118 protein-coding genes and 1 pseudogene (2 of these 119 only partly in view) are annotated in these 111,928 nt (G+C 70.3%); 77 read left to right on the plus strand and 42 right to left on the minus strand.

Translation table 11 applies throughout. The features are described 5' to 3' along the window. Together LPA41_RS02145 and LPA41_RS02150 are read left to right on the plus strand one after the other, a co-directional pair. Positions 1-251, plus strand: the 3' portion of a protein-coding gene (locus LPA41_RS02145; RefSeq protein WP_229068104.1) for an NUDIX domain-containing protein. The gene continues 154 nt to the left of window position 1, outside the view; only the last 251 of its 405 coding nucleotides appear in the window; the start codon falls outside the window, past its left edge; its stop codon occupies positions 249-251. A gap of 92 nt (positions 252-343) precedes the next feature. Then, positions 344-1,255 (plus strand): hypothetical protein, encoded by a 912-nt coding sequence (locus LPA41_RS02150; protein ID WP_229067873.1) that lies wholly within the window; start codon positions 344-346, stop codon positions 1,253-1,255. A 20-nt stretch (positions 1,256-1,275) separates the two neighbouring features. Here the strand turns inward: LPA41_RS02150 and LPA41_RS02155 are convergent, their stop codons facing one another. Further along, complete coding sequence (locus tag LPA41_RS02155; protein ID WP_229067874.1) at positions 1,276-1,650, minus strand: DsrE family protein; 375 nt, start codon at positions 1,648-1,650, stop codon at positions 1,276-1,278. Positions 1,651-1,664: 14 nt separating this feature from the next. Between LPA41_RS02155 and mtfM the strand changes: the two genes are divergently transcribed. The 12 genes from mtfM (at position 1,665) to LPA41_RS02210 (ending at position 9,646) form a co-directional block, all read left to right on the plus strand. Then, positions 1,665-1,769, plus strand: a complete 105-nt coding sequence (gene mtfM / locus LPA41_RS42410) for a small membrane protein MtfM (protein ID WP_041830316.1) — start codon at positions 1,665-1,667, stop codon at positions 1,767-1,769. Further along, entirely contained in the window at positions 1,766-2,365 is a 600-nt protein-coding gene (locus LPA41_RS02160) for an FABP family protein (protein WP_229067875.1), read from the plus strand. The genes mtfM and LPA41_RS02160 overlap by 4 nt, the downstream gene beginning before the upstream one ends. Before the next feature lie 137 nt (positions 2,366-2,502). Continuing rightward, positions 2,503-2,901, plus strand: coding sequence for a Fur family transcriptional regulator (locus tag LPA41_RS02165; protein WP_229068105.1), 399 nt, complete (start codon positions 2,503-2,505; stop codon positions 2,899-2,901). An 8-nt stretch (positions 2,902-2,909) separates the two neighbouring features. Continuing rightward, positions 2,910-3,938, plus strand: coding sequence for a folate-binding protein YgfZ (locus tag LPA41_RS02170; RefSeq protein WP_229068107.1), 1,029 nt, complete (start codon positions 2,910-2,912; stop codon positions 3,936-3,938). Positions 3,939-3,967: 29 nt separating this feature from the next. Next, positions 3,968-4,801, plus strand: coding sequence for a 3-keto-5-aminohexanoate cleavage protein (locus LPA41_RS02175; RefSeq protein WP_229067876.1), 834 nt, complete (start codon positions 3,968-3,970; stop codon positions 4,799-4,801). Beyond that, positions 4,798-5,718, plus strand: coding sequence for an asparaginase (locus tag LPA41_RS02180; protein ID WP_229067877.1), 921 nt, complete (start codon positions 4,798-4,800; stop codon positions 5,716-5,718). Before LPA41_RS02175 ends, LPA41_RS02180 begins: the two co-directional genes overlap by 4 nt. Positions 5,719-5,798: 80 nt before the next feature. Next, entirely contained in the window at positions 5,799-6,257 is a 459-nt protein-coding gene (locus LPA41_RS02185; RefSeq protein WP_229067878.1) for a helix-turn-helix domain-containing protein, read from the plus strand. Further along, on the plus strand, positions 6,254-6,730 hold the full coding sequence (locus tag LPA41_RS02190; RefSeq protein WP_229067879.1) for a hypothetical protein: 477 nt from the start codon (positions 6,254-6,256) through the stop codon (positions 6,728-6,730). Before LPA41_RS02185 ends, LPA41_RS02190 begins: the two co-directional genes overlap by 4 nt. A gap of 66 nt (positions 6,731-6,796) precedes the next feature. Next, a complete protein-coding gene (locus LPA41_RS02195) occupies positions 6,797-7,111 on the plus strand; it encodes a DUF2516 family protein (protein WP_229067880.1) in 315 nt (104 codons plus the stop codon). 13 nt (positions 7,112-7,124) lie between these two features. After that, positions 7,125-8,012: an alpha/beta fold hydrolase gene (locus LPA41_RS02200; protein WP_229067881.1), complete on the plus strand. Its 888-nt coding sequence runs from the start codon at positions 7,125-7,127 to the stop codon at positions 8,010-8,012. A gap of 313 nt (positions 8,013-8,325) precedes the next feature. Beyond that, the gene (locus LPA41_RS02205) at positions 8,326-8,799 is read left to right on the plus strand and encodes a hypothetical protein (protein ID WP_229067882.1); all 474 of its coding nucleotides are present in this window, start codon (positions 8,326-8,328) and stop codon (positions 8,797-8,799) included. A 46-nt stretch (positions 8,800-8,845) separates the two neighbouring features. Next, complete coding sequence (locus tag LPA41_RS02210; RefSeq protein WP_229067883.1) at positions 8,846-9,646, plus strand: EI24 domain-containing protein; 801 nt, start codon at positions 8,846-8,848, stop codon at positions 9,644-9,646. A 9-nt stretch (positions 9,647-9,655) separates the two neighbouring features. Here LPA41_RS02210 and LPA41_RS02215 read toward each other — a convergent pair whose 3' ends face one another. The 5 genes from LPA41_RS02215 to LPA41_RS02235 are packed head-to-tail and all read right to left on the minus strand — an operon-like array spanning position 9,656 to position 15,270. Further along, the gene (locus LPA41_RS02215) at positions 9,656-10,480 is read right to left on the minus strand and encodes a carbohydrate ABC transporter permease (RefSeq protein WP_229067884.1); all 825 of its coding nucleotides are present in this window, start codon (positions 10,478-10,480) and stop codon (positions 9,656-9,658) included. After that, the gene (locus LPA41_RS02220; RefSeq protein ID WP_229067885.1) at positions 10,470-11,411 is read right to left on the minus strand and encodes a carbohydrate ABC transporter permease; all 942 of its coding nucleotides are present in this window, start codon (positions 11,409-11,411) and stop codon (positions 10,470-10,472) included. The genes LPA41_RS02215 and LPA41_RS02220 overlap by 11 nt, the downstream gene beginning before the upstream one ends. Before the next feature lie 4 nt (positions 11,412-11,415). Beyond that, the gene (locus LPA41_RS02225) at positions 11,416-12,657 is read right to left on the minus strand and encodes an ABC transporter substrate-binding protein (RefSeq protein ID WP_229067886.1); all 1,242 of its coding nucleotides are present in this window, start codon (positions 12,655-12,657) and stop codon (positions 11,416-11,418) included. A gap of 14 nt (positions 12,658-12,671) precedes the next feature. After that, positions 12,672-14,270 carry an FAD-dependent oxidoreductase gene (locus LPA41_RS02230; protein WP_229067887.1) on the minus strand — a complete coding sequence of 533 codons (1,599 nt, stop codon included), beginning with the start codon at positions 14,268-14,270 and terminating at the stop codon, positions 12,672-12,674. Further along, the gene (locus LPA41_RS02235) at positions 14,263-15,270 is read right to left on the minus strand and encodes a LacI family DNA-binding transcriptional regulator (RefSeq protein ID WP_229067888.1); all 1,008 of its coding nucleotides are present in this window, start codon (positions 15,268-15,270) and stop codon (positions 14,263-14,265) included. The genes LPA41_RS02230 and LPA41_RS02235 overlap by 8 nt, the downstream gene beginning before the upstream one ends. 239 nt (positions 15,271-15,509) lie before the next feature. On the opposite strand from LPA41_RS02235, the gene LPA41_RS02240 reads away from it, so the two are divergent. Continuing rightward, entirely contained in the window at positions 15,510-16,523 is a 1,014-nt protein-coding gene (locus tag LPA41_RS02240; protein ID WP_229067889.1) for a hypothetical protein, read from the plus strand. 7 nt (positions 16,524-16,530) lie between these two features. On the opposite strand, the gene LPA41_RS02245 is transcribed toward LPA41_RS02240, so the two are convergent. The 3 genes from LPA41_RS02245 to LPA41_RS02255 form a co-directional block, all read right to left on the minus strand. Beyond that, positions 16,531-17,544, minus strand: a complete 1,014-nt coding sequence (locus LPA41_RS02245; RefSeq protein ID WP_229067890.1) for a LacI family DNA-binding transcriptional regulator — start codon at positions 17,542-17,544, stop codon at positions 16,531-16,533. A gap of 30 nt (positions 17,545-17,574) precedes the next feature. Next, the gene (locus tag LPA41_RS02250) at positions 17,575-18,978 is read right to left on the minus strand and encodes a GH1 family beta-glucosidase (protein ID WP_229067891.1); all 1,404 of its coding nucleotides are present in this window, start codon (positions 18,976-18,978) and stop codon (positions 17,575-17,577) included. A 159-nt stretch (positions 18,979-19,137) separates the two neighbouring features. Beyond that, positions 19,138-19,902 carry a maleylpyruvate isomerase family mycothiol-dependent enzyme gene (locus LPA41_RS02255; RefSeq protein ID WP_229067892.1) on the minus strand — a complete coding sequence of 255 codons (765 nt, stop codon included), beginning with the start codon at positions 19,900-19,902 and terminating at the stop codon, positions 19,138-19,140. Between the two features lie 68 nt (positions 19,903-19,970). Between LPA41_RS02255 and LPA41_RS02260 the strand changes: the two genes are divergently transcribed. Continuing rightward, complete coding sequence (locus LPA41_RS02260; RefSeq protein ID WP_229067893.1) at positions 19,971-21,035, plus strand: UDP-N-acetylmuramate dehydrogenase; 1,065 nt, start codon at positions 19,971-19,973, stop codon at positions 21,033-21,035. A gap of 9 nt (positions 21,036-21,044) precedes the next feature. On the opposite strand, the gene LPA41_RS02265 is transcribed toward LPA41_RS02260, so the two are convergent. Then, positions 21,045-21,668 (minus strand): CAP domain-containing protein, encoded by a 624-nt coding sequence (locus LPA41_RS02265; protein ID WP_229067894.1) that lies wholly within the window; start codon positions 21,666-21,668, stop codon positions 21,045-21,047. 406 nt (positions 21,669-22,074) lie between these two features. Here LPA41_RS02265 and LPA41_RS02270 point away from each other — a divergent pair, with 406 nt between their 5' ends. The 25 genes from LPA41_RS02270 to LPA41_RS02390 all read left to right on the plus strand — a co-directional run bounded on the left by LPA41_RS02270 (position 22,075) and on the right by LPA41_RS02390 (position 44,266). Then, a complete protein-coding gene (locus LPA41_RS02270) occupies positions 22,075-22,773 on the plus strand; it encodes a response regulator transcription factor (RefSeq protein WP_111649790.1) in 699 nt (232 codons plus the stop codon). Between the two features lie 82 nt (positions 22,774-22,855). Beyond that, positions 22,856-25,222 carry a chemotaxis protein CheA gene (locus LPA41_RS42890; RefSeq protein ID WP_229067895.1) on the plus strand — a complete coding sequence of 789 codons (2,367 nt, stop codon included), beginning with the start codon at positions 22,856-22,858 and terminating at the stop codon, positions 25,220-25,222. Position 25,223: 1 nt separating this feature from the next. Then, positions 25,224-25,661, plus strand: coding sequence for a chemotaxis protein CheW (locus LPA41_RS02280; RefSeq protein WP_229067896.1), 438 nt, complete (start codon positions 25,224-25,226; stop codon positions 25,659-25,661). Further along, positions 25,661-26,533 carry a hypothetical protein gene (locus LPA41_RS02285; protein WP_229067897.1) on the plus strand — a complete coding sequence of 291 codons (873 nt, stop codon included), beginning with the start codon at positions 25,661-25,663 and terminating at the stop codon, positions 26,531-26,533. Before LPA41_RS02280 ends, LPA41_RS02285 begins: the two co-directional genes overlap by 1 nt. 13 nt (positions 26,534-26,546) lie before the next feature. Then, on the plus strand, positions 26,547-27,722 hold the full coding sequence (locus LPA41_RS02290; protein ID WP_229067898.1) for a chemotaxis response regulator protein-glutamate methylesterase: 1,176 nt from the start codon (positions 26,547-26,549) through the stop codon (positions 27,720-27,722). Then, positions 27,719-28,564, plus strand: coding sequence for a protein-glutamate O-methyltransferase CheR (locus LPA41_RS02295; RefSeq protein WP_229067899.1), 846 nt, complete (start codon positions 27,719-27,721; stop codon positions 28,562-28,564). The genes LPA41_RS02290 and LPA41_RS02295 overlap by 4 nt, the downstream gene beginning before the upstream one ends. Positions 28,565-28,569: 5 nt before the next feature. Continuing rightward, positions 28,570-28,956 carry a response regulator gene (locus LPA41_RS02300; RefSeq protein WP_173476755.1) on the plus strand — a complete coding sequence of 129 codons (387 nt, stop codon included), beginning with the start codon at positions 28,570-28,572 and terminating at the stop codon, positions 28,954-28,956. Beyond that, a complete protein-coding gene (locus LPA41_RS02305; protein ID WP_229067900.1) occupies positions 28,953-29,441 on the plus strand; it encodes a chemotaxis protein CheX in 489 nt (162 codons plus the stop codon). Before LPA41_RS02300 ends, LPA41_RS02305 begins: the two co-directional genes overlap by 4 nt. After that, positions 29,438-29,800 carry a response regulator gene (locus LPA41_RS02310; protein ID WP_229067901.1) on the plus strand — a complete coding sequence of 121 codons (363 nt, stop codon included), beginning with the start codon at positions 29,438-29,440 and terminating at the stop codon, positions 29,798-29,800. The genes LPA41_RS02305 and LPA41_RS02310 overlap by 4 nt, the downstream gene beginning before the upstream one ends. Before the next feature lie 7 nt (positions 29,801-29,807). Further along, positions 29,808-30,296, plus strand: a complete 489-nt coding sequence (locus LPA41_RS02315; protein WP_229067902.1) for a hypothetical protein — start codon at positions 29,808-29,810, stop codon at positions 30,294-30,296. Between the two features lie 125 nt (positions 30,297-30,421). Next, positions 30,422-30,886, plus strand: coding sequence for a flagellar hook assembly protein FlgD (locus LPA41_RS02320; protein ID WP_229067903.1), 465 nt, complete (start codon positions 30,422-30,424; stop codon positions 30,884-30,886). Between the two features lie 41 nt (positions 30,887-30,927). Beyond that, complete coding sequence (gene flgF, locus LPA41_RS02325; protein ID WP_229067904.1) at positions 30,928-32,205, plus strand: flagellar basal-body rod protein FlgF; 1,278 nt, start codon at positions 30,928-30,930, stop codon at positions 32,203-32,205. A 205-nt stretch (positions 32,206-32,410) separates the two neighbouring features. Further along, the gene (locus LPA41_RS02330) at positions 32,411-32,692 is read left to right on the plus strand and encodes a flagellar FlbD family protein (protein ID WP_229067905.1); all 282 of its coding nucleotides are present in this window, start codon (positions 32,411-32,413) and stop codon (positions 32,690-32,692) included. Next, entirely contained in the window at positions 32,692-33,483 is a 792-nt protein-coding gene (locus LPA41_RS02335) for a flagellar motor protein (RefSeq protein WP_229067906.1), read from the plus strand. The genes LPA41_RS02330 and LPA41_RS02335 overlap by 1 nt, the downstream gene beginning before the upstream one ends. A 4-nt stretch (positions 33,484-33,487) precedes the next feature. Next, on the plus strand, positions 33,488-34,483 hold the full coding sequence (locus LPA41_RS02340; RefSeq protein ID WP_229067907.1) for a flagellar motor protein MotB: 996 nt from the start codon (positions 33,488-33,490) through the stop codon (positions 34,481-34,483). Between the two features lie 16 nt (positions 34,484-34,499). Next, a complete protein-coding gene (gene fliL, locus LPA41_RS02345) occupies positions 34,500-34,967 on the plus strand; it encodes a flagellar basal body-associated protein FliL (protein ID WP_229067908.1) in 468 nt (155 codons plus the stop codon). 114 nt (positions 34,968-35,081) lie between these two features. After that, entirely contained in the window at positions 35,082-36,050 is a 969-nt protein-coding gene (locus tag LPA41_RS02350; protein ID WP_229067909.1) for a flagellar motor switch protein FliM, read from the plus strand. After that, the gene (gene fliN / locus LPA41_RS02355) at positions 36,047-36,805 is read left to right on the plus strand and encodes a flagellar motor switch protein FliN (RefSeq protein ID WP_229067910.1); all 759 of its coding nucleotides are present in this window, start codon (positions 36,047-36,049) and stop codon (positions 36,803-36,805) included. Before LPA41_RS02350 ends, fliN begins: the two co-directional genes overlap by 4 nt. Before the next feature lie 11 nt (positions 36,806-36,816). Next, complete coding sequence (locus tag LPA41_RS02360) at positions 36,817-37,245, plus strand: flagellar biosynthetic protein FliO (RefSeq protein WP_229067911.1); 429 nt, start codon at positions 36,817-36,819, stop codon at positions 37,243-37,245. After that, a complete protein-coding gene (fliP, locus tag LPA41_RS02365; protein WP_229067912.1) occupies positions 37,245-38,174 on the plus strand; it encodes a flagellar type III secretion system pore protein FliP in 930 nt (309 codons plus the stop codon). Before LPA41_RS02360 ends, fliP begins: the two co-directional genes overlap by 1 nt. Then, a complete protein-coding gene (locus LPA41_RS02370; protein WP_229067913.1) occupies positions 38,174-38,938 on the plus strand; it encodes a flagellar biosynthetic protein FliR in 765 nt (254 codons plus the stop codon). The genes fliP and LPA41_RS02370 overlap by 1 nt, the downstream gene beginning before the upstream one ends. 56 nt (positions 38,939-38,994) lie before the next feature. Then, positions 38,995-40,077, plus strand: coding sequence for a flagellar biosynthesis protein FlhB (locus LPA41_RS02375; protein ID WP_229067914.1), 1,083 nt, complete (start codon positions 38,995-38,997; stop codon positions 40,075-40,077). A gap of 214 nt (positions 40,078-40,291) precedes the next feature. Beyond that, positions 40,292-42,343, plus strand: a complete 2,052-nt coding sequence (flhA, locus tag LPA41_RS02380; protein WP_229067915.1) for a flagellar biosynthesis protein FlhA — start codon at positions 40,292-40,294, stop codon at positions 42,341-42,343. Continuing rightward, positions 42,333-44,039 carry a hypothetical protein gene (locus LPA41_RS02385; protein ID WP_229067916.1) on the plus strand — a complete coding sequence of 569 codons (1,707 nt, stop codon included), beginning with the start codon at positions 42,333-42,335 and terminating at the stop codon, positions 44,037-44,039. The genes flhA and LPA41_RS02385 overlap by 11 nt, the downstream gene beginning before the upstream one ends. After that, on the plus strand, positions 44,036-44,266 hold the full coding sequence (locus LPA41_RS02390) for a hypothetical protein (protein WP_229067917.1): 231 nt from the start codon (positions 44,036-44,038) through the stop codon (positions 44,264-44,266). Before LPA41_RS02385 ends, LPA41_RS02390 begins: the two co-directional genes overlap by 4 nt. Before the next feature lie 111 nt (positions 44,267-44,377). Here LPA41_RS02390 and LPA41_RS41660 read toward each other — a convergent pair whose 3' ends face one another. From LPA41_RS41660 to LPA41_RS02460, 14 genes are all read right to left on the minus strand, one after another. Further along, positions 44,378-46,540, minus strand: a complete 2,163-nt coding sequence (locus LPA41_RS41660; protein WP_255689032.1) for a flagellar hook-length control protein FliK — start codon at positions 46,538-46,540, stop codon at positions 44,378-44,380. Between the two features lie 38 nt (positions 46,541-46,578). Beyond that, complete coding sequence (locus tag LPA41_RS02400; protein WP_229067918.1) at positions 46,579-47,565, minus strand: transglycosylase SLT domain-containing protein; 987 nt, start codon at positions 47,563-47,565, stop codon at positions 46,579-46,581. Further along, entirely contained in the window at positions 47,562-48,014 is a 453-nt protein-coding gene (locus tag LPA41_RS02405) for a cell envelope biogenesis protein TolA (protein ID WP_229067919.1), read from the minus strand. Before LPA41_RS02405 ends, LPA41_RS02400 begins: the two co-directional genes overlap by 4 nt. Before the next feature lie 989 nt (positions 48,015-49,003). Beyond that, positions 49,004-50,311: a FliI/YscN family ATPase gene (locus LPA41_RS02410; RefSeq protein WP_229067920.1), complete on the minus strand. Its 1,308-nt coding sequence runs from the start codon at positions 50,309-50,311 to the stop codon at positions 49,004-49,006. 158 nt (positions 50,312-50,469) lie between these two features. Further along, on the minus strand, positions 50,470-51,141 hold the full coding sequence (locus LPA41_RS02415) for a FliH/SctL family protein (RefSeq protein ID WP_229067921.1): 672 nt from the start codon (positions 51,139-51,141) through the stop codon (positions 50,470-50,472). Beyond that, on the minus strand, positions 51,125-52,150 hold the full coding sequence (gene fliG, locus LPA41_RS02420) for a flagellar motor switch protein FliG (protein WP_229067922.1): 1,026 nt from the start codon (positions 52,148-52,150) through the stop codon (positions 51,125-51,127). Before fliG ends, LPA41_RS02415 begins: the two co-directional genes overlap by 17 nt. A gap of 36 nt (positions 52,151-52,186) precedes the next feature. After that, positions 52,187-53,800, minus strand: coding sequence for a flagellar basal-body MS-ring/collar protein FliF (gene fliF / locus LPA41_RS02425; protein WP_229067923.1), 1,614 nt, complete (start codon positions 53,798-53,800; stop codon positions 52,187-52,189). A 1-nt stretch (position 53,801) separates the two neighbouring features. Continuing rightward, on the minus strand, positions 53,802-54,155 hold the full coding sequence (locus LPA41_RS02430; protein WP_229067924.1) for a flagellar hook-basal body complex protein FliE: 354 nt from the start codon (positions 54,153-54,155) through the stop codon (positions 53,802-53,804). 5 nt (positions 54,156-54,160) lie between these two features. Continuing rightward, entirely contained in the window at positions 54,161-54,553 is a 393-nt protein-coding gene (locus tag LPA41_RS02435) for a flagellar basal body rod protein FlgC (protein WP_229067925.1), read from the minus strand. 2 nt (positions 54,554-54,555) lie between these two features. After that, positions 54,556-54,903 (minus strand): flagellar basal body rod protein FlgB, encoded by a 348-nt coding sequence (locus LPA41_RS02440; protein ID WP_229067926.1) that lies wholly within the window; start codon positions 54,901-54,903, stop codon positions 54,556-54,558. Between the two features lie 174 nt (positions 54,904-55,077). Further along, a complete protein-coding gene (locus LPA41_RS02445; RefSeq protein WP_229067927.1) occupies positions 55,078-55,413 on the minus strand; it encodes a hypothetical protein in 336 nt (111 codons plus the stop codon). Then, positions 55,410-55,784, minus strand: coding sequence for a flagellar export chaperone FliS (gene fliS, locus LPA41_RS02450; RefSeq protein WP_229067928.1), 375 nt, complete (start codon positions 55,782-55,784; stop codon positions 55,410-55,412). Before fliS ends, LPA41_RS02445 begins: the two co-directional genes overlap by 4 nt. A gap of 91 nt (positions 55,785-55,875) precedes the next feature. Continuing rightward, entirely contained in the window at positions 55,876-57,288 is a 1,413-nt protein-coding gene (fliD, locus tag LPA41_RS02455; RefSeq protein ID WP_229067929.1) for a flagellar filament capping protein FliD, read from the minus strand. Between the two features lie 150 nt (positions 57,289-57,438). After that, complete coding sequence (locus LPA41_RS02460) at positions 57,439-58,602, minus strand: flagellin (protein ID WP_229067930.1); 1,164 nt, start codon at positions 58,600-58,602, stop codon at positions 57,439-57,441. A 281-nt stretch (positions 58,603-58,883) separates the two neighbouring features. Between LPA41_RS02460 and LPA41_RS02465 the strand changes: the two genes are divergently transcribed. From LPA41_RS02465 to csrA, 5 genes are all read left to right on the plus strand, one after another. Beyond that, positions 58,884-59,369, plus strand: coding sequence for a flagellar protein FlgN (locus LPA41_RS02465; protein WP_229067931.1), 486 nt, complete (start codon positions 58,884-58,886; stop codon positions 59,367-59,369). Next, on the plus strand, positions 59,369-60,790 hold the full coding sequence (gene flgK / locus LPA41_RS02470; RefSeq protein ID WP_229067932.1) for a flagellar hook-associated protein FlgK: 1,422 nt from the start codon (positions 59,369-59,371) through the stop codon (positions 60,788-60,790). The genes LPA41_RS02465 and flgK overlap by 1 nt, the downstream gene beginning before the upstream one ends. 15 nt (positions 60,791-60,805) lie before the next feature. Then, complete coding sequence (locus LPA41_RS02475; RefSeq protein WP_229067933.1) at positions 60,806-61,741, plus strand: flagellin; 936 nt, start codon at positions 60,806-60,808, stop codon at positions 61,739-61,741. Between the two features lie 41 nt (positions 61,742-61,782). Continuing rightward, on the plus strand, positions 61,783-62,181 hold the full coding sequence (gene fliW / locus LPA41_RS02480) for a flagellar assembly protein FliW (RefSeq protein ID WP_229067934.1): 399 nt from the start codon (positions 61,783-61,785) through the stop codon (positions 62,179-62,181). A gap of 85 nt (positions 62,182-62,266) precedes the next feature. Continuing rightward, positions 62,267-62,509, plus strand: a complete 243-nt coding sequence (csrA, locus tag LPA41_RS41665; RefSeq protein WP_255689033.1) for a carbon storage regulator CsrA — start codon at positions 62,267-62,269, stop codon at positions 62,507-62,509. A gap of 46 nt (positions 62,510-62,555) precedes the next feature. Here the strand turns inward: csrA and LPA41_RS02490 are convergent, their stop codons facing one another. Then, positions 62,556-63,485, minus strand: coding sequence for a peptidoglycan DD-metalloendopeptidase family protein (locus LPA41_RS02490; protein ID WP_229067935.1), 930 nt, complete (start codon positions 63,483-63,485; stop codon positions 62,556-62,558). Positions 63,486-63,736: 251 nt separating this feature from the next. Here LPA41_RS02490 and LPA41_RS02495 point away from each other — a divergent pair, with 251 nt between their 5' ends. Both LPA41_RS02495 and LPA41_RS02500 read left to right on the plus strand, forming a co-directional pair. Next, positions 63,737-64,474, plus strand: a complete 738-nt coding sequence (locus tag LPA41_RS02495; protein ID WP_229067936.1) for a hydrolase — start codon at positions 63,737-63,739, stop codon at positions 64,472-64,474. Positions 64,475-64,547: 73 nt separating this feature from the next. Continuing rightward, complete coding sequence (locus LPA41_RS02500) at positions 64,548-65,543, plus strand: SRPBCC family protein (RefSeq protein ID WP_229067937.1); 996 nt, start codon at positions 64,548-64,550, stop codon at positions 65,541-65,543. A 110-nt stretch (positions 65,544-65,653) separates the two neighbouring features. Here the strand turns inward: LPA41_RS02500 and LPA41_RS02505 are convergent, their stop codons facing one another. Both LPA41_RS02505 and LPA41_RS02510 read right to left on the minus strand, forming a co-directional pair. Then, the gene (locus LPA41_RS02505) at positions 65,654-67,519 is read right to left on the minus strand and encodes a PAS domain-containing sensor histidine kinase (RefSeq protein WP_229067938.1); all 1,866 of its coding nucleotides are present in this window, start codon (positions 67,517-67,519) and stop codon (positions 65,654-65,656) included. Positions 67,520-67,595: 76 nt separating this feature from the next. Continuing rightward, positions 67,596-67,808, minus strand: a complete 213-nt coding sequence (locus LPA41_RS02510) for a hypothetical protein (protein WP_229067939.1) — start codon at positions 67,806-67,808, stop codon at positions 67,596-67,598. A 402-nt stretch (positions 67,809-68,210) separates the two neighbouring features. Between LPA41_RS02510 and LPA41_RS02515 the strand changes: the two genes are divergently transcribed. Next, the gene (locus LPA41_RS02515; protein WP_229067940.1) at positions 68,211-68,594 is read left to right on the plus strand and encodes a response regulator; all 384 of its coding nucleotides are present in this window, start codon (positions 68,211-68,213) and stop codon (positions 68,592-68,594) included. Between the two features lie 42 nt (positions 68,595-68,636). On the opposite strand, the gene LPA41_RS02520 is transcribed toward LPA41_RS02515, so the two are convergent. Together LPA41_RS02520 and LPA41_RS02525 are read right to left on the minus strand one after the other, a co-directional pair. Continuing rightward, a complete protein-coding gene (locus LPA41_RS02520; protein WP_229067941.1) occupies positions 68,637-69,392 on the minus strand; it encodes a class I SAM-dependent methyltransferase in 756 nt (251 codons plus the stop codon). Continuing rightward, positions 69,393-70,148: an SDR family oxidoreductase gene (locus tag LPA41_RS02525; protein WP_229067942.1), complete on the minus strand. Its 756-nt coding sequence runs from the start codon at positions 70,146-70,148 to the stop codon at positions 69,393-69,395. Between the two features lie 44 nt (positions 70,149-70,192). Here LPA41_RS02525 and mshA point away from each other — a divergent pair, with 44 nt between their 5' ends. Next, a complete protein-coding gene (mshA, locus tag LPA41_RS02530) occupies positions 70,193-71,587 on the plus strand; it encodes a D-inositol-3-phosphate glycosyltransferase (protein WP_374238091.1) in 1,395 nt (464 codons plus the stop codon). After that, positions 71,581-72,057: a YbjN domain-containing protein gene (locus tag LPA41_RS02535; RefSeq protein WP_229067944.1), complete on the plus strand. Its 477-nt coding sequence runs from the start codon at positions 71,581-71,583 to the stop codon at positions 72,055-72,057. Before mshA ends, LPA41_RS02535 begins: the two co-directional genes overlap by 7 nt. Positions 72,058-73,480: 1,423 nt before the next feature. Here the strand turns inward: LPA41_RS02535 and LPA41_RS02540 are convergent. Then, a complete protein-coding gene (locus LPA41_RS02540; RefSeq protein ID WP_229067945.1) occupies positions 73,481-74,746 on the minus strand; it encodes an MFS transporter in 1,266 nt (421 codons plus the stop codon). Positions 74,747-74,880: 134 nt separating this feature from the next. Here LPA41_RS02540 and LPA41_RS02545 point away from each other — a divergent pair, with 134 nt between their 5' ends. Then, positions 74,881-75,630 carry a phosphoglyceromutase gene (locus tag LPA41_RS02545; RefSeq protein WP_229067946.1) on the plus strand — a complete coding sequence of 250 codons (750 nt, stop codon included), beginning with the start codon at positions 74,881-74,883 and terminating at the stop codon, positions 75,628-75,630. A 97-nt stretch (positions 75,631-75,727) separates the two neighbouring features. Here the strand turns inward: LPA41_RS02545 and phoU are convergent, their stop codons facing one another. Next, the gene (phoU, locus tag LPA41_RS02550; protein ID WP_229067947.1) at positions 75,728-76,381 is read right to left on the minus strand and encodes a phosphate signaling complex protein PhoU; all 654 of its coding nucleotides are present in this window, start codon (positions 76,379-76,381) and stop codon (positions 75,728-75,730) included. Between the two features lie 197 nt (positions 76,382-76,578). Between phoU and LPA41_RS02555 the strand changes: the two genes are divergently transcribed. Further along, entirely contained in the window at positions 76,579-77,859 is a 1,281-nt protein-coding gene (locus tag LPA41_RS02555; RefSeq protein WP_229067948.1) for a cell wall metabolism sensor histidine kinase WalK, read from the plus strand. Positions 77,860-77,888: 29 nt separating this feature from the next. After that, positions 77,889-78,572: a response regulator transcription factor gene (locus tag LPA41_RS02560; RefSeq protein ID WP_229067949.1), complete on the plus strand. Its 684-nt coding sequence runs from the start codon at positions 77,889-77,891 to the stop codon at positions 78,570-78,572. 345 nt (positions 78,573-78,917) lie between these two features. Here the strand turns inward: LPA41_RS02560 and LPA41_RS02565 are convergent, their stop codons facing one another. Beyond that, positions 78,918-79,754, minus strand: a complete 837-nt coding sequence (locus LPA41_RS02565; protein WP_229067950.1) for a hypothetical protein — start codon at positions 79,752-79,754, stop codon at positions 78,918-78,920. A gap of 84 nt (positions 79,755-79,838) precedes the next feature. On the opposite strand from LPA41_RS02565, the gene LPA41_RS02570 reads away from it, so the two are divergent. Then, positions 79,839-80,651 carry a sugar phosphate isomerase/epimerase gene (locus LPA41_RS02570; RefSeq protein ID WP_229067951.1) on the plus strand — a complete coding sequence of 271 codons (813 nt, stop codon included), beginning with the start codon at positions 79,839-79,841 and terminating at the stop codon, positions 80,649-80,651. A gap of 22 nt (positions 80,652-80,673) precedes the next feature. On the opposite strand, the gene LPA41_RS02575 is transcribed toward LPA41_RS02570, so the two are convergent. Beyond that, a complete protein-coding gene (locus LPA41_RS02575; RefSeq protein WP_374238092.1) occupies positions 80,674-81,252 on the minus strand; it encodes a CGNR zinc finger domain-containing protein in 579 nt (192 codons plus the stop codon). A 49-nt stretch (positions 81,253-81,301) separates the two neighbouring features. Between LPA41_RS02575 and LPA41_RS02580 the strand changes: the two genes are divergently transcribed. The 5 genes from LPA41_RS02580 (at position 81,302) to LPA41_RS02600 (ending at position 85,016) form a co-directional block, all read left to right on the plus strand. Further along, positions 81,302-82,222, plus strand: coding sequence for a proline dehydrogenase family protein (locus LPA41_RS02580; protein ID WP_229067953.1), 921 nt, complete (start codon positions 81,302-81,304; stop codon positions 82,220-82,222). 144 nt (positions 82,223-82,366) lie between these two features. After that, the gene (locus tag LPA41_RS02585) at positions 82,367-82,579 is read left to right on the plus strand and encodes a helix-turn-helix domain-containing protein (RefSeq protein ID WP_092552121.1); all 213 of its coding nucleotides are present in this window, start codon (positions 82,367-82,369) and stop codon (positions 82,577-82,579) included. 187 nt (positions 82,580-82,766) lie between these two features. Then, positions 82,767-82,868 carry a 30S ribosomal protein bS22 gene (locus LPA41_RS02590; RefSeq protein WP_007465623.1) on the plus strand — a complete coding sequence of 34 codons (102 nt, stop codon included), beginning with the start codon at positions 82,767-82,769 and terminating at the stop codon, positions 82,866-82,868. An 85-nt stretch (positions 82,869-82,953) separates the two neighbouring features. Next, positions 82,954-84,042 carry an NAD-dependent epimerase/dehydratase family protein gene (locus LPA41_RS02595; RefSeq protein WP_229067954.1) on the plus strand — a complete coding sequence of 363 codons (1,089 nt, stop codon included), beginning with the start codon at positions 82,954-82,956 and terminating at the stop codon, positions 84,040-84,042. Continuing rightward, entirely contained in the window at positions 84,039-85,016 is a 978-nt protein-coding gene (locus LPA41_RS02600; protein WP_229067955.1) for a lysophospholipid acyltransferase family protein, read from the plus strand. The genes LPA41_RS02595 and LPA41_RS02600 overlap by 4 nt, the downstream gene beginning before the upstream one ends. A gap of 522 nt (positions 85,017-85,538) precedes the next feature. On the opposite strand, the pseudogene LPA41_RS02605 reads toward LPA41_RS02600, so the two are convergent. Together LPA41_RS02605 and LPA41_RS02610 are read right to left on the minus strand one after the other, a co-directional pair. After that, a pseudogene (locus LPA41_RS02605) lies at positions 85,539-86,390 on the minus strand (DUF5667 domain-containing protein); the annotation flags it as partial. Between the two features lie 175 nt (positions 86,391-86,565). After that, positions 86,566-87,498: an ECF subfamily RNA polymerase sigma factor, BldN family gene (locus LPA41_RS02610; RefSeq protein WP_229067957.1), complete on the minus strand. Its 933-nt coding sequence runs from the start codon at positions 87,496-87,498 to the stop codon at positions 86,566-86,568. Positions 87,499-87,873: 375 nt separating this feature from the next. Between LPA41_RS02610 and LPA41_RS02615 the strand changes: the two genes are divergently transcribed. The 8 genes from LPA41_RS02615 to hemB all read left to right on the plus strand — a co-directional run bounded on the left by LPA41_RS02615 (position 87,874) and on the right by hemB (position 96,098). Further along, positions 87,874-89,373, plus strand: coding sequence for a class I adenylate-forming enzyme family protein (locus LPA41_RS02615; protein WP_229067958.1), 1,500 nt, complete (start codon positions 87,874-87,876; stop codon positions 89,371-89,373). Then, complete coding sequence (locus LPA41_RS02620) at positions 89,370-89,624, plus strand: glutaredoxin family protein (RefSeq protein ID WP_229067959.1); 255 nt, start codon at positions 89,370-89,372, stop codon at positions 89,622-89,624. The genes LPA41_RS02615 and LPA41_RS02620 overlap by 4 nt, the downstream gene beginning before the upstream one ends. Positions 89,625-89,635: 11 nt before the next feature. Beyond that, positions 89,636-90,277, plus strand: a complete 642-nt coding sequence (locus tag LPA41_RS02625; RefSeq protein WP_229067960.1) for an HAD family hydrolase — start codon at positions 89,636-89,638, stop codon at positions 90,275-90,277. A gap of 231 nt (positions 90,278-90,508) precedes the next feature. Continuing rightward, a complete protein-coding gene (locus tag LPA41_RS02630; protein ID WP_229067961.1) occupies positions 90,509-91,249 on the plus strand; it encodes a redox-sensing transcriptional repressor Rex in 741 nt (246 codons plus the stop codon). Beyond that, positions 91,246-92,562, plus strand: a complete 1,317-nt coding sequence (locus LPA41_RS02635) for a glutamyl-tRNA reductase (RefSeq protein ID WP_229067962.1) — start codon at positions 91,246-91,248, stop codon at positions 92,560-92,562. Before LPA41_RS02630 ends, LPA41_RS02635 begins: the two co-directional genes overlap by 4 nt. Next, positions 92,559-93,485 (plus strand): hydroxymethylbilane synthase, encoded by a 927-nt coding sequence (gene hemC, locus LPA41_RS02640; protein WP_229067963.1) that lies wholly within the window; start codon positions 92,559-92,561, stop codon positions 93,483-93,485. The genes LPA41_RS02635 and hemC overlap by 4 nt, the downstream gene beginning before the upstream one ends. Next, complete coding sequence (locus tag LPA41_RS02645) at positions 93,482-95,068, plus strand: uroporphyrinogen-III synthase (RefSeq protein WP_229067964.1); 1,587 nt, start codon at positions 93,482-93,484, stop codon at positions 95,066-95,068. The genes hemC and LPA41_RS02645 overlap by 4 nt, the downstream gene beginning before the upstream one ends. Positions 95,069-95,117: 49 nt before the next feature. Continuing rightward, a complete protein-coding gene (hemB, locus tag LPA41_RS02650) occupies positions 95,118-96,098 on the plus strand; it encodes a porphobilinogen synthase (protein WP_229067965.1) in 981 nt (326 codons plus the stop codon). Between the two features lie 4 nt (positions 96,099-96,102). Here hemB and LPA41_RS02655 read toward each other — a convergent pair whose 3' ends face one another. Beyond that, positions 96,103-97,125, minus strand: a complete 1,023-nt coding sequence (locus LPA41_RS02655; protein WP_229067966.1) for a GNAT family N-acetyltransferase — start codon at positions 97,123-97,125, stop codon at positions 96,103-96,105. A 100-nt stretch (positions 97,126-97,225) separates the two neighbouring features. Then, the gene (locus tag LPA41_RS02660; protein WP_229067967.1) at positions 97,226-97,981 is read right to left on the minus strand and encodes a lytic murein transglycosylase; all 756 of its coding nucleotides are present in this window, start codon (positions 97,979-97,981) and stop codon (positions 97,226-97,228) included. An 811-nt stretch (positions 97,982-98,792) separates the two neighbouring features. Between LPA41_RS02660 and LPA41_RS02665 the strand changes: the two genes are divergently transcribed. From LPA41_RS02665 to LPA41_RS02675, 3 genes are all read left to right on the plus strand, one after another. Further along, positions 98,793-98,975 carry a hypothetical protein gene (locus LPA41_RS02665; RefSeq protein ID WP_229067968.1) on the plus strand — a complete coding sequence of 61 codons (183 nt, stop codon included), beginning with the start codon at positions 98,793-98,795 and terminating at the stop codon, positions 98,973-98,975. An 812-nt stretch (positions 98,976-99,787) separates the two neighbouring features. Beyond that, positions 99,788-100,009, plus strand: coding sequence for a zinc ribbon domain-containing protein (locus LPA41_RS02670; protein ID WP_229067969.1), 222 nt, complete (start codon positions 99,788-99,790; stop codon positions 100,007-100,009). Positions 100,010-100,496: 487 nt separating this feature from the next. Beyond that, positions 100,497-103,130 carry an adenylate/guanylate cyclase domain-containing protein gene (locus LPA41_RS02675; RefSeq protein ID WP_374238093.1) on the plus strand — a complete coding sequence of 878 codons (2,634 nt, stop codon included), beginning with the start codon at positions 100,497-100,499 and terminating at the stop codon, positions 103,128-103,130. On the opposite strand, the gene LPA41_RS02680 is transcribed toward LPA41_RS02675, so the two are convergent. Further along, positions 103,117-103,620, minus strand: coding sequence for a phospholipase (locus LPA41_RS02680; protein ID WP_229067971.1), 504 nt, complete (start codon positions 103,618-103,620; stop codon positions 103,117-103,119). The two genes, LPA41_RS02675 and LPA41_RS02680, sit on opposite strands and share 14 nt — an antisense overlap. 72 nt (positions 103,621-103,692) lie before the next feature. Here LPA41_RS02680 and LPA41_RS02685 point away from each other — a divergent pair, with 72 nt between their 5' ends. Continuing rightward, entirely contained in the window at positions 103,693-104,709 is a 1,017-nt protein-coding gene (locus LPA41_RS02685) for a TrkA family potassium uptake protein (RefSeq protein WP_229067972.1), read from the plus strand. 20 nt (positions 104,710-104,729) lie between these two features. Here LPA41_RS02685 and LPA41_RS02690 read toward each other — a convergent pair whose 3' ends face one another. Together LPA41_RS02690 and LPA41_RS02695 are read right to left on the minus strand one after the other, a co-directional pair. Continuing rightward, on the minus strand, positions 104,730-105,758 hold the full coding sequence (locus tag LPA41_RS02690; protein WP_229067973.1) for a 2-oxoacid:ferredoxin oxidoreductase subunit beta: 1,029 nt from the start codon (positions 105,756-105,758) through the stop codon (positions 104,730-104,732). Next, positions 105,751-107,529, minus strand: a complete 1,779-nt coding sequence (locus LPA41_RS02695) for a 2-oxoacid:acceptor oxidoreductase subunit alpha (RefSeq protein ID WP_229068110.1) — start codon at positions 107,527-107,529, stop codon at positions 105,751-105,753. The genes LPA41_RS02690 and LPA41_RS02695 overlap by 8 nt, the downstream gene beginning before the upstream one ends. Positions 107,530-107,807: 278 nt before the next feature. Between LPA41_RS02695 and ndhC the strand changes: the two genes are divergently transcribed. The 5 genes from ndhC to LPA41_RS02720 all read left to right on the plus strand — a co-directional run bounded on the left by ndhC (position 107,808) and on the right by LPA41_RS02720 (position 110,473). Further along, on the plus strand, positions 107,808-108,185 hold the full coding sequence (ndhC, locus tag LPA41_RS02700) for an NADH-quinone oxidoreductase subunit A (protein ID WP_229067974.1): 378 nt from the start codon (positions 107,808-107,810) through the stop codon (positions 108,183-108,185). Positions 108,186-108,264: 79 nt separating this feature from the next. Beyond that, positions 108,265-108,846, plus strand: a complete 582-nt coding sequence (locus LPA41_RS02705) for a DivIVA domain-containing protein (RefSeq protein WP_229067975.1) — start codon at positions 108,265-108,267, stop codon at positions 108,844-108,846. Then, entirely contained in the window at positions 108,843-109,346 is a 504-nt protein-coding gene (locus tag LPA41_RS02710; RefSeq protein WP_229067976.1) for an SRPBCC family protein, read from the plus strand. Before LPA41_RS02705 ends, LPA41_RS02710 begins: the two co-directional genes overlap by 4 nt. Beyond that, positions 109,343-109,918 (plus strand): DNA-3-methyladenine glycosylase I, encoded by a 576-nt coding sequence (locus LPA41_RS02715; RefSeq protein ID WP_229067977.1) that lies wholly within the window; start codon positions 109,343-109,345, stop codon positions 109,916-109,918. Before LPA41_RS02710 ends, LPA41_RS02715 begins: the two co-directional genes overlap by 4 nt. Before the next feature lie 24 nt (positions 109,919-109,942). Next, positions 109,943-110,473 (plus strand): hypothetical protein, encoded by a 531-nt coding sequence (locus LPA41_RS02720; protein ID WP_229067978.1) that lies wholly within the window; start codon positions 109,943-109,945, stop codon positions 110,471-110,473. Between the two features lie 41 nt (positions 110,474-110,514). Here LPA41_RS02720 and LPA41_RS02725 read toward each other — a convergent pair whose 3' ends face one another. Beyond that, complete coding sequence (locus LPA41_RS02725) at positions 110,515-111,303, minus strand: enoyl-CoA hydratase-related protein (protein WP_229067979.1); 789 nt, start codon at positions 111,301-111,303, stop codon at positions 110,515-110,517. An 86-nt stretch (positions 111,304-111,389) separates the two neighbouring features. Further along, on the minus strand, positions 111,390-111,928 hold the 3' portion of the coding sequence (locus tag LPA41_RS02730) for a PaaX family transcriptional regulator C-terminal domain-containing protein (RefSeq protein WP_229067980.1). It continues 265 nt past the right edge of the window; the window shows 539 of its 804 coding nt (coding positions 266-804); its start codon lies beyond the right edge, outside the window; the stop codon is at positions 111,390-111,392.

A 111,928-nucleotide genomic window follows, 5' to 3' on the forward strand; every position in this document is an offset into this window, starting at 1 on the left:
TGGAGGAGTCCGGCCTGCGCGCCGACGCCCCGTTGCGGCTCTTCCTCCGGCAGGAGCTGCCCGAGCAGGGCCGGATCAAGCACTACTTCTACGGGCGGACCGGCGCCACCCAGGCCGACGTGGTGCTCGGCGAGGGCGCGGCGATGCTCTTCGTGCCGCTGACCGAGGTGCTGGGGCGGCCCTTCACCCCGGGCACAGCCGAGGTCATCGAGCGGTTCCTGGCCGCACCGGAGTTCCATGCGCTGTCATGAGCGTCCTGGTGGCCCGCGGCGTGCTGTCATGAGCGTCCTGGTGACCCGCGGAGTGCTGTCATGAGCGTCCTGGTGGCCCGCGGCGTGCTGTCATGAGCGCCCCGGCGACCGGCGACTCGCGGCCCCGGCGGCGCCTGCGGGCCGTCGCTGTGGTCACCGTCTGGGTGGTGGCGCTGCTCGCCCTGAGCCTCTGGTCGGCACGCCGCGACCCGCCGACCGTGGCCGAGCAGCGCGACATCGGCCACGCCGTGCCCGAACTGCGCCGGGCCACCGGCGCCCTGTTCGCCGCCGCCGACGGCGAGCGCTGGGCGCTGCGACTCGGCGAGCTCCGCATCGAGGAATGCTCGATCAACCCGGCGTGGGCGGGCCGGGTCGCCACCCGCGACCTCACCCTGATCGTCCCGGAGGGCGATGCCCGTGCGGCGCTCGACGCGGTGGCGGCCGGCCTGCCCGCGGACTACCGCGCGTCGGTGATCGCGCTGCGCGGCGGGACGCGGCTCTCCTTCTACGCCGACGCGGGCTCGTTCATCGCGATCGACGCCGAGGCGAACGCGGCCGACCAGGTGCTGACCCTGCGAGCCGACTCGGGCTGCCGCCCGGCCGCCGCCACCGATGCGGCCGACCCGCCTGCGGGCCTCGCACCGGGGTCGCTGGGCGAGACGCTGGAGGCGCTCGGTGCGGATCCGGGGACGGTGAGCGCGGCGCCTGGGAGCCCAACGCCTGGCAGTCCGGCGCCTGGGAGACCGGCGCCTGGGAGCCCGGTTTCTGGAGATTCCGGGGCTTATGCGGTGGCTTGTCCCGGTGGTGGGGCGGGAGCGACCTTCACTGCGGACGGCGGCGTGGCGGAGGACGGTGACGGACCCGCCGGGGTGCCGGACGATGCGGAGCTGATCTGGTCGGATGCGGGCGGCTGGGCGTACCGGACAGGTGTCGACTCGGTCGTGGTCACCGCGCAGGGTGGGCGGTACCAGGTGAGCGTGACCACCGACTGCCGCGCGGGCTGAAAGCCCGCCGGGCGAGGCGGTCAGTAGACCAGGGCTTGTGCGCCCTCGGTGGTGACCTCTTCGACGAAGACGGCGGCGCCGGCGATGCGGATGCCCGGGAGGACGTCGTCCGGGCCGATGTCGCGGCGGGCCGCGCACTGGGTGCAGAGGGTGACCCGGCCGGTGGCGAGGATCGCGTCGAGCAGGTCCGGCAGTGGCGCGGCGTGCGGCAGGGCGAACTCGGCGGCCCGGCCCGGCAGCGCGAACCAGGACGATTCCCCGGTCAGCCAGAGTGAGACGTCCACGCCGGAAGCGGCGGCTGTGCTCGCCACGGTGAAAGCCTGGGAGCAGCGCTCCGGTGCGTCCGCTCCCGCGGTGGCCTTGACGACCAGCAAACGTGCCATAGGGGCCAGCATAAGATGGGCGCGTCATGGTTACGGAGATCGGGTTCGTGAGCCTGCTGGTGGCCGCTCTGGGCGCGCTGGCAGGCGGTTTCGGCTATCTGGCCGTTCGTATTTCGAGGGGGCGTTGGTGAGCAGCGAGACAGAGAACCCGCTGGGACCGCCGCCGTGGCTGAACGCGCCACCGGTCGACCCCTACCCCTACGAGGACACGCATGACCTGCGCGTCGGGCCGGACCTCAACCCGGCCCTGCTCGGTCTGCTGCCGTTCGTCGGGTTGTGGCGGGGCCGCGGGCAGGGCGGGTTCCCCCAGGAGGAGGACTACAACTTCGCCCAGGAGATCCGGATCAGTCACGACGGCCGGGCGTTCCTGCGCTACGAGTCGCGTGCCTGGCTGCTCGACGACGAGTCGCAGCCGATCGGGCCGGCGCTGACCGAGTCCGGTTTCTGGCGGCCGGTGCTCGTGGACGGCCGTCCCGGTGACGACATGGAAGCCACCATGATCCGTCCGGACGGCGTGGCCGAGCTCTACATCGGCAAGGCCGCGACGACCCGGCTGGAGATGGGGACCGACGCGGTGGCGTACACACCGTCGGGTCTGCATGTGACGGGCGGGCACCGGCTCTTCGGTGTCGTCGAGGGTGCGTTGCTCTACGCCCACGAGATCTCCGTCGACGGCAGCGGGCTCCAGCCGCACATGTCGGCGCGCCTGCTGCGCATCGGCGGCTGACAGGCCACGGCGGTTCGGCCACCGGCCGCGGGTGCACAACGGCCCGCCGCCGGTGAGCCAGGCCTCGTTCCGCTGCGGCACGACGTGTGACATCGGCGAACTATGCTCGTCACGTGTCCGCCACATCGCTAGCCGCCATGCTGCGTGAGCGTGGGCTGCGGCTCACCCCGCAGCGTCAGCTGATCCTGGAAGCGGTGCACGAACTCGGTCATGCCACGCCGGAGTCGGTGCACAACGCGGTCCGCGAGCGCGCGGCCGGCGTCAACATCACCACGGTCTACCGGACCTTGGAGCTTCTCGAGGAGCTCGGGCTGGTCAACCACACCCATCTGTCGCACGGCTCGCCGACCTATCACGCGGCCGGCGAGGACCAGCACGTCCACCTGGTGTGCCGGGCCTGCGGCTCGATCGCCGAGGTCGACCCGTCGGTGATGCAGCCGGTCACCGACCGGCTGCGCGACGAACGTGACTTCCGGGTCGACGTGGGTCACGTGTCCCTGTTCGGCAAGTGCGGCAACTGCGAGGAGAGCGCGTGAGTGTCGTCATGGTCGAGGACCTCGACCCGGGTTCCGCCGACGCCGGGGTGCCGGCCCACTTCGGTGACCCGATGCGGGAGCAGCGGCTGCTGGAGACCGCCGTCGGGCTGGTCGACCGGTCGAACCGGGACGTGATCGCGGTCCCCGGTGAGGAACGGGCGAGCTGGCTGCACACGCTCACCACCCAGCACCTGTCCGACCTGCGCGAGGACCAGGGCAGTGAGTTGCTGGTGCTGTCGCCGAACGGGCATGTCGAGCAGCACGCCTACATCACCGAGGACGGTGCGACGGCCTGGCTGGACACCGAGCCGGGCGCCGGGGCGGGTCTGCTGAAGTACCTGGAGATGATGCGCTTCTTCACCCGGGTCGAGCCGCGCGACGCGACGGCCGAGCTGGCGGTGCTGTCGCTCGTCGGGCCCGGCGCGGCCGACCTCGTGCCCGGCCTGGCGGAACCCCGGGTGGGTGCGGTGCCGGGTCCGAAGTTCGCCGCCGGGTCGGTGCCGGCGGAGCCGACGAGCCTCTATGCCGTACGCGCCTTCGAAGCGGGCCTGGCCCGCCGGGTGCCGCTCGGGGTGGACCTGCTGGTGCCACGTGCCGAGAAGACGGCGATCATTGAGAAGCTGGGTGTGCCGCGGGCGGGCCTCTGGGCGTACGAGGCTGTCCGTGTCGCCGCCCGCCAGCCGCGACTGGGCTGGGAGAGTGACCACCGGACCATCCCGGCCGAGGCCGGTTTCCTGGCTGCCGGGGTGCACCTGGACAAGGGCTGTTACCGCGGCCAGGAGACGGTGGCCCGGGTCCACCATCTGGGCCGGCCGCCGCGCCGCCTGGTGCTGCTGCACCTGGACGGCATCGCCACCGACCACCCGCCGGCGAAGGGCACCCCGGTCGAGCTGGACGGGCGTGCGGTCGGTTTCGTCGGCACCGCGGTGCGGCACCACGAACTCGGCATGATCGCCCTGGCGGTGCTGAAGCGCAACGTCGCCGACGACGCGAAGCTCACGGTGGGTGAGTCGGCGGCCGCCGTCGACGCTGCCTGACGCCCCTGGGAACTGGCAGGATGAGCCGCATGACCGGAACCTTGATCACCGTCGCCCCGACCGGCGCGGAGAGCAGCAAGGCGGACGTGCCGGCTCTGCCAGTGACCCTGGATGAGCTGGTCTCGACCGCGAAGGAGTGCGAGGCGCTCGGCGCCTCGATCGTCCACGTGCACATCCGGGACGACGCCGCCCGGCCCACCCTGGACCTGGGGCGGCTGCGGGCCACCGTCGCAGCGCTGCGGGAGGCCACCGGCCTGATCGTGCAGCTCTCCTCGGGTGGCGCTGTCACCGACGCGGAGGCGGACCGGCTCGCGGTGCTCGACGCCCAGCCGGCGATGGCCTCCTGCACGATGGGCACGGTCAACTTCGGCGACGGCGTGTTCCTGAATCGCTGGGAGTTCATCGTCGACCTGCACACCCGGATGCAGGAGCGCGGGATCGTGCCGGAGTACGAGATCTTCGACCTGGGACAGCTCACCACCCTGCAGCGGCTGCTCGGGAAGTACGGCCTGCCGTTCGGCGGTCACGTCCACGTCGACCTGGTGATGGGCGTCCCGGGCGGGATGCCGGGCACGGCGGCCGCCCTTGTCGCGTGCGAGCAGGTGATCCGTGACCTGCCGGCGGGCACCACGTTCTCGGCGACCGGCGTCGGGCGCAGCACCCTGCCGGTGATGCTGGCGTCGCTGGCGGCCGGCGGTCACCTGCGGGTCGGGATGGAGGACACCCTGACGTACGCGAAGGGCCGTTCCGTCGAGTCGAACATGCAGCTGGTGGCCCGGGCTGTCGGTTTCGCCCAGCTGGCTCAGCGGCCGCCGCTTACCCCGGCACAGGCCCGTGATCTGCTCGGGGTGCAGGACTCATGATCGTCGCAGAGGTGGTCCGCTCCGGTTTCGTGGAGAGCGTGCACCACGGGGTTGTCGCGCTCACCACGGGCGCCGGCTTCGGGGATGTCACGAGCCCGTTCTTCCCGCGGTCCTCGAACAAGCCGCTGCAGACCGTCGGGCTGCTGACCTCCGGGCTGGTGCCGCGCGAGGAGGCCGACCTGGCCCTGATCAGTGGCAGTCACGACGGCGAGAAGTTCCACGTGGAACGGGTGCGGGCCATGCTGGCGGCGACCGGGCTGGACCCGTCGGCGCTGCGTTGCCCGGCCGACCTGCCGCTGGGCGAGACGCCGCGGCACGCGTGGCTGCGCGGCGGTGGCGTGGCCGAGCCGATCCTGATGAACTGTTCCGGCAAGCACGCCGGCATGCTCGCCACCTGCGTGATCAACGGGTGGCCGCTGGATTCGTACCTCGACGTCGATCATCCCTTGCAGAAAGCCCTCGCCGACGCGGTGAGCCGGCTCGCCGACGAGCCGATCGCGGCGCTCGGGGTGGACGGCTGCGGCGCGCCGATCTTCGCGATCACCCCGCTCGGGCTGGCGCGGGCGTTCCAGCGGCTCGTCGACGCCGAGCCGGGCAGCCCGGAACGCCGGGTCGCCGACGCCATGCGGGCCCACCCGGAACTGGTGGCCGGCACCGGCACCGAGGACACCGTGCTGATGAACGCGTTGCCCGGGCTGCTGGTGAAGAAGGGCGCCGACGGCGTGGCGGCGGCCGCTGTGCCGGGCGTCGGCGCGGTGGCGTTGAAGATCGCGGACGGTGCGACGCGGGCCCGCGTACCCGTGCTGCTCTCTGCCCTGCGCCGTCTCGGCCTGGAGATCCCGGAGGCGGTTTCGCGCCTGCCGGAGGCGGTGCTCGGTGGCGGCCGCCCGGTGGGTGAGGTTCGCGCGGTTTGGTGAATGGCGGGGTGACTCGGTTCACGCTAGCTATAGCAAGCGCTTTGCTTGCAACAGCTAGCACTCCGGGCTAACTTCGAGGCATGGCCACACCCAAGGAACTGCCCGAGGACATCGGAACCTTCATCCGTGACCTCCGGCAGACCGCGAAGATCTCGCTGCGGCAGCTCGCCGACAAGGCGGGGGTCTCCAACCCCTACCTGAGTCAGATCGAGCGTGGCCTCCGCAAGCCGAGCGCCGAGGTGCTCCAGCAGATCGCCAGCGCGCTCCGGGTGTCGACGCCCGCGATGTACCTGCGGGCCGGGCTGCTCGACGGCGAAGGCCAGCAGGGTGTGCTGGCCGCCATCGCGGCCGACCCGGAACTCACGATCGCGCAGAAGCAGTCCCTGTCGCAGATCTACGAGACGTTCCGCAACGAGAACGCGCGCACCGACCCGGCGCCCGAAGCCGCGCAGCCCGCGGCCCCGCAGCCTTCCGCCACCCAGCCTTCCGCCGCCCAGCCTTCCGCCACGCCTTCCGACCTCGCTGAGGAGTCCAAGTGACCGAGCAGACCAAGACCCGCATCCCCGCCCCGCTCTACGCCGCCGCCGGTGCCGGTGACCTGGCCTACCAGCAGCTCCGCAAGCTCCCCGCCGTGCTGACCGAGCTGAGCGACCGCGCCGCCTCCTCGCTCAAGGTCTACAACGACCAGGCCGGCTCCAAGGCCGCCGAGCTGCGTGACAAGGCCAACACCACCGACTTCGTGGCCATCCGGGACAACGCGGCCACCGCCGCCAACGCTCTCGCCCAGGTCGCGCAGGAGCGGGCCGTGTCCCTCTACACCGCCCTGGTGGCGCGCGGCGAGCGCGTCGTCGGCACCGGTGTCGTCGAGGCCGCCGACGTGGTGAACTCCGACATCGAGACCACCGAGGAGCCGAAGGCCGTCGAGGCCGCGGTCGCCGAGGCCAAGGCCGTCGAGGCCGCGCCGAAGCCGCGCAAGCGGGCCAAGCCGGCCACCCCGAAGACCGCCGAGTAACAGCAGAACACGACATCAAGCTGCGGGCCCCGGCGTTGCTGGGGCCCGCAGCATAGACTTTGCCTCATGGCCTACTCCGCGCCGATCTTCTTCGACGACGTTCGCTTCTACATCGATTTCCTCGTGCTGCTCGTCTCGCTGATCGTGCAGTCGGTGGCGCTCATCCACTGCCTGATCCAGCGTGGCGCCGGTTTCCAGGCCATCGGCACGCTGCCGAAAGGCGCCTGGGCCGCGATCATCGGCGTCTGCCTGGTCATCACGTTCCTGACCCAGGGCACGATTCTGATCATCAGCATGATCGGGATCGCGGCCGCACTGGTCTACCTGCTCGACGTCCGTCCCGGTCTGAAAGACCTGTCCGACGGCAAGGGCTTCTGGTGACCCGGGCCCTTCGTTGAGGGGTCGCTTCGGGCCGCCCCCACCGGACGGCGGCCCGCGCCTGCAGCGCATGGACCGGACCGGCCCACGGACGGGCCGCCCCACGTTGCCGGGTCCGGCGACCGAGCTGATCACTCTTCCCTCAGGCGTACGGGTGGAGCAGCTCACCACCGGCACCGGCACCCCGGTGACCGTTTTTGCCCACGGTCTCGCCGGCGACATCTCCGGCACCCGCCCCCTGGGCAGCGGTGTCACCGGCCGCCGCGTCTTCTTCCACTTCCGCGGTCACGGCCGCTCCGACACCCCACCCGGCCCGTGGTCCTTCGCCGACCTCGCCGCCGACCTGTCCGCCGTCGCCGACCAGTCCGGCGCCACCCGGGCCGTCGGCGTCAGCATGGGCGCCGCCGCCCTGTGCCGCCTGATCGCCACCGCACCCGCCCGCTTCGACCGGGTCGTCCTCTACCTGCCCGCACCCCTCGACGGCCACCGCCCGGCCGCCGCCACCGACCGCTTCAGCCGCCTCCTCGCCGCCGTCGAATCCCGCGAGGCCGCAGTGATCGCCGAAGCCGTCGAACCCGAGATCCCCACCGCCGTCCGCAACACTCCGGCCGGCTGGAGCCACCTGCGGCAGCGGGTCGAACAGCTGCAACGCGACGGCCTCGCCCCCGAACTTGAATCCCTGTGGACCCGCCCGGCCTTGGCCGACGAAGCGCTGCTGCGGGAGTTTCCGGGCAAGGCCCTGGTGATCGGCTGCCTGGGCGACGACGTCCACCCGGCCTCCTGGGCCGAGCGGCTCGCGGGCTTGCTGCCCGGCGCTGAACTGCAGATCTTCGACAGGCCGGCGGTTCTGTGGAACAACCGCCGGGAGCTGCGGGACCGCATCTCCACCTTCTTGAACACCTGACCGGCCGTTCGGGTCGCTGCCCCGCCGGGATTCTGCTTCCGCCTGATGGGCCGCCGGGCGCAGCGGGCGGGAGGCGTTCCGCCGTGGTGGCCGCGGTCGGCTGGGTAGGGTCAGTGCGACGGTGTTGATCTGCTAGCGATGCGAAATCGCGGTTTTGCCCCCATGATCACAGCGATTTCGCAGCGCTAGCAGATCAACACCTCGACCGGGGCCGGCGTGTTTTGGGAGTGATGTCCGGAAGCCGTAACTTTTGACGGTCCTCAGGCGTCTTCATTACGTGCGCTTGTCCCCTAAATCCCTCTTTTTTGGCCTGGTGGTTGTGGGCCTGCCGTTCGCGGTGGTGACCGGGTGGGCCCTCGGTGCTCCGGCATCCCGGCCCACCGCCGGCGGAACTGTCGGCGAGGCCGGTGTGCCCGGCGGTGTCGGTGGACTCGGCGGTGTCGGTGGACTCGGCGCGGCGCCGACGACCGGTGTGCCGGATCGGGACGTGCAGGACGGCTATACCGGACGGCCGCCTCGGGCGACGGTTTCGGCGATGCCTCCCGTCTCGGTGCCGGGATCTTCCCCGTCGGTGCGGCCGGTGGCGACGATGACCGTTACGGTCGTCACCTCCGTACCACCGCCGCTCGTTCCCACCGGCCTGCCGCCGCTTCTCACCGACCCGCCGGTGCCGACGCCGACGCAGATCACCGACCCGCCGAGTCCGTCGCCGACGGAGTCGGAGCCGGACGTCTCGCCGTCGCCGTCGCCCACCGCGCATCCGTCCGGGGTCGCGAGCGGGTCCTGACATCCGCTCCGTGAGTCGGTGGGGGCAGGAACTAAGCTGCTGCACCGTGAGCGGTGATCAGAGTCGGGTGGCGTCGGGGCTGCGGGAGTTCGTCACCGGGGCCGGGCTGCTCGGCCGCGGGCTGGGCCTGGTGTTGAGCAATCCGCGGCTGCTGGTGATCGGGTTGTTGCCCGCGTTGCTCTCCGGCGTGCTGTACGTCGTGTTGCTGGTGCTGCTGGTCCGGTTCCTGCCCGATGTGTCGGCGCAGGTGACCTGGTTCGCCGACGGCTGGCGGGGCTGGTTGCGTGACACGGCCCGGGTTTTCGCCGGCGCCGGTGTGCTGGGGCTGAGTGTGCTGCTCGGGATCGTCACGTTCACCGCGGTGACGCTGCTGATCGGGGACCCGTTCTACGAGAAGATCTCGGAGCGGGTGGAGGCCCGGTTCGGCGGGGTGCCGGACGAGGTCGAGGTCGGTGTTCTGGAGTCGTTGCGGCGCAGTGCCGTGGATTCGCTGCGGCTGATCGGCATCTCGGTCCTGGTGGCGATTCCGCTGTTCCTGCTCGGGTTCGTGCCGTTCGTCGGGCAGACCGTGGTCCCGGTGGTGGGTGGCGCGGTCGGTGGCTGGTTGCTGGCGCTGGAGTTGACGGGTGCCCCGTTCCAGCGTCGCGGGCAGCGGCTGCGGCACCGCCGGGCCGTGCTGCGCGGGCGGAAGCCGTTGACGCTGGGCTTCGGTGCGGCGGTTTTCGTGGTCTTCCTGATTCCGCTGGGTGCGGTCTTCCTGATGCCGGCGGCGATCGCGGGGGCGACCCTGCTGGCCCGGAAGAGCCTGGGGTCGCCCACCTCGATCACCACCACGGCTTCGCTGTAAGGCTGTGGATCAACCTTTCAGGCCGGTGTGTGCGAGGCCTTCGATGAACTGGCGCTGGGCCAGCACGAAGACGATGAGTACCGGGATCGCCGTCATCGACGCCGCGGAGAGCTGCACGTTCCACAGTTGACCCTGGTACGCGTCGGTGAACTGGGTGAGTGCCTGCGGCAGCGTGTACTTCGTCTGCGAGGAGATGTAGACGACCGGTTCCAGGTACAGGTTCCAGCTGTGCAGAAACGTGAAGATCGCGACCGCGCCGAGGGCGGGCCGGGCCAGCGGCAGCGCGATGCGGCGGAAGATGGCGGGGCGGCCGAGGCCGTCCATCCGGGCCGCCTCCTCCAACTCGCCGGGCAGCGTGATGAAGAACTGCCGCATGATGAAGGTGGCCAGCACGCTCGGCGGTCCCAGCATCGGGACGAGGATCAGCGGCCAGTGTGTGTCGACCAGGCCGAGGCTGTTGAAGACGCGGAACAGCGGCACGATCGTCACTTCGCTCGGGATGAGCAGGCCGGTGAGCACGACCAGGAAGAGCAGGTTCTGGCCGGGGAACCGGATCCGGGCGAAGGCGTAACCGGCGAGCGCGGCCACGACGAGGGTGCCCAGGGTGACGACGACGGCGATGTAGGCGCTGTTGAAGTACTGCTGCGCGAACGGCTGCATGGTGAACACCTGCCGCCACGGTTCGAGCGTCCAGGTGCTCGGGTCGAAGTCGAACGCGAAGATCGAGGCGTTCGGCTTGAACGAGCTCGTGATCATCCACCAGGTCGGGAAGACGAAAGGTACACAGAGGACGAGCAGCAGGCCGTACAGGAGGACTTTTCTCTTATTGCTCATGGAAGACCCACCTCTTGCGCATCTGCCACTGGAGCACGGTCAGTGCCAGGACGATGAGGAACAGCAGGACCGACAGGGTGGCGCCGTACCCGAAGGCGTGGAACTGGAAGGCCTGCTGGTACAGGTAGTAGACGAGCACCGTGGTCGAGGTGCCGGGGCCACCCTGGGTGAGCACGCTGATCTGCGCGAACACCTGCAACGAGCCGACCACCGTGATGATCGACGTGAGCAGGATGGTCGGGCTGATCAGGGGCAGCGTGATCCGCCGGAAGATGGTCCACGGCCCGGCGCCGTCGGTGCGGGCGGCCTCGTAGAGCTCCTGCGGCACACCTTGGAGCGCGGCCAGGAACAGCACCATGTTGAGGCCGACGTTCTTGAAGACCTGCACGATGACGACCGCGGCCATCGCGGTGCCGCCGGAGCGCAGCCAGTTCGGGCCGTCGATGCCGAACAGGCCGAGCAGCCCGTTGACGCCGCCGTTGTCCTGCAGCAGGAAGCCCCAGACGATGGTCCAGGCCAGCAGGGACACCACGACCGGTGAGAAGAACAGGACCCGGAAGAACGTGGTGCCGCGCAGTTTCTGGTTGAGCAGCACGGCCAGGAGCAGGGCCAGGGCCAGATTGAGTACGACCAGACCGACCGAGAACAGTGCGGTGGCCCGCAGCACGGCCGGCACGTTCGGGTCCTCGGCCAGTTTGCGGTAGTTCTCGGCGCCGGCGAAGTCGAACGTGTCGGCGAGGACGTTCCATTCGTGCAGGCTGTACCAGACGACGAGCACGAGCGGCGCGAAGACGAACGCGATGGAGCCGAGCAGCGCCGGGGTGATGAAGAGGTACCCGGTGAGCCGGTCACGGCGCCGGGTGGTCCAGAACGGCCGGGGCGCGGGTGGGGTGGACCGGGTCTCGTCGACCCGGTCCATGACCACTGTCATCGCGTCACTTCGCCAGGAGCGGGCTGATCGCCGTGCAGACGCCGCGCAGGACACCCGGCACGTCGGCGCCGGGCTTCCAGAGCGGGTCGAGGGCGGCCCGGACCGCCTGCGTGATCTCGGCGCTGCCGGTGTGGCTGGGCTTGACCACGCCGTTCGCGATGCCGTCCACCACGACGTCCTGGAGCTGTTCCGGCTTCAGCAGCGGGTTCGCCTTGCCGAGCGTCTCCGCGGTGAGCTGCGACGTGCGCGGCGGCGGGAAGAACTGGGCCAGCTTCGCCGAGTTGGCCGGGCTGGTGAAGAACTTGACGAACTCGCTCGCCGCCGCGGCGTTCTCGCTCTTGCGCAGCACGCCCAGTCCGCCCTGCCCGATCACCGAGTAGTCACCGGCGGGCCCGGCCGGCAGCGGAACCAGGTCCCAGCCGAACTTGGCGTCCTTGAGCAGCGACGCCCGGGAGATCTGGGCGATGGTCATCGCGGACTCGCCGGCGAAGAAGTCGGCTGCCACGCCGGGCGCCGGGAACGCCTTGCCGGTGAAGATGCCCTGGTGCAGGAAGGTCATCGCGTCGACCATCGGCTTCTGGTCGAAGCCGCAGGTCTTGCCGTCCTCGCTCCAGGCCCGCGCCCCCCAGCCCTGGAAGACGGTGGCGAGGTAGGTCCAGTCCTTGTAATCGAAGTCGCGGACCACGACGCCCTGCTTGCCGGTCTTCGCGGCGGTCGCGCCGGCGACCTTCACCACGTTGTCCCAGGTCCATCCGTTACCGGCGGGCAGGCTCTGCCCGGCCTGCTTCAGCAGGTCCGTGTTGACGAAGACACCGAACGGCGAGGTCGAGAACGGGTACGCCATCAGCTTGCCGTCCTGCTTCCACAGCGCCGTGGCGGACGGCGCCAGGTCGGCCGCCTCCTCGACGGCGTCGTCGAGCGGGGCGAGCGCGCCGGAGCTGACGAAGTCCGGTGCCGCCGACTCGAGGATCCAGGCCATGTCGGGCGCGTTCCCACCGGCGATCTGGGTGGTGACGGTGGTGGTGTAGTTCTCCAGCGGCAGGGCCTCGAAGGTGACTGTCACGTCGGGGTGGCTCTGCTTGTACTCGGCGGCGATGGAGTCGAAGAGCTGCACGTGCGCCGGGTTCGCCGACCACGTGGTCATCCGCAGGGTGATCGGGCCGTCGGCCTCGGCCTGCCCGCCACCGCAGGCGGCCAGGCCGGCGGTCAGGGTGCAGAGCAGGGCTGTCGCAGCTATTTTTCGCATGTCGGTTCCTCTCTTCAGTAACCGCTGACGTCCGGCCAGCGCAGCTCGACACCGTCGGTGCTGAGCCGGCCCTGGAACTCGACGAGCAGTTCGGGGGTGTTGCGGACCGCCCGGGGCGACACGGAACGGGCGAGGCAGAAGGCGGCGAGCGCCCCGGCCACCTCACCGGCGTTCCACTCCACCGGGTGCAGCCGGTACGAACCGTTGGTGACGTGGGTGGTGCCGATGTTCTTGCCGGCCGGCAGCAGGTTCTCCATCCGCCGCGGGATCAGCGCACCGAGCGGGATCTCGAACGGGCAGGAGGCGACGTCGATGTAGTTGTCGCCGCCGGTGGAGGGGTGCAGGTCGATGCGGTACATCCCGACGCCCACCGAGTCGTGGTAGGACACCGCGCCCTTGTCGCCGCGCACCTGCAGCGACAGGTCCTGCTCGACGACCGTGTACTCGGCGCGGATCCGCCGGGACTCCCGGACGTACGGCGCCATCGCGAGCCCGTCGGCACTGCCGGTGACGTCGCCGCGCAGTCGCAGCCCGCGCCACCCGGTGCCGCCGTCCGGCCGGGGCGCCTCGGTCTGCAGCCAGTAGAGCACCGAGTGCGACAGTTCCCGGGCCGCCCGCTCGACGGCCCCGGGGTCGGCGGCGTCCACATAGGGCTGCTCGAAGTAGTCGATCATCGGCCAGTTCACCAGGCAGATGTCGCTGGGGTAGAACCCGTCGGCGAAGTTGCGCCGGGCGGCGATGCGCCGGAACGTCCACAGGTTGCCGTCGCCCGGGTTGACCCGCTGGTCGGCCTGGACCAGCCACGGGTCGTCGTCCGGGTTCGGCGTGAACGACCGGGTCGAGGTCTGCAGGGTCCGCGGGTTCGGTGTCTGCCAGGACAGCATGCGCGCGCCCCAGAACGGCGGCTGGTACTCGCGCCAGAAGTCGTAGCGGGCCGGCCGGTCGACGGTGTGGTCACCGTCGACGTGGTCGATCGCGAAGCACACCGACAGGGCCTGCATGTTGGCCGGGTCGCCGGTGTCGGCCGCGCTCGGCTCGCCGGTCTCGTCGCGGGACTCGGCGCCCGTCACGTACTCGGTGCCGGTCATCGGCAGCAGTTCACCGGTCTCGGTGGCGTCCAGGACGTAGGGCGCGGTGAGCACCACGTCATCACCGGCGTACCGGACGGTGACCGCGGTGACGCGGTCGCCGTCGGTCTCGGCGGACACCGGCACGGCCGGCTGCAGAACGGTGAGCCGGCCCGCACCGCGGTAGGGGGCGAGCATCGACTCGATCACGGCGACCGCCACGCGCGGCTCGTGGCAGAGCCGGCTGACGTGCCCGGCGCCCGGGTTGAGGTCGCGGGTGCGGCGGGCGCGATCGGTGAGCGGGTAGTGGGCGCGATAGTGCTCGCGGATCCCGTCGCGCAGCGCCCGGTAACTGGCGGTCACCCCGAACTGCTCGACCCAGCTGTGCTCGTCCGGCGGCACGGCCTGACTGGTCAGCTGGCCGCCCAGCCAGGCGTACTCCTCGGTCAGCAGGACGGTTCGTCCGGCGCGCAGTGCGGCGAGGGCCGCGGCCACCCCGCCGAGGCCGCCACCCACCACGAGGACGTCGGCATGCAACTCACGCACGGGCGGCCGCCAGGGTCGCGCCGGGCACCGGGGCGCAGGGCAGCAGGCGCTGCTCCGGCTCGCCGCCGTCGAGGATCGTGGAGAGCACCTCCACCGCCTGCCAGCCCATCTCACGGCGGGGGATGCGGAACCCGGTGAAGTCCAGGTCCGTGGCGGCCGGCCGGGTGGGATCACCCAGGGCCACAAAAGAGAGATCATCTGGTACGCGCAGCGAACGGCGACCGGCCTCCTCGGCCAGCAGTGCCCCGTCCGCGAATTCCTCGACGAAAATGGCCGTACACCCCTGTTCTTCCAGTTGATCGAGGACCTGACCCGGCGACGAGCCGGCGATCCGCACGTGCACCCCGGTGATCCCGGCCTCCGCGACCGCACCGGTGAAACCTCGCAGCCGGTCGGCGTGCGACTCGGCTCCGGCGCCCTCACCCACGTACGCCACCCGCCGGTGCCCGAGCTCCGCCACCCGCCGCACCTGGGCGGCGGTGGCGGCCGGGTAGTCGGCGCCGACGTACGGCACCGGCCCACCAGCGTCGTCGCGCCGGCCGACGCTGACGAAGGGCTGCCCCTCCGCGATCAGCCGGGCCAGCTCCTCCGGGTCGAGCCATCGGCCGAGCAGGATGCAGCCGTCCGCCAGCCGCAGCCGGTTGTCGCGGTCGAAGATGCGCCGCCGGCCATCGACGACCGGTGCGCTGGTGAACAGCAGCAGGTCGCAGCCGATGCGTTCGGCGCACTCCTCGATGCCGACGAGGAACGGGTGGTAGAAGTCGCCCAGGCCGGCCGGGAAGACCGGCTCGTAGGTGAAGACGCCGAGGAACCGGTTGCGCTGGGCGGCCAGGCGGCGGGCGATCGGGTCGGCCACGTAGCCGGTGCGGCGGATGGCCGCCAGCACCCGCTCCCGGGTTTCCGGCGCGATGCGGACGGCCGCGTCGTCGCGCTCGTTGAGCACGATCGAGACGGTGGCCTGGCTGACGCCGGTCATGCGGGCGATGTCCTGCTGCGTCACCCGCCGGTTACCTGATGGCACGGAGAGGTCCCCTCTGTTACGCCGCTAATACGCATTAACAAACGTGCAGCGATCGTGAAGCACCAGATCGGCGACCGTCAAGACTCCGGAAGAAGAAAGTCCTGCACTAATAGGTATTAGCACCTTGACCGGGCCGGTTAATGGTGATGAAACTTTGTGGCATCGATGCCGCCGACCTGCGGCAAACTCCCGCTTCGTCCTGTCAGGAGTGTGCCCTCGTGGATCGTCGTTCCCTGCTACGCGGCGCGGCCGCCGCCGGTGCCGTCGGTGCCGGTCTCGTCACGCCGCGTGCCGCCCTCGGAGCCCCGGCCGCCGCTTCCGCAGCCCCGGCCGCCACCTCCGCGGCCCCCGGTGCGACCGCCCTGGCCGCCGGGCCCGCCGGCATGCCGACCTACACCTACCTGCGTGACGCGCTCACCACGCCGTTGCGCTACAACCCCACCGGCGAGTTCATCTTCCCCTGCGTCCGAGGCGTCTACGACAAGATCAGCGGAGCGCGGGGCCGTTACTACCTGTATTACGCCCCGCACGAGAAGCCCGGCGGCATCTGCGTGGCCTGGGCCGACTCGCTGGCCGGCCCGTTCACCGAGAACCCCGGCAACCCGGTGATCGACAACGTGCTGCCCAGCACGACCGTGTCGCACGTGTCGTCGCCGCACGTCACCTGGATCCCGCAGACGCGCCAGTTCTACCTGTACTACCACGGGGAGAACACGACGACCCGGGTCGCGCGGTCGTCGGACGGCCTCACCTTCCGTGACGAGACCCCGATCCTCAGCACCCGGCTCGTGCCCGGTCTGACCGAGACGTCGTACGCCCGGGTCTTCGCGCACAGCGGCCGCTACGTGATGGTCTACATGGGAGTGCTCTCCGGGCGGCGGCGCATCTACCACGGCTGGTCGCCGAACGGCTGGGACCAGTGGCAGTTCAGCCAGGCGCCGCTGGTGAACCCGGAGCCGGACGGGTTGACCGACATCTCCGGTCCGCACGTGGTGGTGCGCAACGGGACCACGTACGTCGCCTACCACGGCAACGACGGCAGGATGCGGATCACCGAGGTCGGCAACGCCTTCGACCGGGAGAACCACCTGGGCGTCTTCCACTCGCCCGGCGCGGCCGACAACGGGCGTACCGCGGCGCCGTCGTTCGGGACCGACGGCGGGACGGAGTACATGTTCTACGAGGCGGGGGACCGGCTCAAGGCCCGGATCTGCATCGCCCGCGCGGTGTGAAGCCCGGTCAGGCCGACTCGCGCAGCACCAACTCGGTCGGCAGCACCACCGACCCGGGCACGTCCTCGTCGCCGGCGATCAGCCGGAGGATCAGCTGGGCCATCATCCGCCCGGATTCGGCGATCGGCTGGCGGACCGTGGTCAGGGGCGGATCGCTGTAGCGGCTGATCTCGAAGTCGTCGAAGCCGACCACCGCGACGTCCACCGGAACCTGCCGGCCGGCGTCGCGCAGGGCCTGCAACGCGCCGTGCGCCATCAGGTCGGACGCGGCGAAGACGGCGTCCAGGGCCGGGTCGCGGTCGAGCAGGTCCCGCATCGCGGCCACCCCGGACTCCCGGGTGAAGTCGCCCGCCGTCACCAGTTCCGGCAGGTCGGCCTCGCGCAGCGCGTCCCGGTAACCGGCCAGCCGGGCCAGGCCGGCGACCATGTCCTGCGGGCCGGCGATGGTGGCGATCCGGCGGCGCCCGGTGGACACCAGGTGGCGGACCGCGGCGGCCACCCCGCCGGCGTGGTCGACATCCACATAGGGCACCGAGGAGGCGCTGCTCATCGGGCGGCCGCTGCACACGACCGGGATGCCGCGCTCGGCCAGGATGCCGGGGAGCGGGTCGTCGCCGTGGATGGAGGCGAACAGGACGCCGTCCACGTGACCGGCGACCGCGTACCGCTCGACGCGATGATGACCGGCCTCGGAGCCGGTCATCATCAGCACGAGCTGTTTGTCGGCGGCCTCGAGCTCCTGGCCGACCCCGCGGATGATCGCCGGGAAGAAGAGGTCGTCGGAGAAGACCCGGTTCGCGGTCTCCGGCAGGATCAGCGCGATCGAATCGGTCCGCTGCGTGACCAGGCTGCGTGCGGCCTGGTTGGGCACGTACCCCAGCTCGTCGACGGCCCGGTTGACGGCGTCACGGATGCCGGCTGCGACGGTCGTGGAGCCGTTGACGACGCGGGACACGGTCGCGCGGGACACCCCGGCACGACGGGCCACCGCTTCCAGGGTGGGCCGCTCCCGCGTCGTCACAAAGCTGCTCCTCGCTGTGTACCCCAGCGATCACTCCAGGCCGTTGCGGCGGATCACCTCGCGGTACCACTTCGCGCTGTCCTTGAGCACACGCTGCTGGGTCGTGTAGTCGACGTGCACGATACCGAAGCGCTTCGCGTATCCCTCGGCCCATTCGAAGTTGTCCATCAGTGACCACGCGAAGTAGCCGCGCAGATCCACCCCGGCGGCCAGGGCGTCGTGGCAGGCGCGCAGGTGGGCGTCGATGTACTCGATGCGGCGCAGGTCGTGCACCTCGCCGCCCTCGGTCGGGCCCTCCGGGTACGCGGCGCCGTTCTCGGTGATCAGCAGCGCGGTGCCCGGGTAGTCCCGGTGGATCCGGTTGAGCAGCCGGGTCAGCGACGCCGGCTCGATCTGCCAGCCCATGTCGGTGACCGGGCCGACCGGCGGCCGGAACGCGATGCCCTGGCTGCCCGGGTAGTCCAGGGCGCCGGGCGCGCCGGGCTTCGCCGTGACGTACGACGGTGTGTAGAAGTTGATCCCCAGCAGGTCGATCGGGGCGTTGATGATCGCCTCGTCGCCGTCCTTGATGTGGTCCAGGTCGGTGATCCGGGCGATGTGCTCGAGCACGTCCGCCGGGTATGCACCCTTCAGCATCGGGTCGAAGAAGATCCGGTTCGCCACGCCGTCGATCAGGCGGGCGGCCTGCACGTCGGCCGGGTTCGCCGGGTCCAGCGGGGAGACCTCGCACGGGTTCAGGGTGATGCTGATGTTCTTGGCGCCGGCCGCGCGCAGCGCCCGCGCGGCGAGACCGTGCGCGAGGTTGAGGTGGTGTGCCGCCTTGAACGCCTTGGCCGGGTCCTGCACGCCGGGCGCGTGGATGCCGGACCCGTAACCGAGGTAGGCCGAGCACCACGGCTCGTTCAGCGTGGTCCACGTGCCGATCCGGTCGCCGAGGCGGCGGTGGACGATCTGGGCGTACTCGGCGAAGGCCTCGGCGGTCTCGCGCACCGCCCAGCCGCCCCGGTCCTCGAGGGTCTGCGGCAGGTCCCAGTGGTAGAGCGTGACGACCGGGTCGATGCCCTTGCCGAGCAGTTCGTCGGTGAGCCGGTCGTAGAAGTCGAGGCCGCGGACGTTCACCGGGCCGGTGCCGTCGGGCTGGATCCGCGGCCAGGCGATCGAGAAGCGGTACGACGCCAGGCCCAGGTCGGCCATCATCGCGACGTCCTCGGCGTACCGGTGGTAGTGGTCGCACGCGATGTCACCGGTGTGGCCGGCGTGCACCTTGCCCGGGGTGCGGCTGAAGGTGTCCCAGATGGACGGGCCGCGGCCGTCCTCCCGCGCCGCGCCCTCGATCTGGTACGACGCGGTGGCGGCGCCCCAGACGAAGCCTTCAGGGAAAGTGATCCCCGCGGGCGCCGGCTGAGCCGACGTCGACGTGACGGTTGCCGTCATTCTGCACCGCTTCCTGCTCTTGATCAGGTCTGACTTAACCGGTTCAGAGGATAACCGCTCGCGCGGCGTTGGACACCCGGCACGGAGAGCGTTTTCTCAGTGCCCGGGCGCCGGGTAACCACATGTCTCTCATCGGCGGTCGCCGTGGGCGAGTGAGGCTCAGCCGGCCCGGAGGGCCTGGACCAGGCGCGGGTCACCGGCGAGGGCGAGCTGGTCCGGCCGTTTGCGGCCGAGCAGGGCCAGCTGAAGGTCGCTCGCCGTGCCGGTGGCCTTGGCCCGGGCGTGATGGTCGTCGCTGTCCAGGATCGTGCCGGTGTCCAGCAGTGCGATGCCCTCACCGCGGAGCCGGACGAACCACTCGTGCGCCGCGTCCGTGGCCACCAGTTGCACCACACCCTGCACGTCGGCCGGACCCACCCGGCGTCCGGCCGGCAGCCAGGTGTCGAGCACCTCGCTCACCCCGTCGGCGGCCAGTTTCGTCTCGATCGGGGTGGCCCGGCCGGCGGTCGACTCGGCGTCCCAGCGGGTCAGCGAGACCTCGTGCGCGACCCGGCGGTGCCAGAAGACCGCCCGCTTCGGCTGCGGCGCCCAGTTCCACGCCGGGAAGTCGGGATCCAGCGCCTCGAGCGTCTCGATCGTGCCGGTCAGCTCGCGGCGGAGCTGGTCGAGTGCGTCCGGCCACGCCGGGCGGCCGTCGCCCGGCGGCGCCTGCGGCTCGGGCCGGTCCGTGGTGCCGCGCGCCACGGTGGCGCGCACCCAGCGGAGCAACCCGGTCAGGTGCTCCGCGAGATCGGCCGTCGTCCGGCCCGGCGAAGTGCCGACCGCCACGTCGGGGCCGGTCTCGGCAACGGCATCCCACAGCGCCGGCCCGTCGGCGCGCAGCGCCGCGAGCCAGAAGTCCTTCGTCGCGTGCAACCTGTTCATCGCAGCTGTCTCCCGGTCGGCCGGACCGCGGGTGTCGTGCCCCGCAGTCGAAGCTTAGGGTGAACGTCGTGCCCGACGCATTCGCCGACCATCCGACCGACACACCCCCTGCTGCGGATCACTCCCTGGCGGTGTACACGACGCTACGCCTAGGCGGCCCCGCCGGCACGCTGACCACAGCGGTCCACGCGGACGAGGCGATCGCCGCGGTGCGCACCGCCTCGGCGGCCGGCCGGCCGGTGCTGGTCCTGGCCGGCGGCAGCAACCTGGTGATCGGTGACGCCGGGTTCGCGGGCGAGGCGCTGTTGCTGCGCACCAGCGGCATCGACGTGGTCGGCGAGGACCCGGACGGCGTGGTGGTCCGGGTCGCGGCGGGCGAGGCCTGGGACGACTTCGTGGCGTACACGGTGACGAACGGCCTGTCCGGCGTCGAGTGCCTGTCCGGCATCCCCGGTTCGGCGGGCGCCACCCCGATCCAGAACGTCGGGGCGTACGGGCAGGAGGTCGCGCACACCATCGTGGCGGTGCACGCCTACGACCGGATCGCCGACCAGGTCCGGGTGATGGCTCCCGCCGAGTGCGGTTTCGGGTACCGGACGAGCGTCTTCAAGCACAACGACCGCTACCTGGTGCTGTCCGTCGACTTCAAGCTGGCGCGCTCCGGCGAGTCCGCCCCGATCCGCTACGCGGAGCTGGCCCGCAGCCTCGGCGCCGGGACCGGCGACCGGGTGCCGCTGACGCTGGCCCGCGACACCGTGCTCAAGCTGCGGGCCGGCAAGGGCATGGTGCTCGACCCGGAAGACCGCGACACCTGGTCGGTCGGTTCCTTCTTCACCAACCCGGTGGTCAGCGAGGAGTTCTTCGCGACGCTGGGCGAGATGCCGCACTGGCCGGCCGGTGACGGTCTGGTGAAGCTGCCAGCGGCCTGGCTGATCGAGCGGGCCGGGTTCCCAAAGGGGTTCGCCGGAGACGGCGTGGCCATCTCCGGCAAACACACGCTGGCCCTGACCAACCGGGGCGCCGGCACCACCGAGGGGCTGCTCGACCTGGCCCGCACCATCCGGGACGGCGTGCGGGACAGGTTCGGTGTCGAGCTGCACCCGGAGCCGGTGCTTGTCAACTGCGCGATCTGAGGTCCGGCACTACTGCCAGCCGAAAACCTGCGTGTAATACGGCGTGCCGTCGGCCGCGTAGGCGACGCCCGTGCCGATCGCCTTGGCGCCGCAGTTGAGGATGTTGGCCCGGTGCCCGGGGCTGTCCATCCATGCCTCCACGACCTCGCGCGCGGTGCGGTAACCCCAGCCGATGTTCTCCCCGGCGGGTGTCGGGTAGCCGGCGACCCGGCTGCGGGCGACGAACGTCGAGCCGTCGCGCCAGACGTGGCTGAAGAGGCGGGTCCGTGCCATGTACCAGCTCTGCCGCAGGGACGCGGTGATCAGGTCCGGTTCGACGGAGAGCGCCGGGCAGCCGGCGGCCCGCCTCTTGTCGTTGGTGAGCCGGACGACCTGGAGCATCGCGGCCCGTGCGCGCAGCCGGGCCTGCGTGGCCGCGCCGGGCGTCGCGGCCGGGCTGCCCGCGGCCACGCTCGGCACGGCGCGTGGTGCGGCCTGCGGTGCGCGGTCCGGCGCGGGCTGTGCGACCGGCGGGGGTACGCGCATCGGCCGTGGCGGCAGGATGGGGCCGGTACCCAGCGCGGGCGCGGCGATTGCGAGCAGCGCGGGTGTCGCCGCGACCAGCACGACACGTCGTACCACCAGGTCGAACACGGATGCCTCCGATCGTGGAACGGACGCGGATCGTCCATCAGGGCCTATCGCACCCCGATCTTCGTGTCGTGTCACATCTTTCTCGGAAAGGGCAAAAAGGGGTATCCGAAATGTCAGGCTGAAGGGATGGCTCACCCGGCCCCCGTCATCCTGGCGCGGTGGCCCGGTGTGCACGGATCCTTGCGGACCGCCTCTTGTGTCGGGCGTAGGACGCTAAACTGTCGCTGTCCGTAAATAGGCCGTGACATCACGCTATGGTGTTTTTGCGCCTTTGAAATTCCCCCGTTCGCGGTCACGCGAACGGGTGCCGAGCAAGATGCTGACCCTTCAGTGGCACTCGCATGCCCGGAGGTCGGCCGTGCCCATGCCGGGTGCGAGTGCGGGTTGGGGGCAGGGTGAGCAAACGATGAGTCGCCTTCTCGTGGTCGAGGACGACCCGGACATCGCACTCGCTCTCCGGTTGCTGTTCAGCCGGGCCGGATATGAGGTGGCGCACGCCGCCGACGGCCGGGCCGGGCTCAAGGAGGCGTACGCCGAACACCCCGATCTGGTGGTGCTGGACGTCGGCCTGCCGGAGATGGACGGCTGGCAGGTGCTCGAGCGGCTGCGCGACGTCTCGGACGTCCCGGTGCTGGTGCTCACCGCACACGGCCAGGAGGCGGAGAAGGTCCGCGGCTTGCGCGGTGGTGCCGACGACTACCTCACCAAGCCGTTCGCGAACAACGAACTGCTGGCCCGGGTGGAGGCGCTGCTGCGGCGCTCCTCCAGCGGGCAGAACAACTGGGCCAGCCAGATCTACGACGACGGTCTCGTGCACCTGGACCCGACCAAACGCCGGGTCTATGTGAAGGGCGACGAGAAACGGCTCACGCCCACCGAGTTCCGCCTGCTCAACGCCTTGGTCCGGCACGCCGGGGCGGTTCTCTCCCCGAACCAGCTGCTGACCCAGGCCTGGGACGACCCGACCGGCATCGGCCAGGAGCGGGTCAAGTTCGCGGTGCTGCGGCTGCGCCGCAAGCTCGGCTGGTCCGATCCGGACGAGTCGCCCATCGAGTCCGTACGCGGATTCGGCTACCGATACCGGCGTCCGGGTGGAGAAGCGTGATTACTCGCCGTTCCGGTCGAGTCTTCTCAGTTGGCGCCCGCACACGTCGATGAGGGCTGTGAAGCCGAGCAGGAGGTAAGTCGTGGAAGACCTTGGCGAGATCGTCGGCGAATTCCTGATGGAGAGCCACGAGAACCTGGACCAGATCGACCGGGACCTCGTCAGCCTCGAGCAGGAACCGGACTCGCGTGACCTGATCTCCCGTATCTTCCGGGCGATCCACACGATCAAGGGCACCAGCGGGTTCCTGGCGTTCAGCCGGCTGGAGAAGCTGGCCCACGCCGGTGAGTCGCTGCTGTCCCGGCTGCGGGACGGCGTGCAGCCGGTCACCCCGGAGACGATCACCGTTCTGCTTGTCACGATCGACGGTGTCCGCGCGCTGCTCTCCTCGATCGAGGAGAACAACACCGAAGAGGGCATCGACATCGACAGCACCATCGAGCGCATCCACGCGCAGATGAACGCGCCGTCGGACCCGGCCGCCGCACCGGCACCGGCCGCCGCGCCGGCTGCCGAAGCGGCGCCGGCCGCCGAGGCCGAGGCGGAGGCGCCGGTCCAGCTGGACGAGACGCCGAAACGGGCGGCGCCCGAGCCGATCGCCGAGCAGCGCCAGCCGCTCGGCCAGATCCTGGTCGAGGCCGGCGCGGCCCAGCCCGCCGACGTCAGCTCCGCGCTCCAGCAGCAGATCGAGGGTGACGAGCGCAAGCTCGGCACGATCCTGCTGGAGGAGGGCAAGACCCAGCCGGCCGCGGTCAGCGAGGCGTTGCAGGCGCAGACGCCGAAGCGCAGCATCGCGGACAGCGCGATCCGGGTGGACGTCGACCTGCTGGACACCCTGCTGAACATGGTCGGTGAGCTGGTCCTCGCCCGGAACCAGCTGGTCCGCGGCGTGATGGAGATCGGCGACGCGACGCTGGTCCGCAGCGCCCAGCGGCTCGGCATGATCACCAGTGAGCTGCAAGAGGGCATCATGAAGACCCGCATGCAGCCCATCGAGCACATCTGGTCCAAGCTGCCCCGAGTCGTCCGGGACCTGAGCAACTCACTCGGCAAGCAGGTCGAGCTCGTCATGCAGGGCAAGGAGACCGAACTCGACCGGAGCCTGCTGGAAGCGGTCAAGGACCCGCTGACCCACCTGGTGCGCAACGCGGTCGACCACGGCATCGAGGACCCGGAGCGCCGGACGGCCAGCGGCAAGAGCCCGGTGGGCACGCTGACGCTTCGCGCGTACCACGAGGGCGGTCACGTCGCGGTCGAGGTGGCCGACGACGGCGCCGGCCTGAACGTCGAGCGGATCGCGCAGAAGGCCGTGGAGAACGGGCTGCTCCGGCCGGAGCAGATCCCGAACATGGACAAGCGTGACATCATGGCGATGGTCTTCCAGCCCGGCTTCTCCACCGCAGCCAAGGTCACCAACGTCTCCGGCCGCGGTGTCGGCATGGACGTGGTGAAGACCAACATCGAGAACATCGGCGGCGCGGTGAGCGTCGACTCGACGCCGGGCGAGGGTACGGTCTGGCGGCTCACCATCCCGCTGACGCTCGCCATCATCCAGGCGCTCACCGTCGACTGCGGCGATCAGCGTTACGTCGTCCCGCAGGTCGCGGTCCTCGAGCTGGTCTTCATCGACGGCACCGCCACCAAGATCGAATATGCCTCCGGCGCCCCGGTCTACCGGCTGCGCGGCAAGCTGCTCCCGCTTGTCCGCCTGGACCGCGCGCTCGGCTTCGAGGTCGGCGGCGACCAGGGTGTCTACATCATGGTGCTGCAGGCCGACGGCCGGCGGTTCGGCCTGGTCGTGGACCGGGTGCTGAACACCGAGGAGGTCGTGGTCAAGGCGCTCAACACGCGGCTCAAGGACATCGGGCTCTACGCCGGCGCCACCATCCTGGGCGACGGCAAGGTGGGCCTCATCCTGGACGTCTCGTCCCTGGCCCGCCGGTCGCACCTGGCCGTCGACTCGGAGCGCGAGAACGTCGTGGAGAAGCGCACCGCGGGCGGCGGCGGCACCGAGCGCCTGCTGGTCACCGCGGTCGGCGAGCGCCGGGTGGCGATCCCGCTGGACACCGTCACGCGGCTCGAGGAGTTCCCCCGGGACCGGATCGAGCACGCCGGTTCCCGCGAGGTGGTCCAGTACCGGGGGCAGATCCTGCCGCTGGTCCGGCTCTCCCATCTGCTCGGCGCCTACGGCGAGGAACTGGAGGGCGACACCGTCTCGGTCGTGGTCTACAGCGAGGGCGGCAAGAGCGTGGCGCTGGTGGTGGACCGGATCGTGGACATCGCCGAGAACTCGACGACCGCGCGCCGCGACGCCGAGGAGGACGGCCTGGTCGGCACCGCGGTGATCCAGCAGCGGGTCACCGAGCTGCTCGACGTGCGCCGGGCCATCCTCGCCGCGGATCCGAACTTCTACAGCGATTCGATGGACGAGATGCTGGTGGAGGCCTGAGATGGCGAGTCGTCAGTTCGCCACCTTCGAGGTGGCCGGGCAGCTCTTCGGCGTCGAGGTGCACACGGTGCAGGAGGTGCTCTCGTACAACGAGTACACCCCGGTGCCCCTCGCGCCGCCGGCCGTCGGCGGCCTGTTCAACCTCCGCGGCCAGGTGATCGCCGCGGTGGACCTGCGGGTGCAGCTCGGTCTGGCCCGGCAGGCGCTGCAGGGACCGGTCATGAACGTCATCCTGCGCGGTGACGGCGAGCCGGTGAGCCTGCTGGTTGACAAGATCGGCGAGGTGGTCGACCTGGACGACGAGACGTTCGAGCCGCCGCCGGACACGCTCAGCGGCCCGACGCGCGAGCTGGTCGTCGGCACCTTCAAGCTGGACGGGCGGCTGATGCTGGCCCTCGACGTCAACCAGGCCGTCGACACGTACCGCGCCACGACCTGATGTACAGCCTCGTCAGCGCCCCGGTCCTGGGCTTCGACCTGACCCGCCTGGAGGGCGGGTCGGCCGCGGCCGACGTGCTGCTGCGCGCCCTGCGACTGCAGGCCGAGGATCTTCCGATCCTGGCGGAGCGGCTGCCGGACGAGGGCGTACGAGGTCCGCTCTGGGTCGAGGTGGAAAGCGCCGCCCGCCGGATGCCCTCGCTCAAGGGAATGTCGAAGGACGATCCGGCGGCAAACCTCACTCTGGTGGAGCGCGCGCCGATCGGCTCGGTGGACGCGCTGCTCACCTGCCTGCGCTACGACGTGATGTCGTGGACGTGGGAGGGCAAGGGGCGCGACGCGCGGCAGAGCGACGACGCCGGTGCGGCCACCGCGCTGCTGTGCGACGCGGCGGTCGCCAGTTATCTGCGTGAGGTGCTCGACGAGGAGACCCGCCGGCGCCTCGGTGCCGGCTGGGTGGCGGCGGTGAAGAAGCTGCCGGCGGGGGCGCCGATCGACCTGGGTCCGCACCACTACACGGTGTCGGCCCTGCTGGACCGGCTGCGCACGCTGCGGCCGGAGGACCGGGAGCGGGTGCTCACCTCCGCCGACGACGCCCGGCGTAACACCGCCGGATGGTCACCGGCGGTCCACTCGGCCTCCTGGGCGGCGTACCTCTCGGACCGGGTCCGCACCGCCGCGGCGGCGCAGATGCTGCTGGTCCAGGCGGTGGACACCGCCGGGATTCCGCTGGCCGACCGGGCCGGCGGCGTCTGGAACATGCTCAGCGGCGCCGTGCAGGCGCTCGTGGTTCGCGACCTGCTGGACACCGCCACCGCCCATCGGCTGCTCGCACCGGTGGTCGCGGCGCTCGGTCCGGCCTGGCTCGGCTGAAGGGGGTGGTCGAATGATCTCGGTTCTCGTCGTCGACGATTCCGTGGTGGTCCGTCGACTGATCGTCGACGCTCTCGGGGAGGCGCCGGGCATCCAGGTGGTCGGCACGGCTGCGAACGGGCTCCTGGCCCAGGCCAAGATCGACCAGCTCAAACCCGACGTGATCACCATGGACATCGAGATGCCCGAGATGGACGGCATCGCGGCCGTGCGCGAGCTGCGTAAACGGCACACCGCGCTGCCGGTGATCATGTTCAGTACGCTCTCCGCGGCGGGCGCCTCGGCGACCCTGGAGGCCTTGGCCGCGGGCGCCACCGACTACGTCACCAAGCCGAGCAACGTGGGCTCGGTGCAGGAGTCGATCGCGGCGGTGCGGGAGCAGCTCGTACCCAAGATCCAAGCGCTCGGTGGCCGGCGCCGGCCCGCCGGTGCGCCGGCCGGCCCACCGCCGCGCCCGCCGGCCGGCGCCCTGCGTCCCGGCGCCGCGCCGGGACGTCCGGGCCTGCCGCCGGTCGCACCCGGGCGACCCGCGTCGGCGTCCGGACCCGCGCCGGCCCGTCCGGCGGTGCCGCGCCGGGCCGGTGTGCAGGGCCGGGTGGACATCCTCGCGATCGGTTCCTCCACGGGCGGGCCGGACGCTCTCACCAAGGTGCTGCTCGGCCTGCCCGCCGACCTGCCGGTGCCGATCGTGATCACGCAACACATGCCGCCGGTGTTCACCAAGATGTTCGCCGAACGGCTGGACCGCAGCACGCCGTTGCGCGTGCTGGAGGCCGGCGACGGCATGGAGCTCACGCCGGGCACGGTCTACATCGCTCCGGGAGACCGCCACCTGGTCTTCAACCGCAAGGGAACCGCGACGCTGACCCAGCTCAGCACCGCGCCACAAGAGAACTCCTGCAGGCCTGCCGTGGACGTGATGTTCCGGTCGGTGGCGGGACTGTACGGCGCATCAGCCTTCGCGGCGGTGCTCACCGGAATGGGACAAGACGGACGGAGTGGTGCGAAAGTGCTACGAGACTCGGGCGCCGAAGTGCTGGCACAGGACGAGGCGAGCTCGGTGGTCTGGGGCATGCCCGGCGCCGTGGTCGCCGCCGGACTGGCCGACGAGGTGCTGCCCCTGGACCGGATCGCGGGAGCGCTGCTCAACCGCGTGCGGGCGGGCCGTTCCGCGGCGGTGGCCCGATGACCCTCTCCCAAGCGGACTTCACGTTCGTCGCCAACCTGGTCCGCCGGGAAGCCTCGATCGTGCTGGCGGCCGGCAAGGAATACCTGGTCGAGGCGCGACTGATCCCGGTGGCCCGTGCGGTCGGCGCGGCGAACGTCAACGAGTTCCTGGCCGATCTCCAGCGGCGGCCGAACCCGCAGTTCCAGCGCAAGATCATCGACGCGCTCACCACCAACGAGACGTCCTTCTTCCGGGACCGCGAACCGTTCACCGCGCTCACCGAGGTGGTGCTGCCCGAACTGATCAAGTCCCGGGCGGCGCAGCGGAAACTGCGGTTCTGGTCGGCCGCGAGTTCCAGCGGGCAGGAGGCGTTCAGTCTGGCGATCACCCTGCAGGAGACCCTGCCTGCCGGGTGGTCCTACGAGATCATGGGAACGGACATCTCCACCGCGATGGTGGAGCGGGCGACCAAGGCGGAGTACAGCCAGGTCGAGGTGAACCGCGGTCTCGCGGCGACCCAGCTGGTGCAGTACTTCGAGCGGGCCGGCGCGCACTGGCGGGTGATCCCCGCGCTGCGGCGCAACGTCACCTTCAAGCACATGAGCCTGACCGCACCGTTCCCGCCGATGCAGCCGTTCGACGTGATCTTCCTGCGGAACGTGCTCATCTACTTCGACGTCGCGACCAAGCGCCAGGTGCTGCAGAACGCCGCCCGCATCCTGCGGCCGGACGGCCTGCTCTTCCTGGGCGCGGCCGAGACCACGATCGGGATCGACGACAACTACGAGCGCGTGGCCGCCGGCCGCACCTCTGCCTATCGAACTCGTAACGCGGTGCCCTCCGGTGCCGCGAGAAGGGGATGACGCCGATGCGCGCCATGGTGATCGACGACTCCCGCGCGATGCGCATGATCCTCAAGCGCATCGTCACGAAGCTCAACTTCGAGGCGGTGGAGGCGGGGGACGGGAAGGAGGCGATGGACCTCCTCGCCGACATGACCGAGGTGCCGGAGCTGGCACTTATCGACTGGAACATGCCCAACATGAACGGGCTCGAGTTCGTCACCAAAGTCCGGGCCGATCCGCGCCTGCGGGAGATGACCCTGGTGATGGTCACTACCGAGAGCGAACAGAGCCAGATCGTCCGGGCGCTCGCCGCGGGTGCCCACGAATACGTGATCAAGCCCTTCACCGAAGGCGCCATGATCGAAAAGCTGGCCCTGCTGGGCCTCGTCCCGACCGGAGCGAACTCATGAGTGTCGAAGTCGAGGTCAATGAGAGCGACCTCGCCGAGATGGTGGAACAGGTTTGGGAGTCGTATCTGGATCCGGAGGGCGTGAGTCCCCTGATTCCCACCTACGACGAGAACCAGCCCTCCGAGGTGCACTCCTCGGTCTCCATCACCGGATCCTGGAGCGGGCACGTCGTGTACGCCTCGTCCATGGCCGCCGCCCAGCGTGCGGCTGCCGCCTTCCTCGCCATGGAGATGGACGAGGTGAGCGAGGAGGACATCTCGGACACGCTCGGCGAACTCGCCAACATCGTCGGTGGCAACGTCAAGGCGATGCTGCCCTCCGGCGCACAACTGTCCCTTCCGCAGGTGGTGCTCGCGCCCGAGTCCTCGGCGCGTTACCCGAACGCGCAGCGCATCAGCGGCGTCTACGGGATCTGGGAGGGCGAACCGGTGTCCATCTCGATGTGGCACAGCAGCTCGGACAACAAGGAGGAGGAGGGCGAATGAAGATCCTCATCGCCGATGACAGCAGAGTGATGCGGCAGATCGTCGTCCGCACGCTGCGCCAGGCCGGGTTCGGTGATCACGACCTGGTGGAGGCCGCGGACGGCAAGGAGGCGCTGGACATGGCCAACGCCGAGAAGCCGGACCTGGTCATCTCGGACTGGAACATGCCGCATCTGACCGGTATCGAGGTGCTCCGGCAGCTACGCGCCGCCGGCAACAACGTGAAGTTCGGCTTCGTCACCTCGGAGTCGACCCCGGAGATGAAGGAGGCAGCCGAGTCCTCGGGCGCGGCATTCTTCATCGTCAAACCCTTCACAGCTGAGCGATTCGATGAGGTTTTCACTCCTATTTTGGGATGATTAAGACATGTCAGACGTCTCGGTTCTTCCCGGCTCACTAGCCGTACGTAACCTGTTCGAGGATCTGCTCGGTCGCGAGGTGGTGGTCAGCCCCGGCGACCCGCTGAGCGCTGAGGAGATCAAGACCGCAACTGTCGCCATCTTCACCGATCCCGGTCAGAAGATCTACGCGGTGATGGGCATGCAGCTGAGCCTCGCGGCGAACGCCGGGGCGGCCCTGGGCCTGCTGCCGGCCGGCGCCGCCGAGGACAGCATCGACGAGAAGCAGCTCTTCCCCAACCTCGCGGAGAACGTCTTCGAGCTCTGCAACGTCTTCACCAGTCTGCTCAACCGTGAGGGGGCGCCTCACCTCAAGCTCTACCAGGTGATCTACCCGGGCATGGAGCTGCCGGGCGACGCGCGCGCGGTCCTGCTCGCGCTCGGCCGCCGCCTCGACCTCATGTGCGAGGTCAGCCGGTACGGCAAGGGGAAGCTCAGCCTGTCTCTCGCACCCTGACCGAGGTCCTAATTGAAAAGCTCCCGTTGCGGGCCCGCCGATCGGCGGGCCCGCAAATTTGTGGCTAAGCAATCGCGGAGGCGCGCCGAACCTTAGGTTGAGCTCGCAACGGACAGGAGAAGTCAATGACCTCGCCGACCTCCGGACCGATCGGTTCCAGTGATGCCGCCAAGGCCGCCGCACTCGCTGCGGCGAAAAGCTCCGAGGCCAAGGCCAAGTCGCTCGGCGACAAGGACACCTTCATGAAGCTCCTCGTCGCCCAGCTGAAGTACCAGGACCCTTCCAAGCCCGCCGACTCGACCGCGTTCATGGCGCAGACCGCCCAGTTCACGCAGGTCGAGAAGCTGGAAGACATGATCGACATGCTCTCGGCACAGCGCATGATCGGCGCCAGCTCGCTGGTGGGCAAGACGGTGACGTACATGGACGACACCGGCGCCTCGCAGACCGGCGTGATCACCTCGGCGAAGCTCAACGGAGACAGCGAACCGACGTTGAAGGTCGGGAACATGGACGTGCAGCTGTCCAAGGTCACGGAGATCTCACAGACCGCCTCCGACTCCCGTCCCACCGCCCCACCCGCCCTCTGACGGCGGACTGACGGCCTCTCGACCGCAAAGGAATTGTTTCCATGCTGCGTTCTCTCTACTCCGGCATCAGTGGCCTCAACGCGCACCAGCGGATGATCGACGTCACGGGTAACAACATCGCGAACGTCAACACCACCGGTTACAAGTCCTCCCAGGTGCAGTTCCAGGACGCGCTCAGTCAGATGATGGGTGCCGCCGGATCACCGCAGAACGGCCAAGGTGGCACCAACGCGGCCCAGGTCGGTCTCGGTGTCCGGGTCGCCGGCATCACCGCGAACTTCAGCCAGGGTTCGGCGCAGACGACCGGCAAGTCCGGCGACATGATGATCCAGGGTGACGGCTTCTTCATCACCCGCAGCGGCAACGAGCAGCTCTACACCCGGGCCGGTTCCTTCTTCTTCGACGCGAACGGCACGCTCACCACCACGACCGGTGAGCCGGTGCAGGGCTGGACCGCCGAGAACGGCGTGGTCAACGCGGCGGGCAAGCCGGGCGACATCCGGATGCCGCTCGGTGCCACCATCGCGCCGGAGCCGACCACGACGGTCACCCTCAAGGGCAACCTGAGTACCGATCCGATCCCGGACGCGAACAAGCCGGACAACGGTGGCGACAACTACTCGACCACCATTCCGGTCAAGGTGTTCGACGCCCAGGGCGCCACACACACGGTCACCGCCAAGTTCGAGCGCGGCGTGGTCGACAACGCCGGCGATCCGCCCACCTCGGCATGGAAGGTCACCATGCTCGGTGAGCCCAACGCCGACGGCAGTGAGAACCCGATCGGCGATCCGGTCGACATCGAGTTCGAGAACGGCAAACCGAAGCTCGGCGGCGTCATCGACGAGACCACCGGCAGGGCCAAGATCGGTGACTACGACGTCGATCTCTCCGATGTGACCTCGTACTCCGGTCTCTCCGACGCCCGGGTGTTCGACACCGACGGCCAGACCGCGGGTGCGCTGACCTCGCTCTCCTACACCGTCTCGGACACCGGCGAGATCATCGGCGTCTACAGCAACGGCCTGAAGCAGACGCTGGGCCAGGTCGCCATGGCGACGTTCAAGAACGTGGCGGGCCTGGAGAAGGTCGGCAACTCGATGTTCCGTACGTCGGTGAACTCGGGTTACGCCCAGGTGGGTCAGCCGGGCAGCGCCGGCATGGGTCAGGTCATCTCCGGCGCGCTGGAGATGTCGAACGTCGACCTGGCGCAGGAGTTCACCAACCTGGTCGTCGCGCAGCGCGGCTTCCAGGCGAACTCCAAGATCATTACCACCTCGGACGAGATCCTTCAGGAGCTCGTCAACCTGAAGCGTTGATCCAGCACTCGGCGGTGGCCGGGTCGGGCATCCGTGCCTGGCTCGGCCCTTTTCTTTGCCGGGCGCTGACGTACGTCCCGTTCCGGGCGGTTTCCCATTCGGATAACGGCCCTCTCGATCTCATCAGTTACCCACAACCGGCCGAAGTAGTAGGTGACAGGCCACGGAGGGCCCCACCAGACGAGACGCCCCAAGGACGGAAGTCGTGATCCTTGTAACCCGTATCAACGGTTCCGTGTTCGCGCTGAACCCGGACCTGGTCGAGCGCGTCGACTGCACGCCCGACACGGTAGTGACCCTGGTGGACGGCACGAAGTACATCATCGCCGAGTCCGTGCCCGAGTTCATCGAGTCGGTACGCCACTACCGCGCCTCGCTGATCGCCCAGGCGAGCCGCATGGAGACCGAACCCGTGGAGGGTGCCGAGCCCGCCACGGATGACGACACCGCCGCCAAGGTGCTTCACCTGCACCGGAAGGAACGTTGATGGACCTCGCAAGCATTCTCGGTGTGGTCGTCGGTATGACGATCGTCTTCATCGTCCAGATCCTGGAGGGTGGGCACCCCGCCTCGATCCTGCTGCTCCCGGCGATGTTGCTCGTCTTCGGCGGCGCCTTCTGCGCTGCGATGGCGGGCGGTGTCATGAAGGACGCCAAGGGCTTCTTCGCCTCACTGAAGAAGGCCTTCACGTCCAAGGTCACTCCGCCGACCGAGCTGCTCGACGCCGTCGTGAAGCTGGCCGAACGGGCCCGCCGGGAAGGCCTGCTGGCCCTCGAGGACGCGGTCAAGACGGTCGAGCACCCGTTCCTCAAGCGAGGCCTGCAACTGGCGATCGACGGCACCGACCCGGACGAGCTGCACGACATCCTGCATGCCGAGGTCACCGCCAAGAAGAAGGCCGACAAGGCCGGCGTGAAGTTCATCGAGGGCATGGGTGGTTACGCCCCGACGATCGGCATCATCGGCACGGTCATGGGTCTGGTGCACGTTCTGGAGAACCTGGACAAGCCGGAGACCCTGGGCCACTCGATCGCCGCGGCCTTCGTCGCGACCCTGTGGGGCGTGCTCAGCTCCAACCTGATGTTCCTCCCGCTGGCGGCGCGCCTGACCCGGCTGAGCGCCATCGAGGCCGAGGAGATGGAGCTGGTGATCGACGGTGTGCTCGCGATCCAGGCCGGCTCGAACCCGCGCCTGGTGGCGCAGAAGCTCCGCAGCCTGCTGCCGCCCGACGAAATGAAGAAGGCCGAAGCCGCAGCGACGACGAAGAAGGCAGCCTGATCAGATGAGTTCCGGTGGTGGCGGTGGCGGCCGGCGCAAGAAGGGCCACGAGGAACACGAGGAACATGTCAACCACGAGCGCTGGCTCGTGTCGTACGCCGACATGCTCACCCTGCTGTTCGTCCTCTTCGTGGTCCTTTTCGCGATGAGCAGCGTCGACCAGAAGAAGTTCGCCGAACTGGCAGCCGGTCTCTCCGCCGGCTTCGGCGCCGACAGTGTGGCCTTCACCGGTCAGTCGGCGCCGCTCGACGGCGCCGCGAACACCGCCCAGATCGTCCAGATCGACCCGGGCTCCAATCCCGGTGACGGCAGCTCCGGCACCGAGGGTCTGAACCAGAAGCAGAAGGCCGCGGTCGAGGCGGCCCTGAAGGCTGAGGAACGGAAGAAAGCCTGGGCCAACGCCGAGAAGGCGGCCAAGGAGGCCGAGGACCTCAAGAAGATCGAGAACAAGATCTCCGATGCCCTCGCCAGGGAGAAGCTGCTCGGCAACGCGAAGTTCACCATCGACTCCCGGGGCCTGATCATCACGATCATCACCAACGAGGTGGTGTTCGCCGGCAACCGGGCGGAACTGCAGTCCGGTGGCCGCCGGATCCTCCGGGCGGTCGCCCCGGCGCTGGTGGGCCTGCCGAACAAGATCGAGGTGGATGGTCACACCAACCAGCTCAGAGCGCAGACGACCTTTTACCCGAGCGGCTGGGAGCTCTCGTCAGCTCGTGCCTCGACGGTGGTCCGGTTCTTCACCGAGAACAAAATCCCCAAGAAGCGGCTGACCGCGGTGGGCTTCTCCGACACCAGGCCGCTGATCGACCCGTCCGACCCGCGGTCGATCACCCAGAACCGCCGGGTGGACGTCGTGGTCCTGACGACGCTCACGCCCGACCAGGCGGCGCTGCTGCCCTCCGCAGCCGGCTCGGACGCCAAGCTGCACACCGGGCAGACCACGGCACAGGCGAAGGCCGAGGCGGCCGGGACGACCACCGATTCCACCACTGACTGACGAGAGGGGTGCCGATATGGCCAAGGACGACAAGGACGCCACCGCCGCCGACGAGGCGCCGAAGAAGTCCAAGAAGATGCTGATCATGATCGTGGCCATCGCGCTGGTCGTGCTGGGCGGCGGCGGCGCCGGAGCGTTCTTCATGCTTCGCGGCGACACGGCGGAGGCGAAGGAGGAACCGGTCAAGGGCATCGTCACGGCGATCGAGAACACGCTTACCGTGAACCTGGCCGAGGGCCACTACCTGAAGCTGGGGTTCGCCATCCAGCAGACGGAGGAGGGCGGCGAGGAAGCGGTGGACATCAACGAAGCGCTCAACATCGCGATCGAGACCTACACCGGCCGTGACGTCGCCGAGCTCTCCACCGACGAGGGGCGCAACGCGATCAAGGCCGAATTCCTGGAGAAGCTGAAGAAGGCCTATACCAAGGACGGCGTGGAGATGGTCATGGACGTCTACTTCACCTCCTTCGTCACGCAGTAGCCGGTCCGCGCCCGGATGGGCAGATTCCCGGGAGGGAATCTGCCCATCGGTCATAAAAAGGGATGAAGCGCCACCACGGCTCAGCGGTTCCCGAAACGAGCCGATGAGGACGACGTGACCAAGTCGTCCTCCGCGGTCTCCGCCGCCCGCTCCCCCGGCAAGATGTCACGTCGCGGCCAAGGCGGAGGCCCGGCGCCGTACGACTTCCGCCGGCCGATCAAGCTCTCCCGCGAGCACGTGCGCACGTTGCAGATCGCGTTCGAGACGTACGCCCGCAGCTGTGGCACCCTCCTCACCACCCGGCTCCGCGCGGTGAGCAACTGCTCGCTGATCTCCATCGAGCAGCTCAACTACGACGAGTACGTCGCCGCGCTCGCCAACCCGACGATCATCGCCGTGGTCACCCTCGACCCGCTGCCCGGCACGGTGCTGCTGGAGATCGCGCAGTCGGCCGTGATGACCGCGATCGACCACATGCTCGGGGGACCCGGCGGAACCCAGCCGGAACGGCCCCTGACCGAGGTCGAGATGCCACTGCTGCGCGGTCTGGTCGAGCGGATGCTGGGCGAGCTGCGGTACGGGTTCGAGACGCTTGTGGACATCACGCCGCATCTCAAGGAGATCGAGTACAACGCGCAGTTCCTGCGTGCCCACGCGCCCGGCGACGCCGTGGTGATCGCGTCGTTCGAGATGAAGATCGGCGCGGAGGAGTGCGTGTCCACGATCTGCCTGCCGTTCAACACCATCCTGCCGGTGCTCTCCAAGACCGAGACGATCGTGCTGAGCGCGGCCGAGCGGCAGGCCCGGGACCGGGCGCACCGGAACCTGACGGCCGGACTTTCCGCCGCTCCGATCGACGTAGCAGTGCGATTCCAGCCCATTCGGATGCGTACCGATGACATCGTGGATCTACGCCCCGGGGATGTCGTGCCGCTGGGACATCCGACCAGCCGGCCGCTCGAAGTGACCGTCAACGAGATCGTCTTCGCTCATGCAGTTCCCGGTAACCAGGGCGCCCGGCTCGCCTGTCTCGTCGTGCCGTCGCCCCATGAGAGCCCGTCCAAGGAGTCTGGCCCCCAATGACAGCGCCCACCATGACCGCGCCACAGCTGGCGCTCGCCCGGAACGCCGCCGACGCCGCGCTGGCCGTCCTGCCCACCAGCCGGGCCCTGTTCGCGAGCGACCCGGTCATCCCCGACGCCGGCACGGTTATCGACGGCCAGGCGATCACCGCGCGCTTCACCGGCGCGGCCTCCGGCGAGGTGGTCGTGGTCGTCGGGCAGGACCTGGCGGACGCGCTGCGGGAGAGCCCGCTCGGCGAACTCGACCTGACCGCGGCGGTCCGGCCGGCGCTGGAGGCGGCGGCCCGGGTGTTCGGGCCGGTGGTGCTCGACCCCGGTCAGCTGATGGATCCGGAGGTGGCGCTCAGCGCGCTGGCCGCGAAGGAGGGCGCGGTGGCGGTGCCGCTGCGCGACGACGAGGCGGTACGCGCGGTGATCGCCCTGGCGCTCAACCAGTGGCCCGGGGAGGACCTGTCCGGCGGTCTCGCGCCGGCGTCGCCCAGGATGGCCGCGGTGATGGGCGGCGGCCGCGGCGCCGGGCTGGACATGCTGCACGACGTCGAGATGGAGGTCTCGGCCGAGCTGGGCCGGACCCGGATGAGTGTGCGCGAACTGCTCTCGCTCACCCCGGGTGCCATCGTCGAACTGGACCGGGCCGCTGGTAGCCCCGCCGACCTGCTGGTCAACGGGCGGCTCATCGCCCGGGGCGAGGTCGTGGTGGTCGACGAGAACTTCGGCATCCGGATCACCGAGATCGTCGCGCCCGGCGCCGAATAGGAGTCACCACCTTGATCCCGCTGTTGCTTCAGGTGGCCATCACGCTGCTGGTCGTCCTGCTGATGATGTGGGGGCTGGCCCGGTTGCTGCGGCGGCCGTTCGGCATTCGCGGCAACGCCGCGCTGGCGGTGCTCGGCACCCAGCAGGTGGGCCGGGGCGCGGCGGTGGCCGTGGTCCGGGTCGCCGACCGGGCGCTGGTCATCGGCATCACCGACGCGCAGGTGAGCCTGCTCGGCGAGTACGACTCCGAGACGTTCCTGACCGAGCCGGAGGAGGAGCACATCCCGGTCGACCTGGACGGTGACGAACTGCCCGGGCGGCACCCGGCGGCCACCGGCGGCCGGCTGCACGGCTCGCTCCTCTCCCCGCGCACCTGGACGTCGGCGGTGGATTTCCTTCGCGAGCGAACGGCACGGCCCGAGCGAACTGCGAGGCGATGATGCGACGCGCGATCCTGATCCTTCTGGCGGCGGCGGGGCTGGCCCTCGTGCTGCTGCCGACCGCCGCTTCCGCGATGCCGTTCCACACGGGCGCGGGCACGGTGGTGAGTCAGGATCGGGCGGGCGTGCCCGTACCCCTGGCGCTTCCCGCTCAGCCACCCCCGCGCCTGCCGCAGGGCCCGGTCGCTCATGTCCCGGTGCCGCAGGCGCCGATCCCGCAGGCTCCGATGCCGCAGGCGCCGGCTCCACCCTCGCCACCCTCGATCAACCTCAACATCAACGGTACGAATCCCGACGGGTCCCGCCCGGCCTCGTCACTCGTGATCGTTCTCGGTCTGACCGCCCTGTCGGTGGCGCCGGCCCTGCTGCTGCTCTGCACCTCGTTCACCAAGATCTTCATGGTCCTCGGCATCACCCGTAACGCCCTCGGCCTGACCTCGATGCCGCCCAACCAGGTGCTTGCCGGTCTGGCGCTGTTCCTCAGCCTGTTCGTCATGGGCCCGACCGTCTCCTCGATCAACGAGGTCGGCGTGCAGCCCTACCTGGCCGGGGACAAGACGCAGTCGCAGGCGTTCAACGACGGTGTGCAGCCGCTGCGCGACTTCATGCAGTCGGTGACCCGGCCGGACGAGGTCGCGCTGCTCACCCGGGTGGCCGGCGAGGAGCGGCCGGACAACATGGACGACGTGCCGCTGACCACGCTGGTCCCGGCGTTCGTCCTCTCCGAGCTGCGGGCCGCGTTCATCATCGGCTTCGTCATCTTCATCCCGTTCCTGATCATCGACCTCGTCGTGTCCGCCTCCCTGATGTCACTGGGCATGATGATGCTGCCCCCGGTCACCGTGGCGCTGCCGTTCAAGCTCCTGCTGTTCGTACTCGTGGACGGCTGGGGTCTGATCATCACGTCGCTGGTGGGCTCGTACAGGTAATGAACCTCGAAGTCGCCACCGCGGAGTTCCTGGCGGTCATGCTGGGAGCGGTGCGCACCGGCGCGTGGATGATGGTGTGCCCGCCGTTCAACTCGCGGCTCATCCCCGCCCAGGTCAAGGCGCTGCTCTCGGTCGGGCTCACCCTGCCGATGGCGCCCTACCTGCGGAAGACCGTGCCGCCGCTGGACACCCAGGACATCATCTTCAGTGTCCTGCTCCAGGTCTTCGTCGGCGCCACCCTCGGGTTCATCACGGCGCTGTTCTTCGCCGCCCTGCAGGCCGCCGGTGACCTGCTCGACCTTTTCGGCGGCCTGACGCTGGCGTCCGCCTACGACCCGCTGTCGTTCAGCCAGAGCTCGGTGATGGGCCGGTTCTACAACCTTGTCGCGGTGACCCTGCTCTTCGCGAGCGACGGGCATCAGATGATCCTGCGCGGCTTCCTGCAGAGCTTCCGGACCATGCCGCTGGACGCCTCGTTCGACATGGAGACGTCGAGCCAGGTGCTGCTCGGCGGCGTGGCCGAGCTGTTCCTGGCCGCGGTGCAGATCGCCGGGCCGCTGATCGCGGTGCTGTTCCTGGCCGACGTCGCGCTCGGCCTGCTGAACCGGGTGGCGCCGGCGCTCAACGCGTTCCAGCTCGGCTTCCCGGTGAAGATCTTCATGGTGGTGACGCTCTCCGGGCTGGCCATCACGATGCTGCCCGGCGTGCTCAACACGCTCGTCGAGAAGTCGGTCACCGCGGTGGTCAAACTCAGCGGCGGCTGAATCCGGCCGGCCGTGGTGGCTCCGCCGGATCCGGCGGCTGAACTTCAGGGGGTGAGATGTCCGGCGAGAAAACCGAGCAACCGACAGCCCAAAAGCTCAAGAAGGCCAAGCAAGAAGGCCAGATGGGCAAGACACAGGACCTCGGCGCCTGGTTCGGGATCCTGGCCGCCAGCATCATGCTGCCCCGCACCCTGAGCACGGCCATGGAGCAGGCCCAGGAGCTGATGACGAAGATCCCGGAGACGATCGAGAACCCGGATCCGGGCCGGAACATCGCGGTCCTGCGCGAGGCGCTGATGGGCGCGGTCTGGGCGGTGCTGCCACTGGCGCTGACGATGATGTTCGTCGGCATCGCCGGCGCCGCCGCGCAGGGTGGCATCCGGGTGGCGTCGAAGCTGTTCGTCCCCAAGTTCAAGCGCCTGAACCCGCTGCCCGGCATCAAACGGATGTTCGGGCCGCAGTCGCTCTGGGAGGCGACCAAGGCACTTGTCAAGACGGGCGTGCTGACCGGTGTGCTCTGGATGACGATGAAGGACATCGTCCCGGTGCTCATGCAGGCCGGTCAGCTGCCGCTCGCCTCGACGCTCGACATCGTCAACGACGCGGCGATCTCCTTGATCCGGGCCGCGGCGGCCGCCGGCATCGTGATGGCCGGCGCCGACTACTTCGTGGTGAAGCGGCGCACCAACAAGCAACTGCGGATGACCAAGGAAGAGGTCAAGCAGGAGTACAAGAACACCGAGGGTGACCCGCACGTCAAGGGCCAGATCCGGGCCCGGCAGATGGCGATGGCGCAGAGCCGGCAGATGGCGGACGTGCCGACGGCCGACGTCGTGGTGGTCAACCCGGTGCACGTGGCGGTCGCTCTGCGCTACGAGCCGGAGAAGGGTGCCCCGCGGGTGGTGGCGATGGGCCGGGGGCCGCTCGCGGCGAAGATCCGGGAACTGGCGAACGACAACCGGGTGCCGATGGTGCAGGACGTGCCGCTGGCGCGATCCCTCTACGACAGCTGCGAGGTCGGCCAGGAGATCCCGGCGGACTTCTTCGGCGCGGTCGCCAAGGTGCTGGCGTTCGTGATGAGTCTCAAGGCGAAGGGCTCGGCGGCAGGCCTGCACCAGAGTCCGAACCTCGTGGCCTGAGCGGCCACTTTGCAAGCAGGTGACCGGTGTGTCGCCCGTGACGTAACCGAAATTTCAGGAGATTTACTCACGTAGGGGTGCAAGAGCAGGGAAGATCGGTGCGTGGCGGTGCCACAGCGGCCTCAGTGACGGCGAAGGGTCGCCGGACGCAACGACGCCAGGGACGGCGGCTGAGTTCGCGCGGCCATCGAACTGCCCATGCTCGGAAGGTGCCGTGAAGAAGCAGAACCTAAGCAAGTTCGCCGTGCCGGTGGGGGTCGTCGGCATCATTCTCATGATGGTCGTACCCCTGCCGACCTTCCTGCTGGATCTCTTCATCGCCGTCAACATCACGGTTGCGCTGCTGACCCTGCTGATCTCGATGTTCGTCCAGAAGCCGCTGGACTTCGCGGTCTTCCCGGCCCTGTTGCTGGTCCTCACCCTGTTCCGGCTGGCGCTCAACATCAGCGCGACCCGGCTGGTGCTCCGCGACGGTGACGCCGGCAAGGTGATCCACGCGTTCGGCAGCTTCGTCGTCGGCGGCAACCTGGTGATCGGCCTGGTGATCTTCTCGATCCTGGTGATCGTCCAGATGATCGTGGTGACGAAGGGTGCCGAGCGGGTCGCCGAGGTCGGTGCCCGCTTCACCCTCGACGCCATGCCGGGCAAGCAGATGGCGATCGACGCGGACCTCAACGCCGGCCTGATCGACGAGGCCGGCGCGAAGAAGCGCCGCGCCGAGGTGGCGGCCGAGGCCGAGTTCTACGGCGCGATGGACGGTGGTTCGAAGTTCGTCAAGGGCGACGCCATCGCGGCCATCATCATCACGCTGATCAACCTGGTCGGCGGGTTCGCGATCGGCATCATGCAGGCCGGCATGGCCCCGGTCGACGCGATGAACCACTACAGCATGCTGAGCATCGGCGACGGCCTGGTCTCGCAGATCCCCGCTCTGCTGCTGTCGGTCGCCACCGGTCTGATCGTCACCCGGTCGGCCACCTCCGGCGACATGGGTCAGACGGTCACCGCCCAGCTCGGCCAGAACAAGCTCGCCCTGCGTATCGGCGGTGGCGCCGCGCTCGCCCTCTGCATCATCCCGGGCCTGCCGAAGCTGCCGTTCCTGCTGGTCGGTGGTGCGGTCCTGGCGATCGCCCAGCGGATGAAGGACCCGGAACCGGAGGCAAAGGAGGAGGCGGCCGCCGCCGCCGAGGCGGTCGACATGCCCGCCCCCGACTCGCCGGAACAACTGCTCGGCGAGATGCGGATCGACCCGCTGGAGCTGGCCCTCGCACCCGACCTGGTCGACCTGGTCGATCAGAGCAGCGGGGACCTGCTGGACCGGGTACGCGCGCTGCGCCGCAAGATGGCGATGGAACTGGGCGTGATCATGCCGCCGGTCCGTACCCGGGACGACCTGGACCTGCCCCTCTCGTCGTACGCCATCCGGATCTCCGGTGTCGACGCCGGCACCGGGCAGGCGCCGCCGGGCGCGGTCCTGGCGATCGGTGAGGGACTGCAGGCGCTGCCCGGCCGGGCCGGGGTCGAGCCGGTCTTCGGGCTGGCCGGCAAGTGGGTGCCGGCCGAGCTGCACTACCAGGCCGAACTCTCCGGGGCGACGGTGGTGGACCGGGCCTCGGTGATCATCACGCACCTGGCCGAGATCGTCCGGACCAACGCGAGCCGCCTGCTGGGTCGCGAGGACGTGCGGGCGCTGACCGAGATGGTCAAGCGCACCCACCCCGTCGTGGTCGAGGAGCTGACGCCCGGTCTGCTCAGCCTCGGCCAGATCCAGAAGGTCCTCCAGGCGATGCTCGACGAGGGGGTGCCGATCCGCGACCTGGTTCGGATCTTCGAGGCGCTGTCGCTGCGGGCCAAGACGACCATGGACCACGACAGCCTGGTCGAGGCGGCACGCGGCGCCCTCGGCCCGGCGATCGCGGCGCAGTACACGTCGGCCGGGCGGCTCACCGTGATCACGCTCGACCCGATGCTCGAGCAGAGCCTGCTCGAGTCGTTGCGGCCCAGCGACACCGGCGCCTTCATGGCGATCGACGGCATGCGTGCCGAGGCGATCGTCAGCGAGGCAAGCCGGCTCGCCGAGGCCGCCGAGCAGCAGGGACTGAACCCGGTCCTGGCCTGCTCACCGCAGCTGCGGCTGCCACTCATGCGACTGCTGCGTGCCGGCTCCCGCCGGGTGCAGGTGCTGTCGTACAGCGAAATCTCTGGTTCCACCGCACAGATCGAGACGATAGGGGTGGTGAACGGTGCCTACGCGGGTGCTGCTTGAGGGACCGACCATCGAGCCGCTGCTGGCTCAGGTACGTGACGAGTACGGCTCCGGCGTGAAGATCATTTCCGCCGACAAGGTACGAAGCGGTGGTATCGGGGGCTTCTTCGCGAAGCAGCACTACGAGCTTTCCGTCGAGGTACCGGATCCGACCGAGGACAGTGATGACATGGCGCAACAGACCGTCGGCCAGAACGACACGAACAACTTCGAGCGTCTGCTGGAGCAGGCCGAATCCCAGGACCGGATCAGCCCGGAGGGGGGCTCGAACGGTGACACACGCGTCCGGAGCGAGGGCCGCAACGCCGGTCTCGGCGACACCGGCGCGGCCTTCGCGGACCTGATGGCCGGCCTGGACGCGGCCAGCCACGGCGCCGGGGGGAGTCCACCACGAGCAGCGGCCAGGCCACGGCAGACCGAGAACCGGGACGAGACGCCGACGGTACGGCCGTTCCGTCCCGCCGCGGCCGGCGGTTCCGCGGTGAACGCCGGGCACCGGACACTCCCGGCGGCCCTGCCGACCGTGCCGAGCTTCCCGGCTCGACCGGCCGCCGCAGCCCCGAAGGAACCGCCGATGCCGCCCCAGCCACCGCAGATGCAACAGACGTCGCAGCGGCCGCAGATGCAGCACATGTCGCAGGCATCGCAGCCGGCGGCGCATCTGTCGGCACCGCAGGCGCCTGCCGCACACACCGCGACGCCGCAGATGCAGCCGGCGCAGATGCCGCACATGCCGCACATGCCGGAGGCGGCCGCGCCGATCCGTACCGCCGTGTCCGCGCAGGCCCGGGCCGCCACGCCGGCTCCGCTGCGGACATCCGAGCCGACCGCCGTGCCGCCCCGGGCGGCCACTGCGGCGCCGTTCAGCCCGGCCCCGATCCGGTCCGCCGCCGAGGTGTACGGAATCGACGAACCACCCGCCCCCGTCTCACCGGCGGCGCCGGTCGTCGCGACGGCCCCCGCACCGGTGGCCGCACCGGCACTGCGCTCCGGCGAGCTCGATCCGGTGCAGCGGAACCTTATGACGGTCGGCATGCCGGAGGAGATGGCTCGCAAGATCACTGGCGGGGACACGTACGCGGGTGTGCTCAGCGTGCTCGCCGCCCGGCCGTCCGCGCCCGGCATCCCGGACGGGCCGGGGGAGATCCTGGTGCTGGCCGGTGAGGTGCACACTGCCGTACCCATCGCCAAGCAGCTGCTCGAACAGGTCCACGTGGACCAGAGCCACCTGCTGCTGGCCGGCCCCTCGACCGCCGGCACCGGGCTGCACTCCTCCCGGCTGATCTCCAGCCGGGGCGCCGCCGAGTCGCGCGCCGACAAGCTGCAGAGCTCCGACCACTCCTGGATCGTCGTGATCGACGCCCCGGTCGGCGGGACCGACCCGTTCTGGGTCAACGACATGTGCGACGCCCTCGGCGCCACCGCGCTCTGGGCCGTCGTCGACGCCACCCGCAAGACCGCGGACACCGCCCGCCACCTGCGCGGTCTCGGAGACGTGGAGGCGCTCGTCGTGCACAGCGTGGAGCTCACCTCGGACCCGGCCTCGGTGCTCGGCCTGGACGTGCCGATCTTCTCGCTGGACGGCAAGCCGGCCACGCCGCACGCCTGGGCCGCGATGCTGTGCGCGCGGATCGCGGCCGAGGTGATGCCGTCCGCGGCCGTGCCCCGCCGGCAGTCACGCGCCTCCCGGCGATGATCCGGCCGTCGGTCCTGCTGTTCGCGCTGCTGATCAGCGCGCCGGCGTGGTACCGCCTGCTCTTCGACCAGCTCGACATCCTGCAGGTGCTGATCAGGTTCCTGATCGCCGTCCCGATCGCCGCCGTGCTCCTGGCCGGGGTGCGGTTCGTCGTGGCCGGTTACCGCAAGCACCCGTCGGACGGCGCGCCGGTCACGCCGGAGCCGACCGACAACACGACGCCGTAGCTCCGCGAGGCCGTAGCCGGCAGCGTCCACCGAACAGTGACGACCACCCGCCGTGGCGGGTGGTCGTCACTGTTCGTGAGTGCCGGACAGATGTAGCTGTGCGTGTGCCGATCAGGCCTGCAGGTCCACCCGCCCGGCCGGAACCGTGCGCCGGGTGGCGTTCGGTGCCGGCTCGGCCGGCAGGTCGCCGGTACCGCCGGTGGCGTCCCCCCGCCGGCCCGGCCCACCGGTCTGCTGCCGGGCCTGCTGCTGTGCGGTGCCCTGCCGCAGGTCGAGCGAGCAGTTGCCGAAGCCGGACTCCTGCAGCTCACGGCGCAGATCCTCCAGCGACGACCGGAGTGCCTCGGTGCCGGCCTCGGTACCGCCGGAGAGCTGCACGCTGATGTCACCGTTGCGGATCTCTGCGACCACCTGGACCGGCCCCAGGTCGACCGGATGCAGGTGCACGGTGAGCCGATGCACGCCGTCCGCGTCCAGGCGCAGCGGAACGATCCGCATGGCCAGCTGCGAGGCCGGCGGCCCGGGGATCGGCGTGGACGGCGGCGGTGCCGGCACGTCGGCCACCGGTGCGGCCGGTGCGGCGGCCTGCGGCGCGGTCACCGCACCCGGGCCCGGTACGCCGCCGGGCGGCAGACCGGCCTCGGCCGGGGTGGTGCCGGGTACGCCGGTCGGCAGCCCACCCGGTGTCGCGCCCGCCGGGGTGCCCTCGGCGCCGGCCGTCCCCGCACCCGGGAACTGCTCGCCGCCCGCGGCCTCGCCACCGGCCGACCCGTCCCCGGTGTCCGGCGCGGACGTGTCACCGGCCGGCGCGGCGGCAGCCTCCGGCGTGAGCTCGCTGGAGCCCTCCGCCGGTGCGGTCGCCGTGGCGGCGGCCTCGGTGGCCGGCGCCGGTGCGGTGGCCTGCTGGGCAATTCCGGTCGTCGCAGCGGTTTGTGTGGCGCCCTGCAGCGTCCCGGTGCTGTCCGTGGTGCCCTGCGGCGTCGCGGCGGTCTCTGTGACGCCGGGTGGGGCCGCGAGCCCTGCTGCGGTGCCCGGGGCTGCGGTGCCCGGGACCGTCGTGCCCGGGGCGGCGGCACCTGTCCCGACACCGCCGCCGGCGGCGGGTGTCCCGGCACCCGGAACCTGTCCGGCGGTGCCGTCCGCGCCCGCCACGGCCGGCTGCTGCGCCGCGGTTCCGGCCGGCGCCGTACCGGTGGCGGCGGGAGCGGTCCCCGAGATCGCCAGGGGATCGGCGGCCGCGGTCCCTTCGGTGCCCTCGAGCGGGGTGGCTGCCGATTGCGGTACGGCCATCGCGGCCATCGCCGCGGCGGCGGCCGCACCACCGGGGACGGGCGTCTCCGCGGTCCGGGTCTCAGTGTCCGGGCGCGCGGCCGGGTCTCCGGCCACTCCCGCAGGCTGATCCTTCCCGGTCGCGGCGCTGGTTGTCTCTCCGGTGGCCGCTGCCGTGTCACGCGGCCCGGCCGTGGGCTTCGCGCCCGGCCGGTCGGTGGTGCTCCGGTTCGTCACGGCCCGATCGGCGGAGGCCCGATCGGTGCCGGGCCGGTCGGTGCGTTCGGCCGCGGGCCGCTGATCGGCGGGCCGCCCGGCGACCGGCCGGACCGCTGCCCGGCTCGCCGCCGCACGCAGATCCGCCGCCCGGTTCGCGGCCGCACGCAGATCCGCCGCCCGGTCGGCCGTGGCCCGCTGGTCGGCGGCCCGGCTGGTGGCGCGCTGGTCGGCGGCGGTCCGGTTGGCGGTGGCGCGCTGGTCGGCGGCGCGGTCGGCAGCGGCGCGGTTGGCGGTGGCCCGCTGGTCGGCGGCGCGGTCCGCGGCGGCGCGGTTGGTGACCGAGCGCTGGTCGGCGGCCCGGTCGGCGGCCGCCCGCTGGTCGGCCGTGCGGTCCGCGGCTCGGCCGGCGGCCTGGTCGGCGGCCCGTTTCGCCGTGTTCTGCGCGGTCGCGTTGTGGTCGACGGCCGCCATCCGGTTCCGTACCGCCCGATTGATCAACCCTCGGTCGGCGGCAGCCCGTTCGGCGGCGGCCCGCTCCGCGGCGGCCCGGTCCAGGGACGCCCGCGTCGCGGCGGCGCGGTCGTCGGCGGCCCGTTGCGCGGCCTCCCGGGCGGATCCGGGTGCGGCCGACGGCGTACCCGAAGCGGGTTTCTCACCCCCGGGCCGATCCATTTCCGCCGAGAGCGCCGACCCGAAATCCGCACCCCCCTCGTCCCGCCGCCCCCCAGCTCGCCGGGTGCTGTCGGTGGTGGGCCGCCGATCGGGACCTGTCACGGAAGTCGCCATGAGTCTCTCCTGATGTCCGGGGTCGAGCGGTCGGGAGGTCAGCCACCCAAGGCGGCCAGGGCCTTCTGAACCTTCGGGACGTACGCCTGGGTCTCGGCGAACGGCGGAATTCCGTCGTACTTGCGCACCGCGCCACCACCGGCGTTGTACGCAGCCAGCGCAAGCGGCACCGACTTGAACTCCTTCAGGAGCGAGGAGAGCATCTTCGCGGCACCGTTGACGGCCTGGTCCGGGTCGAACGAGTCCTTCACACCCAACCCCCGCGCGGTGGACGGCATGAGCTGCATCAGTCCCTGCGCGCCGGCCTTGCTGACCGCACGCGGGTCGTAGCCCGACTCCACCTTCGCGACCGCCGCCAGCAGCTTCGGCGAGACGCCGTGCCGCGCACCGGCCTGGTTGAAGAGGTCGGCGTACGGGACACCGCTCACCTGCGTGCCACCGGCCGCCCGCAGACCGGCCGGCCGCAACGCCGACATGTCCTGCACCGCGGCGACCGGCAGATCGTCCAGGACGCGGCGGATGTGGGTCGGCTTCTCGTACACCGATTGGATCTTGACGTGGTCGCCTGGCTTCGGCGCCGCGATCATCTTGTTGTCGCCGACATAGATCGCGACGTGGTCGACAGGCGAGTTGAAAGCCAGGATGTCACCCGGCTTGGCGTCCGACATGCTCGCCACCGGACGACCGGCGCGGGCCTGCTGCCACGAGTTGCGCGGCAGATCGACACCCAGATCCTCGTACGCCTGCTGCACCAGCCCCGAACAGTCCAACCCCTTCGACGGATCACCACTGCCGTAGACGTACGGCTTACCCAGGTACTTCTTGGCGGCCGCGACGACGTCGGCACCCCTCGGTCCGGCAGCACCGGGCTGAGCGACACCGGCGCCCGTCGCGTCGGCCAGCGCCGAAGCGAACTTGGTGCCCGAGCTGCCGGCGACCGTGCCGGCCGGCGGCGGATTGAGTCCGAGCTGCTCCTTGAGCTCGGCAACGCGGGACAGAACCCCGCTGACACCCATAGAAGTCATTCCTGGCTCCCGTCCTGTGGACCCGAGGCGGCCTGCCGGGCCTTCGCGGTGACCGCCAGCTCATCAAGGTTGGACTGGTCGACACGGAGATCGTGATCGCGGACGGCCTCGGCGTGCCGTTCCGCCATCAACTCCACGGCCCGGCGTTTCTTGGCCGCCTCGGTGAGCGCGGCCATCTTCTCCCGCTCCAGATCCTCCGCGTCGGCGACCATGCGCTGCGCCGAGAACAACCCGGCGGCAAGCGACTGCCGGGCGACAAGCGCCGCCACCATGGCACGAGCCGAACCCTCCGACGGCGCATCCGCGCCCGTCAACTCCAGGCGGCGGCGTTTCAGCAGGGCTTCGGCCTCACGAATCTCGGCCCGGGACTGGATGACCGCGCCGCGAGCGGCATCCTCCTGCGCCTTGCGAGCACGAAGAACGGGTCCGAGTCGGAACAAGCGGTTCAACGTCTGCCTCCTACCGGGGCTCGTGGGCCCTCACTTCCACCGCTTCGGCCTGACAACCGGATCGCTGAGTGCTCGCAACCTGTCTGCTACTGGGTTGGTTCTGGTTTTGGCCTGACGGATCGGCTGCTGTGCTGGCCGGCGTCGCCTTCGGCTCGCGGCATTCCGCCCTACGGGAGCTGTGCTGGCCGGCTTCGCCTTCGGCTCGCGGCATTCCGCCCTATGGGAGCTGACGTCGAGACCACCGAAATCCACTACGGCTTCGCCTGGTGGATTTCGGCGGCCTCGACGTCAGCGGGCGGAATGCGACTTGGTTGCGGTTGGGGCGACCTTGGTTATGGTCGGACCGGGTGGGCTGGGCTGGTTCTGTGGCGGCATTCCCGGTTTGTCCTTGCCGCCTCCGCCACCACAAACCAATGGAAAGCACCCCTCGCTTCCCCACAAGACGATCGGAACATCCCGCCCAAAAGGTGCGACCACAACCCGACCAGCGCCCCAACCCACTGGCATGGTGCGATGCGGTGGCGGGCCGGAGCGGCGTGGTTTTCTCGCCTTCGGCTTCCTGGCGGTCAGCGTGATGCGCTGCGTTACGGGCGTGCGGCGGTGTTGATCTGCTAGCGCTACGAAATCGCTGTGACAGGCCCGTGATCACCGCGATTTCGTAGCGCTAGCAGATCAACATGCGGCAACAGCATCGTCACGCCCAGTTCCTACTCGGCCTGGATGGCCGCGTCCGGTGCCAGTGGGCCGTAGAGGGTGGGAACACGGGGGTGTGCGCGGGCGGTGTCGGCCCGCGGGGCGCCAGTGGTGTCGGCCCGCAGATGGGGCGCAGGTGGGGCGCAGGTCGGGGGCGCGCGTCGTGTCAGCCCACCGGGTGATGCCGGTCTGTGGGGCGCGGGTGGTGCCGGTCCGCGGGGCGCGGGTGTGCCGGCAGGCAGGGCGGGGCGCGGGTGATGCCGGCACCCAGAGTAGGGCGCGGGTGGTGTTGGAAGTTATGTTGTTGCTAGGAGGGCTCTTAGGGCGGCCCAGGCGTCGTCTGCGGTTACACGTTCGTCCAGGTCCTGGCGCAAGAAGGCGCTGATCTGGGGCCAGGCGGCGTTGGCCCGGTCGGCGTCGGGGTTGGTGCCGGGTACGTAGGCGCCGATCTCGACGAGTTCCCGGACGTCGCGGTGTGCGGCCATCAGGCGGCGCAGTTCGGTGGCGTCGGCGCGCTGCTCGCGAGTGGTGATCTTGTTGGCTACCCGGGAGATCGAGTCGAGGGCCTGGATGCTGGGGAAGTGGCCGGCGGTCGCCAGTTTGCGGTCCAGCACGATGTGCCCGTCCAAGATCGAACGGGCCGCGTCGGCGATCGGCTCGTTGTGGTCGTCGCCCTCGACCAGCACCGTGTAGAGGCCGGTGATGCTGCCCCGGGCGCCCGGCCCGGCCCGTTCCAGCAGGGAGGCGAGCATCGCGAAGACCGAGGGTGGATATCCCCGGGTGGCCGGTGGTTCGCCGACGGAGAGGCCGACCTCGCGCTGCGCCATCGCGGCCCGGGTCACGCTGTCCATCATGAGGAGCACGTCGGCGCCCTCGTCGCGGTAGTACTCGGCGATGCGGGTGGCGACCGAACCGGCCCGGAGCCGGACCAGCGGTGGCGTGTCCGAGGTGGCGATCACGACGACCGAACGGGCCAGACCTTCCTCGCCGAGGTCGTGTTCGATGAACTCGCGTACCTCCCGGCCGCGCTCACCGACCAGGGCGACCACGTTGAGCTCCGCCGAGGTGCCGCGCGTGATCATGCTCATCAGGGTGGACTTGCCGACACCCGAGCCGGCGAAGATGCCGATGCGCTGGCCGCGGCCGCAGGGTACGAGCGTGTCGAGCACCCGTACGCCCAGGGACATCGGCTTGTCGACCAGCTGGCGGTCCATCGCCGCCGGTGGCGCGGTGTCGATGCCGACCAGTTCACCGCGCAGGGGCGGGCCGCCGTCCATCGGGCGGCCCAGGCCGTCCAGGATGCGCCCGCGCAGGTCCGGGCCGACCGCGACGCGTAGCGGGCCGCCGGTGCTGTAGGCCGGGGTGCCGCCGCCCATCCCGGCGATCGGGCCGAGCGGCAGGCAGGAGAGCCGGTCGCCCTCGATCGCCGCCACCTCGGCGAACACACTGTCCGGGCCGTCGCCGATCCGCAGCAGGTCGCCGACGTTCGCCTCGATGCCGCTCACCGTCACGCGCAGGCCCACCGCGCCGGTCACCCGGCCGCTGACCATCGGCCGGGCGGCGGTGATCGCGCTGTGCAACCGGTGCTGGAACAGGTCGGTCATAACTGTGTCCTCCTGCGGCGCGGCCGGGCGCCCTGGATGCGGCGCGCGGCGCCGGAAAGCTGAGCGCACAAAGGCGCGGAAACGCCGGAAAGCTGAGCGCACGAGGCGCGGAAAAGCCGGAAAGCTGAGCGCACGAGGCGCGGAAACGCCGGAAAGCTCTAGATGCGGAGCGCCTCGCGAGCGCGGCTCATCGCCGTCTCGATCGTCGCGTCGACGGTGGCGGTGCCGGTCGCGGCGATCGCGTCGCCGGGCCGCAGGGCGGGGTCGGGGCGCAGGCTGATCCGGCGGCCCTCGTAGTCGAATTCGTTGTCCCCTGACTCGCCCACCAGCGTCCGGTAGTCGTCCGGGTGCAGGCTCACGGTCACGCCGCCGTGCTCGGGGGCGGCACTCATGGCCCGGCGCAGGGCGGTGGCGCCACGGTCCGGGTCGTCGTGCAGCGACCGCGCGACGATGGCCTCGGCCAGCTCGAAGGCGCTTGCCAGGATGACTTCCTGAAGTTCGGTGAAGGTCGGGTGGAGCTGGTTCTCCAGTTCGGTGACGGCCCGGCCCAGGGCGTTGACGGACTGGGCGAGCGCGGTGGCACGGCGTTGCTCGTACGCCTCCTCGCTGGCGACAGCCCGCGCCGCCGCAGCTTCCGAGGCTGCCGCCGCATCGCGTTTGCCCTGTGCCCACCCTTCGGCGTAACCGGTGGTGCGGGCCTGCTGTTTCGCCCGTTCCACGGCCTCGCTGTCGATCGGATCGTCACGTCGCAGGTCGACGGCGAACCGCGCGGCGGTGGCGCTCTCGGCCACCGCCCCGCGGATCACCTGCCGGTCAGGCGATGAGCTCATCGTCTTCGCCACCACGCTGGATCTCGATCTGTCCGGAGTCCTCGAGGGTGCGGATGACACCGACGATCTTCGCCTGCGCCTCCTCGACCATCTTGACCTTGGTGGGGCCGAGCAGGTCGATCTCCTCGAGCAGGTTCTCCCGGCCACGTTCGGACAGGTTCTTGGTGACCTTCTCGCGTACGGTGTCCGGCACGCCCTTGAGCGCCGTGGCGAGGTCGGCCGGCTCCACCTGACGCAGCACCAGCTGCACCGAGCGGTCGTCGAGGCTGATGATGTCCTCGAACATGAACATCCGGCGGCGGATCTCCTCGGCCAGCTCCGGGTTGCGTGCCTCCAGGGCCTCCAGGATGAGGCGCTCGGTGGTCCGGTCGGCGCGGTTGATGATGTCGACGAGCGGCTGGAGGCCGCCGACCGTGGAGAGCTCGTCCGGCTGGAGCACGGTGGAGAGCTTGCGCTGCAACGCCGTCTCGACCTGCCGGATGACGTCCGGCGAGGTGCGATCCATGATCGCGATCCGGTGCGCGACCTCGGTCTGCACCTCCAGCGGGAGCCCGGCCAGGATCGACGAGGCCAGGGCCGAGGGTATGTGTGCCAACACCAGCGCGATGGTCTGCGGATGCTCGTACTGGACGTAGGAGAGCAGCTGACGTGGGTCCGCATGGCTGAGGAAGTTGAACGGGATGTCGTTCATCGACGCCTCGAGCCGGTCCAGGATGAGCGCCGCCCGCTCCTTGCCGAGCGACGCCTCCAGCAGCTCCCTGGCGTAGTCCATGCCGCCCGACCCGGCGTACCGGGTCGTCGCCATGGCGTAGAACTCGTCCATCACGTCGTCGACCTGAGAGGGGTCGAGTTTGCCCAGCCGAGCGACCTCGGCGGACAGCATCTCGACCTCTTTCTCGGTCATGTTCGCCAGTACCTCGGCGGACTGTTCCTTGCCGAACTGGACCAGCATTATCGCGGCCTTGCGCGCGCCCGTCATCGAGAGCGTGGTGAGACCCGGTGTGGTCAACGGACACTCCTCAACCGTCGTGGTGCTAGTGGTTCATCAGCGCGTCGAGTCGGCGGAGAGCCAGCTGCGGATCAGCGCGGCGGTCTCTTCCGGCTTCTCCTTGACCAGCTGGTCGATCTCGCGGTGCCGCTCCTCACGGGCTTCGTCGTTCTGGTTCGCGACCTCCGGGCTCTCCAGCATGTTCATGGCGGTCGCGGCGCTGACGTCCAGTTCGGCCCGGCGCTGCGCCTCGAGTGCCGCCTGCATGTCCTCGAGGTGCTTGCGCTCCTCCTCGGTGAGCTGCTGGCGCTTCTTGGCCCGCTTGTTGGCCCGCCAGGCCAGGAAGATCAGCGCGAGGACCACGAAGAGCAGGGCGCCCGTCTTGATCAGCGTGAGCTGCTTGGCCTGCTTCTCGGCCGCTGCCGCGGCGGCGAGCTCGTCCTTGGCCGTGGTGGCGGCGCTGTTGTCGAACGGCATGGAGGCGACCGCGATGGTGTCGCCGCGGGTGGCGTCGATGCCGGCGGCCGCGCTGAGCAGCTCCTGGATCTGGTCCGGGTTGACGCCGCCGGCGGTGGCGCTGTTCAGCAGGACCGAGACGTCGAGCTTCTCGATGCTGCCGGGGGCGTTGCGGCGCACCTCCTCGATCTTGTCGAGCTGCCGGGTGCGTACCTCGTTCTTGTTGGCGTACTGGCCGGTGCCGGCGTTGTTCGGCACCTGGATGTTGTCCGGGCCGAGCACGCCGCCCGGGCCGGTGCCGCCGCCGGTGTACGTCTCGGTGTTGACGCTCTCCTGCTCGGCCGGTGTCGCCGGGTCCGCGGCGTACTTCTCGCTGCGGGTCTCGGTCTGGTCGAAGTCGAGCGAGACCCGGCTCGTGACCACCGCGTTGCCGGGCCCGACCAGGCTGTTCAGCATGGTCTGCAGGGAGCTGTTCAACCGGTTCTCGAAGGCCACGGTCTGCTGTTCGGCGCTGCTGCCGGCCCCGCCGGCCGCGATGCTCTCACCACCGCCGGTGGAGAGGATCCGGCCGTCCGCGCCGGCGACGGTGACCTGGGTCGGGTCGAGGCCTTCGACGCTCGACGCGACCAGGTGCACGATGGACTGCACCTGCTCGGTGGAGAGTTCGTTGTTGCCCTGCGACGCGACCAGGACCGAGGCCGTCGGCTTGGTCTGGTCGTCGGCGAAGACGTCCTTCTCCGGCATCACCAGGTGCACGGTGGCCGCCTCGACGCCCTCGATGGCCTTGATGGTCTTGGAGAGCTCACCCTCCAGCGCCCGCTGGTAGTTGGTGTGCTGCATGAAGTCACTGGTGGTGATGCCCTGCTGGTCCAACAGCGAGTAACCGGTGCCCTCGTCGTTGGGGAGGCCCTCGCCGGAGAGTTGCAGACGCAGGGCGTTCACCTGATCGCGCGGCACCATGATGGTGGAGCCGTCGTTTGCCAGCTCGTACGAGACACCCGTCTTCTGCAGGGACTCGACGATCGCGCTGGCGTCCTTGGTGGAGAGGTTGTTGAAGAGGATCTGGTAGGACGGCTTGGCCGCCCAGGTGGCGAAGAAATAGCCACCGACGATGAGCGCGACGACCGCGAAGATCGTGACAGCCTTCTGTCCCGGTGTGAAGGACTTGAAGGTGTCCGTGACGCGGCGTACCGGAGCAGGAAGGCGGTCGGTCATGTCAGGCCTGCATCCTCATGATCTCTTGGAACGCCTCCACGGCCTTGTTGCGGATGGCCATGGTGAGCTGGAGTCCGAGAGCGGCTTCGGTGGACGCCATCGTGTATTGCGCGGGGTCCTGCAGGGTGCCGTCGGCCACCTGGACGGCGAGGTCGCTCGCCTTCTTCTGGTTCGCCTGGACGGTCTCCAGGCCCTGCGCGAGCATGCCGGCGAAGTCCGTGTTCGGTCCGGTGGCCGCGGTGCTCTCGGTGTTGTCCGAGATGCCCTTGACCCCGCTGAACCCGCCCAGCCCCGAGATGCCCTCGACGCCGGAGAAGCCGCCGATACCTTTGATACCGCCGATCGGAGAGGTCATGACGATCACTTCCCGAGGTTGATCGCGGCGTTGTACGACTCGCGAGCCCGGTCGACGACCGCGAGGTTGGCCTGGTAGGAGCGCTGCGCCATCATCATCTGAGCCATCTGGCTACCCATGTCGATGTCCGGGCGGCGGACGTATCCCTCGGCGTCGGCGAGCGGGTTGTCCGGCTCGTACGCGAGCACACCCTCCGCGCTGCCGAGCGCGATGCCGGCCACCTCGGCGCCGTTGCCGTCCTGGGCCGCGCGGGCCTGGACGTACCGGGCCTGGAAGGCATTTTCGGACGTACGGGTGGTCGTGTTGATGTTCGCGAGGTTGTCGGAGACCGCGTCGAGCCACTTGCGGTAGACGGTGACGCCGGTGCCGGCCACCCCGATCGCGTTGAACGTACTCATGATCAAGCTCCCTTGATCGCTTCGCGGAGAAGGCTGTACCGGCCGTCCAGCGCACGGAGGGCCAGGCTGTAGCGCATCGTGGTGTCGACGTGCGACAGCGTCTCCTCATCGAGGTTGACGTTGTTCCCGTTGAGCCGGGTGGGCTCGAGGGACGTCAGCACACTCGGTTTGACGCCGCTCGGCGATTCGCCGTTGTCCATGGCGCCCTTGAGCGCCTCCTCGAACTTGACCTTACGGGCACGGTAGCCGGGGGTCTCGATGTTGGCGATGTTGTTGGCGATGGCGGTCTGCCGGGCCGCGAGACCCGAGGCGGCGACGCGCAGAGCGGAATACGAACGGTCATCGAACACGGGGGACTCCTAGTCACGCCGTCTGATTGCCGGTCCTTGGCTTCTCGGTGAGCATTCCGTTGCTCGTACCCTGCACTTCGGCCTCTTCGGCGATCCGCTGAGTCCCAACCGGTTGCTGAGAGGTTGCACACGAAAACGTCCCGGGACCCCTGCCGGGGTTCCGGGACGTCTCGTTCACATGGCGCAGTCGAGGTAGACGGGGCGCTTCACCGCCTCACCGGTTTCGATCCGGGAGGTCATCGACATCTGCTGGCGGTTCGCGGTGAGCCGCCGGGCGATCTCCTCGGCAGCCGCCAGCTGCCGCGTCAGGATCTCGTCGGCCCGCGGTTTCAGTTCGAGCGGCAGGGCGCCCAGTTCGGTCGGCGGCTTCCAGAGGTCGGCCGGCGGCGTCTCCGCGTGGCGGTGCTCGTCGGCCAGCATCGCCTCCACCGAGGCGACGTCCATCTCCAGCTCGTCGAGCGCTGCCGCCCAGGCGTTCCGCCAGTCCACGGCCTGCGAGGTGGTACTCATGTCCCGGCCGCCGCAGCCTCCCGCCACGCGTCGCGCAGCGGCTCCATCAGGGTCCGGCAGCTCGCCACCCGGTCGGCGTCCCGGGCGATGTTCGCACCGATCAGCTCGCTGAGCACGAAGCCGTAGAGATTGGCGAGGCCGGGTGCACCGTCCCAGGAGTCCATGTCGAGCGTGGCCCGCAGTTCCAGCACGATCTCCTGAGCGTGCATCACCTTCGCGCTTCCGCTTTCCCGGTCTCCGTTGCGGAACGCCTCCTCGCCCTGGCCCAGGTCGAGGATCATCCGGTCGTAGAGCATGGTCAGCAGCTTCGCCGGCGAGGCCGTGTTGATCGTGTCCTGCAGGTAGCGGTCGCGAAGGTTGGGCGCGGTCATGAGTCTCCTCAGGGCTTGGGCCGTGTCTGGTCCTGCTGGCCGGGGGAGGCCTGGTGCTCGTGGGTCAGCGGGGCCGGGTGTTCCCGGCGGGTCAGCCGAGTCCGGAGAGCTGACCGGAGAGCCAGCTCGACTGGTTCGACAGCTTGCCGAGCGAGGTCTCCAGGGCGGCGTACTGGCGTTGCAGGGCGAGACGGCGGGCACTGAGCCGTACGTCCCAGTTCTCGATCTGGCCGTTGAGCGAGTCGATCTCGTTCTTGCGACCGGTGATCACGTCGGTGACGCTGTTCGACTGCTTCGTGACCAGGTCCTTCACCTGGTTGGCGAAGCCGATCGCGCCACCCTGGATCTTGCTCGGGTCCTTGGCGTACTCGGCCTCGAACTTGGCGCCGTCGAAGCTGAGCGTGCCGTCCCGGCTGAGCTCGATGCCGAGCTGGCTCAGCGAGCCGAACGCGACGTCGGTGGTGCCGGTGAGCGTTCCGTCGGCGTCGTAGTTGTTCTTCTTGTACGCCAGACCACCACTGATCATGCTGAGCATGGTCTGGTTCATCTGGCGCACGGTGAAGTCACCGGTCAGCGGCGAGCCGGTCTTGGTCTCGGCGTTGTACGCGGTCTGCGTCTTGATCTCGGTGAACGCCTCGTTGGCCGCGTCGACGTACGCCTGGATCTTGGCCGTCATCGCGCTGACGTCCGAGGTGGCGGTGACCGAGACGTTCTGGGCTTCCTTGGTGGCCGTGATCGTCACGCCCGGCATCACGTTGCTGAACGTGTTGGTGCTGCTGTTCACCGTGTACGGCGAGGCGCTGCCCGGGTTCATCTTCAGGACCGCGTCCTGCGCCGGCGTGTCGCTCACCCGCTTGGTGGTGTCCTGCAGGTCCTCCAGGCCGTTGATCCGGAACCCGTTCGCGGCGCCGGACTTGGTGCTGGTGAACTGGAGGACGCCCGCGCCCTCCCCGGTCTGCACGACGTAGGCGCGGATGCCCATGTCGGCGTTGTTGACCGCGAGCGCGACCTTTTCCGCGGTGGGCGGTGAACCCACGTTTATGGTTTTGGTGGCGTCGGGCGCGGCGCTGGCGACGAACTCGTCGGTGTTGGCGTCGCTGTCGTCCGGGTTCCACTTGCCGGCGGTGATGGTGAACGACGTCGGGAAGGTCTGCGAGGTGGTACTGACCTGAAGGGTCGAGGTCTGTGCCCGAGCGACCTTCTGCACGTCGAACGTGATGCTGCCGGACATGCCGGCCACCCCGCCGGAGGCGGTCGCGGTGACCGCGTCGGAGGTGGTCGTCGCCTTGAGCGACCGCCAGGTGTCGAGCCGGGCGATCGACTCGGCGGCCGACTTGACGGCCTTCAGCTTGGCGTTGACCGACTGGTAGGAGGCCACTGCCGTCTGGGCGGTCTCGACCTTGGTCTTGAGCTTCGTCTGCGGTGCCGCCTCGACCTGCATCAACGATTTGATCATCGAGCTGGTCTGCATGCCGCTGACGAGGCCGTCTACAGAACTGGTCACGAGAGTCTGCTTTCGTCCGAGGACAGTTGCGGCGGTGGGGGTAGCCGAACTTTCCGGCTACCCCCACCTATTCGGTCGCTGGGCGACGAGATTCAGTTGCTGTCGGTGGCTGTTCGGTTGCGAGCCGACCGACGCCACTGCTCGCTGCGACTAGCGGAGCAGCGACAGCACACCCTGCGAGGACTGGTTCGCCTGCGAGAGCATGGACGTGCCGGCCTGGGTGAGGATCTGGTTCCGGGTGAAGGAGACCATTTCCTGCGCCATGTCGGTGTCACGGATCCGGGACTCGGAGGCGGACAGGTTCTCGACAGCCGTGTTGAGGTTGTTGATGGTGTGCTCGAAGCGGTTCTGGTAGGCACCGAGCTGGGCACGCTGGTCGGAGACCGACGTGATCGCCTTGTCCAGCGCCTTGATCGCCTCGGCCGCACCCGTGTCGCCGCCGTTCACGGCAGCCTTGGTGAGGTCGAGGTTGGCGAGGCCCAGCGTCTTCGAGTCCACCGCGTTGATCGTCACGCCGAGCTTCTCGCCGGCGTTCGAGCCGATCTGGAAGTCACCGGCCGTCGACGGCTCCTTGGCAGCGCTGCTGCCGGTGGCGACCGTGCCGGTGGCGTCGAAGCTGACCGAACCGTTCACCTCGAAGGTGACGTCGCCGTTCTCCGCCTGCCGGGCCACGACGCTGATCTCGTTGCCCTGCATCTTGTTGGCCTTGAGCTGGTCGCTCAGCTGCTTGTTGAGCTCGGAGGCCACCTCCTGTGCGCTCTTGCCGGTGGTGTCGGCGACGTTCACCGAGATCGCGGTGCCGGGCGCCGCGCCGTTGATGGTGCCGATGTCCAGGCCCGCCGAGGCGGGCATCGCACCGGGCGTGCCGGCCAGCGTCTGGGTGTTGCCGAAGGAGCCGTCGAGCAGCTTCGACTTGCCGAACGCGGTGGTCTCGGAGATCCGGTCGATCTCCGCGCTCAGCTGCGAGAACTCCGCCTGCGCGGCGTTCTTGGCCTCGGCGTCGAGGGACGCGTTGTTCGACTGGACCGCCAGGTCGCGCATGCGCTGGAGCATGCTGGTGGTCTCGTTGAGCGCACCCTCAGCGGTCTGCACGACGCTGATCGCGTCCTGCGAGTTGCGGACGGCGACCTTGAGGCCACCGACCTGCGACCGCAGACCCTCGGAGATCGAGAGGCCGGCCGCGTCGTCCGCCGCCCGGTTGATTCGGAAACCGCTGGACAGCTTCTCGAGCGACTTCGACATCTGGTTGTCGGTCACCGAGAGGTTCCGGTAGGCGTTCTGCGCGGCGATGTTCTGGTTGATGCGAAGACCCATTGAAAGACTCCTCCTTGATGGGGTCCGAGCCGGCCCGTCCTTGAGCCGTGTGTGTTACGCCTCATCCCTTCGGCCGATCGCCGAGAGGCCATGAGCATTCTCCGAGATTTTTTCTGCTCTTTTCGGGTGAACCGCAGAAAGCGGACCGCAGTCCGTCGCCGGGTGGGGTGTGGGGCGATAGTCGGAAACCGCTCAGCGGCACGGCGGATGTGCCGACCTGTCCGAATGAGCGGGTCCGCCGAGGGGGTGAGCCCGACCGCGACAACGACACGGAGGTCCGGGTGAGCCTGACCGACCTGGCCAGCGTCCTGTGGCGTGCACGTGAGCTGCTGGAGATGCTGCTGTTCAAGCTCGAGGAGGAGCAACTGCTCCTTGCTTCCAACCGGTCACGCTGGCTCAGTCACGCCACTCGCGAGGTCGAGGTGGTGCTCGACCAGATCCGCCAGACCGAGGTCATCCGCGCCGCCTACTCGCAGGAGGTCGCCGCCGAGCTCGGACTGTCGCCGGACGCCTCCCTCGGCGAACTCGCCGATGCGGCCCCCGACCCCTGGTCGGACCTGCTGCACCAGCACCGTAAGGCCTTTCTGCTGCTGACGTCGGAGATCCGGGCCCTGGCCGACGTCAACCGTGACCTGCTCACGGCGGGGCAGCGTGCGGCTCGCGAAACCATGCTCGCGTTTGCCGAGACTGTGGAAACGTACGGGCCGCAGGGCCAGACCGTCACCGGCGGCGCTCGCCGCCCCAGCCTGGTTGATGAGGCGATCTGATGAGCACTTTCAGCGGACTCAACACGGCGCTCACTTCGCTCTATGCGCAGCGCCGCGGCCTGGATGTCACGGGCCAGAACATCGCCAACGCGAACACCGAGGGTTACACCCGGCAGCGCGTGGTGATGCAGTCACAGAACGCCAATCTGGTGCCGGGCGTCTACGCCACGACCACCGCGGTGGGCAACGGTGTCACCGTGTCCTCGGTCGAACGGCTGCGCAACGGCGCGCTCGACCAGCGCAGTTTCACCGAGCACGCGAACTCGGCGTACCACAACGAGCGCGCCTCGTCGTACGCCCTCATCGAGGACGTCTTCGCCGAGCCCAGCGACACCGCTCTGCAGGCACGTCTGCAGGACATGTGGGACGGCTGGAACGCGGTCGCCACCAACCCCGACAAGGCGGCGCCGAAGGCGGCGATGCTTCAGCAGGCGAGCACCGTCGCGGCAACGCTGAACGACGCGTCCGCACAGCTCAACAACCAGTACACGGCGACCCGTGGCGGGCTGGACACCTACGTCGGCGAGGTGAACAAGGCGGCCGACGCGATCGCCAAGCTGAACAAGGAGATCGTGATCGCCACCGGCGCCGGCCTGCAGGCCAACGAGCTGCAGGACCAGCGCGGGCAGCACATGCTCAAGCTCTCCGAGCTGACCGGTGCCACCGCGTCGGAGGCGCCGAACGGCGCGCTGAACGTCTACGTCGGCAGCGCGCCACTTGTCGCCGAGTTCAACACCCGCAAACTGGAGATCGCGCAGGGCAGCGCGATGCGGCTCGAGGACCTGGACAGCACCGAGGTCAACCTGCGCTGGTCGGACACCAAGGCGCCGGTGAGCGCCGGCGGCAGCATGGGCGCCTCGATGGAGCTGCTGATGCGCGGCGGGACGCTGCACGCCATGTCGGACCGGCTCGACACGGTCGCCACCAAGCTGGCGACCTCGGTGAACGACATGCACCGTGCCGCATACAGCATCGACGGCACCACCGGACAGGACTTCTTCGTCGCGAGCAACGCCAACCCGCTCTCGGCGGCGAACATCTCGGTGGGCATCACGGACACCGACAAGGTGGCGATCTCCTCCGGTGATCCGACCGGCACTCCCAAGGTGCTGGACGGCGTGGTCGCCGACGACCTCTCCGAGCTCTCCACATCCCGGACCGGCGCCGACGCCGAGTACCAGTCGCTGATCGGTGACCTCGGGGTGTCCGCGCAGTCGGCGATCCGCAGGCGCGACATCCAGAACGCGGTGACCGATCAGGTCGACGCGTCACGGGACGCGGAGTCCGGCGTGAACCTCGACGAGGAGATGACCAACCTGCTGACCTACCAGCGGGGGTACGAGGCCGCGTCGCGCGTGCTCACCACGATCGACTCGATGCTCGACCAGCTGATCAACCGGACCGGCCTCGTCGGCAGGTAGTGAGGAGTCCCGTCCATGAGCATGAGTCCACGGGTCACCGAGAGCAGCGTCCGTACCCGGACGATGGCGAGCCTTCAGCGCAGTCTCGGCCGTACCCAGACCGCCCAGGATCAGATATCCAGCGGCAAACAACTGCACCGGCCCTCCGACTCACCGACCGGTACGGTGACCGCGCTCCAGCTGCGTGGCGAGGTGCGTGCGAACCAGAAATACTCGGCCAACGCGGACGACGCCCTCGGCCGGCTCGGCACCGTGCAGGACACCCTGCAGAGCGCGACGGGCCTGGTGGCCAAGGTGCGGGAACTGACGTTGGCGGCCACGAGCGCCGGCGGTGGCAGCACACCGCAGGCGAACGCGGCACGGGCTGCCGAGATCGAACAGATCAAAGGCACCCTGATCCAGTACGCGAACACCAAGTACCTGGATCGACCGGTCTTCGGCGGCGCCACACCGGACAGTGCCGCTTACGACCCGTCCGGGGGCTACGCCGGGGAATCCAACGGCGAAGTGCTCCGGTCGATCGGCCCGAACGCCAAGGTCCGCGTGGACGTCCGAGGCCCGGAGGTCTTCGGGGCGGAGACCATAACGGACTCGAACGGCAATCAGGTCGACAATCCGGCACAGCTCTTCAAGGTCCTGGACAGCCTTACCACGGCTATGCGGGACGGAGATGCCGGTGCCATCACTGCTGGTCTAGAGAATCTCGATAAAGCGTCGCAGATCCTGAATTCCACGCTTTCGGACGTAGGTGCCCGATACAATCGGGTTACCCAGATGAAGCAGTCCGCTGAGGATCGCTTGATGTCCGTGACGTCGCAGCTCTCCGATATCGAGGATGTCGACCTGCCGAAGGCGATCATGGAATTGCAGCTCCAGCAGACCTCGTATCAGGCCGCCCTGGCCGCCACGGCCAAGGTGATCCAGCCCTCGCTCATCGATTTCCTGAGGTGACCATGACTACTCGCACCGCGTCCCGACCGATTGAGGCCACCATGACCGACCCGTCGCTTGGGTTGCCGACCATCACGATGGCGGTGCCCATGCCGGGTTTCCCTTCGCACCGGGAATTCGCTCTCGTGCGCCTCAACGACGACGGTCTGCTCTACGCCTTCACTTCGCTCGAAGACCCGGAACTGCGTTTCCTGGTCGCCCCGCCGGAGCCGTTCTTCCCGGACTACGCCCCGGAGATCGAGAACCAGGTGTTCGCCGCACTGAACACGAAGGACCCGGACCGTCTGCTGCTGCTCACGGTGATCACCGCGGGCACCGACGAGACCACCGCGAACCTGCTGGCGCCGATCGTGGTGGACCGCGACAGCATGCGAGCCATGCAGGTCGTGCTGACCGGATCCAACTACCCGGTCCGGGCGGTCATGAATCGGAACTTCTGATCCTCCGCAACGAAGGCGCGGTCGCGTTTCCCTCGCGGCCGCGCCTTTGTCATGCTGTCCGTTCCATGGATGGAGGAGGGCACCGATGCTTGTGCTGACCCGGCGATCCGGCGAGAGCGTGATGATCGGGGACGACGTCGTGATCACGGTTCTCGAGGCCCGTGGTGATGTCGTCCGGCTGGGCATCGAGGCTCCTCGCGACGTCCAGGTCCATCGCGAAGAGGTGTATCGCGAATTGCAGGAGGCGAACCGGGCGGCCGCGTCGCCGCCCGAGGACGCGGTCCACGCGCTGACCCGGATGCTCGAGAAGCCCGACCCGGACGAGTGATTTCCCGAGACGCCCGCCGCGCACGACGCGGTGGGCGTCTCCGTCCTCATCGGACCGTCACGCCGCGCGCGCTCAGGAAGGCGATCGGGTCGACCGCGTTGGCGTGGGTGGCCGGCGCCGCGTTCACGTGCACCTCGAAGTGCAGGTGCGGCCCGGACGACGAGCCGGAGGTGCCGACGTGCCCGAGCAGCTGGCCCCGCTTGACCGCCTGACCGACCGCGACGACCGGGCGGCGGACCATGTGGCAGTACCGGGTGACGACGCCACCGGCGTGCTGCACCTCGGCGTACCAGCCGCAGCCGGACAGGGTGCGGTTGCCGTCCACATCGCACGAGCCGGCCGAGACGTTGCAGACCACCCGGATCACCGTGCCCGCGGCGGCGGCCAGGATCGGGGTGCCCCGGGCGGCGGAGAGGTCGACGCCGTCGTGCGCCGGCCGCGCCACCGTGCGGAAGCCGCTCACCAGGCTGGCGCCCACCGGCACCTGCCAGCTCTCGCCCGCGACGGGCTTCGGAAGAACCGGCGCCGCGACGGCCTTCGGCGGCACCGGCGCCGCGCCGGGCTTCGGGGGCACCGGCGCCGGGATGACCGGCGCGGAGGTGCACTTCGGGATTCCGGTGGCCGGGCGTTCGACGTACGCGTCCGAGACGTAAGACCCGTTCGCCAGGTGATCCCAGAGGTCCGTGGTCCGCACTGTGCCGGTGACCTGCTGGGCGGTGACCTGGCACAGGATCCAGACCGTCTTGCCGCTCGCCACCGCACCGACCCGCTCGCCGGCCGGGGAGGGGATGCGGCGCATGTTGAGGGGTGTGCCGCCGGTGCGCGCCGTTCCGGTGACCGTCGGGACCTTCGCCTTGGCAACGGTGCCGGTGCCGGTTCCGGTGGCGGCTGCGGCCGGGGCGGCGGCGGGCAGCAGCGTGCCGGCCAGGGTGGCGGCGGCAACGGCGGCGAGCGTGGTGCGGCGGCGGACCTTCAAACTTTTCCCTCCGGCGTGCTGTCTGTGGCGCGGTGCGTGCGCGGCATTGCGGCACGCGGGTGCGTGCGGTCAGGGATGAAGGCTGCCGGGGTACGGATACCGCGACGGGTCCCCGTACGGTGCGGATCGGTTGTGGCCGTCCGCGTCCGGACGCACCTCACCTGCACCGGCGGCTGACCCGGCCGACAACGTCGCGGCCTCACTCTCATCGGCGGACGGGAAAACTCGTCGGAGCAAGCGGGGGAGCAGTCGTGGTCGAAGAGCGCGAATCAGTCATCGCCGGAGGCACGGGCGCACTGGACCTCACGGTCGACGCGCACGTGCACACCGGGTTCGCGTCCGGCCGGGACGCCGTCGGTGTGGTGGTCTCCGCCGCCGACCGGGCGGGCTTGAGCTCGCTCACCTTCGCCGACCAGGCCGGCCCCGACACCGGCTGGCTCACCGCCTACGCCGCCGCGGTCCGCCGGGCCCGGCACCGCACCGAGCTGACCCTGCGGGTGGCCGCCGAGGTCGAGGTGGTCCGCGGGGACGGCTGGCTCGCCCTGCCTCCGGACCTGGCGCAGCTGGACGCCCTGTCGGTCGCGGTCTCGCACCTGCCGCTCGGTGGCGGACTGCTCGACGCCCGCGAGGTCCGGACCCGACTGGAAGCGGGCGCGATCTCGCCGGCCGAGGTCGCCGAGCGTCTGGTGACCGCCACCGTGAAGGGCATGGAGCGGGCCTCCCGGTACGTGCCGGCGCAACTGTCCCGGCCGCTCGCGCTGCTGGCTCAGGCAGGCCTTGACGACACCGCCGTGGGTCCGGAACTGATCACCGTGCTGGCGGCCGCGTGCCGGTCCACCGGAACCGTCGTGGAGATCAGCGAGGCGTGGCGCAGCCCGTCACCGCGGATGGTACGGACCCTTCGGGCTGCGGGTGTGACGGTGGTTCCGGCCAGCGACGCCCGGTACGCCGCCGAGGTGGGCCGCTGGCAGTACCTGCACCGTGTCTGAGCGAAACTGAACACGATCTGTGCTCATCTACGTACGCTCGGTCATGCCAGCACTTCAGCATGGGAGAGTTGCGATGAGCATGGTTCAGCAGGCGATCGAAATCAGTGCACCGGTGCACACGGTGTACGAACAGCTCGCAGCGTTCGAGAACTACCCGCGTTTCATGACCGGTGTGCGCCAGGTGACAGCGACCGGCGCCGACCAGACCCACTGGATCATGGACGTGGACGGGAAGCGGCGTGAGTTCGACGCCCAGATCATCGAACGCTCGCTGGACGAACGGGTCTCCTGGTCGACGATGGAGGGGCCGCTGCTCGCGGAGACGCTGACGCTGCGGCCGATGGGCGAGACGAAGACCCAGATCGTCGCGCAGCTGGAGGCGGACATCGCGTTCCTGATGCCGAGCGACAGGCACGGGCAGGAGTCCCTGAACCGCCGGCTCAAGGCCGACCTGGCGACGTTTAAGGGCCTCGTGGAGAGCGGCGTGCTGGGCGGGCGCCCGATCCCGACCGGTGCCAGCTCCAAGCAGATGACCGGCCGTTCGTTCCTGGGCGAACCGGCCGGCCGGAACCCCGCGTCGCCCGCCTCGGTGGCCCAGCGCATCCGCAACCGGCACGCGGCCCAGCCCGCCCCGGGCGCCGGCATCGGGGATCGGTCCACGCCGGCCTCCGGCATCGGGGATCGGTCCGCGGCCGCCTCCGGCATCGGGGATCGGTCCACGCAGACCCCCGGCCTCGCGGACCGGTCCAGGCCCACCCCCAGCATCGGTACGCAGCCCGCGCCGAGCCCCGGTGCCGGCTGGGACACCGGCGCGGCGGACCTCAGTAACGCCGACCCGACCGGTACTGGGCTCACCGACAACCCGCTGCACAACACGCCCACCTCGGCCGACATCCCCGCGCCCGGCGGGATCCGGGCCCCCCGCTCGGAGAGTGACAGCGGCCGGCGGGGCGGCGGGACGGGCCCGCGCGGCGGTGGCGTGGCCGGCAGTGCCCGGATGGGCGGCCGGACCGCCAATTCCGACATGTGGGGCGACGGCATGATCAACGAAGAGGAGCGCGGCAGCTGATCGCGCGGGACGACGTCACGAAGGCCGGCCCGCGCGGGCCGGCCTTTCGCGTCTCCGGCGCGGTGCCGGGCGCCGGGTGCCGGGTGCCGGACGCCGGGTGCCGATAGTGGTCAGGCCGGTGCGGGCTCCAGCGTCACCAGTAGGCGGGCGCCCTGCGGGCGGGCGTGTTCGTAGCGCACCGAACCGCCGTTCGCCTCCACCAGGTGCCGGACGATGAAGAGTCCGAGACCGGCGCCCCGGATGAACCGGCCGAAGATGCCCGGCAGGACGTCCTCCGGGATGCCGGCGCCGCTGTCCTGCACCGTCAGCAGCACCCCGGACTCCTCCCGGCCGGCCCGGACCGCGATCGGCGGTGCGCCGTGCGCCAGGGCGTTCTTCAGCAGGTTCTCCACGACGACGGTGAGGTGGCCCCGGTCGGCAAGCGCGGTCAGGTCCTCGTCGATCGTGATTTCGACGTCGTCGCCGCCGGGCATCGTGCTGCTGACCGTCCGGACCACCTCGAGCAGCGGCACCGGCGCCCGGCGGGTGGTGACCGCGCCGGTGTCCAGCCGGAAGAGCAGCTGGAGGTCGTTCATCATCTTGACCAGGCGCCGGGTGTTCTTGTCGATCTTCGTGGCGAGTTCCAGCCGGATGTCGTCCGGCAGGTCCGCCCAGTCGGCACAGAGCAGTTCGGCGAGGCTGGCGATCGAGCTGATCGGCTGGGCCACGTCGTGGGTAAGCATCGACGTCAGGTCGTTCTTGAAGGCGAGCGCCGCGGCCAGCTGGGCGTTGCCTCGTTCCAGGTCGGCGGCGTGCTCGCTCAGGGCCTCCTCGGCGTGCTTGCGTTCGGCGATGTCGACGCAGGTGGCGACGTACCCCCGGGTGGCGCCGGCGGCGTCCGGGATGGCCGCCATGGTGGCCAGCACCGGCACCGCGGTCCCGTCGGCCCGGGGGATGCTCCAGTCGCCTCCACCGGTGCCGGGCGGCGGCAGCGGCGGCGGGTCCCGCTGAACGTCGTCGGGGTTGCCGGTCAGCTCACGCCAGCGCCGGTTGACGTCGATGACGTGGTAGTTGGCGTCCAGCACCATGACCGCCTCGTTCATGGACTGCAGCAGCGTGCGGGCGAAGTCCTCCCGGTCGCGCAGTTCGGCGACGAGGTGGCGGTGCCGCCGGTCGGCCTGGTCGAGGGTGCGCACCAGGTAGGCGAGCAGAGCCAGCAGGGTCAGCGCGGCCAGGATGACGCCGATGCTCACCGCGGCCGCCGGACGGCCGATCCTGGTACGCACCACGAACGCGCTCACCAGCGCGGCGACGATCGGGGTGGCGAGCAGGGCGGGGGCGAGGCGGCGGACGGCCGTACGCGGCAGCGAGGGGTCCTCGGTGCGCAACGGCCCGGTTTCCGGGCGCGCCAGGATCGCGCCGACGGTGAGCAGCAGCAGCGCGCCGGCCTGCGGGAGGGTCATCACGCTGTCCGGGCCGCGGCCGGGCGGGAAGGTCGGCGCGAAGAGCCGGGGCACCAGCGCGACAAGGGCGATGATCGCGGCGCCGAGCAGCAGCGGGTCGGCGATCCGGAAGGCGGCCGCGCCGCCGGAGCGGTGCAGCCGCAGGTCGAGACAGGCCAGGGCAAGCCCGGAGAGGCAGGCGGCGAGCGCCGCGGCGGGCTGGTCACCGATCGTGGCCGCGGCGAGCCCGGCGGCGGTGAGCGCGAGGAGTGCGGCCACGACCGAGCGGACCCGGGTGGCCGTGACCGGGCGGATCCGGGAGGCCGTGACCGGGCGGATCCGGGAGGCCGTGACCGAGCGGGCTCGGGTGGACGGGTCGTGCGGGACCGGCACCACCTGCGCGAGGAGGGCGATGCCGGCCGGGATCAGGGCGACCGCCGGAGTGATCGATCCCTCCGGCGGCACGCCGTCGTCGAGCGTGCGGGCGTCGAGGACGCCGAAGACGGCGACCGTGATCCCGGCGCACCCGGCGATCAGCCGGGACAGCCTGCTCACGCCATGCGCCGCAAGATGCACACTTCCCCCCAAGACGTGAGGAAAAGAGCATAACGCGGCTTACCAGCGCAGGCGGTTACTTACCCGCCCAGCTGAAACCCTCCTCGATTCGGATCTTGCTACCGATGCGGAGGATGTCGGCGTCGTACCGGTTGGCGTGGTGACCGCAGAACGCCAGGTCCCCGCCGCTGGCCAGTTCGACCTCCAACCGGGCGGCGGCACCGCAGCGATCACAGCGCTCGGTGAGCTCGCCTACGGTGTCGATCTCGGGCGACAGCAGAGTGGTCATATCGCTCTCCTTGCTGGGTGGCGTGCAGCGGTCCTGACAGCCAGAAGATTCGGCCCGCGGCACGGTCGGCTTAGAGGTTCCCGGTGTGATCGAGCCGATCGAAATCGGCCTGGTGATCGCGGCAACCAGGGGGCACCTCGGCGCTTCCCGAACTGCTCCGTTCTCCGATGACCTTTTCCCCAACTTGGTCGCGGCACACCGGCGAACCGGAAACCGTGCGACCCACCTTTCGACCGTACGCGGATCCGCACACCGGCCGGCGCCGTTCCGGACGGCCCATCCGTCCCGCGCGCCCCGCCACGTCCGTCGCGTCGCGGGTGCCCGGGTTCGCCTCGGCAAAGCGCCCAACTCGGAGCCCGCCGACGGTTAGCGTGAGGATCGAACCCGGCGGAGGAGGTACGGATGTCCGAGGCGCCGGTCGCCGAGAAGCCGACCGTCCTGGTCGTCGACGACGAAGAGGATCTGCGCGACATCATGCGCCGCATGCTGGAGCGCCGTGGATACGCGACGCTGGTGGCCGGTGATCACGAGGAGGCCATCTCGGTCTGCCGTGACCACCCGGAGATCGCCGCGCTGGTCACCGACCTGACCCTGCCCGGCCTCGGCGGCGGCGAGCTGGCGGGCGCTGCCATCGACATGCGGCCGGGGCTGGGGGTGGTCTTCATCTCCGGGCTGCCCAAGGACATCGCCGTCACGAAGGGCCTGGTCGGCGAGGACGCCCTGCTGGTGAAGAAGCCGTTCACCGCGGACGCCCTGCTGGCAGCCCTGAGAACCGTGCTGACCTGAGGGTGGGGAGTGGCCCGGCCGGCGCCTGTTGGGGGACACGCGTCAGCCGGGCCACGGCACGGTCAGTTCGCCGAGCCGCCACCGGGCCGGGCCGTCCAGCACCGGCCGGCCCTCGTCCCGCAGCCGCCGCACCGTGGCGAGCCAGCGCTGCCGGGGCCCGAACGGGCTCGCCTCGCTCTCCCAGGCCCTGGCCAGCGCCCGCAGCAGCTCGTGCACCGGGTGACCTGGCACGTTGTGGTGGATCAGGGCTTTCGGCAGCCGTTCGGCGAAGACCGCCGGGTGTTCCAGGGACGCCAGCCGGGCGGAGAGCGTGAGGGTGCGCGGGACACCGTCCTCGACCACCGCCCACGTGGCGATCCGGCCCAGTTCGTCGCAGGTGCCCTCGATCAGCAGCGCACCGCCGCCGGTCATCGTCCGCCAGGCGGCGGCCACCTCCTCCTCCGCGTACTGGCGCAGCACGTTGAACGCGCGCACCACGTGCGGACGCAGCCCGGCCAGCTCGAAGCCGCCGCGCCGGAACTCCAGCAGGGGCGGCTCGGCGAACGGCTGGGCGGCGGTGACCCGTACCGGATCGATCTCCAGACCCACCACCGCGACGTCCGCACGCACCGTGGCCGCAAGCCGGCCCCGCAGTTCCACGGCGGTGACCGGTGACGCTCCGTAACCCAGGTCGATCACCAGCGGCTGCGCCGCCTCGGTCAGGAGCGCGGAGCAGCGGTACGCGAGGAAGTTGTCGACGCGACGCAGCCGATTGGGGTTCGTCGTCCCCCGGGTGATCGCGCCGACCGGCTTCACCACTTACTTCTCCCGGTGCACCTTGTGCTGGGCGGCCTGGGCGATCGGCCGCACCACCAGCCGGTCGATGTTGACGTGATGCGGACGGGTCGCCGCGAACGCCACGATGTCCGCGATGTCGTCGGCCACCAGCGGATCCTTGACGCCCGCGTAGACCGCGTCGGCCTTCTCCCGGTCGCCGCCGAAGCGGTTGACGGCGAACTCGTCGGTCCGCACCATCCCCGGGTCGATCTCCACGACCCGGACCGGCTTGCCGGCGAGTTCCAGCCGCAACGTCCCGACCAGGGCGGTCTGTGCGTGCTTGGCCGCCGTGTAACCGCCACCGCCCTCGTAGACCACGAAGGACGCGGTCGACCCGATCGTCACGATCGTGCCGCGGCCGCTCGCCTCCAGCGCCGGCAGCAGCGCCTTGGTGACCCGCAGGGTGCCGAGCACGTTCACCTCGTACATCCATTGCCAGTCGTCGACCGACCCCGCCGCCACCGGATCCGCCCCGCGGGCGCCGCCCGCGTTGTTGACCAGCAGGGTGACCTGACCGCCCAGCCCGGCCACCGTCCCGGCGAGCCGGGCCACCGACTCGTCCGAGGTCACGTCGCACACGGCGGCTGTCGCGTTCGCGCCGATGCCGGCGACCAGTTCGTCGAGCCGGTCGGCGCGCCTGGCCACGGCGACCACATGAAATCCCTCGGTGGCCAGCCGGCGCGCGGTGGCCGCACCGATGCCGCTGGAGGCCCCGGTGACGACTGCGATGTTCTCCATGGTCAGATCTTCCCTCATGACCTGCATCACCCTCGCTCGGCTGCATGGTGGTTCGGCCACCGCCGATGGGGAAGATGAACCTTGGCGCAACAAGTTTTTACGACGGACACGGCGCCGTATCGGAGGGAGCCACCGTGGCTGAGTTGCCGATTGCCGGCTCGTGGCCGACTCCCCGCCGGATCGCCACCCTCTCGGTGCACACGTCCCCGCTGGAACAGCCGGGCACCGGCGACGCCGGCGGCATGAACGTGTACATCGTGGAGGTTGCGAAATGCCTGGCCGCACGCGGTGTGGAGGTCGAGATCTTCACCCGGGCGACGGCCGGGGGACTGCCGCCGCTGGTGGAGATGTCGCCGGGCGTGCACGTCCGGCACGTCACCGCCGGGCCGTTCGAAGGGCTCGACAAGGAGGAGCTGCCGTCGCAGCTCTGCGCGTTCACCACCGGCGTGTTGCGTGCCGAGGCGGCGCACCCGCCCGGCTACTACGACCTGATCCACTCGCACTACTGGCTCTCCGGGCAGGTCGGCTGGCTGGCCCGGGAACGCTGGGGCGTGCCGCACGTACACACCGCGCACACCCTCGCCAAGGTGAAGAACAAGTTCATCGCGGCCGGTGACCGGCCGGAGCCGCGGGCCCGGCTGATCGGCGAGGAACAGGTCATCGCGGAATCCGACCGGCTGGTGGCGAACACCCGGTTCGAGGCACAGGACCTGATCGACCACTACCAGGCCGACCCGGCCCGGGTCAGCGTGGTGCAGCCCGGCGTCGACCTGGAACGGTTCCGTCCCGGCCGGTCCGACCGCGCCCGGTTCGGCCTGCCCGAGCGCGGCCGGATCATCGCCTTCGTCGGCCGGATCCAGCCGCTCAAAGCCCCCGACGTGCTGATCTCCGCCCTCGCCGAGATGCGGGCCCGCAGCGGCCCGGACGACGTCACCGTGGTGATCTGCGGCGGGCCCAGCGGCAGCGGCCTGGACCGGCCCTCCTCACTCGTCGAACTCGCCAAATCCCTCGGCGTCGCCGAATCGGTGGTGTTCCTGCCGCCGCAGACCGGCGCCGGCCTGGCCGCGCTCTACCGTGCCGCCGACCTGGTCGCGGTGCCGTCGTACAACGAGTCGTTCGGGCTCGTCGCCCTGGAGGCGCAGGCCTGCGGAACGCCGGTGGTGGCGGCCGCGGTCGGCGGCCTCGTCACCGCGGTCCGGGACGGGATCAGCGGGGTGCTCGTCGACGGGCACGACCCGCAGGACTGGGCCCGGGTACTGGACCGCCTGCTCGACGCCCCCGGCTATCGGCGCCGGCTGTCCGCCGGCGCGGTCGCCCACGCGTCACAGTTCTCGTGGGATCGCACTGCCGACAATCTGCTGCGGGTCTACCGTGACGCGATGAGCGAACACCGCGCACTCATCGCGGCCCGGCTGGAAGGAGCGACGTGCGCATGGTGACGAAGCTGATCGAGAATGTGCTCACCGAGCGGGAACTGGAGTGGGAACCCACCGGCGAGTCGTCCTATGTGGTCACCCTGCCCGGCACGCACAAGCTCAAGACTGCCTGCAACCTGATCGTCGGCGAGCACGCGCTGCGGATCGAGGCGTTCGTGATGCGCCACCCCGACGAGAACCACGAAGAGGTCTGGGCGTGGATGCTGCGGCGCAACGCCCGGATGTACGGGGTGGCCTTCTCGATCGACGCGGCCGGCGACGTGTACCTGACCGGGCGGGTCTCCCTCAAGGGCCTCGACGCCGACGAACTGGACCGGATCCTCGGCTCGGTGCTGACCTACGCCGACGAGTCCTTCGACACCCTGCTGGAGCTCGGGTTCAGCACCTCGATCCGGCGGGAGTGGGAGTGGCGGGTCAAGCGGGGGGAGTCGCTCGCGAACCTGCAGGCCTTCAAACACCTCGCCGAGGGCTGATCCCGGCCCCGCAGGCCCCACCCTGCGCCACCGCGCGGCCGGTGCCACCGCCTGCCCCGCGCCGCTTGCCCAGCGTCATGCCCTGTGCCGTGCCGCCGCTTGCCCGCGTCGGGCCGCTCGCTCTGTGCCGTGGCGGGCCGCTTGCCCCGCGTCGCGTCGCTTGCCCTGTGCCTTGCCGCTCGGCCTGCGTCGCGCCGTGCCGCTCGGCCTGCGTCGCGCCGCGCCGTGTGCGCCGCTCGTTCTGCGCCGCTGCATCGCGCCACACCCCGCCGCCCAGCCCGACGGCCGCGCATCAACCCGTGCCCGGCTCCTTGCCGCGGTGAGTCGGATACCCCAACTGTCGAGATGTTGATCTGCTAGCGATGCGAAATCGCGGTTTCAGCCCCATGATCACCGCGATTTCGTAGCGCTAGCAGATCAACACCGCCGCACGGACGCAGCGCATCCGGTCGCGGCTGCTCAAGCAGTGACCACAAAGGAGCCAAGGCCGGCGGACAACGCCGCACCCACCTGCCTCGCCGGCCGCCGCGTCGACATCCTGCGGGCCGTGTTCCACTCAAAGCCCTACCGGTGCAAACCGGCAGAAAGCCCGCACCGCAGACCCTCGCCTCCCGGCTGCCCGCACCGCAAGCGTCTGCCTCCCGGCTGCCCGCACCGCAAGCGTCTGCCTCCCGGCCGGCCGCGCCGAAAGCGCCCGCAGCGCCGCAAGCGCCCCACCCCAGCGCCGCCTCGGCTCGCGGGCGATGTGCGGGCCGCGCGCCGCCCGCACCGATGACGCACAGGTCTAGTTGATCTAGGGACTATATCGGAGGCGGACGATACGACTCGATGGCTTCCCGGGTGAACATCTGCTTATCGACGAGTAGTGATTTTTCCGCGACGAGGAGCCCGGACGAGTGATTGGCGGATCGTCCGATCGGTTGGTTGTTGGTTCCTGTGACGGTCGGAACAGATGTCGACACGAAATCGGGTTGTGAAGGCTTGACTGCCCCAACTAGCGTGGTCGATGGACGCCGAGCCGTCAGTTCGGGGAACGGGTCGATCAGCAATGATCGCCGCGGATCGGCGTTTGGGGACGGGTGGCATGAGCCGTTGGGGGACGGCGCGACCCGAGACCGGCGGTTAGTGCGGGCGGCGCCTATGGGGATGGGTGTCGCCCGCCGCCGCCGGCGCTTTTGTTTGTGCCTCCGTCGAAAATGGCATCACGTGTTAGCCGTACCGTCTTCGGGGTAATACGCGAATCGCGGACTGTCCGATGTGTTCTGTCGAACTGGTGACACACCTATCCGCAGCGAATCCCGGGCAGCCGCCATCACCGCTTGTGATCAACCGTCCAAGATCGAAGAATCGGTACGGCCGCAGGCAGGCGCCCGATGGTAGTGGGGGCGCGCAAACCGTTTTGCCGCCATGGTGAAGATCGGCCTCACCGTGTGCTCCGGGCATCGCCGGTGACGGCCTTCTCAGTGAGGGCGATCTCCTCGGCGCGGCGTAGCGCGGCTCGCCGGTTCCGGGCCGGGCCGGCGATCAATTGGCCGGCTGAGGCGATCGCGCAGAGTGCGAAACAGCCCACCCACAGCGCGTCGCCGCCACGTTGCAGCACCAGCCCGCCCAGCACGGGGGCCAGTGCCGTGCCGATCGACCAGGTCAGCGAGTTGAGCCCCTGGTAGCGGCCGCGCAGCTCGGGCGGGGAGAGTGCCGCGACGGTGGCCGCGTTGCTCGGTGACTGCAGCATCTCGCCGAGGGTCCAGATCACCACGGTGAAGGCGTACAGCCATGGCCCGTCCGCGATCGCGACAAGCCCGAAGCCGGCGCCGATGATCAGACCGGCGAGAGCCAGCACGCGGGCGCTGTCCCGCCCTTCGATGAGCTTGGGGACGAAGAGCTGGCCGAGAACGATCAGCACCCCGTTCACCGCGATCACCGTGCCGTATGTGGCGGCCGAGAGCCCGTCGGCGAGCATGGTGAGCGGCAGCGTGGACGAGTGCTGCAGGATCACCAGCACCGGCGCGAGGCTGAGCAGCAGGTAGACCAGGAAGACCCGGTCGCGCAGGGCGGTGCCCATGCCGCCGGCGGGTGCGGGCGCGGCGGCGCCGGGGGTACGCCTGCGCCGCGGCCGCGTCTCGGCCAGGAAGATGGCCGTGATGACGGCGGTGACGAGCGTGGTGCCCGCGTCCACCACGAAGAGCAGCAGGTAGTCGAACTGGGCGGCGAAGCCGGCCGCGACCGCCGCGAGCGCGAAGCCGAGGTTGATCGCCCAGTAGTTCAGCGAGTACGCCCGGACCCGGTCGCGTTCCGGCACGACGTCGACCATCATCGCCGAGAAGGCCGGCCGGACGCCTTCGGCGAACGCGCCGAGCAGGAACGTGACGGCGGCGATGTGCCAGTAGGAGTGTGCGAAGCCGAGGGCCAGCATCAGCGCCGCCGCGCCGAACTGCGCGGTGAGCATGGTGGGCCGGCGTCCCCAGCGGTCGGCCAGGACGCCGCCGGTCATGGTGCCGATCGCACCGCCGACGCCGTAGAGGCCGAGGACGACACCGGCCTGTGTCTGGGTGAAGTGCCTGTCACTTGTCAGGTAGATGCTGAGGAACAGCACCACGAAGGCGCCGAGCCGGTTGATCAGGGTGCCGGTCCAGAGGAACCAGAACTGCCGGGGCAATCCGCCCACAGCCTGACGGAACCACCCGGACACCGTACCCCCAGTAAGTAGTGATCTAGCCAGCTCGCCTTACAACTTAGGGGGTCGGGCAACCGGTTTACGACGTGGCGGCGGACACGGTGCCGGGTGGCCGCACGGCCACCAGGTGGGCGAGGCAAGATGAGGTCATGACTGGAACCTTGGTGCTGCTGCGGCACGGCAACAGCGAGTGGAACGCCAAGAACCTCTTCACCGGCTGGGTCGACGTGGACCTGGACGCCAAGGGTGAGGACGAGGCCCGACGCGGTGGCGAACTGCTCAAGGAGCAGAACGTGCTGCCCGATGTGGTGCACACCAGCCTGCTGCGCCGTGCGATCCGCACCAGTGAGATCGCGCTGCACATCACCGATCGGCACTGGATCCCGGTGAAGCGGTCGTGGCGGCTCAACGAGCGCCACTACGGCGCGCTGCAGGGCAAGGACAAGAAGCAGACCCTCGAGGCGTACGGCGAGGAGCAGTTCATGCTCTGGCGCCGGTCGTACGACGTCCCGCCGCCGCCGATCGAGGACGACTCCGAGTTCTCCCAGTTCGGCGACGCCCGGTACGCGAGCCTGCCGCCGGAGCTGCTGCCCAAGGCGGAATGCCTGAAGGACGTGCTGGTGCGGGCCCTGCCGTACTGGTACGACGAGATCGTCCCGGACCTGCGTGCCGGCAAGACGGTTCTGGTCGCCGCGCACGGCAACTCGCTGCGCGCCATCGTGAAGCACCTCGACCAGGTCTCCGATGAAGCGATCGCGAAGCTGAACATCCCGACCGGCATCCCGCTGCGCTACGACCTGGACGAGAACCTGCGCCCGACCAACCCGGGCGGCACCTACCTCGACCCGGTCGCCGCCAAGGAGGCCGCCGCGGCGGTCGCCGCCCAGGGCAAGAAGTAACCGTCCGCAACGACGAAGGCCGGGACGCCCCCGTGGCATCCCGGCCTTCGGATCCGTCCGGCCGCGACGCCGAGCGCCGCGGCCGAGCCGGATCGGTTCAGTTCTGGCTGGCCGTCGGTTCGCCGGTGACCAGGTAGATGACCTGCTCGCCGATGTTCACGGCGTGGTCCGCGTACCGCTCGTAGAACCGGCCGAGCAGGGCGCCGTCGATCGCGGTCTCCGCACCGTACGGCCACGCGTCGTCCAGCATGATCTTGAAAAGGTGACGCTCGGCGTCGTCGATCGAGTCGTCGTCGGTCTCCAGTTCGGCGGCGAGCGCGACGTCGGGCTTGGCCAGCAGGGTAATGATCTTCCCGGCCATCCGGTCCGCCACGTCCGCCATCTCCTGGAAGGTCGGGCGCAGCTCGGCCGGGACGGCCGGCGACGGGTGCCGGCGGGCGGCGGTCTTCGCCACGTGCTCGGCCAGGTCGCCCATCCGCTCCAGGTCGGCGGAGATGTGCAGGGCGGTGATCACCCGGCGCAGGTCGCCGGCGACCGGCGCCTGCCGGGCGATGGTGTCCGCCACCTTCACCTCGACCTGCTCATAGATCTTGTCGACGTCGGCGTCCCGCTCGATCACGGCCTGGGCGGCCTTGAGGTCGGCGGTCAGCAGCGCGGTCGTCGCCTTGCGCAGGGCGGCGCGAACCGACTCTGCCATGGTCACCAACAGGCGGCCGACCTCGACAAGGTCGGCCTGGTACTCCTCGCGCATGTCTCGATCCCGGTGCTCCTCAGGGCCGGCCCGGGTTTCGGGCGGCCGGTTGTGCTGCTCACGCTATGGGCAGCCGGCGGCCTGGACATGAACAGCGGTGAACGACGCCAGGCGTAGTGGTGAACATTATTCGACGTCGGCCCGATTTGTACCTTTGGCCCTGTAGCGCAGGTAAACAATGACCCTACGATCGCAGCGTGGAATGGAAGTACGCCGTCGGCCTCATCCTGCTCGCGCTCGCCGTCGGTGTGGGAGCGGGGCTGGCTCTGGCCCGGGTCCGCCGGCTGGCCGAGACGGCTCGCAGCGGACCGTCGGAGGGGAGCGCCGCCATCGAACCGGACGATGACCGCCCGGCTGGTAAGAACGGGATGAAAGGCCTCGGTCGCAAGAGTCTCGACTCGCTGCGGGTGGGTGTCGTCGTGCTGGACTCCGACGACTACCCGGTGCTGGTGAACCCGGCGGCCCGCGCGATGGGCCTGCTGCGCTCCGGCGGGGCGCCCGGCACCATCGCGGCGCATCCGATCCTGCGTACCCTCGCCGGACAGGTCCGCCGCACCGGCGTCCGCCGCGAGGTGGAGCTCGACCTGCCCCGGGGCCGCGCGGGTGGGGCACAGGCCCCGCTCGGGCTGCACCTGCGCGCCGTGGCCCTCAACTCGACGCACGTCGCGGTCGAGGCTGCAGACGTGACCGAGTCGCACCGGCTGGCCCGGGTGCGCCGCGACTTCGTCGCCAACGTCAGTCACGAGCTGAAGACGCCGATCGGCGCCCTCCAGCTGCTGGCCGAGGCGCTGCTGGACGCCACCCAGCTGCCCGACTCGGCACCCGAGGCGCAGTCCGAGGACCTGATCGCGGCGCGCCGGTTCGCCGAGCGCATCCACCACGAGTCCGCCCGGATGGGCCGGCTGGTCAGCGAGCTGCTCGAGCTCAGCCGCCTGCAGGGCGCCGAGCCGCTGCCGAACCCGGAGCCGGTCCCCCTCGACTGGGTGATCGCCGAAGTCGTCGACCGCACCCGGACCACCTCCTCGGCCAAGAACATCGAGGTCGTCTACGACGGCCCCAGGGGCGCCATGGCGTACGGCAGTGACAGCCAGATCGCCACCGCCGTCACGAACCTCGTGGAGAACGCGATCGCGTACTCCGGCGAGGACACCAAGGTCTCGCTCACCATGCGCCAGAGCGACGACTGGATCGAGATCGACGTCACCGACCAGGGCATCGGTATCTCTCCGCAGGACGTCGACCGGATCTTCGAAAGGTTCTACCGGGCCGATCAGGCGCGGTCCCGTTCCACCGGTGGCACCGGCCTCGGCCTGGCCATCGTCAAGCACATCGCCACCAACCACGGTGGCCGTGTCGACGTCACCAGCGCCCTCGGCGACGGCTCTACGTTCACCTTGCGCCTACCGGCGCGTCCCCCCGAAGCCCCCTCGCCGTCACCGACGGCGATTGAGATCGAGTCCGGTGTGGCCGGGCGTTGACCCGGTCACCGAAGACGGAAGGAACCACATTGGCCCGCGTGCTCGTGGTCGAGGACGAGGAGTCGTTCTCCGACGCCCTGTCGTACATGCTGCGCAAGGAGGGTTTCGAGGTGTCGGTCGCCGCGACCGGGACCTCGGCGCTCACGCAGTTCGACCGGACCGGTGCCGACATCGTGCTTCTCGACCTCATGCTGCCGGAGATGTCCGGCACCGAGGTCTGCCGCCAGCTGCGGCAGCGCTCGGCCGTCCCGATCATCATGGTGACCGCCCGGGACAGCGAGATCGACAAGGTCGTCGGCCTGGAGATCGGTGCGGACGACTACGTCACCAAGCCGTACTCGCCGCGTGAACTGGTCGCCCGCATCCGTGCGGTGCTGCGCCGCCAGGGCACCGAGGCCGCCGAGGTGACCACCCCGACGCTCGCCGCCGGCCCGGTCCGGATGGACGTGGAGCGCCATGTCGTCACCGTGGACGGCGCCGGCGTCCAGCTGCCACTGAAGGAGTTCGAGCTGCTCGAGCTGCTGCTGCGCAACGCGGGCCGGGTGCTCACCCGGGGCCAGCTGATCGACCGGGTCTGGGGAGCCGACTACGTCGGCGACACGAAGACCCTGGACGTCCACGTCAAGCGCCTGCGTTCCAAGGTCGAGCCGGAGCCCTCCACGCCGCGGTACATCGTCACGGTGCGCGGCCTGGGCTACAAGTTCGAGCCCTGACCCTCTCTTCGGTACGGGTGTGCGGTTCTCCAACAGGATCTCTCGCCCGTCCCCCGGTGGCCCACGCGGCCATCTGCCTGCTCCCGGCCCAGTGCGGCCGCCAGCCAGGTGGGTGGTCGCGGCCGGGCCTCGCCCTTTCGGTGGCACCCGCTCTGCTGCTCTTGGTTTCGGCAATTACTGGTTCGGGTCCGTGCCCGGCACCGACGACGGCAAGGGTCGTGTCGTCACATGTTCCCTCTGGCCTCTGGATTCTGGAGCGCGAGCGCGTGGTGCGCTTCGATCTGTTCGGCACCATGACATGGCCGGTTTGGTCGAGGTGCCGCCCAGGGCGGGGTTCGCCGCGGGTCAGGGGGTCCGGGCCGCGCGGGGCGAGGCGGGCTCGCGTCCGCCTCGCCTTTTCGGCGCCCCGGCAGCTGCGGTCGCCGGGTGGATGGCGAGCAGGCCGGATTTCAGGCGGGCCGCGCAGAGTTCGGCGAGTTTCGCGTACGCCGGCTCCCCGATCAGCTCGGTCAGCTCCGGTGCGTAGGTGAGGTACATCGGCTCGGTGCCGACGTGCGCCTCCGGTGACGACGTGCACCACCAGGCGAGGTCGTGCCCGCCCGGGCCCCAGCCGCGCCTGTCGAACTCGGTCAGGGTGGACTGCAGCAGTTTCGTGCCGTCGGGCCGCGTGATCCAGTCCTGTTCGCGGCGGACCGGCAGCTGCCAGCAGACGTCCGGCTTGTACTTGAGGGGGTGTACCCCGTCGCGCAGTGCCTGCGCGTGCAGGGCGCATCCGCCGCCCGCCGGGAAGCTCGCGTCGTTGAGGAACACGCACGGGCCGTCACCGGATCGGGTGGCAGTGCGCCGCGCGGGCTTGGTCCCGTCGACCGAATCCATCTCGGTGTAGTTGCGGAAACCCCGCCGGTGGTGCTGCCACGTCTCGGGGGTGAGTTTCGCGGCCGCCGCCTTGACCCGGTTCTCGTCGTCGGCGTCGGTGAAGAACGCGCCGTGCGAACAGCAGCCGTCCTCGGCGCGACCGGGCAGGATGCCCCGGCAGGCGGAGCCGAAGACGCAGGTCCAGCGGGAGAGCAACCAGGTCAGGTCGGCGCGCACCAGATGCTGCTCGTCGTCTGGATCGAGAAACTCGATCCACTCCCGAGGGAAGTCGAGCGGGACCTCGGCAGACGGCTTCGTGCGGCTCATCCGCCTCAGCGTACGCCCATCGGTGGACCCTGACCGTTTAGCGCTGATATATCCGCGCGTGCCGGGCGCGGCTACGCTGGAGGCGTGAGTTCCCGCGTTCCTGTGCTTCTCTCCAGCTCCTCGGTCTTCCCGGAGCCGACGGCGGCCGCGTTCGAGATGGCGGCCACGGTCGGCTACGACGGCCTCGAGGTCATGGTGTGGACCGACGCCGTCAGCCAGGATGCCGGCGCCCTGGCGGGGCTGGCCGCCCACTACGGCGTCCCGGTGCTCTCCGTCCACGCGCCCTGTCTGCTGGTCACCCAGCGGGTGTGGAGCCCGGACCCGTGGGAGCGGCTCAGCAGGGCGGCCCAGCTGGCCGAGACGCTCGGCGCGCCGACGGTGGTGGTGCATCCGCCGTTCAGCTGGCAGCGCGACTACGCCCGCAACTTCGCCGAGGGGCTGGACAAGGTGCGCGACCGGCACCCGGGTCTGTCCTTCGCGATCGAGAACATGTTCCCGGTGAAGATGGCCGGCCGCTGGTTCGTGCCCTACACGCCGGGGTGGGACCCGACCGAGACGGGCTTCGACGCGTACACCCTTGACCTCTCGCACTGCGCGGCGTCCCGGATCGACGCGTTGGAGATGGCCGACCGGATGGGTGCCGGCCTCAAGCACGTGCACCTGGGCGACGGCACCGGCGAGGGCCGCGACGAGCACCTGGTGCCGGGCCGGGGCAACCAGCCCTGTGCCGAGCTGCTGAGCTCGCTGGCCGGCCGGGGTTTCACCGGCTCGGTCGCCCTCGAGATCAACACCCGGAAGGCCGCGAGCCGCCCGGCCCGCGAGGCCGACCTGCGCGAGGCCCTGGAGTTCGCCCGCCGCCACCTGGCCCCCGCGCAGGCCGCCGCCACGCAGGCCTGAGAGTCCTGCGGCCGGCCAGCCGTCAGGCCGGAGCGAGGCCAGTCAGCACAGCTCGTTTGCGGGCTCGGTGTGCTGCCACGTGGGAGCGGGTGGCGCAGCGCTCCGAGCAGAAGCGCCGGCAGTTGTTCGACGACGTGTCCAGATAGACGTTGCCGCAACGCTCGTCGGCGCAGATGCCGAAGCGGGCACTGCCGTACTCGCAGAGCCACACCGACAGACCCCACGACGCACCGGCCAGGTATTCGGCGCTCACCGACGAACCGCGGCTGGTCACGTGCATGTGCCAGTCGCTGGCGTCGTGCCCGGAGATGCGCGGCTGCACCGGGTACGCCTCGAGCATCGTGTTGAGTTCGCGCACCGCGTCGGCGTCCCGGCCGGACGTGCCGTACTCGAAGACCTCGCGCAGCCGGCGCTGTGCACGGCGGAACGCCACCAGGTCCTTCTCGGCGACCTGGTCCCGCATGTACTCCTGCTCACCGGAGAACATGGCCCGCAACCCGGCGAGATCGTCCAGTCCGGCGTTGACGAGGTCGACTGCCGTCCGGGCGTACGCATCGAAGTTCACCCGACAACGGTAGCCGTACCGGTGTGTGTAGGGCATGTATGAAGCGCGCGGGTTTCGGCGCGGGCCCGGAGGTTACCCTCGGCTCATGCTCCGTTCCCTGTTTCTCGCTGCGGCCGGTTCCGCCCGGCTGGAGCGGCTCGCCGAGTCCGTCCCCGCCGGCAAGGGGCTCGCGCGGCGGTTCGTCGCCGGCGACAGTGCCGACGAAGCCCTGCGGGTGAGCCGGGAGCTGGCCGACGACGGCCTGTCGGTCGTCCTGGATCATCTGAGCGTCGGCACCGGCACCGTCGAGCAGGCGGCGGCGGTCCGCGACGAGTACGTCGCGGTTCTGGGCCGGTTGCGCGACGCCGGCCTGACGCCGGTGGCCGAGGTCAGCGTGCGGCTGTCGGCGCTGGGCATGCGGATCGACGACAAGATGGCGTACGAGTACGCCCACGCGATCTGTGCCGCCGCGGCGGAGGCCGGCACCGCCGTGACCCTGGACGCCGAGGACCACACCACCACCGACACGACCCTGGAGACGTTGCTGGAGCTGCGGCGGGACTTCCCGCGGACCGGCGGGGTGCTGCAGGCACAGCTGCGGCGGACCGAGGGGGACTGCCGGGAGCTGGCGACGGCCGGGTCCCGGGTCCGGCTCTGCAAGGGCGCCTACGCGGAGCCGGAGTCGGTGGCCTTCTCGTCGGCGCTGGACGTCGACAAGTCGTATGTGCGGTGCTTGAACATCCTGATGTCGGGTGCCGGCTATCCGATGGTGGCGACGCACGACCCGCGGCTGATCGCGATTGCCGAGGACCGGGCGCGCTGGTTCGACAGGTCCACCGGGGAGTACGAGTTCCAGCTGTTGTACGGCGTCCGCCCGGAGGAGCAGGCCCGGCTCGCGGCGGGCGGGCACACGGTCCGCGTCTACCTGCCGTACGGCGAGCAGTGGTACGGCTATCTGATGCGCCGGATTGCCGAGCGCCCGGCCGGGGTGGGTGTCGTGGCGAGGGCCGTCACGTCACGCAAGTAACCCAAACAGGTCAACACTTCGCAGATCCGGTGTGTCGGGCTTGACTTTTTATGGTCATTTCACGGAACGCATCGCGTTGGTCACAGCCGTATCGATACCGTTCTGATGACACGCACGTGCCTGCGAAAGGATCGGTGCGACGAGATGACGGGTCCAGCCCAGACCGAGGAACGACTCTCGGAGGTACGGTTCCTGACGGTGGCCGAGGTTGCTTCGCTGATGCGGGTTTCCAAGATGACCGTCTACCGGCTCGTGCACGGCGGTGACCTCACCGCGGTCCGGGTCGGCCGCTCGTTCCGGGTGCCCGAGCACGCGGTACACGAATATCTTCGCGGCGCCTTCTCGCAGAGCGCCTGACGACCGGCGGCCCCGGCGTCTGCCGGGGTCGTGTTGGCCCGAAACGACCTGCCCGCTACGCTGGAGCGGTTGGTTCCCGGGTCCGCGCGCCGATCGTGGCGCCAGCGCTCGGGGTGCCGTCCAGTCCGGTACCGGGCGAGCCTTCGGGTCCGCCGGTCCACCCACATGGTTTCGAGAGGCTTTTCGTATGGGCTCCGTGGTCAAGAAGCGCCGCAAGCGTATGGCGAAGAAGAAGCACCGTAAGCTGCTGCGCAAGACCCGCGTCCAGCGTCGCCGTCTCGGCAAGTGACGTCCGGCCGGGCGACCGGCCCGGCCCGGACACGTCACTTGCCTGACTGCCCGAGGATCTCAACAACGCATCGGAAGGTGCGCCCGTGGTGACCTCACCGCCCAGCGTTGTCGTGGTCACCGGAGTAAGCCGGTACCTCGGCGCTCGGGTGGCTGCACGCCTCGCCGCTGATCCCCGGATCGATCGTGTCGTCGGCCTGGATCCGCACGACCCGCCTGCCGGCCTGCTCGGCATGCTGGCGGGTGTCGAGCGGATCCGGGCTGATGCGCGGGCGGCCACCGAGGCCATCGCCGAGCTCGACCCCGAAGCCGTCGTGCACCTTGCTGTCACAAGTGTGCCCGCCGAGCCGGGCGGCCGGGCCGCGATGAAGGAACAGAACGTCATCGGTTCCATGCAGGTGCTCGCGGCCGCGCAGGCGGCGTCCGGCCTGCGCAAACTGGTGGTCCGCTCGTCCACGGCGGCGTACGGCGCCTCGTTCCGGGACCCGGCGGTCTTCACCGAGGACACCGAGCCCCGTGCCGTGCCGCGCGGCCCGTTCGCCCGCGACATCCTCGACATCGAGGGTTACGTGCGCGGCTTCCGCCGGCGCCGGCCCGAGGTGGCCGCGACCGTGCTGCGGTTCGCCCCGATGATCAGCTCGACGGCCGAGACCTCGCTGACCAGATACTTCGCACAACCTGTGGTGCCGACCGTGCTCGGCCGCGACGCCCGGCTCCAGTTCGTGCACGTCGAGGACGCGCTCGAGGTCCTGCACCGCTCGGTGATCGAGGACCACCCCGGCACGTACAACGTGGCCGGTGCGGGGGTCCTGATGCTCTCCCAGGCCGTGCGCCGCAGCGGCCGGGTCGCCCTGCCGTTCCCCGAGTCGGCCCTCTCCACCGGCGCGGCCCTGCTGCGCAACCTCGGTGTCGAGCAGATCGGCCTGGACCAGATCGACCTCTTCGTGCACGGCCGGGTGGTGGACACGTCCCGGCTGATCCGCGAGTTCGGCTTCACGCCGCGCACCACGGCCGTCGCGTTCGAGGAGTTCATCCGGGCGCACACGGCGGGTTCCACCGTCACCGCGGACCGGCTGGCCACGGCCGAGCGGGCGATCCTCGACGGCATCCGGCGTGTCCGGGCGGCGGCCGAGGCCACGCCCGCGGGGGTGCCGGCGGGAAGCGACCGGTCGTGAGTCAGGACGAGTACCGTCGTGACGTGCTCCCCGGTCACGCCGAGTTCCAGTTACCCACCCCCGCCCCGGTGCAGCGGGTGAACGGGAGGCGCCCGATCCCGGAGCGGCCTGCCGACCGGCCCGCCGACGGCGCCGACGTCTGGGACCAGCGGGTCGCCGAGGGGCTGGCGTTCCTGCGCCGCCGCCTCGCCGGGGCGTACGAGGTGGACGAGTTCGGCTTCGACCCGGAGCTCACCGACGCGCTCTTCCAGCCGATCCTGAAGGTGCTCTACCGCGACTGGTTCCGCACCGAGGTGCTCGGCATCGAGAACGTGCCGGCCGAGGGGGGCGGCCTGGTGGTCGGCAACCACTCCGGCACGCTCGCGCTGGACGCGCTGATGCTCACCGTCGCGATGCGCGACAAGCACCCCCAGGAGCGGCACTTGCGGCTGCTCGGCGCCGACCTGGTGTTCCGGATGCCGGTGATGAGCGAGCTGGCCCGGGCGGCCGGCGCCACCGTGGCCTGCAACCCCGACGCCGAGCGCCTGATGACCGGCGGCCAGCTGGTCGGCGTGTTCCCGGAGGGTTTCAAGGGCATCGGGAAGCGCTTCGCCGACCGCTACAAGCTGCAGCGGTTCGGCCGGGGCGGGTTCGTCTCGGCGGCACTGCGCACCGGCACCCCCATCATCCCGGTCGCGATCGTCGGCGCCGAGGAGATCTATCCGATCCTGGCCGACCTGAAACCGCTGGCCCGGCTGCTCGGCGTCCCCTATTTCCCGGTGACGCCGACGTTCCCGCTGCTCGGCCCGCTGGGTCTGGTGCCGCTGCCGAGCAAGTGGCTGATCCAGTTCTGCCCGCCGATCCCGACCGCGCACCTGACCGAGTTCGCCGACGACCCGTTGGTTGTCTACAACCTCGCTGACCAGGTCCGGGAGACCATTCAGGCCACCCTGCACGAGCTGCTGGAGAAGCGACCGGACGCGTTCGGTCCGTGACGATTCGGTCACGCATAGTTGTTAGTCACTGGAAGGAAACGCCCGGACCGTCCTATAGTGACAAGTGAGGGGCGGCCCCGAAGTCTTTCGACTTTCGGCACCGCCCCTCGCCATGCTTCCGCGAGACGTGCTTCCGCGAGCCCCTACTTCTGCGAGCCATGCTTTCGCGAGGCGCGCGACGGACCTCTAGAAGAGGTTTTCCAGCAGTCCGCCCAGTACGCCGCCCTGCTGCTGCTGCTGCTGCTCCTCGCCCTCGTCGAGGACCGGCGGGACCGTCACCGGGACGGTCGGCGTCGGCGAGGCGTCCCGCGACCTGGTCGGCGTCTCGGCCGGGGTCGTCGGGCTGACCGTCCCCGGCACTGTCGCGTTGCCGGTGACGTCCGGCTTCGTGGTGACCACGCTCTTCGACGGCTTCGGCGTCGCCGACTTGCTGTGCGTCTTGTTCGCCGGAGCCTTGCCGCCACCGGTGTGTGCCGGCTTCGGCTGGGTCGCCGGTTCCTTGTCGGTGTCGGCGCCGGAGCCACAGCCGCGCAGCTTCGGCCCGAGATCGTCCGAGCCGCTCGGTGTGACCCGATCGCAGTCCAGGCCGCCACGCAGCTGCTCGGTCCGGTCCGCGACGTCCTCGAGCAGCGCCAGCGATGCCGCCGCCCGGTCCCGGTTGGCCGGGGTGAGGTCGTCGAGTGCCGGCGCGAACGCCTTGCGCTGCGCGGTGACGAAACCGTTCAGCGTGGTCAGCGGCTTGACGTCGGAGTTGGTGACCGCGGACGTGTTGAGCAGCCGGACGCCCTTGCGGGTGTCGGCGTCCATGTCGTCCAGCACCGTGCGGAACGCCGGGTCGTTGCCGTCCATGGCGACGGCCTCGGCCAGCCGGTTGCGGGCGAAGTCCAGCGACAGCTGGCCCCGCGACACGTCGGACCCGGCGATCGCCAGCTGCGCCCGCTCGGTCGACCGCTTGACGCCGTACAGGGCGTCGCCCGGTGACGCGCTCTCGCTCGCTGCGGAGATCCCGGAGACCGCCATCGCACCGGCGGCGACGCCGATCACGATCGCACCCCGGGCGCGGATCCGGCGGCCGAAGATCGAGCGCCGGACTCCTTCGACGGTGTCGTCGACGGGCTCGGCGTCGTCGACCGCGGTCCGGCCGATGCCGTCCCGCTCGGCCGTGGCGACCAGCATGGCGCGCAGGCCGACGCGGAACTCGGACTCGACAGGTGCGCCGGGCCGCGCCGCGCCGAGGCGGTTGCCGATGGCGACCAGCCGCTGGAGCTCCTCGTCGGCCTGGCCACGGGTGTGGTGCCGACGGGCGCCGCCGGTTTCGTCGAGTAGTTCCGCGAAGCGCTCGGCGCTCCGGCGGTCCAGGAAAGCGAACTTCACCGTGGGCACCTCCCCTCGCTCGTGACTGTCTCGCCGACCTGCGGGCCGGCGTAGGCAACCGGGCGGCCTGTCACGGTCCCGGTTCGCATCCGGACAAACGCGCGACACGCGGCCCCGGTTACGGGTGCGAGGGGGTGCCGTCGGGTATCGGAGATCGACATCCGAGAACGCCGGATCAAGATTGGAACCCTTCCGGCAGCAGCCGGTTGAGCGCCCGGACGGCCCGGTACTGCAGCGCCTTGATGGCACCTTCGTTCTTGCCCATGGTCTGCGCGGTCTCGGCCACCGAGAAGCCCTGCAGGAACCGCAGCACGATGCACTCCTGCTGCTCCGGGTTGAGCTGCTTGACGGCGGTGAGCAGGGCGACGTTCGTGATGTGGTCCACCACGGCGGACTCCGGGCTCCCCTCGGGCCCGCGGTCCTCCCGGTCGGCGTCGAGGACGTCGCCGGTGGTCACCTCGAGGCGGTACCGGCCCGACTTGAAGTGGTCGGCGACCAGGTTCCGGGCGATGGTGACCAGCCAGGCACCGAGGTCACGGCCCTGCCAGGTGAAGCTGCCGATCCGCTTGAGCGCACGCAGGAACGTGTCCGAGGTCAGGTCCTCGGCCAGCTGCCGGTTGCCGACCCGGAAGTAGACGAACCGGAAGACGGTGTCGACGTACCGGTCGTAGATCAGCCCGAACGCCTCCGCCTCGCCGGCCTGCGCACGCTCGACGAGCGCCCACACCTCGGCGGCCGGGTCGCCCCGGTCGGGCCGGGCCGGATGTTTCGGCGGCGCGGTCTCGGTGGGTGGACCGGTCGTGCTCTGCTGTGGCAGCACGACGGTGTGGTCGCCGGGCGTGGTCTCGTTCTCACCGAGGTTCGACCGCTGCCCGGCGGTCGGCTGGGCCGGCGGCCGTGAGGTGCCGATCCGCCCCCCTCCACCGAACTTGCCGTTGCCTCCGTTCGGCTGGGTGACGGCGGGCGGCCCGTTCGGCGGCCGGCGGCTGCCGGTCTGCTTCGGGCTTTCGCCGCGGATGGCGTTGACGATCGAGCCGTCCAGGGAGTCACGCAGAGCGGTCAGTCCTTCGTTGAGCGCGAGCCGTGCATCGGCGTACACATGAGTCACTTCGCCTCCTCAACCCGGCGGGCCTGTGACGATTGCGAATCAGTCCCGCCAGACATGAATTCGCCATAATTCCGTGCTTTGTGTGGCACAGCGGCCTCCTCGGGATGAGGGTGGTCACTCACAACAAAAGGGGCGGGTCAACCCGCTGAAAAGCCGGTTGACCTCACCCGTTGGTGTGGCTTCCGTTACGCAGACGGAAGTATCACCGACTTCGGACACGAGGAGTCGCACACCGTGTGCGCTGCGCGCAAAGCCGCGAAACGGCTGCAATGCGGCGCCCGGAGTCGCCGCCACCCTCGCCGACGAGGTTGCGGAACGAACGGACCTGCTGTCCGGCATCCCGGTCGGGGGCTGTTTGTGCCAGACTCGGGCCTCGTGGAGGAACCCGCCCGCGATCCGGTCGCCGAGGCCGCCGGCCGCCGCCCCGACCGGCCCGCCCTGATCGCCGGGGACACGGTCCTCACATGGTCAGAATTGGACAAACGGGTCTCGCTGGCCGCCCACTGGACGGCTGCGCGCACCGCTCCGGGCGACCGGATCGCCCTGGTGCTCGGCAACACCGTCGACTTCGCGGTCGCCTGGTTCGGGGTGCTGCGGGCCGGCCGCGTCGCGGTGCCACTCAACCCCGGATACACGGCCGGCGAGATCGATCACGCGGTGACCGACTCGGGCGCGGTCCTGATCATCGGGGAGCCCGCGGGACCGCCACGGTTGCGTCTGGTGACCGTTTCGCGCGTACCCCTGGAGATCGAAGCCGGGGACGGCATCCTGCCGGAGGTGGGCGCCGGAGATCTCGCGGTTCTGCTCTACACCTCGGGCACGAGCGGGCGTCCGAAGGGCGCGATGCTCACCCACGCCGCGCTCGCCGCCAACCATGACCAGCTGGATCGGATCGAGCCGCCGGTGGTCGGGCCGGACGACGTGGTGCTGCTCGCGGTGCCGTTCTTCCACGCCTACGGGCTGAACACCGGGCTCGGCACGGTCGCGTGGCACGGCGCCACCGGCGTCCTGGCGGAGCGGTTCGACCCCGCCGCGACGCTGAAACTGATCACCCGGCACGGCATCACCGTCACGGTCGGCGTGCCCGGCATGTACCAGGCCTGGATCGCCGAACCGGACGCGGGCGAGGCGCTGGAAGGCCTGCGGACCGCGGTCTGCGGCGCGGCACCGCTGGAGCCCGGCATCGCGACGCGCTTCCGGCAGCTGACCGGCACGAGCATCCTGATCGGGTACGGGCTGACCGAGGCCGCCCCGGTGCTGACCACCACGGCCGTCAGTCACCGGGACAAGGTCGGCTCGATCGGCCGGCCGCTGCCCGGCGTCGAGTTGCTGCTGCGCGACTCCGCCGGTGCCGCGCTGTGGCGTGACGGCACTGTCTCGCCGGATGCCGACCGCGCCGGCCCGGATGTCGACGTGGCCGGCTCGGACGGCACCGACCCGGGCGAGATCGTGGTGCGCGGCGCGAACCTGTTCGCCGGTTATTGGCCGGCGGGTCACGGCGGTCCCGGGCCGGACGGCTGGTGGCCCACCGGGGACGTGGCCTACGCCGACGGTGACGGCGACCTGGTCCTGGTCGACCGGATCGGCGAACTGATCCTGGTGAACGGCTTCAACGTCTACCCGGCCGAGATCGAGCGGGTGCTCGACGGTCACTCGCGGGTGGCCGCCGCCGCGGTGGTCGGCGTGCCCGATCCGGAGACCGGGCAGCGCCCGCACGCGTTCGTGGTGCCCGCCGGGGATCCGGCGCCGGGCGTGGCCGAGCTCCAGGTGTGGTGTGCGGCCCGGCTGGCCCGGTTCAAGCTGCCCAGCATCGAACTGGTGACCGAGCTGCCCCGGTCGGCGATCGGCAAGGTGCGTAAGGGGGAACTGCGGTGACCGACAACAGGCTCACGCTGATCAGCCGGGCCGGCTGTCACCTGTGCGAGGTGGCCGAGCAGACGCTCGACCGGATCGCGCCGGGTGGGTGGACCAAGGTCGACGTCGACTCGGACGTCGAGCTGGAACGCGACTACGGTGACCGGGTGCCGGTGCTGCTGCTGGACGGCAAGGAGCACGGTTACTGGCGCATCGAGGAGGAGCGCCTGCTGCGGGATCTGGCCCGGCAGCCGGGCGAACCGCGCCTGTAGGTTGGCTGATCGTGACAGCTGAACACCTGGTCTGGGACTGGAACGGAACCCTTCTCGACGATCTTCACCTGGTGGTCTCCTCGACCAACGAGGCCTTCGCCTCGGTCGGCGCCCGCAGGGTCGCCGCCGACGAGCACCGGCGGGCCTTCCGGCGGCCGGTGGCCGAGTTCTACGCCGAGATGCTCGGCCGGGCGGTGGATGCCGAGGAGTTCGGCCGGCTCGACCGGATCTTCCACGACGCGTACCGGCTCGGCCTGACCGACATCTCGCTGGCCGCCGACGCGATGGCCGCGATCAAGAGCTGGCCGGGTACGCAGTCGCTGCTCTCCATGTGGTTCCACAGCGAGCTGGTGCCGGCCGTGGAGACGTACGGCCTGGCCGGCATCTTCGCCCGGATCGACGGCCTGCGCACCGAGGTCGGCGGCGACCTGAAGGCCGGGCACCTGGCGCGGCACCTGGAGGGGCTCGGCGTCGACGGCAGTCAGGTGGTGCTGATCGGTGACTCGCTCGACGACGCCTACGCGGCCGAGGCGGTCGGCGGCCGGGCGGTGCTCTACACCGGTGGCTTCACCGACCCCGATCGGCTCCGCACATCCGGCTATCCGGTCGCCGACACACTGGTGGACGCGGTAAAGACAGCCATCTCACTCTGAGTCAGGTGGCCCTGGCGACTTCCGCTCGGTAATACTCGACAGGTCGGCTCGGCTAACACAGCGGGTCGATCTTGTCCAATTGTCCCGACAAGATCGCGATTTGTGCACGCCTTCACAAGCGCCTACTCTGTGACTCCGACGAGCCCCGCTACCACAGCCACCCGCAGAGGGTTTCACCGGTATCGCACAGACTGGGCTCACCGCAGGTCCGCCTCGTCGGCACGGAGTCAGATGAGCCAGCAGCGTCAAGGAAGCACGCCCGGCGAAGCCGATGGCGTCCCGGCCTTCCCGGATCTACCGGAGGCGACCATCGCGCGGCTGCCGGAATACCTGCGCGCCCTCCACCACCTCGCCGAGACCGGCGCCGAGACCGTCTCCAGCGAGGGCCTCGCGGCCGCCGCCGGGGTGAACTCCGCGAAGCTCCGCAAGGACCTCTCCCACCTGGGCTCCTACGGGACCCGGGGGGTCGGCTACGACGTCGCCCTGCTGATCGACCAGATCGAGTACATCCTGGGCCTGGACAAGAACCGGGCGGTCTGCCTGGTCGGGGTCGGCAATCTCGGGCACGCGCTGGCCGGTTACGCCGGCTTCGCCAGCCGCGGCTTCCGCGTGGTGGCCCTCTTCGACGCCGACCCGAAGAAGGTCGGCGAGCGGATAAACGGGCTGGCCGTCCAGCACATCGACGACCTGGACCGGGTCGCCGCCGAGGAGGGCATCGCGATCGGTGTCATCGCCACCCCGCCCGGCTCCGCCCAGGCGGTCGCGGACGTGCTTGTCGCCGCGGGTGTGACAAGCATCTTGAACTTCGCACCGGGTGTTCTCTCGGTGCCCCCGAATGTTGATGTCCGTAAGGTGGATCTCGCCATAGAGCTGCAGATCCTTTCGTTCCATGAGCACCGCAAGGCGTCTCTGACCGCGCTACCTGGTGGCCGGTCCGCCGAGGGGGGCAATCAGGAGGCGGTCGGCTCGTGAACCTGCTCAGCATCGGTGCGTCGTACCGCACCGCCGACGTGGCAGCGCTGGAGAAGCTCGCCATTCCCGAGTCCGGTCTGCCGGACCTGCTGCAAAAACTCGTCGCCCAGCCCTATGTGGGCGAGGCCGTGGTCGTCTCCACCTGCAACCGGGTCGAGGTCTACGCGGCGGTCACCGGCTTCCACGGCGGTCTCGGCGACATCTGCAACGTGCTCGCCGAGCACTCCGGCATCCCGGCCAACGAACTGGCCGGGCACCTCTACGTGCACTACGGCGAGGCGGCGGTCCAGCACTCGTTCCGGGTCTCGTCCGGCCTCGACTCGATGGTGGTCGGCGAGGCACAGATCCTCGGCCAGCTGCGCGACGCCTACCACGCGGCCACCGAGGTGGATTCCGCCGGCCGGCTGATGCACGAGCTGATGCAGCAGGCGCTGCGGGTCGGCAAACGGGCGCACGCCGAGACCGGCATCGACCGGGCCGGGCAGAGCGTCGTCACGGCCGCCCTCGACGTCGCCGCCGACCACCTCGGCGGTGACCTCACCGGGCGGTCCGCGCTGGTCATCGGTGCCGGTGCGATGGGTGCGCTCTCGGTGGCGACGCTGACCCGCACCGGCGTCGGGCCGCTGCGGGTCACCAACCGCAGTGCCGAGCGGGCCGACCGGCTGGCCGAGGCGTACAGCGCGATCGCCGTGCCCTTCGCCGACCTCGACTCCGCACTGGGTGAGGTGGACATCGTGGTCACCGCGACCGCCGCCACCGACCCGGTGCTCACCCGGGAACGCCTGACCAGGGTGCTCGCCGCGCGGACCGGCGCCGAACACCCGCTGATCGTGCTGGACCTGGCCGTGCCGCGGGACGTCGCGCCGGACGCCGCCGACCTGCCGGGCCTGGTCGTCGTGGACATCGACGGGCTCGCCGCGAGCCGCCGGGCCCTGCCCGCGGCTGCTGAGACCGCGGCCGTCGAGCAGATCGTCGCCAGTGAGGTGGACAACTTCCTCGGGTGGCTGCGGGGCGCCGAGATCGCGCCTACGGTGGCGGCGTTGCGGACCCGTGCCGAGGAGGTGGTCTCGGCCGAGATGCGCAAGCTGATCTCCAGGCGGCCGGAGTTCACCGAGGAGCAGCGGGGCGATGTTTCACGTACCCTGCACCGGGTCGTGCAGCAGCTGCTGCATTCGCCGACGGTGCGGGTCCGGCAGCTCGCCGCCGAGCCCGGCGGGGACCAGTACGCCGCACTGCTGCGTGAACTGTTCGACCTGGATGTGCCGCTCGCCGCAACGGCGAACGCGGTGCCCGAGATCGGGGGGAAGGCATGACACCGCTTCGTCTCGGCACCCGGGGCAGCGCGCTCGCGCTCACCCAGTCCCAGATGGTCGCCGACGCGCTGACCGCGGCGACCGGCCGCGCGGTCGAACTCGTCCGCATCGTCACGGCGGGTGACCGTTCCGCGGCGCCGGTGGCCCGGCTCGGCGTGGGCGTCTTCGTCTCCGCGCTGCGTGACGCGCTCATCGCCGACGAGATCGACTTCGCCGTCCACTCGTACAAGGACCTGCCCACCGCCGAGCACCCGCGGCTGCACATCGCCGCCGTGCCGGTGCGTGAGGACCCGCGGGACGCGCTCGTCGCCCGGGACAATCTGACGCTCGCGGAGCTCCCACCCGGCTCCAAGATCGGGACCGGTGCGGTGCGCCGAATCGCGCAATTGCAGGCTTTGGGCCTAGAGTTGCAGGTCACGCCGATTCGGGGGAACGTGGACACGCGGATCGCGCGGGTGCTCGGCCCCGAGGCCGACCTCGACGCGGTCGTCCTCGCCCGGGCCGGCCTGTCGCGCCTCGGCCGATCAGCGGAGATCACCGAGACGCTCGACCCGATGCTCATGCTGCCCGCACCGGCTCAGGGTGCGCTGGCGGTGGAGTGCCGGGCCGACGATGCCGACCTGGTCGAGCTGCTGGCCGTGCTCGACCACGCACCGACCCGCGCCGCCGTGCAGGCGGAGCGGTCGTTGCTCGCCACGCTCGAGGCCGGGTGCTCTGCCCCGGTCGCGGCACACGCCGAGGTTGCCGAGGGCGACAACGGTGACGAGATTTACCTGCGCGGTGCGGTGTTCAGCCCGGATGGGGTTCGAGCCATCCGGCTGTCGCGCACCGGAACGCCCGCCGGCGCGGCGGAGATCGGCAAGGCACTCGCCACCGATCTTCTCGACGCCGGCGCCGATACCCTGATGGGGAGCACAGAATGACCACCCGCACCGCCCGTAAGCCAGCCGGACGCATCGCGTTCATCGGCGCCGGACCCGGCGACCCGGAGCTGCTGACCCGTCGCGCGTACGCGGCGCTGACCGATGCCGACCAGGTGGTCTACGACCGCGGCGTGCCCGAGTCGCTGCTGAGCGCGATCCGTTCCGACGCCAAGGAGGACGCCCAGTTCAGCGTCGCCGAGGGCGCCCCCGGCGACGTCGCCAAGGTGCTGCTCTCCGCCGCCAAGTCGGGCCTCTCCGCGGTGCACCTGGTCGCCGGTGACCCGTTCGGCCACGAATCGGTGGTCAAGGAGGTGCAGGCGGTCGCCCGGACCGCGGTGCACTTCGAGGTGATCCCCGGCATCGGTCAGGCCGAGGGCGTCGCGGCGTACGCCGGCGTCCCGCTGCCCGGCGTGCGGATCGCCGCCGACGTCGACGACATCACCACCCTGGACTTCGACGCGCTCGCCGGCGCGGCCCAGAAGGGCTCGTTCGCCGTCGCCGTGGACGCCGGGGACCTGGCCGCCGTCCGTGACGGCCTGCTGGCCGCCGGTGTCGAGCCGGGTGTGCCGGTCGGTGTCACAGGTGACGGCACCGGGGAGACGCAGTACACGACCACCTCGACGGTGGACAGCTTCGTCGCGGCGGCGCTCGGCTTCACCGGCCGGGTCGTGCTCACCGTCGGCTCCGACGTCGCCGAGCGCGACAACCTGAGCTGGTGGGAGAACCGCCCGCTGTACGGCTGGAAGGTTCTCGTCCCGCGGACCAAGGAGCAGGCCGGCGCCATGAGTGCCCGGCTCCGCGCCTACGGTGCGATCCCGTGCGAGGTGCCGACCATCGCCGTCGAGCCGCCCCGCACCCCGGCCCAGATGGAGCGCGCGGTCAAGGGCCTGGTCGACGGACGGTACGCCTGGGTGATCTTCACCTCGGTGAACGCGGTCCGTGCGGTCTGGGAGAAGTTCGCCGAGCACGGCCTCGACGCCCGCCACTTCGGCGGTGTGAAGATCGCCTGCATCGGTGAGGCCACCGCCGAGGCGGTCCGGGCGTTCGGCATCCAGCCCGAGCTGATCCCGGCCGGCGAGCAGTCCAGCGAGGGTCTGCTGGCCGAGTTCTCGCCGCACGACGAGATCCTCGACCCGGTCGGCCGGGTGCTGCTGCCACGCGCCGACATCGCCACCGAGACCCTGGCGGCCGGGCTCATCGAGCGCGGCTGGGAGGTCGACGACGTCACGGCGTACCGCACCGTGCGCGCCGCCCCGCCGCCCGCCGAGATCCGCGACGCGATCAAGTCGGGCGGCTTCGACGCGGTGCTCTTCACCTCGTCCTCGACCGTGCGCAACCTGGTCGGCATCGCCGGCAAGCCGCACGCCCGCACCGTCGTCGCGGTGATCGGCCCGAAGACCGCCGAGACCGCCGTCGAGTTCGGCCTGCGGGTGGACACCCAGCCGCAGAACGCCTCCGTGCCCGACCTGGTCGAGGCGCTCGCGGAGTACGCTCTCGAGCTTCGCGAGAAGCTCGCCGCGATGCCTGCCAAGCAGCGCCGCGGCTCCAAGGTCCAGGGCCCGACCGCCCTTCGTTTCCGCTGACCCGTGGTCAGGTGCGCCGGCCCGGCCGGCGCACCTGAAGGGAGCATCGATGTCCTTCCCCGACATTCGCCCGCGCCGCCTCCGGCGCACCCCGGCCATCCGGCGCCTGGTCGAGGAGACCCGCCTCGCGCCCTCCGAACTGGTCCTGCCGCTCTTCCTCAAGGAGGGGCTGACCGAGCCGAAGCCGATCAGCTCCCTGCCCGGCGTCGTCCAGCACACCCGGGAATCGCTGCTCAAGGCCGCCACCGAGGCGGTAAGCGCCGGCGTCGGCGGCCTGATGCTCTTCGGCGTGCCGGACAACGCCAACAAGGACGCGACCGGGTCCGCCGGCCTCGACCCGGACGGCATCCTGAACGTCGGCGTCCGGGACCTCCGCCGTGAGTTCGGCGATGCCACAGTGGTGATGAGCGACCTCTGCCTGGACGAGTTCACCTCGCACGGGCACTGCGGCGTCCTCGCCGCCGACGGCTCCGTCGACAACGACGCCACCCTGAAGATCTACGCGGAGATGGCTGTCGCACAGGCTGACGCCGGCGCGCACATGGTCGGTCCGTCCGGCATGATGGACGGCCAGATCGGCGTGATCCGCAAGGCGCTGGACGCCGCCGGCCACCAGGACATCGCGATCCTCGCCTACTCGGCGAAGTACGCGGGCGCCTTCTACGGCCCGTTCCGCGAAGCCGTGGAATCCACCCTGCAGGGCGATCGCCGGCAGTACCAGCAGGACCCGCCGAACCTGCGGGAAGCGTTGCGCGAGGTCGACCTGGACGTGGCCGAGGGCGCCGACATCGTGATGGTGAAGCCGGCCCTGCCGTACCTCGACGTGATCGCCGCGATCCGCGACCGGGTGACCGTGCCGGTCGCCGCCTACCAGGTGTCCGGTGAGTACGCGATGGTCGAGGCCGCCGCTGCCAACGGGTGGATCGACCGGGAACGGGTCATCCTGGAGTCGCTGACGTCCATCAAGCGGGCCGGGGCGCAGATCACCCTGACCTACTGGGCCACCGAGGTCGCCCAGATGCTGAAGTGAACTGTCACTGCTCCCTGGGTTCCAGGGTGTGCACGAGCTGGGCCACATCCGCGATGTACTCGAACCAGTCCCGGTCGGACTGGTAACCCAGCTCGGCGTTGACCTTCAGCATCGACTCGTTGTTGTGGGCGTTCCACGTCTGGACCTGGCGCAGGCCCGGCTCGGCGGACCGCAACTCGAACAGCATCCGCGCCTTGATCGCGCGGTCGATGCCGTAGCCCCGGTGCTCCCGGACCACGATCGTGTCGTACTGGTCGGCACGCTCCGGGTGCTGCGCCGGCACCACCACCTCGGTCAGGCCCGCGACCGTGCCGCTGGCCTCGTGGATGGCAAGCACGATGTACGGCTTGAGGCCCCGCCTGTGCAGCGTGTCGAGCGACTCCCGCAGCCGCTGCGGATCGGACGAGCGGGGCGCCAGGTCCAGGTCGTCATCGTCGTTCTGCGCCTCGGACTTGGTCTTCGCATACGCCTCGAGGAGCGGCTCCGGCGGCCCACCCGGGTGGTATTCGATGCGGTAGCCGGAACTGATCCCGCCCGCCATCGCGCCCAAGGTCAGCCAGTCCACCGACTCCAGGTTGAGCACGCTGCGGGTTTCCACGTATTCGCGCTCGAAGCCCAGCGACTCGTAGAACGGGATCGCCGGGGTGCCGCCGATCGCTTCCACCCCGATCGAGGTGAAACCCTCCAGATAGGCCCGGCGGGCCGCCACCGCGACCAGCTGACGCCCCAGGCCACGCCGGCGCAGGTCGGGCCGGACCAGGATCTCCAGCACGCCGATGTCACCGAGCAGCAGGATGTTGACGTGCGCGAAAATGGTGCCGGCTCCCTCGGGCAACCGGTCATCCTCGACCACCCAGGTGATCCGCCGCTCGCCCGGCATGGTCTCGGCCAGGTAATCCCGGACCTGTACGTCCAACCAGGGTGGATCATCCGGGAGATCTGCGGCCATGGCCGCGTTCACCGTCTCCACGAGCGACTGGATCTCGGCCGCGGACGCGGAGCGTGGATCCCATTCACGCACCCTCACCCGTACATCGTGCCGTTAACGTGACCATCTGGGAAGTGCTGGCCACGCAAAATACGGCTCCGCTCACCCAGCGTCAGCCTTCGTCGGGTCGCTGCCGCCGTCAGCTCCGGCTGCGCCGCCCGTACTCGTCGGCCTGCTGGAAGACCTTCTGCGCGTACGGCCGCAGCGCGTTGTACGACAGCACCGCGTCCCACCAGGACTCCGCCTTCGCCAGGTCCCGCCCGCCCTTGCACAGGTAGACGGCGGCGGTCAGCGCGGCATCGTCGATGTCGTTCGGGTTCTTCGTGCCGTCGTTGTCGCCGTCGACCGCGTTCTCGTTCCAGGTGGTCGGGATGAACTGCATCGCACCCACCGCCCGGTCGTACGTGGCGTCCCCGTCGAACTGCCCGCGGTCGGTGTCGTTGATCCGCTGCCGGCCACCCTGCCCGTCCAGCGGCAGACCGAAAATGGTCGGCGTGGAGACGCCGTCCACACCCAGCACCGCGCCGTTCGCACTGCCGTGCTCCGACTCCACCTTGCCGATCGCGGCGAGCGTGGTCCAGCTCAGATGACAGGACGGGGTGGTGCGCGCGGTCACCAGCTCGGCGTACCCGTATGCCTGCACCGCCACCACCGGAATGCCGACCTGCGTGCCGACCTGGGTGGCCCACCCGGAAAGCGCGTCCGCGGGCCGGCCCCCGGTCCCGCCCGGCTGCGTGGTCGAGAGCCCCGGCAGGCCGGCAGTGGGAAGCCCGGCAGTGGGCAGCCCGGCAGTGGGCAGCCCGGCGTTGGGCAGCCCGGTCCCGCCCGGCACCGCTGTCGTCCCGAGCCCCGGCAGACCCGTGGCACCCGCACCGGGCAATCCTGTGGCCCCCACGCCCGGCAGTCCGGTTCCGCCCACGCCTGGCAGCCCGGTGCCACCTACGCCCGGCAGCCCGGTCCCGCCCGCGCCCGGCAGTCCGGTCCCGCCGAGCCCCGGATCCCCGGTGGGCGCGCCCGAAGCCACCGGCGCAGCCGAATCGCCGAAAGCAGGCGTCGCGCTGGGCGCGGCACCTTCAAGGGCCTTGGGTACGAGGTAAGCCCCCGAAGTACCGGCCAAAGCGATCAGAAGCACGACCACCACACCGGGAATGACAACCCGCCCGTTGGGGCTCCGAGCCCACCCGACGGTCGCCCGCCCAGCCCGCCCGACAGCCCGCCCGGGCCGAACCCGCCGCCCCTTCCGGGCCGGCGCGACCTGAGCAGCCCCAGCCACACCGACGCCGGCTTCACCCTTGGCCGCCTCGCCCGCGCCGGCCTGGCCTTTGGCGCCCGACTCGTCCGCGCCGGCCTGGCCTTTGCTGCTCGACTCGCCCGCGCCCGCCTGGCTCTTGCCTGGCTCACCGACGCCAGCTTTGTCGGAGTTCGACCCGCCTGCGCCCGTCAGGCCCTTGCCCGGCTCGCCCTTGCCCGTTCCGGCGGCTTCGGCGGCGGCACCCGGCGTGCCGGCTTTACTGACGCCTGCCTCGCTCTTACCGCCCTCACCAGCGCCGGGCTGGCTCGCGCCAGCCTCGCTCTTGCCCACTCCAGCAGCTCCACCAGGCGTGCCGACCACATCTTTCGCCGCCTCAGCGGTCCCGCGAGCAACAACGCTCGCGCTGCCCGCGCCATTTGTGCCCGCGCCGCTCAGTCCCGCGCCACTCAGGCCCGTGCCGCTTTTGCTCGCGCTGTCCTGGCCGCCGGTGTCGTCCGTGTCGGCCACGCCGCCCGTCGCCGTGCTGCTCGTGGGCGCGCCCGCAGAAACCTTGTCCGAGGCCGCCGACTTCGCGGATGTCGACTTTTCGGCGTCCGGCCCCGCGGCCTTAGCATCGGTCGCCGCTGAGGCCGCTTGACCCTCAGATGCTGTACCTGCTGCCTCGGCAGGCTTCGCCCGATTCTCAGACCTCGCTGCCGCTGCCGCTGCCGCTGCGGTGCCCTGGGCCCCTCGCTTCGTGGCAGCTTCATCCGGCTTTGCTGGGTCCCACCCGGCGTCCTGCTCAGGCTTGACCGGCCTTGCGGGATCCCAGCCGGCCGAATCCGCTGATCTCGGCGATTTCGTGGGCTTTGCCGTTTCTTCGGCCCGCGACGAAGCTCCGGTTTCAACCCCGCCATTTGCGAAGGCCGAGACGGGCTCGGCGGCGGGGGAGGACGCAGCCGCTCCGCTCGACGAGGTCGGATCAGCGTCGGTAGCGCTCCTCGTGTCCGAGCCCGGCTCAACGGATCCGGAGCCTGCGCCCGCGGCTGGTCCGGAGGCTGTGGCTGGTCCGGTGCCTGCGCTCGCGGCTGCTTCGGACCCTGCGGCGGGTTGGGCGCCTGTGCCTGACTCGGGCCGAGAGCCTGCGCTCGGGGCGGACCCAGAGGCAGCGGGTTCAGAGGTAGCAGAAGGGGCGGCGGCAGAGTTCGCCGGAGCGTCCTTGGCCGGCGGCTTCTCGCCCGACATTTCCGACTTGCTCGGGCCGCGCTGAACCGGCGCCGCGCCGGAACCGCCCAGCGGTCTCCGCAGTTGCGGAGCCGCGGCGCGCAGTCCGGGTAGCTCTACCGGTTTCTTCGGTGCCTCCGCCACGGCGTCGACCCTACCCGTTCGTGTCACCCTGCCGGGAGGCCGGAAGCGGCAGGTGTCCGACTACCTGTGCGCGGATCGTCGCAGGGGTCCTACGCTGGTCGGATGCCCCGTTATGAGTACCGCTGCCGCGCCTGCGGCGACACCTTCGAGCTCAGCCGTCCGATGAGTGCTTCGACCGATCCCGCGGCCTGCCCGCAGGGCCACGGCGACACCGTGAAGTTGTTGTCCACTGTCGCTGTCACCGGCCGTGGCGGTGGGGCGTCGGCGCCGGCCGGGCCCGCGGCCGGCGGCGGGGGTTGTTGCGGCGGCGGCTGCGGCTGCTGATCGGATCCGTTCGAGTGCTGCCGCACGGCCACCCTCCGGGCCGTGCGGCTGCGGCTCGAAGCGGCCCGCGGTGGCGGCCGGCTCGAAGCGGCCCGTGCGGCGGCGGCTCGAAAGCGGCCCGCGGCGGCGGCTCGAAAGCGGTCTGAGGCCAAGGCCGTGACCCCCGGCGGGTGAAAAGCGGCCCGACCCGGCGCGGTGACCCCGGCCGGTGACCTCGCCCTCGCGCCGGGTGCCGATCCGGGGCCACGTACGGGTACACCCGAACGTCCTGACGCTTTTGGCCGGACGCGGCGTTTCCGCCTTCGATCTCTTTCGTTACGAGACGCGTAGTCCCGTACGCCGGCGTGTCGATGTCGCGATCACATGTACTCCGTAAGGGGTCGGCCGTCGCGGGCAAATAGTCACCGTCCGTTTCTACGATGGGCGGTGACACAGAGATACGGCAGCATGAGGCGCGACTTCCAAAAAAGGGGGCGGAGGGTCCACCGTGTCGGGATGGAGCGAGCTACCCAGTGGTCTGGTGACCTTTATGTTCACCGACATAGAGGGCTCCACACGGCTGGCCCGGATGCTCGGCGAGGCGTACCGGGGGGTCCTCAATGCCCACCGATCAGTGCTACGCGCTGTGCTGGACGACTTCGGTGGTGTCGAGCTTCTCACGGAGGGTGACTCATTTTTCGTGGCGTTCGGTAACGCCGGGGACGCCGTCGCCGCGTGCGTGGAGGCGCAGCGGCGACTGTCCGCTCACGACTGGCCGCGGCGGGACGCGGTGCCCCGAGTCCGGATCGGATTGCACACCGGGTACGCGACACCGGTGGGCCGGGAGTACGCGAGCGCCGAGGTGCACCGCGCGGCCCGGGTGTCGGCTGCCGCGCACGGCGGGCAGATCCTCTGTTCCGAGGCGACCGCGCTGGCCGTGACCGCGGCCTACACCGGCGCCTCCACGAAAGGCGGCACGAAAGGCGGGACGGGGGGTGGGCTCGCCGCCGTCGACCTGCTCGACCTGGGCGCCTACCGCCTGCGCGGCTTCGACGACGACGAGCGGATCTTCCAGGTTGTCGCGCCGGGGCTGGAACGTGAGTTCCCCCGGCCGCGCACCGCGGAGGCCCCCCGGCACAACCTGCCGGCCGCGCACAGCCGGTTCGTGGGGCGCGCTGCCGAGCTCACCGAACTGTCCGAGCTGATCGGTCGCAACCGGCTGGTCACCGTGGTGGGACCGGGCGGTTCCGGCAAGACCCGGCTCACTTTGGCGGTGGCCGATCAGCTGCTTCCCGCGTACCCCGGTGGTGTCTGGACGATCGATGCCGCCACCGCCGCGGACGGCCTGCCCACCATGCTGGCCGCGGCTCTGGGTCTGCGGCCCGAACCGGGCCGTCCGATGATCGAGACCTTGGTCGAGCAGTGCGCCGAGCGGCGGATGCTGGTGCTGCTGCAGACGTGTGACGCGGCGCCGTCGGTCACCGCCACGCTGGTGCACCGGCTGCTGAGCCGCTGTCGCCGGCTGGATGTGGTGGCCACCGGCCGGGCGCCGCTCGGCCTGCCCGGCGAGACGGTGTGGCGGATCCCGCCGCTTGCTCCGGCGGACGCCTTCGCGCTGCTGCGGGAGCGCGCGTCGGCGGCTCAGGGTGGCCGGCCCGGCGACGGTGACCAGCAGCTGGCCGGGCTGGCCGCGCGGCTGGAGGGTTCGCCGCTGGCGATCGAGCTGGCCGCCGCACGCCTGCGACTGCTCCCCGCGGAGCAGCTGGCCCGGCGCCTGGACGACCCGCTCGGTGCGCTGGACAACGACGCGGCCGGCGACGGGCGGCACGCCAGCCTGGCCAACAACCTGGCGTGGTCGTACCGGACGCTCGGCAGCCGGGCGGCGGAGTTGCTGCGCCGGCTCGCGGTCTTCGCCGGGCCGGTGGAGCTGTCCACGGTCGAGTGGTGCGGCGCGGAATCGCTCGGCGCGCTCTCCGAGCTTGCCGACAAATCGCTTGTCGAGGTGGTGCCGGGTGCGCGATATCGGCTTTCCGATCAGGTACGGGCGTACGCGCTCCGCCAGCTCGCCGCGACGGGTGACGAACCCGCAGTCCGCCGGCGTCATCTGACCTGGGCGATGCGTGCGCTCGACCGGGTCGCGGTGGACACCGACGACCAGGTGCGTACGGTCTCGCTCACCGAACTGAGCCCGTACGTCGCCGAGTGGCAGGCCGCGCTGCGCTGGGCGGCGTGCAGCGGTGACGTGCGTTCCGGCCTGCGCCTGGCCGCCGCGCTGGACCCGTGGTGGCGGGAGCACGGCGACGGCCGGGAGGGCCGTGAGCTGCTGTCTCGGCTCTACCGGCGGGTGACCGGGGAGATCGGGCCGGCGGAGTTGGCCGGTGCCTACCTGATCCACGCCGGGCTGGCCGACGAGCGCGCCGAGCGGGACCGGTTTCTCACCCGCGCCGAGTCACAGGCCCGCGAGGCCGGCGACCCCGCGCTTCTGATCCGTGCGCTCGCCGCGCGGCGGTCGCGGCCGGATGGTGACGGCGAGCCGGCCGAGCAGGCCTGCCGTGCGGTGATCGCGGAGGCGGAACGGCTCGGGGTGGCTGCTGCCGCGCTACCGGCGGTGCTGGCCCTGGCCGAGTTGTTGTGGCGGCGGGGCGCGCTGTCCGAGGCGGCGGACCTGCTGGGCGCGGCCCGTCAGATCGAGGCGGCGCACCCGGAGGACCGGGGCCGCCGGGCCGTGGACTGGATGCTGGGGATGGTGGCGCTGCGCCGGGCCGACCTGGTCGCCGCACACGATCACCTGGTGGTGGCGTTGCGGTCGAGGCTGCGGCACGGGTTCCGGGGTGCTGCCGCGGACGCGGTCGCCGCGATCGCGGTGCGGTGTGTGCTGGGCGGGGACCGGGTGACGGCGGCGGTGCTGTTCGGCGGGGCGGAGGCGGCGCGCGGTGCCCGCCGGACGGAGTCGTTCGGTGCCTTCTGGTCGGCGCAGCAGGCGTCGCTGCGGGCGGCGCTCGGCGATGCGGCTTTCGACGAGGCGTACGCGGACGGCGCCGGCCTGGGTTTCGACCGGATCGTGGCGATGGCCCTCGCGGTCGAGCACCCGGACCTGGAGGACGGTGCCGCGCGGTTCGCGAACGCGGTCAGTGGATCTTGACGGCCCGGGGTTTGTCGCCGAGCAGGCGTACCGACTGGAAGTAGAGGAAGGCGAGCGCGTTGCACGGCGGCTGCGCGGCGAGCCGGTGGCTGTCGCACACGCGCCGCAGGTCCGCCCGGAACACCTCGTCGAGCCGTTTGCGGTGCTTGTCGAAGGTGCCCAGCGCCCGGTAGTTGCGGTACCCGAAGTCGTGGTGGCGGCAGGCGGTTCCGAAGCGGAAGCCGAACGGGTTCTCCGGTGCGTGACTGCACCGGTCGGTGGACCAGTCGAAGCCGTACGCCGCCCATCGCTCTTGATCCTGTCGCGCGGCGTTCCATGCCGCGAAGCTCGCCGCGGTCGGCTGCGTCCAGCGCAGCAGCAGGCCCGCTCGGTCGTCGGCAGCGGATATGGGAAGAGCGGCAGCGGTCCCGGGAGGAGCGGCAGCGGCGGGTCCGGCCAGCACCGTCGTACCGGCCAGGAGGAAACCTGCGACGGTGGCGCGCCAACTCATCCGGCCTCCGATAACGTCTCTCGGGTGTGATCTCCAGCTTGACCGTTAGGGTGAGTGCGTGCAGGCGGTTCCATGATTCATCTACCGCTGGTCCGGCAGGGACCGCTGAAGGCTCTGGCAGCCCGTCTGGCGATGGCCTGTTCGCTCGTCGCGGTCACCGTCGCGGTGATCTACTTCGATCGCGCGGGCTACCGGGACGTCAACGAGGACGGCCTGACCCTCCTCGACTGCGCCTACTACGCGGTGGTCACGCTCTCCACCACCGGTTACGGGGACATCACCCCGGTCTCTCCGAGCGCCCGCCTGGTGAACGTCCTGTTCATCACGCCCGCCCGGGTGCTCTTCCTGATCATCCTGGTCGGCACCACGCTGGAGGTGCTGACCGACCAGTACCGGAAGGGCCTGCGGGTCAGCCGGTGGAGGCGAAAGTTGAAGGACCACATCATCATCTGCGGTTACGGCACCAAGGGCCGGGCTGCGGTCGCCGCACTGCTGGAGACGGGCTACGAGAAGTCCCGGATCGTGATCGTGGAGAACCGCGAGGCCGGCGTACGGCAGGCGATGGCGAGTGGTTTCGTCGTGATCGAGGGCGACGCCACCCGGTCGGCCGTGCTGAACGAAGCCGACGTGAAGAACTGCAAGTCGGTCATCATCGCCACCGACCGCGACGAGGCCTCGGTGCTGATCACGCTGACTGTCCGGCAGCTCACCGCCGGCCAGGTCCGGATCATCGCGGCGGTCCGGGAGCAGGAGAACGCGGCCCTGCTGAAGCAGAGCGGCGCGCACCACGTGATCGTGTCGTCGTCGACGGCGGGCCGCCTGCTGGGTCTGACCACGACCGCCCCGCCGCTGATCGACGTGGTGGAGGACCTGCTCACCCCGGGTCAGGGCATGGCGCTGGCGATGCGCTCGGCCGAGCGCGCCGAGGTCGGCAAGAACCCGCGGGAGCTGGTCACGCTGGTGGTCGCGCTGATCCGCCGCGGCAAGGTGCTTCCGCTGGGTGGCGGGAACGTGGTCACCATCGAGACCGGTGACCTGCTGGTCTACATCCGGGACGACGAGGGCGTGCCCAGCGGCGTCTCGGTCTGACGCCGCCGGGCCACTCGGCCTTACAGGATGGTCCAGGTGTCGCCGGCGCTGAGGAGTTCGCCCAGCATCTCCTCGGGGGTGCCGGTGGACTGGGCCCGGGCGTCCAGCACCTGCTTGCGGACGATCTCGTCGTAGGACGGGCGCTGCACGTCGCGGAACACCCCGATCGGGGTGGTGGTGAGTTCGGAGCCGGAGAGGCGGGAGAGGGCGAACGCGTACGCCGGGTCGTCGACCGTCGCGTCGTGGACGATCGCGCTGCCGCCCTCCTGCACCTTCAGCCCGAAGCTGCCCTCGGGATGCACGACGGAGAAGCGGTCGTCGGCGCCGAAGGTGATGGGCCGGCCCTGCTCGAGCCGGATCAGGTGCTCGTCGCGGGCGGACGGGTCCTTGATCAGGTCGAACGCGCCGTCGTTGAAGATGTTGCAGTTCTGGTAGATCTCGACGAACGCCGAGCCCTCGTGGCCGGCCGCGGCGCGCAGCACCGACTGGAGGTGCTTGCGGTCCGAGTCGATGGTCCGCGCCACGAACGTGGCCTCGGCGCCGAGTGCGAGCGAGAGCGGGTTGAACGGCGAGTCCGCCGAACCGGCCGGCGTCGACTTGGTGATCTTGCCGATCTCCGAGGTCGGCGAGTACTGGCCCTTGGTGAGCCCGTAGATCCGGTTGTTGAAGAGCAGAATCTTCAGGTTCACGTTGCGGCGCAGCGCGTGGATCAGGTGGTTGCCGCCGATCGAGAGCGCGTCGCCGTCACCGGTGACCACCCAGACGCTCAGGTCGGGACGAGAAGTGGAGAGACCTGTCGCGATCGCCGGGGCACGGCCGTGGATCGAGTGCATGCCGTAGGTGTTCATGTAGTACGGGAAGCGGGACGAGCAGCCGATCCCGGAGACGAAGACGATGTTCTCCCGCGGGATCCCGAGCTCCGGCATGAACTGCTGCACGGCGGCCAGGATCGCGTAGTCGCCGCAGCCCGGGCACCAGCGCACCTCCTGGTCGGACTTGAAGTCCTTGGCGGTCAGCTTCACCGGGGTGAGCGGGATGGTGTCAGCCATTCTTGACCACGTCCTCCAGCATGCTCTCCAGCGTGGCGGCGGTGAACGGAAGGCCACTGACCTGGTTGAACGGCATCGCGTCGATGAGGTACTTCGCGCGGATCACCGAGGCCAGCTGACCGAGGTTCATCTCCGGGACCACGACCTTGTCGTAACCGGCGAGCACCTCGCCGAGGTTGGCCGGCAGCGGCGACAGGTGCCGCAGGTGGGCCTGGGCGATCGGCAGGCCGCGCTGGCGCAGGGCGCGGCAGGCGGCGCCGATCGGGCCGTAGGTGGAGCCCCAGCCGAGGACCAGGACGCGGGCGTTCTCCTGCGGGTCCTCGACGTCGACGTCCGGCACCGGAATCGCGTCGATGCGCGCCTGCCGGATGCGCACCATGTGCTCGTGGTTGGCCGGATCGTACGAGATGTCGCCGGTCTTGTCGGCCTTCTCCAGGCCGCCGATCCGGTGCTCCAGCCCCGGTGTCCCGGGAATCGCCCACGGGCGGGCAAGCGTTTCCGGATCCCGCAGGTAGGGCAGGAACTTGCCGTCCGGCGCGTTCGGCGCGGTGGTGAACGCGACCGAGATGTCCGGCAGCTCGTCGACCGACGGCAGCATCCACGGCTCGGAACCGTTCGCCACGTAGTTGTCGGAGAGCAGGATGACCGGCGTGCGGTAGGTGAGCGCGATCCGCGACGCCTCGAGGGCGGCGTGGAAGCAGTCCGACGGCGACCTCGGCGCGATCACCGCGAGCGGCGCCTCGCCGTGCCGGCCGAACAGGGCCATGTTGAGGTCGGCCTGCTCGGTCTTGGTCGGCATGCCGGTGGAAGGCCCGGCCCGCTGCACGTCGACGATCACCAGCGGCAGCTCCAGGGCGATGGCGAGCGAGATGGTCTCGCTCTTGAGCGCCACACCCGGCCCGGACGTGGTGGTCACCCCGAGGGCGCCACCGTACGACGCGCCGAGCGCAGCCCCGATCGCGGCGATCTCGTCCTCGGCCTGCACCGTGGTGATGCCGAACCGCTTGTGCTTGGAGATCTCGTGCAGGATGTCCGACGCCGGGGTGATCGGGTAGGCGCCGAGGAAGAGCGGCAGCCGGGACCGGACCGCCGACGCCACCAGCCCGAGGGCGAGCGCCTGGTTGCCGGTGATGTTCCGGTAGGTGCCGGGTCGCATCCGGGCCGGTTTCACCTCGTACCGCACGGTGAAGGCCTCGGTGGTCTCGCCGTAGTTCCACCCGGCCTGGAACGCGGTCTTGTTCGCCTCGACGAGGTCGGGGCGCTTGGCGAACTTGCGCTCCAGGAACCGCAGCGTGGACTCGAAGGGCCGCGAGTACATCCAGCTGAGCAGGCCCAGGGCGAACATGTTCTTGGCGCGCTCGGCGTCCTTCTTGGCGACGCCGGTCTCGGCGAGCGCCCCGATGGTCATCGAGGTCAGTGCGACCGGGTGCACCGCGTACCCGTCGAGGGAACCGTCCTCCAGCGGGCTCACCGCGTAGCCCACCTTGGACAGGTTCCGCTTGGTGAACTCGTCGGTGTTCACGATGATGTCGGCGCCGGCGGGCAGCTCGGCGAGGTTGGCCTTGAGGGCGGCCGGGTTCATCGCGACGAGCACGTTCGGTGCGTCGCCCGGTGTCAGGATGTCGTAGTCGGCGAAGTGCACCTGAAAACTGGAGACGCCGGGCAGGGTGCCGGCCGGCGCACGGATCTCGGCGGGGAAGTTTGGCAGGGTCGAGATGTCGTTACCGAGCTGCGCGGTTTCCGACGTGAATCGGTCCCCGGTGAGCTGCATGCCATCACCGGAGTCGCCGGCGAATCGGATGACTACCCGGTCCAGCTGCTCGACTCGCTTGGCGGGAGCGGCCACGTTGAACCTCCATAGGACGCGGTCCGGCAGCTTAAGTCTGTCGATGGCCAGGCCGCAGTTCGTCACTTCCAGACTACGTCGCCACTCCTTACGAAGAGGCCCCGGACCGTTGCCCACGGTAGCGGTGTGGTCGAAGATCCAGCCAGCAATGTCCACCATGCGGCACGTAATCCGCGGCCGCTGTTCGGTTAGGCTCCCCGATCGTGGACGGATATCTCGGTTCGTACGCCACCCTCGGACTCGTGCTCGCCGCCGGAGTGCTGCTGTTCGTGGCGGCCTTCGGCGCCAACCGGCTGTTGCGCCCGGCGAACCCGGCGGAGCCGCACGGCAAGCGGATCTCGTACGAGAGCGGCATCGATCCGGTGGGCGGCGACTGGGCTCAGGCGCAGATCAGGTACTACGTCTACGCGTACCTTTATGTGCTGTTTGCCGTGGAAGCCGTATTTCTCTTCCCGTGGGCCGTGATCTTCGACCGCCCGGAGTTCGGCGGCGCCGCGATCGCCGAGATGGGCGTGTTCGTCGCCGTCCTCGCGCTGGGCATCCTCTACGCCTGGCGCAAGCGCATCCTGACCTGGACCTGAGCGACGGCCGTCCGGACCGGACGACGCCGACCGGGTGGCGGGCTCGCCACCGGAAAGCCGACATGCCAACATCGTGCGCATGGGTCAGCTTCTGCTCTTCATCGTCGTGGCTCTGGTCGTCGCGACGATTGTCTTCGGCGTGACCGTGTTGCTGAGCGGGGGCGACTCCGGGCTGACCCCGGTCGAGCCCGACGGACGTGCGGTGCCGCTGCCGAGTGACCGGCCGCTCGGCGAGTCCGACATCGCCGGCACCCGGTTCGACACCGTCTGGCGCGGCTACCGGATGAACCAGGTGGACCAGGCGTTGCAGCGCGCCGCGTACGACATCGGCTACAAGGGTGAGCTGATCGGCGTGCTCGAGGCCGAGGTGGCCGCGCTGCGCGACGGCCGGCTCGAGGACGCCGACGCCCTGCGCCGGGCCCGGGAGGCCGCCGCGGCGCCGCCGCCCCCGCCCACCGGTGGCACGGAGACGCTCGTCGGTGCCACGGAGACGGGTGGCGCCGAGGCGGGTGGCACGCAGCCCGGCGCCGCGACGGGCACCGGTGCGGAGCAGGCGCCGCACACCGACCTGCTGGTGATCGGAAAGGAGGACCCGGTCGCCGAGGTGGCCGCGGTGCCGCCCCGGGCCACCACGCCGGACAAGGAGAAGGGCGGCCGATGAGCGGCCCGCACGACGGCCCAGCCCCGGGGCTGGGCGATGCGGCCCGGCCCGGTTCCGGCGAGTTCACCGCCACGGTGATCGTCAACGCGCCCGCGTCCACGGTCTTCGCCGCGTTCATGGACTGGGAGAAGCAGTCCGAGTGGATCCCGTTCACCCGGGTCCGGGTGGTCGAGGGCGACGGAGGCGAGGGCAGCCTGGTCGAGGCGGTCACCACGCTCGGGCCCGCGGTGCTCCGCGACGAGCTGCGCGTGGTCAAGGTGAACGCGCCGTTCGAGGTGCGGGTGGTGCACTGCGGGAAGGTGCTGCGCGGCCCCGGCTCGATGCGGTGCACCGCGATGAGCGGCGACCGTACCCAGGTGGTCCTGCACGAGTGGTACCACCTGCCCGCCGGCCCGGTCGGCAAGATCGCCCGGCCGGTGCTCTGGCCCGGCTCGAAACTCGGCTTCACCGGTGCGCTGCGCAAGTTCGGCCGGCTCGTGGAGCAGGGCCAGATCCCGTGACCGACCTGGTCACCGGCGCCGACGGGCGGGCCCGCTGCTTCTGGGGCGGCGGCTCGCCGGACTACGCGCTCTACCACGACACCGAGTGGGGCCGGCCGGTCCGCGGTGACGACGCGCTCTTCGAACGGCTCATCCTGGAGGCCTTCCAGTCCGGGCTGGCCTGGATCACCATCCTGCGCAAGCGGGAGGCGTTCCGCGCGGCCTTCGACGGCTTCTCGATCGCGAAGGTGGCGACCTGGACCGAGGCCGATGCCACCCGGCTGATGGCCGACGCCGGCATCGTCCGCAACCGGATGAAGATCGACGCCGCGCTGCACAACGCCAGGGTCGCGGCCGAGCTGCCGGAGGGCCTCGCCGCCCTGCTCTGGTCGTTCGCCCCGGCCGCGCGGCCACGCCCGGCGACGAGGGCCGACGTCCCGGCGGTCACGCCCGGGTCGACGGCGCTCGCCAAGGCCCTGAAGAAGCGGGGATTCAAGTTCGTCGGACCCACCACGGCGTACGCGTTGATGCAGGCCACCGGCATGGTGGACGACCACTTGGCCGGCTGCTGGGTCCCACCGCTCACCGCGTGACCGAGCCCGTGATGAGATGGACCCATGGCGCAGTGGTCAGTGATCATCCCGGACGAGCAGTGGGCAGTCGAGCGGTTGTTCGAGCGCGACGTCGTGACGGTGCCGAGCGGCCCGAGCGAGGCCGCCACCGGTGACGAGGTGCTGCTGGTCGCCGGGGAGAACGTCGTGGCGCTGGCCCGGGTGGAGAAGTCCGGCGGCGGCGACCTGGTGCTCGGTTACCTGCGGCGCTCGTTCGACGAGCCGGTCCCGGCCGGGGAGCTGGCCGCCGACAGTCCGGTGACAGCGGTCGGCGACGAACTCTTCCGGCGGCTGGCCGACCGGCTCAGCCCGCCGGCCGACAAGAAGTCGTGGCTGGTCAGCGTGGCGATGCCGATCGAGGCGACCACGCCGGCCGAGGCGGTGCGGCAGTTCTGGTCGCACGTGTCCGAGCTGGGCCCGCAGGAGCTGCCCACCTATGTGTGGCCCTCCGGCGACGAGCTCGCGATGCAGGCGTTCGTGCTGGGTGCCGAGGCGAACCAGGACCCCGAGGAAGAGGACGAGGAAGAGGACGACTGAGGCCGGTGCCCCGCGACCGGCGGCCGCGGGGCGACGACGGCTCAGCGGCCGTTGTAGACCGGTTTCTGCTTGTTCAGGAAGGCGTTGACGGCGGCCCGGTGGTCCTCGGTGCCGCCACAGATCGACTGGGCCTGTGCCTCGGCCGCGAGAGCGTCGGAGAGCGTGCCGGCGTCGCCGATCGAGAGCTCCCGCTTGATCGCGCCGTAGGCCACCGTCGGACCGGCCGCGAGCCGCGCCGCCATCTCCTGCGCGGCCGGCAGCACCTCCTCGTCGGTCTCCGTCAGCCTGGTCAGCATGCCGATCCGGTCGGCCTCCTCGGCGCGCACCGGCTGCGCCAGCAGCAGCAGCTCGACCGCCTTGGCGTGCCCGACGATCCGGGGCAGCGACCAGGAGATGCCGCTGTCGCCGGCCAGGCCGACGTTCGCGAACGCCATCAGGAACTTCGTCGACGGCCCGCCGATCCGGAAGTCGGCGAGCAGGGCGAGCGACGCACCGGCACCGGCAGCCATGCCCCGCACCGCCGCGACGACCGGCTTCGGCATGTTCGCCAGTCGCTGCGCGATCGGGTTGTAGTGCACCTGGACCGTGTTCAGGTCCGTCGAGCCTGCCTCCAGCAGGGCCGCGTGCTCCTTGAGGTCCTGGCCGCCGCAGAAGGCGTTCCCCGCGCCGGCGAGCACGATGGCCCGGCACGACCGGTCGCTCTCCAGCTGGGCGAGGGTGTCCCGCAGCGCCTCCTTGAGGTCGACGGTGAAGGAGTTCATCGCCTCGGGGCGGTTCAGGGTCAGGGTGACGACGGCGTCGGTGCGGTCGACGAGGAGCGGGTCGCTCATGCGGTGCCTGCCTTTGTCTTGCCCTCCTGGCCCTCGCCTGCAGCGCTGTGGGTCCGCTGCGGCCAGGTGCCGCTCGGTGCAGTCGGTCAAGACTCTGAGAATCCCACACGGCCACCACGTGCGGCCGATTGCAGGCACCGTTCGACATAGCGGTCGGCGGCGGGTCGCAGCCGGTGCGCGTGCTTGTCGAAGAAGGCCGCCGCACGCACTCCCGGCCACCCCGGTGGCAGCAGCGAGGAGGGCAGCTGCGGGTCCTGGAAGAGGAACGACCGCCACGCGTGCACCAGCTGGAACCGGGCGGCGTACGCCTCCTCATCGGAGCTGCGCGAGGTGACCGCCTTGACGATCGGGCGCAGGGAGTCCTCGAACTCCTCGTAAGACCGTCCGATGCGGCCCAGGTCCCAGGCCCGGCCGACGATGTCGGAACCGGCCGTGTGGCTGGCGCTGAACCGTGCGTAGGTCACTCCCGCCTCGGTCAGCGTGCCCGCCAGCTCGTCCGAGGCCCGCGGCGCCACCCACACGTCGTCGCTGAGCGGACCGTAGCCGAGGAAGGCCAGCCGGGTGGCCTCCCGCCGGGCCAGGGGCGCCTCGTGCAACAGGACCATGTCGAAGCGGCCGTCCCAGC

It is taken from the genome of Actinoplanes sp. DH11, from assembly GCF_020873875.1.
GTDB lineage: Bacteria > Actinomycetota > Actinomycetes > Mycobacteriales > Micromonosporaceae > Actinoplanes.

Bases quoted from the DNA above. Each gene is read 5' to 3' on its own strand.
- LPA41_RS02155 (WP_229067874.1), bottom strand. From the start codon at position 1,650: ATGCTGGCCCCTATGGCACGTTTGCTGGTCGTCAAGGCCACCGCGGGA.
- LPA41_RS02510 (WP_229067939.1), bottom strand. From the start codon at position 67,808: ATGACCACTCTGCTGTCGCCCGAGATCGACACCGTAGGCGAGCTCACC.
- LPA41_RS02645 (WP_229067964.1), top strand. From the start codon at position 93,482: ATGACCACCCGCACCGCCCGTAAGCCAGCCGGACGCATCGCGTTCATC.
- mshA (WP_374238091.1), top strand. From the start codon at position 70,193: ATGGTGGTTCGGCCACCGCCGATGGGGAAGATGAACCTTGGCGCAACA.
- fliW (WP_229067934.1), top strand. From the start codon at position 61,783: ATGACCGACCCGTCGCTTGGGTTGCCGACCATCACGATGGCGGTGCCC.
- LPA41_RS02195 (WP_229067880.1), top strand. From the start codon at position 6,797: ATGGCCTACTCCGCGCCGATCTTCTTCGACGACGTTCGCTTCTACATC.
- LPA41_RS02390 (WP_229067917.1), top strand. From the start codon at position 44,036: ATGATCCGGCCGTCGGTCCTGCTGTTCGCGCTGCTGATCAGCGCGCCG.
- LPA41_RS02300 (WP_173476755.1), top strand. From the start codon at position 28,570: ATGCGCGCCATGGTGATCGACGACTCCCGCGCGATGCGCATGATCCTC.
- LPA41_RS02525 (WP_229067942.1), bottom strand. From the start codon at position 70,148: ATGGAGAACATCGCAGTCGTCACCGGGGCCTCCAGCGGCATCGGTGCG.
- LPA41_RS02670 (WP_229067969.1), top strand. From the start codon at position 99,788: ATGCCCCGTTATGAGTACCGCTGCCGCGCCTGCGGCGACACCTTCGAG.
- LPA41_RS02705 (WP_229067975.1), top strand. From the start codon at position 108,265: ATGGGTCAGCTTCTGCTCTTCATCGTCGTGGCTCTGGTCGTCGCGACG.
- LPA41_RS41660 (WP_255689032.1), bottom strand. From the start codon at position 46,540: ATGGCGACTTCCGTGACAGGTCCCGATCGGCGGCCCACCACCGACAGC.
- LPA41_RS02685 (WP_229067972.1), top strand. From the start codon at position 103,693: ATGATTCATCTACCGCTGGTCCGGCAGGGACCGCTGAAGGCTCTGGCA.
- fliF (WP_229067923.1), bottom strand. From the start codon at position 53,800: ATGACCGACCGCCTTCCTGCTCCGGTACGCCGCGTCACGGACACCTTC.
- LPA41_RS02220 (WP_229067885.1), bottom strand. From the start codon at position 11,411: ATGACAGTGGTCATGGACCGGGTCGACGAGACCCGGTCCACCCCACCC.
- LPA41_RS02725 (WP_229067979.1), bottom strand. From the start codon at position 111,303: ATGAGCGACCCGCTCCTCGTCGACCGCACCGACGCCGTCGTCACCCTG.
- LPA41_RS02430 (WP_229067924.1), bottom strand. From the start codon at position 54,155: ATGACCTCTCCGATCGGCGGTATCAAAGGTATCGGCGGCTTCTCCGGC.
- LPA41_RS02475 (WP_229067933.1), top strand. From the start codon at position 60,806: ATGAGCATGAGTCCACGGGTCACCGAGAGCAGCGTCCGTACCCGGACG.
- hemB (WP_229067965.1), top strand. From the start codon at position 95,118: ATGTCCTTCCCCGACATTCGCCCGCGCCGCCTCCGGCGCACCCCGGCC.
- LPA41_RS02315 (WP_229067902.1), top strand. From the start codon at position 29,808: ATGTCAGACGTCTCGGTTCTTCCCGGCTCACTAGCCGTACGTAACCTG.
- csrA (WP_255689033.1), top strand. From the start codon at position 62,267: ATGCTTGTGCTGACCCGGCGATCCGGCGAGAGCGTGATGATCGGGGAC.
- LPA41_RS02720 (WP_229067978.1), top strand. From the start codon at position 109,943: ATGGCGCAGTGGTCAGTGATCATCCCGGACGAGCAGTGGGCAGTCGAG.
- flgF (WP_229067904.1), top strand. From the start codon at position 30,928: ATGCTGCGTTCTCTCTACTCCGGCATCAGTGGCCTCAACGCGCACCAG.
- LPA41_RS02170 (WP_229068107.1), top strand. From the start codon at position 2,910: ATGGTCGAGGACCTCGACCCGGGTTCCGCCGACGCCGGGGTGCCGGCC.
- LPA41_RS02575 (WP_374238092.1), bottom strand. From the start codon at position 81,252: ATGCCCTACACACACCGGTACGGCTACCGTTGTCGGGTGAACTTCGAT.
- LPA41_RS02565 (WP_229067950.1), bottom strand. From the start codon at position 79,754: ATGAGCCGCACGAAGCCGTCTGCCGAGGTCCCGCTCGACTTCCCTCGG.
- LPA41_RS02585 (WP_092552121.1), top strand. From the start codon at position 82,367: ATGACGGGTCCAGCCCAGACCGAGGAACGACTCTCGGAGGTACGGTTC.
- LPA41_RS02295 (WP_229067899.1), top strand. From the start codon at position 27,719: ATGACCCTCTCCCAAGCGGACTTCACGTTCGTCGCCAACCTGGTCCGC.
- LPA41_RS02515 (WP_229067940.1), top strand. From the start codon at position 68,211: ATGTCCGAGGCGCCGGTCGCCGAGAAGCCGACCGTCCTGGTCGTCGAC.
- fliS (WP_229067928.1), bottom strand. From the start codon at position 55,784: ATGACCGCGCCCAACCTTCGCGACCGCTACCTGCAGGACACGATCAAC.
- LPA41_RS02305 (WP_229067900.1), top strand. From the start codon at position 28,953: ATGAGTGTCGAAGTCGAGGTCAATGAGAGCGACCTCGCCGAGATGGTG.
- LPA41_RS02335 (WP_229067906.1), top strand. From the start codon at position 32,692: ATGGACCTCGCAAGCATTCTCGGTGTGGTCGTCGGTATGACGATCGTC.
- LPA41_RS02250 (WP_229067891.1), bottom strand. From the start codon at position 18,978: ATGACGGCAACCGTCACGTCGACGTCGGCTCAGCCGGCGCCCGCGGGG.
- LPA41_RS02590 (WP_007465623.1), top strand. From the start codon at position 82,767: ATGGGCTCCGTGGTCAAGAAGCGCCGCAAGCGTATGGCGAAGAAGAAG.
- LPA41_RS02580 (WP_229067953.1), top strand. From the start codon at position 81,302: ATGCTCCGTTCCCTGTTTCTCGCTGCGGCCGGTTCCGCCCGGCTGGAG.
- hemC (WP_229067963.1), top strand. From the start codon at position 92,559: ATGACACCGCTTCGTCTCGGCACCCGGGGCAGCGCGCTCGCGCTCACC.
- LPA41_RS02175 (WP_229067876.1), top strand. From the start codon at position 3,968: ATGACCGGAACCTTGATCACCGTCGCCCCGACCGGCGCGGAGAGCAGC.
- fliP (WP_229067912.1), top strand. From the start codon at position 37,245: ATGCGACGCGCGATCCTGATCCTTCTGGCGGCGGCGGGGCTGGCCCTC.
- LPA41_RS02280 (WP_229067896.1), top strand. From the start codon at position 25,224: ATGGCGAGTCGTCAGTTCGCCACCTTCGAGGTGGCCGGGCAGCTCTTC.
- LPA41_RS02320 (WP_229067903.1), top strand. From the start codon at position 30,422: ATGACCTCGCCGACCTCCGGACCGATCGGTTCCAGTGATGCCGCCAAG.
- LPA41_RS02340 (WP_229067907.1), top strand. From the start codon at position 33,488: ATGAGTTCCGGTGGTGGCGGTGGCGGCCGGCGCAAGAAGGGCCACGAG.
- LPA41_RS02400 (WP_229067918.1), bottom strand. From the start codon at position 47,565: ATGACTTCTATGGGTGTCAGCGGGGTTCTGTCCCGCGTTGCCGAGCTC.
- LPA41_RS02500 (WP_229067937.1), top strand. From the start codon at position 64,548: ATGAGCATGGTTCAGCAGGCGATCGAAATCAGTGCACCGGTGCACACG.
- LPA41_RS02370 (WP_229067913.1), top strand. From the start codon at position 38,174: ATGAACCTCGAAGTCGCCACCGCGGAGTTCCTGGCGGTCATGCTGGGA.
- LPA41_RS02695 (WP_229068110.1), bottom strand. From the start codon at position 107,529: ATGCAGCTCACCGGGGACCGATTCACGTCGGAAACCGCGCAGCTCGGT.
- LPA41_RS02165 (WP_229068105.1), top strand. From the start codon at position 2,503: ATGCTGCGTGAGCGTGGGCTGCGGCTCACCCCGCAGCGTCAGCTGATC.
- flgK (WP_229067932.1), top strand. From the start codon at position 59,369: ATGAGCACTTTCAGCGGACTCAACACGGCGCTCACTTCGCTCTATGCG.
- LPA41_RS02680 (WP_229067971.1), bottom strand. From the start codon at position 103,620: ATGAGTTGGCGCGCCACCGTCGCAGGTTTCCTCCTGGCCGGTACGACG.
- LPA41_RS02630 (WP_229067961.1), top strand. From the start codon at position 90,509: ATGAGCCAGCAGCGTCAAGGAAGCACGCCCGGCGAAGCCGATGGCGTC.
- LPA41_RS02375 (WP_229067914.1), top strand. From the start codon at position 38,995: ATGTCCGGCGAGAAAACCGAGCAACCGACAGCCCAAAAGCTCAAGAAG.
- fliN (WP_229067910.1), top strand. From the start codon at position 36,047: ATGACAGCGCCCACCATGACCGCGCCACAGCTGGCGCTCGCCCGGAAC.
- LPA41_RS02710 (WP_229067976.1), top strand. From the start codon at position 108,843: ATGAGCGGCCCGCACGACGGCCCAGCCCCGGGGCTGGGCGATGCGGCC.
- LPA41_RS02445 (WP_229067927.1), bottom strand. From the start codon at position 55,413: ATGAGTACCACCTCGCAGGCCGTGGACTGGCGGAACGCCTGGGCGGCA.
- LPA41_RS02185 (WP_229067878.1), top strand. From the start codon at position 5,799: ATGGCCACACCCAAGGAACTGCCCGAGGACATCGGAACCTTCATCCGT.
- LPA41_RS02545 (WP_229067946.1), top strand. From the start codon at position 74,881: ATGACTGGAACCTTGGTGCTGCTGCGGCACGGCAACAGCGAGTGGAAC.
- LPA41_RS02225 (WP_229067886.1), bottom strand. From the start codon at position 12,657: ATGCGAAAAATAGCTGCGACAGCCCTGCTCTGCACCCTGACCGCCGGC.
- LPA41_RS02180 (WP_229067877.1), top strand. From the start codon at position 4,798: ATGATCGTCGCAGAGGTGGTCCGCTCCGGTTTCGTGGAGAGCGTGCAC.
- LPA41_RS02310 (WP_229067901.1), top strand. From the start codon at position 29,438: ATGAAGATCCTCATCGCCGATGACAGCAGAGTGATGCGGCAGATCGTC.
- LPA41_RS02290 (WP_229067898.1), top strand. From the start codon at position 26,547: ATGATCTCGGTTCTCGTCGTCGACGATTCCGTGGTGGTCCGTCGACTG.
- LPA41_RS02460 (WP_229067930.1), bottom strand. From the start codon at position 58,602: ATGGGTCTTCGCATCAACCAGAACATCGCCGCGCAGAACGCCTACCGG.
- fliL (WP_229067908.1), top strand. From the start codon at position 34,500: ATGGCCAAGGACGACAAGGACGCCACCGCCGCCGACGAGGCGCCGAAG.
- LPA41_RS02150 (WP_229067873.1), top strand. From the start codon at position 344: ATGAGCGCCCCGGCGACCGGCGACTCGCGGCCCCGGCGGCGCCTGCGG.
- LPA41_RS02410 (WP_229067920.1), bottom strand. From the start codon at position 50,311: ATGACCGACCTGTTCCAGCACCGGTTGCACAGCGCGATCACCGCCGCC.
- LPA41_RS02285 (WP_229067897.1), top strand. From the start codon at position 25,661: ATGTACAGCCTCGTCAGCGCCCCGGTCCTGGGCTTCGACCTGACCCGC.
- LPA41_RS02255 (WP_229067892.1), bottom strand. From the start codon at position 19,902: ATGAACAGGTTGCACGCGACGAAGGACTTCTGGCTCGCGGCGCTGCGC.
- LPA41_RS02435 (WP_229067925.1), bottom strand. From the start codon at position 54,553: ATGAGTACGTTCAACGCGATCGGGGTGGCCGGCACCGGCGTCACCGTC.
- mtfM (WP_041830316.1), top strand. From the start codon at position 1,665: ATGGTTACGGAGATCGGGTTCGTGAGCCTGCTGGTGGCCGCTCTGGGC.
- LPA41_RS02215 (WP_229067884.1), bottom strand. From the start codon at position 10,480: ATGAGCAATAAGAGAAAAGTCCTCCTGTACGGCCTGCTGCTCGTCCTC.
- LPA41_RS02535 (WP_229067944.1), top strand. From the start codon at position 71,581: ATGGTGACGAAGCTGATCGAGAATGTGCTCACCGAGCGGGAACTGGAG.
- LPA41_RS02270 (WP_111649790.1), top strand. From the start codon at position 22,075: ATGAGTCGCCTTCTCGTGGTCGAGGACGACCCGGACATCGCACTCGCT.
- LPA41_RS02690 (WP_229067973.1), bottom strand. From the start codon at position 105,758: ATGGCTGACACCATCCCGCTCACCCCGGTGAAGCTGACCGCCAAGGAC.
- phoU (WP_229067947.1), bottom strand. From the start codon at position 76,381: ATGCGCGAGGAGTACCAGGCCGACCTTGTCGAGGTCGGCCGCCTGTTG.
- LPA41_RS02415 (WP_229067921.1), bottom strand. From the start codon at position 51,141: ATGAGCTCATCGCCTGACCGGCAGGTGATCCGCGGGGCGGTGGCCGAG.